The organism is Bradyrhizobium manausense, from assembly GCF_018131105.1.
In the GTDB taxonomy this organism is placed as follows: Bacteria; Pseudomonadota; Alphaproteobacteria; order Rhizobiales; family Xanthobacteraceae; genus Bradyrhizobium; species Bradyrhizobium manausense_B.
Genome location: NZ_JAFCJI010000001.1, coordinates 3,485,797 through 3,597,065 on the forward strand (window position 1 = coordinate 3,485,797; position 111,269 = coordinate 3,597,065).

113 protein-coding genes, 1 tRNA gene and 1 riboswitch (2 of these 115 only partly in view) are annotated in these 111,269 nt (G+C 64.6%); of the genes, 36 read left to right on the plus strand and 78 right to left on the minus strand.

What is annotated here, in order from left to right; translation table 11 throughout:
• Positions 1-906: the 3' portion of a histidine kinase gene (locus JQ631_RS16675; protein ID WP_212327714.1), read on the plus strand. It extends 435 nt beyond the left edge of the window; 906 of the gene's 1,341 nt are visible here — the last part of the coding sequence; its start codon lies off the left edge, out of view; the stop codon is at positions 904-906.
• Between the two features lie 53 nt (positions 907-959).
• On the opposite strand, the gene JQ631_RS16680 is transcribed toward JQ631_RS16675, so the two are convergent.
• From JQ631_RS16680 to coxB, 9 genes are all read right to left on the minus strand, one after another.
• Positions 960-1,325, minus strand: coding sequence for a nuclear transport factor 2 family protein (locus JQ631_RS16680; protein ID WP_212327716.1), 366 nt, complete (start codon positions 1,323-1,325; stop codon positions 960-962).
• Between the two features lie 107 nt (positions 1,326-1,432).
• The gene (locus tag JQ631_RS16685; RefSeq protein WP_212327717.1) at positions 1,433-2,197 is read right to left on the minus strand and encodes an SURF1 family protein; all 765 of its coding nucleotides are present in this window, start codon (positions 2,195-2,197) and stop codon (positions 1,433-1,435) included.
• Positions 2,194-2,595, minus strand: coding sequence for a DUF983 domain-containing protein (locus JQ631_RS16690; RefSeq protein WP_212327718.1), 402 nt, complete (start codon positions 2,593-2,595; stop codon positions 2,194-2,196). Before JQ631_RS16690 ends, JQ631_RS16685 begins: the two co-directional genes overlap by 4 nt.
• 96 nt (positions 2,596-2,691) lie before the next feature.
• Complete coding sequence (locus tag JQ631_RS16695; RefSeq protein ID WP_212327719.1) at positions 2,692-3,549, minus strand: cytochrome c oxidase subunit 3; 858 nt, start codon at positions 3,547-3,549, stop codon at positions 2,692-2,694.
• A 64-nt stretch (positions 3,550-3,613) separates the two neighbouring features.
• Positions 3,614-4,258 (minus strand): cytochrome c oxidase assembly protein, encoded by a 645-nt coding sequence (locus JQ631_RS16700; RefSeq protein ID WP_212327720.1) that lies wholly within the window; start codon positions 4,256-4,258, stop codon positions 3,614-3,616.
• Between the two features lie 5 nt (positions 4,259-4,263).
• Positions 4,264-4,428 (minus strand): cytochrome c oxidase system small membrane protein, encoded by a 165-nt coding sequence (locus tag JQ631_RS16705; RefSeq protein WP_212327721.1) that lies wholly within the window; start codon positions 4,426-4,428, stop codon positions 4,264-4,266.
• Between the two features lie 7 nt (positions 4,429-4,435).
• Positions 4,436-5,380, minus strand: coding sequence for a heme o synthase (locus JQ631_RS16710; protein ID WP_212327722.1), 945 nt, complete (start codon positions 5,378-5,380; stop codon positions 4,436-4,438).
• A gap of 60 nt (positions 5,381-5,440) precedes the next feature.
• Entirely contained in the window at positions 5,441-7,069 is a 1,629-nt protein-coding gene (ctaD, locus tag JQ631_RS16715) for a cytochrome c oxidase subunit I (protein ID WP_212327723.1), read from the minus strand.
• A gap of 88 nt (positions 7,070-7,157) precedes the next feature.
• A complete protein-coding gene (gene coxB / locus JQ631_RS16720; protein ID WP_212327725.1) occupies positions 7,158-8,012 on the minus strand; it encodes a cytochrome c oxidase subunit II in 855 nt (284 codons plus the stop codon).
• A 446-nt stretch (positions 8,013-8,458) separates the two neighbouring features.
• On the opposite strand from coxB, the gene JQ631_RS16725 reads away from it, so the two are divergent.
• The 5 genes from JQ631_RS16725 to JQ631_RS16745 all read left to right on the plus strand — a co-directional run bounded on the left by JQ631_RS16725 (position 8,459) and on the right by JQ631_RS16745 (position 12,261).
• A complete protein-coding gene (locus JQ631_RS16725) occupies positions 8,459-9,004 on the plus strand; it encodes an invasion associated locus B family protein (RefSeq protein WP_212327726.1) in 546 nt (181 codons plus the stop codon).
• Positions 9,005-9,114: 110 nt separating this feature from the next.
• Positions 9,115-10,542 carry a metalloprotease TldD gene (tldD, locus tag JQ631_RS16730; RefSeq protein ID WP_212327728.1) on the plus strand — a complete coding sequence of 476 codons (1,428 nt, stop codon included), beginning with the start codon at positions 9,115-9,117 and terminating at the stop codon, positions 10,540-10,542.
• Entirely contained in the window at positions 10,539-11,315 is a 777-nt protein-coding gene (gene lepB, locus JQ631_RS16735) for a signal peptidase I (protein ID WP_212327729.1), read from the plus strand. The genes tldD and lepB overlap by 4 nt, the downstream gene beginning before the upstream one ends.
• Positions 11,316-11,338: 23 nt before the next feature.
• A complete protein-coding gene (locus JQ631_RS16740) occupies positions 11,339-11,686 on the plus strand; it encodes an MmcQ/YjbR family DNA-binding protein (RefSeq protein WP_212327731.1) in 348 nt (115 codons plus the stop codon).
• An 8-nt stretch (positions 11,687-11,694) separates the two neighbouring features.
• A complete protein-coding gene (locus JQ631_RS16745; protein ID WP_212328625.1) occupies positions 11,695-12,261 on the plus strand; it encodes a nucleotidyltransferase family protein in 567 nt (188 codons plus the stop codon).
• Between the two features lie 110 nt (positions 12,262-12,371).
• Here the strand turns inward: JQ631_RS16745 and JQ631_RS16750 are convergent, their stop codons facing one another.
• The 3 genes from JQ631_RS16750 to JQ631_RS16760 all read right to left on the minus strand — a co-directional run bounded on the left by JQ631_RS16750 (position 12,372) and on the right by JQ631_RS16760 (position 15,099).
• On the minus strand, positions 12,372-12,950 hold the full coding sequence (locus tag JQ631_RS16750) for a PAN domain-containing protein (protein ID WP_212327733.1): 579 nt from the start codon (positions 12,948-12,950) through the stop codon (positions 12,372-12,374).
• 176 nt (positions 12,951-13,126) lie between these two features.
• Complete coding sequence (locus tag JQ631_RS16755) at positions 13,127-14,497, minus strand: glutamate--cysteine ligase (RefSeq protein WP_212327735.1); 1,371 nt, start codon at positions 14,495-14,497, stop codon at positions 13,127-13,129.
• A gap of 101 nt (positions 14,498-14,598) precedes the next feature.
• Positions 14,599-15,099, minus strand: coding sequence for a MarR family winged helix-turn-helix transcriptional regulator (locus JQ631_RS16760; protein WP_212327737.1), 501 nt, complete (start codon positions 15,097-15,099; stop codon positions 14,599-14,601).
• Positions 15,100-15,225: 126 nt separating this feature from the next.
• Between JQ631_RS16760 and gstA the strand changes: the two genes are divergently transcribed.
• Both gstA and JQ631_RS16770 read left to right on the plus strand, forming a co-directional pair.
• Positions 15,226-15,840 carry a glutathione transferase GstA gene (gstA, locus tag JQ631_RS16765; RefSeq protein ID WP_212327738.1) on the plus strand — a complete coding sequence of 205 codons (615 nt, stop codon included), beginning with the start codon at positions 15,226-15,228 and terminating at the stop codon, positions 15,838-15,840.
• 214 nt (positions 15,841-16,054) lie between these two features.
• On the plus strand, positions 16,055-16,363 hold the full coding sequence (locus tag JQ631_RS16770; protein ID WP_212327739.1) for a hypothetical protein: 309 nt from the start codon (positions 16,055-16,057) through the stop codon (positions 16,361-16,363).
• 445 nt (positions 16,364-16,808) lie between these two features.
• Here JQ631_RS16770 and JQ631_RS16775 read toward each other — a convergent pair whose 3' ends face one another.
• From JQ631_RS16775 to JQ631_RS16790, 4 genes are read right to left on the minus strand one after another with little or no spacing between them, the layout of a single operon-like run.
• Positions 16,809-19,025: an FAD-dependent oxidoreductase gene (locus JQ631_RS16775; RefSeq protein ID WP_212327740.1), complete on the minus strand. Its 2,217-nt coding sequence runs from the start codon at positions 19,023-19,025 to the stop codon at positions 16,809-16,811.
• Between the two features lie 20 nt (positions 19,026-19,045).
• Positions 19,046-20,254 (minus strand): acetyl-CoA C-acetyltransferase, encoded by a 1,209-nt coding sequence (locus tag JQ631_RS16780; RefSeq protein ID WP_212327741.1) that lies wholly within the window; start codon positions 20,252-20,254, stop codon positions 19,046-19,048.
• Positions 20,255-20,303: 49 nt separating this feature from the next.
• On the minus strand, positions 20,304-22,094 hold the full coding sequence (locus tag JQ631_RS16785) for an acyl-CoA dehydrogenase C-terminal domain-containing protein (protein ID WP_212327742.1): 1,791 nt from the start codon (positions 22,092-22,094) through the stop codon (positions 20,304-20,306).
• A gap of 39 nt (positions 22,095-22,133) precedes the next feature.
• The gene (locus JQ631_RS16790) at positions 22,134-22,529 is read right to left on the minus strand and encodes a nuclear transport factor 2 family protein (protein ID WP_212327743.1); all 396 of its coding nucleotides are present in this window, start codon (positions 22,527-22,529) and stop codon (positions 22,134-22,136) included.
• A gap of 198 nt (positions 22,530-22,727) precedes the next feature.
• Between JQ631_RS16790 and JQ631_RS16795 the strand changes: the two genes are divergently transcribed.
• A complete protein-coding gene (locus tag JQ631_RS16795) occupies positions 22,728-23,327 on the plus strand; it encodes a PadR family transcriptional regulator (RefSeq protein ID WP_212327744.1) in 600 nt (199 codons plus the stop codon).
• 337 nt (positions 23,328-23,664) lie between these two features.
• Positions 23,665-27,180, plus strand: a complete 3,516-nt coding sequence (locus tag JQ631_RS16800) for a tetratricopeptide repeat protein (RefSeq protein ID WP_212327746.1) — start codon at positions 23,665-23,667, stop codon at positions 27,178-27,180.
• 146 nt (positions 27,181-27,326) lie between these two features.
• Here JQ631_RS16800 and JQ631_RS16805 read toward each other — a convergent pair whose 3' ends face one another.
• Both JQ631_RS16805 and JQ631_RS16810 read right to left on the minus strand, forming a co-directional pair.
• The gene (locus JQ631_RS16805) at positions 27,327-28,100 is read right to left on the minus strand and encodes an MBL fold metallo-hydrolase (RefSeq protein WP_212327747.1); all 774 of its coding nucleotides are present in this window, start codon (positions 28,098-28,100) and stop codon (positions 27,327-27,329) included.
• Between the two features lie 14 nt (positions 28,101-28,114).
• Positions 28,115-29,023, minus strand: coding sequence for a DMT family transporter (locus JQ631_RS16810; RefSeq protein WP_212327749.1), 909 nt, complete (start codon positions 29,021-29,023; stop codon positions 28,115-28,117).
• Positions 29,024-29,121: 98 nt separating this feature from the next.
• Here JQ631_RS16810 and JQ631_RS16815 point away from each other — a divergent pair, with 98 nt between their 5' ends.
• The gene (locus JQ631_RS16815) at positions 29,122-29,985 is read left to right on the plus strand and encodes a LysR substrate-binding domain-containing protein (RefSeq protein WP_212327750.1); all 864 of its coding nucleotides are present in this window, start codon (positions 29,122-29,124) and stop codon (positions 29,983-29,985) included.
• Positions 29,986-30,214: 229 nt separating this feature from the next.
• Here the strand turns inward: JQ631_RS16815 and pdeM are convergent, their stop codons facing one another.
• The 4 genes from pdeM to JQ631_RS16835 all read right to left on the minus strand — a co-directional run bounded on the left by pdeM (position 30,215) and on the right by JQ631_RS16835 (position 36,130).
• Positions 30,215-30,913 (minus strand): ligase-associated DNA damage response endonuclease PdeM, encoded by a 699-nt coding sequence (gene pdeM / locus JQ631_RS16820; protein ID WP_212327752.1) that lies wholly within the window; start codon positions 30,911-30,913, stop codon positions 30,215-30,217.
• 155 nt (positions 30,914-31,068) lie between these two features.
• The gene (locus tag JQ631_RS16825; protein ID WP_212327753.1) at positions 31,069-33,636 is read right to left on the minus strand and encodes a ligase-associated DNA damage response DEXH box helicase; all 2,568 of its coding nucleotides are present in this window, start codon (positions 33,634-33,636) and stop codon (positions 31,069-31,071) included.
• A gap of 220 nt (positions 33,637-33,856) precedes the next feature.
• On the minus strand, positions 33,857-35,086 hold the full coding sequence (locus JQ631_RS16830; protein ID WP_212327754.1) for an ABC transporter substrate-binding protein: 1,230 nt from the start codon (positions 35,084-35,086) through the stop codon (positions 33,857-33,859).
• Positions 35,087-35,203: 117 nt separating this feature from the next.
• Positions 35,204-36,130 (minus strand): class I SAM-dependent DNA methyltransferase, encoded by a 927-nt coding sequence (locus tag JQ631_RS16835; protein WP_212327755.1) that lies wholly within the window; start codon positions 36,128-36,130, stop codon positions 35,204-35,206.
• Positions 36,131-36,183: 53 nt separating this feature from the next.
• Between JQ631_RS16835 and JQ631_RS16840 the strand changes: the two genes are divergently transcribed.
• From JQ631_RS16840 to JQ631_RS16855, 4 genes are all read left to right on the plus strand, one after another.
• Positions 36,184-37,221, plus strand: a complete 1,038-nt coding sequence (locus JQ631_RS16840; protein ID WP_212327756.1) for a ligase-associated DNA damage response exonuclease — start codon at positions 36,184-36,186, stop codon at positions 37,219-37,221.
• Positions 37,218-38,906: an ATP-dependent DNA ligase gene (locus JQ631_RS16845; protein ID WP_212327757.1), complete on the plus strand. Its 1,689-nt coding sequence runs from the start codon at positions 37,218-37,220 to the stop codon at positions 38,904-38,906. Before JQ631_RS16840 ends, JQ631_RS16845 begins: the two co-directional genes overlap by 4 nt.
• 76 nt (positions 38,907-38,982) lie before the next feature.
• Positions 38,983-39,285 carry a DUF6460 domain-containing protein gene (locus JQ631_RS16850; protein WP_212327758.1) on the plus strand — a complete coding sequence of 101 codons (303 nt, stop codon included), beginning with the start codon at positions 38,983-38,985 and terminating at the stop codon, positions 39,283-39,285.
• Positions 39,286-39,367: 82 nt separating this feature from the next.
• Positions 39,368-40,693, plus strand: a complete 1,326-nt coding sequence (locus JQ631_RS16855; RefSeq protein WP_212327759.1) for an MATE family efflux transporter — start codon at positions 39,368-39,370, stop codon at positions 40,691-40,693.
• A 64-nt stretch (positions 40,694-40,757) separates the two neighbouring features.
• Here JQ631_RS16855 and JQ631_RS16860 read toward each other — a convergent pair whose 3' ends face one another.
• A complete protein-coding gene (locus JQ631_RS16860) occupies positions 40,758-41,855 on the minus strand; it encodes a quinone-dependent dihydroorotate dehydrogenase (protein WP_212327761.1) in 1,098 nt (365 codons plus the stop codon).
• A complete protein-coding gene (locus JQ631_RS16865; protein WP_212328626.1) occupies positions 41,852-42,196 on the minus strand; it encodes a DUF952 domain-containing protein in 345 nt (114 codons plus the stop codon). Before JQ631_RS16865 ends, JQ631_RS16860 begins: the two co-directional genes overlap by 4 nt.
• 305 nt (positions 42,197-42,501) lie before the next feature.
• Here JQ631_RS16865 and JQ631_RS16870 point away from each other — a divergent pair, with 305 nt between their 5' ends.
• A complete protein-coding gene (locus JQ631_RS16870) occupies positions 42,502-43,155 on the plus strand; it encodes a S24 family peptidase (RefSeq protein WP_212327762.1) in 654 nt (217 codons plus the stop codon).
• A gap of 199 nt (positions 43,156-43,354) precedes the next feature.
• Here the strand turns inward: JQ631_RS16870 and JQ631_RS16875 are convergent, their stop codons facing one another.
• The 5 genes from JQ631_RS16875 to JQ631_RS16895 form a co-directional block, all read right to left on the minus strand.
• Entirely contained in the window at positions 43,355-44,998 is a 1,644-nt protein-coding gene (locus JQ631_RS16875) for a lysine--tRNA ligase (RefSeq protein ID WP_212327763.1), read from the minus strand.
• 209 nt (positions 44,999-45,207) lie between these two features.
• On the minus strand, positions 45,208-46,143 hold the full coding sequence (locus JQ631_RS16880; protein WP_212328627.1) for an ABC transporter substrate-binding protein: 936 nt from the start codon (positions 46,141-46,143) through the stop codon (positions 45,208-45,210).
• A gap of 189 nt (positions 46,144-46,332) precedes the next feature.
• The gene (locus JQ631_RS16885) at positions 46,333-46,923 is read right to left on the minus strand and encodes an SCO family protein (protein ID WP_212327764.1); all 591 of its coding nucleotides are present in this window, start codon (positions 46,921-46,923) and stop codon (positions 46,333-46,335) included.
• A gap of 24 nt (positions 46,924-46,947) precedes the next feature.
• On the minus strand, positions 46,948-47,142 hold the full coding sequence (locus JQ631_RS16890; RefSeq protein WP_212327765.1) for a hypothetical protein: 195 nt from the start codon (positions 47,140-47,142) through the stop codon (positions 46,948-46,950).
• A 107-nt stretch (positions 47,143-47,249) separates the two neighbouring features.
• Positions 47,250-47,777 carry a Clp protease/crotonase-like domain-containing protein gene (locus JQ631_RS16895; protein WP_212327766.1) on the minus strand — a complete coding sequence of 176 codons (528 nt, stop codon included), beginning with the start codon at positions 47,775-47,777 and terminating at the stop codon, positions 47,250-47,252.
• Positions 47,778-48,026: 249 nt separating this feature from the next.
• Between JQ631_RS16895 and JQ631_RS16900 the strand changes: the two genes are divergently transcribed.
• From JQ631_RS16900 to JQ631_RS16910, 3 genes are all read left to right on the plus strand, one after another.
• A complete protein-coding gene (locus tag JQ631_RS16900; RefSeq protein WP_212327767.1) occupies positions 48,027-49,697 on the plus strand; it encodes an FAD-binding dehydrogenase in 1,671 nt (556 codons plus the stop codon).
• Positions 49,698-49,819: 122 nt separating this feature from the next.
• Positions 49,820-50,170 (plus strand): RidA family protein, encoded by a 351-nt coding sequence (locus JQ631_RS16905; RefSeq protein ID WP_212327768.1) that lies wholly within the window; start codon positions 49,820-49,822, stop codon positions 50,168-50,170.
• A 112-nt stretch (positions 50,171-50,282) separates the two neighbouring features.
• Positions 50,283-50,648 (plus strand): nuclear transport factor 2 family protein, encoded by a 366-nt coding sequence (locus JQ631_RS16910; RefSeq protein WP_212327770.1) that lies wholly within the window; start codon positions 50,283-50,285, stop codon positions 50,646-50,648.
• Between the two features lie 47 nt (positions 50,649-50,695).
• On the opposite strand, the gene JQ631_RS16915 is transcribed toward JQ631_RS16910, so the two are convergent.
• From JQ631_RS16915 to JQ631_RS16965, 11 genes are all read right to left on the minus strand, one after another.
• Entirely contained in the window at positions 50,696-51,538 is an 843-nt protein-coding gene (locus JQ631_RS16915; RefSeq protein WP_212327771.1) for an amidohydrolase family protein, read from the minus strand.
• Positions 51,539-51,541: 3 nt separating this feature from the next.
• Positions 51,542-52,522 (minus strand): aldo/keto reductase, encoded by a 981-nt coding sequence (locus tag JQ631_RS16920; RefSeq protein ID WP_212327773.1) that lies wholly within the window; start codon positions 52,520-52,522, stop codon positions 51,542-51,544.
• 100 nt (positions 52,523-52,622) lie between these two features.
• Positions 52,623-53,555: a sugar-binding protein gene (locus tag JQ631_RS16925; RefSeq protein ID WP_212327775.1), complete on the minus strand. Its 933-nt coding sequence runs from the start codon at positions 53,553-53,555 to the stop codon at positions 52,623-52,625.
• Positions 53,556-53,645: 90 nt separating this feature from the next.
• Positions 53,646-54,716 (minus strand): ABC transporter permease, encoded by a 1,071-nt coding sequence (locus JQ631_RS16930; RefSeq protein WP_212327777.1) that lies wholly within the window; start codon positions 54,714-54,716, stop codon positions 53,646-53,648.
• On the minus strand, positions 54,716-55,474 hold the full coding sequence (locus JQ631_RS16935) for an ATP-binding cassette domain-containing protein (RefSeq protein WP_212327778.1): 759 nt from the start codon (positions 55,472-55,474) through the stop codon (positions 54,716-54,718). The genes JQ631_RS16930 and JQ631_RS16935 overlap by 1 nt, the downstream gene beginning before the upstream one ends.
• An 11-nt stretch (positions 55,475-55,485) precedes the next feature.
• The gene (gene xylA / locus JQ631_RS16940) at positions 55,486-56,808 is read right to left on the minus strand and encodes a xylose isomerase (protein WP_212327780.1); all 1,323 of its coding nucleotides are present in this window, start codon (positions 56,806-56,808) and stop codon (positions 55,486-55,488) included.
• Entirely contained in the window at positions 56,805-58,262 is a 1,458-nt protein-coding gene (gene xylB, locus JQ631_RS16945; RefSeq protein ID WP_212327781.1) for a xylulokinase, read from the minus strand. The genes xylA and xylB overlap by 4 nt, the downstream gene beginning before the upstream one ends.
• Positions 58,263-58,407: 145 nt before the next feature.
• The gene (locus tag JQ631_RS16950) at positions 58,408-59,466 is read right to left on the minus strand and encodes a LacI family DNA-binding transcriptional regulator (protein ID WP_212327783.1); all 1,059 of its coding nucleotides are present in this window, start codon (positions 59,464-59,466) and stop codon (positions 58,408-58,410) included.
• 90 nt (positions 59,467-59,556) lie between these two features.
• Entirely contained in the window at positions 59,557-60,021 is a 465-nt protein-coding gene (locus JQ631_RS16955; RefSeq protein WP_212328628.1) for a GNAT family N-acetyltransferase, read from the minus strand.
• A gap of 2 nt (positions 60,022-60,023) precedes the next feature.
• Positions 60,024-60,536 (minus strand): GNAT family N-acetyltransferase, encoded by a 513-nt coding sequence (locus JQ631_RS16960; protein ID WP_212327784.1) that lies wholly within the window; start codon positions 60,534-60,536, stop codon positions 60,024-60,026.
• Entirely contained in the window at positions 60,536-61,117 is a 582-nt protein-coding gene (locus JQ631_RS16965; protein WP_212327786.1) for a helix-turn-helix domain-containing protein, read from the minus strand. Before JQ631_RS16965 ends, JQ631_RS16960 begins: the two co-directional genes overlap by 1 nt.
• 174 nt (positions 61,118-61,291) lie before the next feature.
• Between JQ631_RS16965 and JQ631_RS16970 the strand changes: the two genes are divergently transcribed.
• On the plus strand, positions 61,292-62,284 hold the full coding sequence (locus JQ631_RS16970) for an alpha/beta fold hydrolase (RefSeq protein WP_212327788.1): 993 nt from the start codon (positions 61,292-61,294) through the stop codon (positions 62,282-62,284).
• 5 nt (positions 62,285-62,289) lie between these two features.
• On the opposite strand, the gene rpiB is transcribed toward JQ631_RS16970, so the two are convergent.
• Both rpiB and JQ631_RS16980 read right to left on the minus strand, forming a co-directional pair.
• Positions 62,290-62,739, minus strand: a complete 450-nt coding sequence (rpiB, locus tag JQ631_RS16975; protein ID WP_212327789.1) for a ribose 5-phosphate isomerase B — start codon at positions 62,737-62,739, stop codon at positions 62,290-62,292.
• Positions 62,740-62,756: 17 nt separating this feature from the next.
• A tRNA-Gly gene (locus tag JQ631_RS16980) sits at positions 62,757-62,830 on the minus strand.
• A gap of 175 nt (positions 62,831-63,005) precedes the next feature.
• Between JQ631_RS16980 and JQ631_RS16985 the strand changes: the two genes are divergently transcribed.
• The 5 genes from JQ631_RS16985 to JQ631_RS17005 all read left to right on the plus strand — a co-directional run bounded on the left by JQ631_RS16985 (position 63,006) and on the right by JQ631_RS17005 (position 65,922).
• A complete protein-coding gene (locus JQ631_RS16985; protein ID WP_212327791.1) occupies positions 63,006-63,584 on the plus strand; it encodes a methylated-DNA--[protein]-cysteine S-methyltransferase in 579 nt (192 codons plus the stop codon).
• Positions 63,585-63,593: 9 nt separating this feature from the next.
• Complete coding sequence (locus JQ631_RS16990; RefSeq protein WP_212327792.1) at positions 63,594-64,433, plus strand: helix-turn-helix transcriptional regulator; 840 nt, start codon at positions 63,594-63,596, stop codon at positions 64,431-64,433.
• A gap of 55 nt (positions 64,434-64,488) precedes the next feature.
• Positions 64,489-64,848, plus strand: coding sequence for a VOC family protein (locus JQ631_RS16995; RefSeq protein ID WP_212327793.1), 360 nt, complete (start codon positions 64,489-64,491; stop codon positions 64,846-64,848).
• 143 nt (positions 64,849-64,991) lie between these two features.
• On the plus strand, positions 64,992-65,402 hold the full coding sequence (locus JQ631_RS17000; RefSeq protein WP_212328629.1) for an SRPBCC family protein: 411 nt from the start codon (positions 64,992-64,994) through the stop codon (positions 65,400-65,402).
• Positions 65,403-65,502: 100 nt separating this feature from the next.
• Entirely contained in the window at positions 65,503-65,922 is a 420-nt protein-coding gene (locus tag JQ631_RS17005; RefSeq protein ID WP_212327794.1) for a hypothetical protein, read from the plus strand.
• Here the strand turns inward: JQ631_RS17005 and JQ631_RS17010 are convergent.
• The 4 genes from JQ631_RS17010 to JQ631_RS17025 form a co-directional block, all read right to left on the minus strand.
• Complete coding sequence (locus JQ631_RS17010) at positions 65,919-67,355, minus strand: MATE family efflux transporter (RefSeq protein WP_212327795.1); 1,437 nt, start codon at positions 67,353-67,355, stop codon at positions 65,919-65,921. The two genes, JQ631_RS17005 and JQ631_RS17010, sit on opposite strands and share 4 nt — an antisense overlap.
• A gap of 166 nt (positions 67,356-67,521) precedes the next feature.
• Positions 67,522-68,574 (minus strand): hypothetical protein, encoded by a 1,053-nt coding sequence (locus JQ631_RS17015; protein WP_212327796.1) that lies wholly within the window; start codon positions 68,572-68,574, stop codon positions 67,522-67,524.
• 142 nt (positions 68,575-68,716) lie between these two features.
• Positions 68,717-69,127 carry a PAS domain S-box protein gene (locus JQ631_RS17020; protein WP_212327797.1) on the minus strand — a complete coding sequence of 137 codons (411 nt, stop codon included), beginning with the start codon at positions 69,125-69,127 and terminating at the stop codon, positions 68,717-68,719.
• A 102-nt stretch (positions 69,128-69,229) separates the two neighbouring features.
• A complete protein-coding gene (locus tag JQ631_RS17025; protein WP_433995508.1) occupies positions 69,230-70,366 on the minus strand; it encodes a 2'-deoxycytidine 5'-triphosphate deaminase in 1,137 nt (378 codons plus the stop codon).
• Positions 70,367-70,446: 80 nt separating this feature from the next.
• Positions 70,447-70,526, plus strand: a riboswitch (SAM riboswitch).
• Positions 70,527-70,598: 72 nt separating this feature from the next.
• Here JQ631_RS17025 and JQ631_RS17030 point away from each other — a divergent pair.
• Entirely contained in the window at positions 70,599-71,795 is a 1,197-nt protein-coding gene (locus JQ631_RS17030) for an O-succinylhomoserine sulfhydrylase (RefSeq protein WP_212327800.1), read from the plus strand.
• A 120-nt stretch (positions 71,796-71,915) separates the two neighbouring features.
• Here the strand turns inward: JQ631_RS17030 and JQ631_RS17035 are convergent, their stop codons facing one another.
• Genes JQ631_RS17035 through JQ631_RS17045 form a run of 3 tightly spaced genes read right to left on the minus strand, consistent with a single transcriptional unit; the run spans position 71,916 to position 74,964 of the window.
• Positions 71,916-72,917 (minus strand): SGNH/GDSL hydrolase family protein, encoded by a 1,002-nt coding sequence (locus JQ631_RS17035; protein ID WP_212327802.1) that lies wholly within the window; start codon positions 72,915-72,917, stop codon positions 71,916-71,918.
• Positions 72,918-72,937: 20 nt separating this feature from the next.
• Positions 72,938-73,708, minus strand: coding sequence for an SGNH/GDSL hydrolase family protein (locus tag JQ631_RS17040; RefSeq protein WP_212327803.1), 771 nt, complete (start codon positions 73,706-73,708; stop codon positions 72,938-72,940).
• Positions 73,708-74,964, minus strand: a complete 1,257-nt coding sequence (locus tag JQ631_RS17045; protein ID WP_212327805.1) for an OpgC domain-containing protein — start codon at positions 74,962-74,964, stop codon at positions 73,708-73,710. The genes JQ631_RS17040 and JQ631_RS17045 overlap by 1 nt, the downstream gene beginning before the upstream one ends.
• A gap of 169 nt (positions 74,965-75,133) precedes the next feature.
• Between JQ631_RS17045 and apaG the strand changes: the two genes are divergently transcribed.
• Positions 75,134-75,538, plus strand: coding sequence for a Co2+/Mg2+ efflux protein ApaG (gene apaG, locus JQ631_RS17050; protein WP_212327806.1), 405 nt, complete (start codon positions 75,134-75,136; stop codon positions 75,536-75,538).
• Between the two features lie 39 nt (positions 75,539-75,577).
• On the opposite strand, the gene JQ631_RS17055 is transcribed toward apaG, so the two are convergent.
• From JQ631_RS17055 to JQ631_RS17065, 3 genes are all read right to left on the minus strand, one after another.
• Entirely contained in the window at positions 75,578-76,585 is a 1,008-nt protein-coding gene (locus JQ631_RS17055; protein ID WP_212327808.1) for an Hsp33 family molecular chaperone, read from the minus strand.
• 268 nt (positions 76,586-76,853) lie between these two features.
• A complete protein-coding gene (gene argF, locus JQ631_RS17060; RefSeq protein ID WP_212327809.1) occupies positions 76,854-77,777 on the minus strand; it encodes an ornithine carbamoyltransferase in 924 nt (307 codons plus the stop codon).
• Positions 77,777-78,979 carry an aspartate aminotransferase family protein gene (locus JQ631_RS17065; RefSeq protein ID WP_212327811.1) on the minus strand — a complete coding sequence of 401 codons (1,203 nt, stop codon included), beginning with the start codon at positions 78,977-78,979 and terminating at the stop codon, positions 77,777-77,779. The genes argF and JQ631_RS17065 overlap by 1 nt, the downstream gene beginning before the upstream one ends.
• Before the next feature lie 457 nt (positions 78,980-79,436).
• On the opposite strand from JQ631_RS17065, the gene JQ631_RS17070 reads away from it, so the two are divergent.
• The gene (locus JQ631_RS17070; protein ID WP_212327813.1) at positions 79,437-79,949 is read left to right on the plus strand and encodes a GcrA family cell cycle regulator; all 513 of its coding nucleotides are present in this window, start codon (positions 79,437-79,439) and stop codon (positions 79,947-79,949) included.
• Positions 79,950-80,047: 98 nt separating this feature from the next.
• Here the strand turns inward: JQ631_RS17070 and phoB are convergent, their stop codons facing one another.
• The 14 genes from phoB to JQ631_RS17140 all read right to left on the minus strand — a co-directional run bounded on the left by phoB (position 80,048) and on the right by JQ631_RS17140 (position 92,289).
• Entirely contained in the window at positions 80,048-80,761 is a 714-nt protein-coding gene (phoB, locus tag JQ631_RS17075; RefSeq protein WP_212327814.1) for a phosphate regulon transcriptional regulator PhoB, read from the minus strand.
• A gap of 22 nt (positions 80,762-80,783) precedes the next feature.
• Positions 80,784-81,500, minus strand: coding sequence for a phosphate signaling complex protein PhoU (gene phoU, locus JQ631_RS17080; RefSeq protein WP_028155152.1), 717 nt, complete (start codon positions 81,498-81,500; stop codon positions 80,784-80,786).
• 11 nt (positions 81,501-81,511) lie between these two features.
• The gene (gene pstB, locus JQ631_RS17085; protein WP_212327816.1) at positions 81,512-82,333 is read right to left on the minus strand and encodes a phosphate ABC transporter ATP-binding protein PstB; all 822 of its coding nucleotides are present in this window, start codon (positions 82,331-82,333) and stop codon (positions 81,512-81,514) included.
• Complete coding sequence (gene pstA / locus JQ631_RS17090; protein ID WP_212327818.1) at positions 82,330-83,175, minus strand: phosphate ABC transporter permease PstA; 846 nt, start codon at positions 83,173-83,175, stop codon at positions 82,330-82,332. Before pstA ends, pstB begins: the two co-directional genes overlap by 4 nt.
• 1 nt (position 83,176) lies before the next feature.
• The gene (pstC, locus tag JQ631_RS17095) at positions 83,177-84,166 is read right to left on the minus strand and encodes a phosphate ABC transporter permease subunit PstC (RefSeq protein WP_212328630.1); all 990 of its coding nucleotides are present in this window, start codon (positions 84,164-84,166) and stop codon (positions 83,177-83,179) included.
• A 150-nt stretch (positions 84,167-84,316) separates the two neighbouring features.
• Positions 84,317-85,327, minus strand: a complete 1,011-nt coding sequence (gene pstS / locus JQ631_RS17100) for a phosphate ABC transporter substrate-binding protein PstS (RefSeq protein WP_212327820.1) — start codon at positions 85,325-85,327, stop codon at positions 84,317-84,319.
• Positions 85,328-85,477: 150 nt separating this feature from the next.
• Positions 85,478-86,770: an ATP-binding protein gene (locus JQ631_RS17105; RefSeq protein ID WP_212327821.1), complete on the minus strand. Its 1,293-nt coding sequence runs from the start codon at positions 86,768-86,770 to the stop codon at positions 85,478-85,480.
• 46 nt (positions 86,771-86,816) lie between these two features.
• Positions 86,817-87,875 (minus strand): lysylphosphatidylglycerol synthase domain-containing protein, encoded by a 1,059-nt coding sequence (locus JQ631_RS17110; protein WP_212327822.1) that lies wholly within the window; start codon positions 87,873-87,875, stop codon positions 86,817-86,819.
• 408 nt (positions 87,876-88,283) lie between these two features.
• Positions 88,284-88,715 carry a GNAT family N-acetyltransferase gene (locus JQ631_RS17115; protein WP_212327823.1) on the minus strand — a complete coding sequence of 144 codons (432 nt, stop codon included), beginning with the start codon at positions 88,713-88,715 and terminating at the stop codon, positions 88,284-88,286.
• 20 nt (positions 88,716-88,735) lie between these two features.
• Positions 88,736-88,963: an Rdx family protein gene (locus JQ631_RS17120; RefSeq protein ID WP_212327824.1), complete on the minus strand. Its 228-nt coding sequence runs from the start codon at positions 88,961-88,963 to the stop codon at positions 88,736-88,738.
• An 11-nt stretch (positions 88,964-88,974) separates the two neighbouring features.
• Positions 88,975-89,907, minus strand: a complete 933-nt coding sequence (locus JQ631_RS17125; protein WP_212327825.1) for a haloalkane dehalogenase — start codon at positions 89,905-89,907, stop codon at positions 88,975-88,977.
• Positions 89,904-90,494, minus strand: a complete 591-nt coding sequence (locus JQ631_RS17130; protein WP_212327826.1) for a TetR/AcrR family transcriptional regulator — start codon at positions 90,492-90,494, stop codon at positions 89,904-89,906. Before JQ631_RS17130 ends, JQ631_RS17125 begins: the two co-directional genes overlap by 4 nt.
• A gap of 101 nt (positions 90,495-90,595) precedes the next feature.
• Positions 90,596-90,892, minus strand: a complete 297-nt coding sequence (locus JQ631_RS17135) for a hypothetical protein (protein WP_212327828.1) — start codon at positions 90,890-90,892, stop codon at positions 90,596-90,598.
• A 2-nt stretch (positions 90,893-90,894) separates the two neighbouring features.
• A complete protein-coding gene (locus JQ631_RS17140) occupies positions 90,895-92,289 on the minus strand; it encodes an OmpA family protein (protein ID WP_212327829.1) in 1,395 nt (464 codons plus the stop codon).
• 166 nt (positions 92,290-92,455) lie between these two features.
• On the opposite strand from JQ631_RS17140, the gene JQ631_RS17145 reads away from it, so the two are divergent.
• Both JQ631_RS17145 and JQ631_RS17150 read left to right on the plus strand, forming a co-directional pair.
• Positions 92,456-93,514 (plus strand): polysaccharide deacetylase family protein, encoded by a 1,059-nt coding sequence (locus tag JQ631_RS17145; protein ID WP_212327832.1) that lies wholly within the window; start codon positions 92,456-92,458, stop codon positions 93,512-93,514.
• A gap of 73 nt (positions 93,515-93,587) precedes the next feature.
• Entirely contained in the window at positions 93,588-94,388 is an 801-nt protein-coding gene (locus JQ631_RS17150) for an SDR family NAD(P)-dependent oxidoreductase (RefSeq protein ID WP_212327833.1), read from the plus strand.
• Positions 94,389-94,470: 82 nt separating this feature from the next.
• Here the strand turns inward: JQ631_RS17150 and boxB are convergent, their stop codons facing one another.
• The 5 genes from boxB to JQ631_RS17175 all read right to left on the minus strand — a co-directional run bounded on the left by boxB (position 94,471) and on the right by JQ631_RS17175 (position 100,779).
• On the minus strand, positions 94,471-95,922 hold the full coding sequence (boxB, locus tag JQ631_RS17155; protein WP_212327835.1) for a benzoyl-CoA 2,3-epoxidase subunit BoxB: 1,452 nt from the start codon (positions 95,920-95,922) through the stop codon (positions 94,471-94,473).
• 11 nt (positions 95,923-95,933) lie between these two features.
• Complete coding sequence (boxC, locus tag JQ631_RS17160; protein WP_212327836.1) at positions 95,934-97,622, minus strand: 2,3-epoxybenzoyl-CoA dihydrolase; 1,689 nt, start codon at positions 97,620-97,622, stop codon at positions 95,934-95,936.
• Between the two features lie 111 nt (positions 97,623-97,733).
• The gene (locus JQ631_RS17165; RefSeq protein ID WP_212327838.1) at positions 97,734-98,258 is read right to left on the minus strand and encodes a DUF309 domain-containing protein; all 525 of its coding nucleotides are present in this window, start codon (positions 98,256-98,258) and stop codon (positions 97,734-97,736) included.
• 18 nt (positions 98,259-98,276) lie between these two features.
• Complete coding sequence (locus JQ631_RS17170; protein WP_212327840.1) at positions 98,277-99,095, minus strand: alpha/beta fold hydrolase; 819 nt, start codon at positions 99,093-99,095, stop codon at positions 98,277-98,279.
• Between the two features lie 142 nt (positions 99,096-99,237).
• Positions 99,238-100,779, minus strand: coding sequence for a benzoate-CoA ligase family protein (locus JQ631_RS17175; RefSeq protein WP_212327842.1), 1,542 nt, complete (start codon positions 100,777-100,779; stop codon positions 99,238-99,240).
• A gap of 121 nt (positions 100,780-100,900) precedes the next feature.
• Here JQ631_RS17175 and JQ631_RS17180 point away from each other — a divergent pair, with 121 nt between their 5' ends.
• Both JQ631_RS17180 and JQ631_RS17185 read left to right on the plus strand, forming a co-directional pair.
• Positions 100,901-101,809, plus strand: coding sequence for a helix-turn-helix transcriptional regulator (locus JQ631_RS17180; RefSeq protein ID WP_212327844.1), 909 nt, complete (start codon positions 100,901-100,903; stop codon positions 101,807-101,809).
• A gap of 13 nt (positions 101,810-101,822) precedes the next feature.
• Entirely contained in the window at positions 101,823-102,218 is a 396-nt protein-coding gene (locus tag JQ631_RS17185) for a group II truncated hemoglobin (protein ID WP_212327846.1), read from the plus strand.
• Here JQ631_RS17185 and JQ631_RS17190 read toward each other — a convergent pair.
• Positions 102,215-102,994, minus strand: coding sequence for a B12-binding domain-containing protein (locus JQ631_RS17190; RefSeq protein WP_212327848.1), 780 nt, complete (start codon positions 102,992-102,994; stop codon positions 102,215-102,217). The two genes, JQ631_RS17185 and JQ631_RS17190, sit on opposite strands and share 4 nt — an antisense overlap.
• A 163-nt stretch (positions 102,995-103,157) precedes the next feature.
• On the opposite strand from JQ631_RS17190, the gene JQ631_RS17195 reads away from it, so the two are divergent.
• The gene (locus JQ631_RS17195; protein WP_212327850.1) at positions 103,158-103,838 is read left to right on the plus strand and encodes a transglutaminase-like domain-containing protein; all 681 of its coding nucleotides are present in this window, start codon (positions 103,158-103,160) and stop codon (positions 103,836-103,838) included.
• Positions 103,839-103,876: 38 nt separating this feature from the next.
• On the opposite strand, the gene JQ631_RS17200 is transcribed toward JQ631_RS17195, so the two are convergent.
• Positions 103,877-104,662, minus strand: coding sequence for an IclR family transcriptional regulator domain-containing protein (locus tag JQ631_RS17200; RefSeq protein WP_212327852.1), 786 nt, complete (start codon positions 104,660-104,662; stop codon positions 103,877-103,879).
• Between the two features lie 115 nt (positions 104,663-104,777).
• Here JQ631_RS17200 and JQ631_RS17205 point away from each other — a divergent pair, with 115 nt between their 5' ends.
• Together JQ631_RS17205 and JQ631_RS17210 are read left to right on the plus strand one after the other, a co-directional pair.
• A complete protein-coding gene (locus JQ631_RS17205; protein WP_212327854.1) occupies positions 104,778-106,136 on the plus strand; it encodes an aromatic ring-hydroxylating dioxygenase subunit alpha in 1,359 nt (452 codons plus the stop codon).
• A gap of 160 nt (positions 106,137-106,296) precedes the next feature.
• Positions 106,297-107,733, plus strand: coding sequence for a glutamine synthetase family protein (locus JQ631_RS17210; RefSeq protein ID WP_212327856.1), 1,437 nt, complete (start codon positions 106,297-106,299; stop codon positions 107,731-107,733).
• 56 nt (positions 107,734-107,789) lie between these two features.
• Here the strand turns inward: JQ631_RS17210 and JQ631_RS17215 are convergent, their stop codons facing one another.
• The gene (locus tag JQ631_RS17215; RefSeq protein ID WP_212327858.1) at positions 107,790-108,020 is read right to left on the minus strand and encodes a hypothetical protein; all 231 of its coding nucleotides are present in this window, start codon (positions 108,018-108,020) and stop codon (positions 107,790-107,792) included.
• On the opposite strand from JQ631_RS17215, the gene JQ631_RS17220 reads away from it, so the two are divergent.
• Positions 108,019-108,375, plus strand: coding sequence for a hypothetical protein (locus tag JQ631_RS17220; RefSeq protein ID WP_212327860.1), 357 nt, complete (start codon positions 108,019-108,021; stop codon positions 108,373-108,375). The genes JQ631_RS17215 and JQ631_RS17220 overlap by 2 nt on opposite strands.
• Before the next feature lie 122 nt (positions 108,376-108,497).
• Here the strand turns inward: JQ631_RS17220 and JQ631_RS17225 are convergent, their stop codons facing one another.
• The 4 genes in view from JQ631_RS17225 to JQ631_RS17240 are tightly spaced (each overlapping or abutting the next) and all read right to left on the minus strand, a layout consistent with a single transcriptional unit that may run on beyond the window.
• Positions 108,498-109,211 carry an ABC transporter ATP-binding protein gene (locus JQ631_RS17225; RefSeq protein WP_212327862.1) on the minus strand — a complete coding sequence of 238 codons (714 nt, stop codon included), beginning with the start codon at positions 109,209-109,211 and terminating at the stop codon, positions 108,498-108,500.
• Entirely contained in the window at positions 109,204-109,971 is a 768-nt protein-coding gene (locus tag JQ631_RS17230) for an ABC transporter ATP-binding protein (RefSeq protein ID WP_212327863.1), read from the minus strand. The genes JQ631_RS17225 and JQ631_RS17230 overlap by 8 nt, the downstream gene beginning before the upstream one ends.
• A complete protein-coding gene (locus JQ631_RS17235; RefSeq protein WP_212327865.1) occupies positions 109,964-110,908 on the minus strand; it encodes a branched-chain amino acid ABC transporter permease in 945 nt (314 codons plus the stop codon). The genes JQ631_RS17230 and JQ631_RS17235 overlap by 8 nt, the downstream gene beginning before the upstream one ends.
• On the minus strand, positions 110,905-111,269 hold the 3' portion of the coding sequence (locus tag JQ631_RS17240) for a branched-chain amino acid ABC transporter permease (RefSeq protein ID WP_212327867.1). 553 nt of this gene lie beyond the right edge of the window; only the last 365 of its 918 coding nucleotides appear in the window; its start codon lies beyond the right edge, outside the window — the gene reads right to left on this strand; the stop codon is at positions 110,905-110,907. Before JQ631_RS17240 ends, JQ631_RS17235 begins: the two co-directional genes overlap by 4 nt.

Below are 111,269 nucleotides of genomic sequence, written 5' to 3' on the forward strand. Positions count from 1 at the left end.
TTCGAAAAATGGATCGGCTTTCTGGCGCTGACGAGCCTGGTCGCGACGCTGATGGTGCTGACCGGAACGATTGCCTATCTCTTCGCAGGATCCGTGCTGCGCCCCCTGCAAAATCTCGCCACCGGCCTCACGCGTATCAGGCGCGGCGACTATGCGACACCGATTCCGATCGCAGGCCCCCCGGAAATCCGGCAGAGCGGTGAGGAGGCCAATGCGCTGGCGACGACGCTCGCACAATTGAGCCAGGACAATCGCGATCTCCTGCACCGGCTGGTGTCGCTCCAGGACAATGAGCGGCGCGATCTCGCACGTGAGCTGCATGACGAGCTCGGGCCGCTGTTGTTCAGCATCCGTGCCGGCACCATCGTACTGAGCGAAGCGTTGCCGCAGACAGGACATGTCGGCAACTCCGTGCAGGAGGTGATGCGATCGGTCGAGGCGCTTCAGCAAACCAACCGTCGCATCCTCGACCGGTTACGTCCGCTCTACATCGAGGAACTGGGACTCGAGACCAGCCTGCAAACCCTGCTCCAGAACTTTCGAAAGCAAGCGCCGCATATCAGCCTGACGGCCTCGCTCGATCCCGATCTGAACGAGATCGACGGCCCGCTCGCCCAGACTGTCTATCGCCTGATCCAGGAGGCGCTGACCAACGTTCTGCGCCATGCTGCGGCAGGCAACGCCCATGTGCAGACGAGCATCGCCGGCAACACACTCGCCATCGATATCTCGGACGACGGCGCCGGCTTTCCCGCCGATAACGTCTTCGGCCGGGGCCTGACCGGGATGCAGGAGCGGGTGCGTGCGCTCAGCGGGTCGCTGTCGCTGCAGCGGGCGGATGAGCGAACCTATGTGAGCTGTCGGCTGCCGCTGGAAACGGCGCGAGACGGGTCGGCAGCGACCTAGAGCAACGCTTCAATGAGCTCGCGACGGTGCTCTCGACTTCGCTCGAAAACGCTCTAGCAGGCGCAGCGGTCGTGCGAATCCTGCAGCGCTGGTTCGCACAGCGTGCTGTAAATCTTGCCCTCCGTGCTGAAGCGAAACGAGGCGCGAATGCGCAGCTCGCCCGCAACGGAATATTCGAGATCGACGCCATTCTGCGCGGGATGGATTTCCTCCAGACCGAAGCCCGCTGAGGAGAAAGCGTTGAGCTTCGGCCCCCAATAGGTTTCGAGCTCGCGCCGGCCGCGATAGAGGCGCGTGCCGTTGCACGTGCATTCAACTTCGGCATCGTCGGCATAGAGTTCGAGCAGCGTCGCGAGGTCGCCACTCCGACAGGCATCCACCCAATCGACAACCAGTCCCATCTGATCGAAATCACGCACGCCAGCCATCCTGTTTGCCGCGGGAAAATCCGAGGCGGCTTAGGACCACCCTCGTGAATATGGACTGAATAATAAAGCCCGGACGATTCCGGGTTCCCACCGGGAACCTACGGGTTTGCGCCCCCCTGCCGGCGTCCCCTCAGCCAGGCGCCGAATGCGATCAGCACCGCACCGGCGAGCGTAAACCACGTGATGGCGTACTGCAGATGATCGTCTTTCAAATGCACGTCGAGCGGCCCCGGACGCGGAATGCCATTCTCGGGCGCCGGCTGTTCGAGATCGACATAAAACGGCGCGACCGCGCCCCAATGAAGCGCGCTCGCGATCGCCAGATGATCGCGCACGAACCACAGCCGCTTGTCCAGATTCGACGCCGGCGTCAGCCATCCCGGCGCTTCCGGAAAGCGGAGATAGCCGGTGAGTAGCATGGGAGCGCCGGTGACGAGCTTCTTCACCGCGCGATCCTCGACGCGGCGATCCTGCATCGTGTTCTCGACGAAGCCCGCATCGATCACCACGATCTCGCCGCTCGGCAGCCGTGCCGGCAGGAAGGCCCAGGTGCCGGGACTGGACGCATCCTTGCGCACGGCGGAGCCGGACGAATAGACCATCGCATCCGGTGCAGCTGCGTAGGTGGCGGTGAAGCTGACGCGGCGAAATTCGTCGCGTGCGGGCGTCAGCGCCGCCCATTGCGCTGGCGGCGGCAGCGCGACCGGTGCGGCGGCAAGGCGCTCGGTGAGGGCAGCGATCAGCTCGTGCTTGGCGGTACGACGTTGCAATTGCCAGACGCCGAGCGCGACGAAGGCCGCAGTCAGCAGAAGCGTGAACAGCGTGAAGCCTGCCACGCGGGGCTTGCGCGCAGTCTCGTTCATTTCGCGCGGTCGACCAACCGGCCAGGTGCTGCCTTGTGATGGAATTGCAGCGCGATCAGCAGCGACTTCATGGAGCGCAGCGGCAGAAGCGTGGTTGCCAGGATCAGCGGAAACCACAGCACCGCATGCAGCCAGAACGGCGGCTGATACTTGACCTCGACGACGAGCGCGCAGCCGACGACGATCGCGCCGGCCAGCATGATGATGAAGATCGCCGGACCGTCGCCGGCATCGATGAAAGCGTAGTCGAGGCCGCAGCGGTCGCAGGACGGCGCGAGCGTCAGGAAACCCGAATAGAGCTTGCCTTCACCGCAGCGCGGGCATTTGCAGGCAAGCCCGCGCAAAGCGCTTTGCAGGACGGTGGGCTGGGATTCAGGCGTGGCGGCAGGTTCGTTCATGACACGCAAGTCTATCACAATTTCGACGCGGCTTCGGCCGCTGGAAAGCGAAAGGGCGGCCCTGCGGCCGCCCTTTGCAGATCGATTGACCGCGGCTCAGTGCGCGCCGTGGGCCATGGTCTCGGCGCCGTGTCCCCAGACATAGATGCACAGGAACAGGAACAGCCAGACCACGTCGACGAAATGCCAGTACCAGGCAGCGAATTCGAAGCCGAGATGCTGCGTCGGCGTGAAGTGGCCGGCATAAGAGCGCGCCAGGCATACGATCAGGAAGACAGTGCCGACCAGCACGTGGAAACCGTGGAAGCCGGTCGCCATGAAGAAGGTCCCGCCATAAACGTTGCCGGCGAACGAGAAAGCCGCGTGGCTGTACTCATAGGCCTGCACGCAGGTGAAGGTCGCGCCCAGCAGGATGGTGAGGATCAGTCCGTATTTCAGGCCCTGGCGATCGTTCTCGAGCAGAGCGTGATGCGCCCAGGTCACCGTGGTGCCCGAGGTCAGCAGGATCAGCGTGTTCAGGAGCGGCAAGTGCCAGGGATCGAAGGTCTCGATGCCCTTCGGCGGCCATACGCCGCCGAACAGGGCTTCGCGGGTCATGTGAACGGGGTCGGCCGGGAACAGTGCCGCGTTGAAATAGGCCCAGAACCAGGCAACGAAGAACATCACCTCGGAGGCGATGAACAGGATCATTCCGTAGCGGTGGCTGATCTGCACGACGCGGGTGTGGTCGCCCTTGTACTGGGCTTCCTTGATCACGTCGGCCCACCAGCTCGCCATGGTGTAGAGCACGCCGATGGTGCCGATGCCGAAGATGATCGGCGCGGCCGACAGCATGTGGTGCATCCAGGTGATCGCGCCGACCGCCATGACGAAGGCCGAGACGGAGCCGACCGCCGGCCACGGAGAGGGATCGACCAGATGGTAGTCGTGATGCTTGCCTTGCGCGGTAGCCATTGCGGTCTGTCTCCTCAATCCCGTGCCTGTCAGGCACTTATCCCCTTATTCCAGCCCCTGAGCGTCAACCCCGTGGCTGGAGATTTCCCTTGCGCTTGTCGTCGGCACCGGATGCAAGCGGCTTCACCACCGGATCCTTCACCGGATAGAAAGTGTAGGACAGCGTGATGGTGCTGAGCCCGTCATTGTCGTGGTCCTTGACGATCGACGGATCGACGTAGAACACCACCGGCATCTCACGCTTCTCGCCCGGCGCCATGGTCTGCTCGGTGAAGCAGAAGCAGTTGATCTTCTCGAAATAGGACCCGACCGTCAGCGGGGCGACGTTGTAGGCAGCCTGGCCAGAGGTGGTGCGCGCGGCCTGGTTGGTCACGGTGTAAAAGATCGTCGTGACCTGGCCGATATTGACCTCGACCTCGGTCTGCTCAGGCTCGAACTTCCAGGGCAGGCCGGGCGCGACGTTGGAATCGAAGCGAACCGCGATCTTGCGGGCGATCGGACCGCTGGCAGGCGCCGAGGTCGCGACCTGGGTCGTGCCGTTGAAGCCGGTGGCGCGGCAGAACCAGTTGTAGAACGGCACCGCCGCGTAGGACGCGCCGACCATCAGCGCAACGACGCCGCCGCAGATCGAAGCGACCAGCACATCGCGGCCGAGGCCCTTCCTGGCCGTTCGGCTCTGATCCCGCGATATGGTCGGCTTCTGATCCATCTCTGTCACATTGGGCGAACTAGAACCGCCGGCCCCTTGACCATGGTGACGGCGAAGAAAAGGATGACGAGCACGCCGAGCGCGAGCGCGATCGCGATCGAGCGCTGACGGCGGCTCTTCTTCTGCGCCTCGGTGAGGACGATTCCATCTGGCTCGTGTTTGTCAGCCATTCCTGCCTCATGCGCCCCCAACCATCGGAGCAAGCGCCCGGAACACGACCTCGGCCAGCAGGGTCGCGAACAGCGCGAACAGATACAGGATCGAGAAGGCGAACAGCTTGCGGGTCGCGCGCAGCGACTGGCTGCGTTCGCGGCGCATATAGACGTTGATCGCGAGCACCAGCATGCCGGCGCCGAGCACCAGCGAAGTGATGCCGTAAATGGCGTCGAAATAGCCAAGCGCCCAGGGCGCGGCAGCGACCGCGATCAGCACGACGGTGTAGAGCAGGATCTGGAGGCGGGTCGCGTCGGGGCCGGCGACATTGGGCAGCATCGGAATGCCGGCGCGCGCGTAGTCGTCGGAACGGAACAGCGCCAGCGCCCAGAAGTGCGGCGGCGTCCAGAAGAAGATGATGGCGAACAGCAGCAGCGGCTCGACGTCGACCCTGCCGGTCACGGCGGCCCAGGCCACCACCGGCGGCAGCGCACCGGCGGCGCCGCCGATCACGATGTTCTGCGCGGTCCAGCGCTTCAGGCCCATCGTGTAAATCACGACATAGAAGAAGATGGTGAAGGCGAGCAGCGCACCCGCGATCCAGTTGACGAGGATGCCGAGCGTCATCACCGAGAAGAAGGCGAGCGTCATGCCGAACGCCATCGCCTCGGGCTTGGTGATGCGGCCGCGTGGGATCGGACGGTTTGCCGTGCGTGACATCTTCGAGTCGATGTCGCCCTCGAGCGCCATGTTGAGCGCGCCGGAAGCGCCGGCACCGACGGCGATGCAAAGCAGCGAGGTGATCGCGAGCACCCAGTGGAAGTGTCCGGGCGCCATGGCCATCCCGACCAGCGCGGTGAAGATCACGAGCGACATCACCCGCGGCTTGAGCAGCGCGAGATAGTCACCAACCTCCGCTTCGGAGATGCGGGGATTGATGTCGATGGCGTTCTGGTCGAGGACGGACACTAGTTCAACTCGCTTCGTTCTAGAGCCGCGGCGCCCGTCTCGGGCGCCGCGGGAGTTGGCTTACTGCACGCGGGGCAGCACTTCGAACTGATGGAAGGGCGGCGGCGAGGACAGCGTCCACTCCAGCGTGGTGGCGCCCGCACCCCAGGGATTGTCGCCCGCCGGGACCTTCTTCATGAACGCGTCGAGCACGCAGTAGAGGAAGATCAGCACACCGAAACCGGAGATGTAGGAGCCGATCGACGAGACCAGGTTCCAGCCGGCGAACGCATCGGGATAATCAACGTAGCGGCGCGGCATGCCCGACAGGCCGAGGAAGTGCTGCGGGAAGAACACGAGATTGACGCCGACGAAGGTAAACCAGAAGTGCGCCTTGGCCAGCGGCTCGCTGTACATGTAGCCCGTCATTTTCGGGAACCAGTAGTACCATCCGGCGAAGATCGCGAACACGGCACCAAGCGACAGCACGTAGTGGAAGTGCGCGACGACGTAGTAGGTCTCCTGGAGCACGCGGTCTACGCCGGCGTTCGCCAGCACGACGCCGGTGACGCCACCGACGGTGAACAGGAAGATGAAGCCCACGGCCCAGATCATCGGGGCGCGGAATTCGATCGAGCCGCCCCACATCGTGGCGATCCACGAGAAGATCTTCACGCCGGTCGGAACCGCGATCACCATCGTGGCGGCGACGAAATAGGCCTGCGTCGCTGACGACATGCCGACCGTGTACATGTGGTGCGCCCACACCACGAAGCCGATGCCGCCGATCGCGACCATGGCGTAGGCCATGCCGAGATAGCCGAACACGGGCTTGCGCGAGAAGGTCGAGACGATCTGACTGACCATGCCGAAGCCCGGCAGGATCAGGATGTACACCTCGGGGTGGCCGAAGAACCAGAACAAATGCTGGAACAGCACGGGGTCACCGCCGCCGTCGGGCGCGAAGAACGACGTGCCGAAGTTACGATCGGTGAGCAGCATGGTGATCGCGCCGGCGAGCACAGGCAGCGACAGCAGCAGCAGGAACACGGTCACCAGGATCGACCACACGAACAGCGGCATCTTGTGCAGGGTCATGCCCGGTGCGCGCATGTTGAAGATGGTGGTGATGAAGTTGATGGCGCCGAGGATCGACGAGGCGCCCGCCAGATGGAGCGAGAGGATCGCAAAGTCGACCGCGGGACCCGGATGGCCGGAGCTCGACAGCGGCACATACATGGTCCAGCCGGTGCCGACGCCGTTGGCGCCCGGCTCGCCCTCGACGAAGGACGAGATCAGGAGCAGCGAAAAGGAGGCCGGCAGCAGCCAGAATGAGATGTTGTTCATGCGCGGGAACGCCATGTCCGGCGCGCCGATCATCAGCGGCACGAACCAGTTGCCGAAGCCGCCGATCATCGCGGGCATGACCATGAAGAAGATCATGATCAGGCCGTGCGAGGTCACGAACACGTTATAGGTGTGCGTTTCGTGGAATATCTGCACGCCCGGATACATCAACTCGGCACGGATCGCGATCGACATCGCGGCACCGATAATGCCGGCGATGACCGCGAAGATCAGGTACATCGTGCCGATGTCCTTGTGATTGGTCGAATAGACGTAGCGACGCCATCCGGTCGGATGGGCGTGCTCGTGGTCATGTCCGTGGTCTTGCGCGTGATCGCCGTGTGCCGCTGCGCTGGTTGCCATTTTCAAATCCTGCCTTGCGTCCCGTTCGGACCCCTTGGAGGTCCCGCCCTTTATGTCGCTTTCAGTCCCTCAAGCCGTCGCCCGGCGCTTACTGCGTCGGGCCGGCTGCGGAGGCGAAAGTGCTGGTGCCGCCGCTCGCAAACTTCTTCTTCGCCGATTCAACCCAGGAAGCGAATTCCTGGTCGTTCACCACGCGAATCGCGATCGGCATGAAGGCGTGGTCCTTGCCGCAGAGTTCCGAACACTGACCGTAGAACATGCCGGTCTTGGTGGCCTTGAACCAGGTCTCGTTCAGCCGGCCCGGAATGGCGTCGATCTTGACGCCGAAGGCCGGCATCGCGAACGCGTGGATGACGTCGGCGCCGGTAACCTGCACGCGAATCACCTTGTTGACCGGCACCACCATCTCGTTGTCGACGCCGAGCAGCCGGGGCTGCTTGTCCTGGGCCATCAGCGAGTCGAACTCGAACTTGCCGTTATCGGGATAGGCATAGGACCAGTACCACTGCTTGCCGGTCGCCTTGATCGTCAGATCCGCCTTCGGCACGTCGAGCTCGAGGAACAGCAGGCGGAACGACGGCACCGCGATGCCGACCAGGATCAGCACCGGCACCAGGGTCCACACAACCTCGATCAACGTGTTGTGAGTGGTCCGCGACGGCACCGGATTGGCCTTCGAGTTGAACTTCACGACCACGATCACGAGCAGCGCCAGAACGAACAGCGTGATCACGATGATCAGGTAGGACAGGAAATTGTGGAACCAGACGATATTGTCCATCACCGGGGAACCCGATGGCTGCAGGTGCCACTCCCACGCCTCAGGTTGACCGAGCTCGGCAAATGCCGTGCCGCCCGTCGCCAACGTGATGCCAGCCGCCACCAAGGCGATGGTGGCCAATCCCAGCAAATGCCGGCCCACCCGACTCATCGACATCCTCATGCCGTTCGCGCTCCCCTTACGAAATCACCCCAAGTGCGCTCCCCTCTTGTTGGGAAACGCTTATTCGATCCGCCCGTCTGACAAGCCGCCGCTCAAGAATACCTCTAAGAGGAACTGGGGCCGATCGCTAGAACGCCGAAATCAAGCCTCTCAAACCATAATTCTTGATCTATCGCAATGCAGTCTTGAGCCCCTGTTGTCAGCCATCACCCGCAAGATATTTCCCAGCAAGATCAGACAAAAATACCACCTGCCGGGATGCCGCGGCTTGACAGCCGGATTGCCCGCTGTAGGCACAGGCGCAGGGCCCCGCAGGAACCTGATTCGTGGCGGCAATGACGGCCAAGGCGGCGCGGAATTTGCTTGTAAATTGCCTTCAAGACGCCGTCATTCCCGTATCAGTCCACCAGCGCGAGCGACCCGAGCGAGCAGAGGGACCGACCCCGATGGGGCTTTCGAGATGCATGGCAAGATTGGCTCTCCGGCCGACTGACGGTCTCACGACGCTGATCGGCCTCCTGGCTGTCGCCCTCTTCCTTGCGCTACCCGGTGATGCCCATGCGCAGGGCGCGGTGCGCTCCGTGCATGGCGACTGGCAGATTCGTTGCGATACCCCGCCGGGCGCCCAGGCCGAGCAATGCGCCCTGATCCAGAGCGTGGTGGCGGAAGACCGCTCCAATGCCGGCCTCACCGTGATCGTGCTCAAGACCGCCGACCAGAAGAGCCGCCTGATGCGCGTGGTCGCCCCGCTCGGCGTGCTGCTGCCCTCAGGCCTCGGGCTCAAGCTCGACAACCAGGACGTCGGCCGCGCCGGCTTCGTCCGCTGCCTGCCCAATGGCTGCGTCGCCGAGGTCGTCATGGACGACAAGCTGCTCGGCCAGCTCCGCAGCGCCAAGACCGCGACCTTCATCATCTTCGAGACGCCCGAGGAAGGCATCGGTTTCCCGCTCAGCCTGAACGGGCTCGGCGAGGGCTATGACAAGCTGCCGTAGGGCTAGGGCCGCAGCGAACCTATTGTTTCCGTAATATGAGGCGTCGCGCCCTCGCGGAACCGATCCGAAACCATTATCTTGCCTCACATCCCCCGATAATGGACGGACGCATGACCAACCCTGCCACAACCTCCCTGCTCGACCGCGCCAATCTCGACCGCGACCAGGTTCGCAACGAGGTCGCGCGCGGGCTTGCCGGTGCCGACGACGGCGAATTGTTCCTCGAATACAGCCAGACCGAAGCGCTGATGTTCGACAATGGGCGGCTGAAGCAGGCGACCTACGATACCTCACAAGGATTCGGCCTGCGTGCCGTCAAGGACGACGCGGTCGGATATGCGCATTCCTCCGACGTGTCGCTGCCGGCGCTGATTCGCGCCGCCGACGCAGTCGCGGCCGTCCGCGGCGGCTATTCCGGCAGCTTCTCCGCTCCGCCAGCGCACACCAACGTGCGGCTTTATAGCGACGACAATCCGCTCGACGCGCCGGGCTTCGAGACAAAGGTCAAACTGCTCGCCGAGATCGACGCTTATCTGCGCGACAAGGATCCGCGGGTGCGGCAGGTCAGCGTCAGCCTGGGTGCGACCTGGCAGGTGGTCGAGATCCTGCGGCCCGACGGCGAAAGCTATCGCGATATCCGCCCCCTGGTGCGCGTCAACGTCTCCGTCGTCGCCGGCCAGGGTGACCGCCAGGAGAGCGGCAGCAAGGGCTATGGCGGCCGGGCCGGCTACGCCGAGTTCATCGAGAGCAAGAACTGGCGCGACGCCGCCGATGGCGCGCTGCGCGAGGCACTCGTCAATCTGGAATCGATTCCCGCGCCCGCCGGTGAAATGGACGTCGTGCTCGGGGCCGGCTGGCCCGGCGTGATGCTGCACGAAGCTGTCGGCCATGGCCTTGAGGGCGACTTCAACCGCAAGAAAACCTCGGCGTTTGCCGGTCTGATGGGCCAGCAGGTTGCCGCCAAGGGCGTCACCGTTGTGGACGACGGCACCATCGCCTCGCGGCGCGGCTCGCTGTCGATCGACGACGAGGGCACACCGACCAACCGCACAGTGTTGATCGAGGACGGCATCCTGGTCGGCTACATGCAGGACCGCCAGAACGCGCGGTTGATGAACATGAAGCCGACCGGCAACGGCCGGCGCCAGGGCTACGCCCATGTGCCGATGCCGCGCATGACCAACACCTACATGCTCGCGGGCGACCGCGACCCGGCCGAGATTCTCGCGTCGGTGAAGAATGGCGTGTTTGCCGCGAATTTCGGCGGCGGACAGGTCGATATCACCTCGGGCAAATACGTCTTCCAGTGCACCGAGGCCTACAAGATCGAGAACGGCAAGATCGGCGCGCCGCTGAAGGGCGCCATGCTGATCGGCAACGGGCCGACCGACCTGCATCGCATCCGCATGATCGGCAACGATCTCGCGCTCGATACCGGCATCGGCACCTGCGGCAAGAACGGTCAGGGCGTGCCTGTTGGTGTCGGCCAGCCGTCGCTTCTGATGGAACGCATTACGGTGGGTGGAACGGGCGGATGAGCGTTGAGAAAGTGACTGTCACCCCCAAGCGGAAGAGCAGCGGCTGGGCCGGTCAGCTCGCGCAACTCGCCGGCATCGTCGCCGCGGTCTTCATCGCCAAGGGCGCGCTGGCCGAACCGTTCTACGTGCCGTCGGGCTCGATGGAGCCGACGCTGCTGATCGGCGACGCCCTGCTCGCTTCGAAATTCCCCTATGGCTACGGCACCTCGTCACTGCCGATCCAGATCAACCTGCCGGAAACAGGGCGCGTGTTCGCGGAGACGCCCAAGGCGGGCGACGTCGTCGTGTTTCGCTGGCCCGGCGACCGCTCGCAGGCCTGGGTCAAGCGCGTCGTCGGCCTGCCCGGTGACCGCATCCAGATGCGACAGGGGCAGCTCTTCATCAACGATCGCCCCGCCGAACTGAAGCCGGATGGCGTTGGCGCCGCCGAGGACGACAATGGCGGCAGCGAGCCCGCCTACCGATACGTCGAGACGCTGCCGAACGGCGTCAAGCACCTGATCTTCAAGATGCGTGACAATGGCCCGCTCGACAACACGCCGGAAGTGACGGTGCCGCCGGGCCATCTGTTCGTGCTCGGCGACAACCGAGACAATTCGGCCGACAGCCGCGTGCCGCTGCGCTCCGGCGGCGTTGGCCTGCTCCCGGTCGACAATCTCGTCGGCCGCGCAGACGCGGTGCTCGGCTCCTGGGATCTCGGCATGCGCGGCCAGCCGGTCTGGACTTGGCTCTCCGGCTTCCGCCTCGCCCGGTTCTTCACCGCCGTACACTGAGCTGATCCCAAGGTCTTGATCGAATGACCTTCGACGACGTCAGAAAATTTGTGCTGACGTGGCCGGAGGTCGAGGACGGCACCTCCTACGGCACGCCCGCGCTAAAAGTGCGCAAGAAGATGCTGGCGCGCCTGAAAGAGGATGGCGACAGCCTGGTGATGCCTGACGTCCCGATCGACGAGCGCGCGATGCTGGTCGAGAGCCAGCCGAAGATCTTCTATCTCACCGACCACTATGCCGATTATCCGATCGTGCTGATTCGGCTCTCGAAGGCGAAGCGCATGATCGTGGAACCGCTGCTGCGGCGGCGTTGGCGAGCGCTGGCCTCGAAGGCGGCGCGAGCGGATTATGATGCGCGCGCAAAGGCGTGACGCACATGATGGATGAATCCCGCTTCATCGCGCTGGCGCTGAAGAACCCGGTCAACGTTGCGATCATCGACGAGCTACATCGACTCGCGCTGCCGGATGCATGGTTGGTCTCGGGATGCCTCGTGCAATCGGTGTGGAATGTGCTCACCGGGCGCGTCATCGATCATGGCATCGCCGATTACGACGTCTTCTATTTCGATCCAGATACGTCATGGGGCGCAGAGGACGCCGTGATCCGCAAGCTACAGGCCCGGCTCGATCATCTCGGCGCCAAGATCGAGACCCGCAACCAGGCACGCGTGCATCTGTGGTACCCGGCCAAGCACGGCCTGCCCTATCCGCCGCTGTCGTGCTCGATTGACGGCATCGGCCGCTTCCTCACGCAGAACACGCAACTCGGCGTGAAGCGCACGGACAGCGGTTTCGACGTCTATGCGCCGCACGGCTTCGATGACGTCGCAGGCCTGATCGTCCGACCCAATCCGGGCCCGAATTTTTCCGCGGCGAACTACGCGGCGAAGGCGGCCCGATGGAAGACGCGTTGGCCTGAGCTCACGGTGATCGCGCCGCAGTGAGGCTTGATCCTCCTCGTCATTGCGAGCGCAGCGAAGCAATCCAGAGTCCCTCCGCGAAACCAGCCTGGATTGCTTCGCTGCGCTCGCAATGACGATGGAGAGAGTTCGCGCTACCGCACCACGCCCGATGTGAACCCCGCCTTCCGCCGCGGCGGCTTGATATCCTTTTTCAGGAAGCAGCGCGCCTCACGCCCGGTATAGCCGGGCCGGGCATAGGTGAAGGCGCGGCACTTGTTGTCGGCGGTGCAGGCAGCCTTGCAGACGTCCTCGCCCTCGCCTTCCTTGAGATCGAAATTGCGCAAATCGCCACCGGGGCGGTCGATCGAGGTCTCCACGCCCTCGACGCGCGGCTCGATCACGCCGGCACCGCGCACCCCGGAGATGCAGCAATTTGCAGGCTGTCGCGGCGGCACGGTGTTCTTGAGCCAGCACACGGCGGCGGCGCCGTCGATGTCAGGATAGCTGAAGCTCCACGCGCGGCAGCGGCGATCGCGCTCGCAGAGCAGCGCACAGTCCTCGGGATCACCCGATGTGACCGGCGCGTTGAAATAATCGCCGCCGGGCCGGTCGAACGCCGTCTGGGCGCGCGCGGGCACGCTCGCGAAGGCGAGCGACAGCAGCGTGGCGCACGCCACGACGCAAGCCAGGACCATGGCCATGACGGTCCCAGGCAGGCGGCCCTTCCCCATCGAAACAGCTTTCGAGTTATTGACGGCGCTCACGTTTTTCGGCCCGTCATTTGATCGCCGCAAACCTGTATGGGCGATGAACGGCCTAAAACCTGATCGTTGGCCTATTTGCCTAGAGGGTTTTCGAGCGAAGTGGGCACCGGTTCGCGTGAAGAAAATGCGTCAAAGACATGCATCTAGAACGCGTATTCCGCGTAAGCGGGTTCCACCGAGCCGTTCCAGGCCCCGTTGAACTTCTCGAGCATCTCCTCGGCCGGGGTCCGGCCGGAATCGATGATGCGATCGAGCGGCTCCAGATGCCGCGTTTCGTCGCGGCCGATCGCATCGATGCGGCCGCGGCGACGCAGGCCGGCATGTGCCAGAACGAGGCATTCCTTGGCGATCTCGAACAGATAGCGATCCTTGATGCGCGCCTTGAAGCCGAAGCGCGGCACGTCGTCGCGCAGGGCCTGACGCTCCGACGCGGTCCAGTGCTTCACCAGGTCCCAGGCGGCATCGAGCGACACATCGTCATAGAGCAGCCCGGCCCAGAACGCGGACAGCGCCGGCAGGCGGCCCCACGGGCCGCCGTCGGAGCCGCGCATCTCGAGATAACGCTTCAGCCGCACCTCGGGGAAGATCGTCGAGAGATGGTTGGCCCAGTCCGACAGCGTCGGACGCTCGCCGGGCAGGTTGTTGTTGCGGCCGTCGAAGAAGGCGCGGAACGAGGAGCCCGACACGTCGATGTAGTCCTCGTCGCGCTTGACGAAATACATGGGCACGTCGAGCGCATAGTCGACATAGCGCTCAAAGCCCATGCCGTCCTCGAACGCCCACGGCATCATCCCGGCGCGGGCATTGTCGGTGTCGCGCCAGATCTCGGAGCGGAAGGAGAGGAAGCCGTTCGGCTTGCCTTCGGTGAACGGCGAGTTCGCGAACAGGGCGGTTGCGACCGGCTGGAGCGCCAGCGAGACGCGCAGCTTCTTGACCATGTCAGCTTCGGAGGAAAAGTCGAGATTGGTCTGCACCGTGCAGGTTCGGTACATCATGTCGAGGCCGTACTGGCCGACCTTCGGCATGTAATTGGTCATGATCTTGTAGCGGCCCTTGGGCATCACCGGGATGTCGGCGCGCGACCAGGACGGCGTCATGCCGAGGCCGAGGAAACCGATGCCGAGCGGTGTCGCGATCTCGCGCACCTGCGCCAGATGCGCCATCAGTTCGCTCTGGGTCTGATGCACGTTCTCGACCGGCGCGCCTGACAATTCGAACTGTCCGCCCGGCTCGAGCGAGATCGCGCCGCCGCCGGTGACGTCGTAGAGACCGATGATGTTGCCCTTCTCCATGATCGGCTCCCAGCCGAGCAGAAGCTTCATGCCTTCGAGCAGGGCGCCGATGCCGCGCGCGCCCTCATACGGCACCGGACGGTGGCCTTCGAGCGTGAACGGCGTCTTCTCGTGCTCGGTGCCCATGCGGAATTCGGACGGGTCCTTGCAGCCTGCCTCGAACCACGCAACGAGTTCGTCGCGCGATTGCAGCGGCGTCATATCGATCTGGTCTCGCGCCATATCAAACTCTAATCAAAAGGGCGCTTCGATCGAAGGCGCGCGGGTGACGGGGATGGTCCGCGAACCCACCGGGCGCGCGGACAAGCTGGTGTGCCGTGCGGTCATCGCGACGGCGAGGTTTCGTTGGCGTTGTTGACGACGGGCGGCAGTTTCATCTCGCCGCACGCGCAGCCCAGCCGGTCGAGCAGACCGCTGAGCTTGACGGCATCGGCATCGGACAGTTTCGAGCCGACATATTTTTCGATCGCAGCCGAGTAGGCGCCCCACATCCGCTTCTGCAATTCGCGGCCGGCTTCCGTGATCTCCACGAACTGGCCGCGCTTGTCGATCTTGCATTCGCGCCGGGCGGCAAGGCCTTCGTCGACCAGGCGGTCGATCAGGCGCGAGGTGGAGTATTGCGGGATCAGCATCTGCCGTTCGAGTTCCACCGGACGCAGTTCGCCGGAGGGCGCGCGCGACAATTCGAGCAGCGCGTCGTACCATGCCAGCGGCGGGAACCCGGCCTTCTTCAGGTCCTGCTCGACGCAGTCGAGCACACGGCTCTGAACCCGCATCAGGCGGATCCAGGCACTGGTTGCCTCGGTCGATGGTTTACGTTTCATGGTCCCGCTCAAACTCGTCGTCCGCTTCTTACCCCATTTGATGCACCTGCATCAATCTTGACTATTTCATGCAGATGCATGTAGGCGTTCTTTCGCCCCAACCAAGCGTCAAGAGGAGGAACTTCCATGAAACTGTATTACTCGCCCGGCGCCTGCTCGCTGTCCCCCCATATCGCACTCCTGGAGGCCGGCCTGCCCTATGAGCTGGTCAAGGTCGATATCCGGGCCAAGAAGCTCGAGAACGGTGAAGACTATCTGAAGGTCAATCCCAAGGGTCAGGTCCCCGCGCTCGGCCTCGACAGCGGTGAGATCGTGACCGAAGGCCCGGTCATTGTCCAGATGATCGCCGACAAGGCTCCGGCCAAGGCGCTAGCGCCCGCGCGCGACAGTTCCGAGCGCTACAAGCTACTCGAATGGCTGAACTTCCTGACCTCCGAGGTGCACAAGAGCTTCGGCCCGATGTTCGCGCCGGCGCTGAACGACGACGCCAAGGCGTTCTTCAAGGATCGTGTCATGGGCAAGCTGAAGCACATCGACAGCCAGCTCGCCGGCAAAGACTACCTCATGGGCAAGCAGTTCTCGGTCGCCGACGGATATCTCTTCACGATGCTGACCTGGGGTGACCGCATGAAGTTCGACCTCTCCGCCATGCCCAACCTCACTGCCTACAAGGCCCGCGTCGCCGCGCGGCCGAAGGTGCAGGAAGCCCTGAAGAAAGAAGGGCTGGCGCAGGCCGCCTGAGGCGCGCGAAATCCTGAAGGGCCGGGTCGATGATCCGGCCCTTTTTGTCATCGCCGAGCTGAAAGCCAATCCGTTCGCCGGATCATCGTACCTTAGTTAGACCTTTGAACTACTGTTCATCAAATGTAAGCGGTGCTGTCTTGTCTCCGCTCGCAAAGCGGGCGAGCGTGGCCGAATTGATTGAAGAATTTTTGGATTCTCATCGGAGTTGAACTTGACGATTGCCATCGTCCTGATCGCTGCAAGCGCATTGGTAGGAATAGCGACAGGTTACGTATTCAGGATCTGGGCGCTGGTACTGATCTCGCCGTTACTCGCGGTTTTTTCGGCGATCATTCTTCGCGTTTCCGAATTCGGAATGATGGCGGGAGTGACCGTCATCGCGATCTCGCTCGTCGCCTGTCAGCTCGCCTACTTCGCCACAACCTATCTGCGGCACGCCCGCGAGGTCTCACCCCACGATGAGATCGACGGTCAGCCAGGCAAGATAAGCGAGCACAAAATCCGTCGCCAGCACGAGTAGTGCCAACGCAGCCCAAAGCACCGGCCCCTTGCGGCGCAGGCGGAACGACCTCTGTTGCGGCAGGACACGGCCAAAAGCCGGCGCAACAGCATATTTCCCGGTGAGATCGCGACAAAGCGCGACCTTCCGCAGCACCAAAGAGCTCATCAAGGACACTTTCTTATTTCTTCAACTTGCCGATGGCTCGGCAAGCGTCCCAACTGGATTCATGACCCTGACCCTCGGCAATAGTGGTGCCAGGGCCGAGCAAAAGAACGGCGCCGCTTTGTCGCGCCTATGACCATTGTGAGACACGCAACAGCAGGACTCTCGCACGGTTCCTACGGGATTAGTGTGACGGGTTCCACAAATCGGGGAATTCCTGACGCAACCGTGACGACATTGCGCCAAAAGAAAAAGGCCGGATCGATGATCCGGCCTTTCGGTCTCGAACGGTTCTAGATGATCAAGCAGCGGCCGCCTTCTTCGGCGCGAAGCGGCCGTAGAAGGTTTCGCCCTTCGCCGCCATCTCTTCGAGCAGCCTCGGCGGCGTGAAGCGCGAGCCGTACTTCGCCTCGAGCTTGTGGCAGAGCTCGACGAAATTCTTCGTGCCCATGAAGTCGATGTAGGACAGCGTGCCGCCGGTAAACGGCGCGAAGCCGAAGCCGAGGATCGAGCCGACATCCGCTTCGCGGGGATCGGTGATGACGTGATCCTCGACCGTGCGCGCGGCTTCCACCGCCTGCACGACCAGGAAGCGCTGCTTCAGCTCCTCGACGTCGAGCGTGTCGGGGTCGAGCTGCTTCGGCTGCAGCGCAGAGAGGCCCGGCCACAGGCTTTTCTGACCCTTACCCTTCTCGGGATAGTCGTAGAAGCCCTTGCTGTTCTTGCGACCGAGACGACCCTGCGTCTCGACCATCTCCACCATCAGCTTCTTCTGATCGGGGTTGATGGCGTTGGGGCCGAGATCGGCTTCGGTCGCCTTCATGATCTTGAGGCCGAGGTCGAGCGCGACTTCGTCCGAGAGCGAGAGCGGGCCGACCGGCATGCCGGCCATCTTGGCGCAGTTCTCGATCATCGCCGGCGGCACGCCTTCCAGGAACATCTCGTTGCCTTCGGCGACGTAACGGCCGACGCAGCGGTTGGCGAAGAAGCCTCTGGAGTCGTTGACGACGATCGGCGTCTTGCCGATCTGCCGGACATAATCGAGCGCGGTTGCGAGCGCGACATCGCCGGTGTTCTTGCCCTTGATGATCTCGACCAGCATCATCTTCTCGACCGGCGAGAAGAAGTGGATGCCGACGAACTTGCCCTGGTCCTTGAAGCTTTCGGCCAGCGAGGTGATCGGCAGCGTCGATGTGTTCGACGCGAAGATCACGTCGGGCTTCATATGCTCCTGCGCCTTGGCAAAGGTGTCAGCCTTGACCTTGCGGTCCTCGAACACGGCCTCGATAACGAGGTCAACGTCCTTCAGCGCCGCGTAGTCCGCGGTCGGCGTGATGCGCGCGAGCAGCGCTTCAGCGTCCGTGGGTTTCGCGCGGCCCTTCTTGATCTGGTCCTCGATCACCTTCTGCGCATGCGCCTTGCCCTTGTCGGCGCTTTCCTGGTCGCGATCAATCAGCACGACGTCGAGGCCGGCACGGGCCGAGACATAGCCTACGCTCGCGCCCATGAAGCCGGCGCCGATCACGGCGATCTTCTTCACCTTGGTTGCGGGCACGTCCTTCGGACGGCGCGCACCCTTGTTCAGTTCCTGCATCGACAGGAACAGGCTGCGGATCATTGCAGCAGCTTCCTTCGAGCGCAGCACCGAGGTGAAGTAGCGCGACTCGACGCGCAACGCGGCGTCGATCGGCAACTGCAGGCCTTCATAGACGCAGCTCATGATCGCGCGCGCGGCGGGATAGTTGTCGTAGGTCTCGCGACGGTAGATCGCGTTGCCGGCCGGGAACATCATCATGCCGGCCTTGGAGAACACCGGGCCGCCCGGAAGCTTGAAGCCCTTCTCGTCCCAGGGCGCGATGGCCTTGCCGCCGCCCTTGATCCAGTCCTTGGCAGCCTTGATCAGGTCAGCAGCGGGGACGATGGCGTGAATCAGATTCAGCGCCTTCGCCTTCTCGACCGTAACCGGATCGCCCTTGAGCAGGATCGTCATCGCGTCCTGCGGCTGCACCAGGCGCGGCACGCGCTGCGTGCCGCCTGCGCCGGGGAACAGGCCGACCTTGACCTCGGGCAGACCAAGGCGGGTCTTGGGATTCTCCGCTGCCACGCGGTAGTGGCAGCATAGCGTGATCTCGAAACCGCCGCCGAGCGCGAGGCCATTGATCGCGGCCGCCCACGGCTTGCCTGACGTTTCGATCGAGCGCAGCACCAGCGAGAAGCGGCGGCTCTGGTCGAACAGCATCTGGTTCGCCGCGGTCTCGCCCTGCTCCTTGAAGACCTTTGCGTAGGCCTGGTTCATGCCCTCGAGCATGGAGAGGTCGGCGCCGGCGCAAAAGGCGTCCTTGGCGGAGGTGATGACGACGCCCTTCACTGCGGCATCAGCCGTGGTTGCCTTGACGATCGCGTCGAGCTCGCTGGTCGAGGTCTCGTCGAGCACGTTCATCGAACGGCCCGGGATGTCCCAGGTGACGAGCGCGATGCCGTCGGAATCGGTCTCAACCCTGAAATTCTTGTAAGCCATGTTGGTTGCTCCCCTACCCCTTAGACACGCTCGATGATGGTCGCGGTGCCCATGCCGCCGCCGATACACAGCGTGACCAGGGCGGTGGACTTGTTGGTGCGCTCGAGCTCGTCGAGCACCGTGCCCAGAATCATCGCACCGGTGGCGCCGAGCGGATGTCCGAGCGCGATCGCGCCGCCATTGACGTTGATCTTGGCGTTGTCGATGTCGAAGGCCTGGATGTAGCGCAGCACGACCGAGGCAAAGGCCTCGTTGAGCTCGAACAGATCGATGTCCGACTTCTTCATGCCGGAACGCGCGAACAGCTTTTCGGTGACGTCGACCGGACCGGTCAGCATCATCGCCGGCTCCGAGCCGACATTGGCGAACGCCCGGATTTTTGCACGCGGCTTCAGGCCGTACTTCGCGCCCGCCTCCTTGCTGCCGAGCAGCACGGCGCCGGCGCCGTCGACGATACCCGACGAATTGCCGGCATGGTGCACGTAATTGACGCGCTCGATCTCCGGATGCGACTGCACCGCGACACCGTCGAAGCCGCCCATCTGCGCCATCATCGTGAACGACGGCTGCAGCTGTGCCAGCGACTGCATCGTCGTCGTGGGACGCATGTGCTCATCCTTGGCGAGGAGGGTGAGGCCGTTGATGTCCTTCACAGGCACGACGGACTTGTTGAAGCGGCCCTCGTCCCAGGCCTTGCCCGCGCGCTGCTGGCTCTGCACGGCGTAGGCATCGACGTCGTCGCGCGAGAAGCCGTACTTGGTGGCGATCAGATCGGCCGAGACGCCCTGCGGCATGAAATAGGCCGGCACGGCCATCGACGGATCCATCGGCCAGGCGCCGCCGGAGGCGCCGATGCCGACGCGACTCATCGATTCGGCGCCGCCGCCGATCACGAGCTCATGCTGGCCGCTCATCACCTGGGCTGCGGCAAAGTTCACGGCGTCGAGGCCGGAGGCACAGAAGCGGCTGATCTGCACGCCGGGCACGGCTTCGCCGAGACCCGCCTTCAGCGCGGCAAAGCGCGCGATGTCGGAGCCGGCTTCACCGACCGGATCGACCACGCCGAGCACGACGTCGTCGACGGAATCTTCCGGCAGGTTGTTGCGGTCCTTCAACGCCTTCAGCGGCACGGTGGCGAGCGCCAGCGCGGTGACTTCGTGCAGCGAACCGTCGGCCTTGCCGCGGCCGCGGGGGGTGCGAACGTGATCGTAGATGAATGCCTCAGGCATGACGCCCTCCTGATCTGTTGTTCGAATTTTGTTGGCGCGGAAGCAGACTTCAGAACGCTTCCGCCGGCAATTCCATGATGGTGGCGCAGCCGGACTGGATGCGCGCGAGATTAGCGGCGGTCTCCGGCAGCATCCGCTCCATGAAGAAACGGCCGGTCACGAGCTTGGTCGAGAGATAAGGCGTCGCGCCGCTGGCGGCAATCTTCGCCAACGTCACCTTCGCCATCTTCGCCCACATGTAGCCGAGCGCGACGAAGCCGAAGAGATGCAGGTAGTCGGTCGCCGCAGCGCCGGCATTATCAGGCTTCATCATCGCGTTCTGCATCAGCCACGTCGTGGCCTGCTGGAGATGACCGAGCGAGGCCGAGAGCGGGGTGATGAACGGTTTCAGCGCCTCGTCGCCGCCGTTCTCCTTGGCGAAGGCCATGACCTCGCCGAAGAAGGCCATGATGGCGCGACCGCCGTCGCGCGGCAGCTTGCGGCCGACCAGGTCGAGCGCCTGGATGCCGTTGGCGCCTTCATAGATCATCGCGATGCGCGCATCGCGCACGAACTGCTCCATGCCCTGCTCTGCGATGTAGCCGTGGCCGCCATACATCTGCTGCGCCTGCACCGCGTTGGCGAAACCGTAGTCGGTGAGGAAGCCTTTCAGCACCGGCGTCATCAGACCCATGTGATCGTCGGCGGCCTGGCGATCCTTGGGATCCTCGGAGCGATGGGCGACGTCGCTCTTCAGCGCGGTCCACATCACGAAGGCGCGCGCGGCCTCGTTGAAGGCGCGGATCGAGAGCAGCGTGCGGCGCACGTCGGGATGCACGATGATCGGATCGGCCGGCTTGTCCGGCGCCTTCACGCCGGTGAGCGAACGGCCCTGGATACGCTCGCGCGCGTAAGCGACCGCGTTCTGGTAGGCGACCTCCGACTGCGCAAGGCCCTGGACGGCGACGCCGAGGCGGGCCTCGTTCATCATCACGAACATGCCCTGCATGCCCTTGTTCTCTTCGCCGATCAGCCAGCCGGTGGCGCCGTCGTAGTTCATCACGCAGGTGGAGTTGCCGTGGATGCCCATCTTGTGCTCGATCGAGCCGCAGACGACGCCGTTGCGGGCACCGACTGAGCCATCCGGCTTCACAAGGAACTTGGGCACCACGAACAGCGACACGCCCTTGATGCCGGCGGGCGCCCCCTCGATGCGGGCGAGCACGAGGTGGATGATGTTGGGGGCGAGATCATGCTCGCCGGCCGAGATGAAGATCTTGGTGCCCGTGATCTTGAAGCTGCCGTCGGCCTGGCGGACCGCCTTGGTGCGGAGCATGCCGAGATCGGTGCCGCAATGCGGCTCGGTCAGGTTCATGGTGCCGGTCCATTCACCGGCGACCATCTTCGGCACGTAGGTCTGCTTCTGCTCCGGCGAGCCGTGAACGATCAGCGCCGCGGTCGCGCCCATGGTGAGGCCGCCATACATCGAGAACGCCATGTTGGCGGAGATCTGGAATTCGTTGACCGCCTGCGAGAGCGTCACCGGCAGGCCCTGGCCGCCGAACTCGGTCGGCGCCGACAGGCCGAGCCAGCCGCCTTCGGCGACCTGCCTGAAGGCGTCCTTGAAACCCTTCGGCGTGGTGACGCTGCCGTCGTCGGCGCGCTTGCATCCCTCGAGATCGCCGACGCGATTGAGCGGCTGCAGCACTTCTTCGGCGAGCTTGGCGGCTTCGCCAAGGATCGCCTCGCGCACGTCGCTCGAGGCATCGGAGAAGCCGGCGAGATTGTCGTAGCGGTCGATCTGGAAGACGTCGTTCATCAGGAAGTTCACGTCTTCGACGGGGGCTTTATAGATCGGCATTGCGGTCTCCCGGCATGAGCCTTGATGTAACGAAATTCTCTAAGATTGGGCGGCGAGCTGCTCCGCCATCAGGCGGTGCAGCATATTGATGGCCTTGAGCGGACGCACCATCACCTTGAAACGGGTGATGCGGCCCCCGGCATCGAAGGTGATGATGTCGACGCCGTTGATCTCGATGCCGTCGATCATGGTCTTGAATTCGAGCACGGCGCCGTCGGCACTCCGCCACTCGCCGACATAGCTGAAGCCGGGACCGCCCAGCACCTTCTCCGCGCTGGCGAGATATTTGAAGGTGATGTCGCGCCCGCGCTGCGGCGAGTGCACGACGGGGCTTTCGAACACGGCGTCGGGATGGAGCAGCTCCCACAGCGCCTTGGCGGCTTCGGCGCGGTCGTGGGACTTCATGTAGGCGTACCAGGAATCGAGGCCGGTCATTCTCAGCTGCCTCCCTAAGGCCTTGGGCAAAAGGCCCGAAAACAACCCCATGCACAGTAGCGAAAAGACTGATTTCGCTGGGCTTTCGGATCGAGCCTCAGCCCGACCTGATTTCACCGCATATGCACATTGACGCATATGCACCAATACGCATAAAGTCAAGACAATTGGTCGGGACGTCTCAAGGGAGCTGGTGCCATGGCGCTGGGCGACGCAATCCTCGCATGTCTGACGGAACGTCCGATGACAGGCTACGAACTCGCCAAGACATTCGATTCCTCGATCGGCTTCTTCTGGAAGGCCGACCACCAGCAGATCTACCGCGAGCTCTCCAAGCTGCGCGACCGCGGCTACATCCAGGGCCGCGAGGTCGTGCAGTCAGGCAAACCCAATAAGCTCATCTATACGCTGACTCCCGAGGGCCGAACAGCGCTGCGGCACTGGGCCGCGCGGCCGAGCACGCCGCCTTCGATCAAGGACGATTTGCTGGTCCGGCTGCATGCACTCGACAGCATCGACATCGAGCCGATCCGCACCGATCTGATGGACCGGCTGGAGCACCACCGCGACCGCCACGAGAACTACGAGCGGATTCTGAAAAAGCGATTCCCGGAAGGAACGGCGTCCGACGTGCTCGACCTCGGCAACCTGCTGCTGCTGCGCCTCGGCGCGCGGCACGAGCAGATGGTGGCTGACTTCTGCGAGGAAGCGCTCGAGGCGCTGTCGGCGATGAGCGGCAAGGATAAGGGGACCGGCACGGTGGTACCACTGGACGACGGCAAGCGGGAGAAGGGCTAGAGAGCTTCGCTTCGTCATGGCCGGGCTTAGCCGTTCGAAGGACGGCGTCGCTTCCGCTCGCCTATGTCCCGGCCATCCACGCCTTGGCCGCGCGAAAGAAAGTACGTGGATGCCCGGGACAAGCCCGGGCATGACGGCTTTCAGTGCGCCCTCCCGGTTCCACCGCCCAACTTTAAGACACCGGCCCTGCGTTCCTTAACCCGTTATTTACCGTAACGGACAAAAGTCTGACTTCGAGGCAGACGACCCGCGTCAAATCCGATTGTCTTTGCAACCGGCACGCGTGGGGAGACTGGAGGCGCCGGGTGGGGCGCCGGAGTCGGAACCGGACAGAGTCATGAATTCGCGCGTATCGTGGAGTGTTGACGGCATCGATCCATCCGTCCGGGAGCGGGCCGAAGCTGCTGCGCGCCGTGCCGGCATGTCTCTCAACGATTGGCTGAACTCCACGCTCGGCGAGACTGCCCCGCCGAACCTTCGCGGGCCTTACGATCAGCGTCAGGAGCAGCGTCCCGATCCGCGCGCGATGCCCATGCCGGGCCAGGCCAGCCAGGAGAGCCGCGAAGTCGCCGACATCCATCAGCGGCTCGACGCGATCACCCAGCAGATCGAACGGATTTCAAAGCCGGCAACGCCGCGTCCGGACGTGTCGCGCGAGCAGGGCGTCGCCCGCCAGCTCAACGACGCGATCTCGCGGCTCGATGCCCGCCTGTCGCAGATCTCGCGGCCCCAGCAGCCGCAAGCGCAGCAGCCTCAGCCGCCGCGACAGGCACCGGCACAGGCTCCCGTTGAATCGCGCCAGCGCCAGGCCGATGCGGTCGAGCGCGCGGCCGCGCAAGTCTATCGCAACTCACCGCCCCTGAGCCCCGCATCGTTCGACGTCGCCGTCGCCGAGATTGCTGCGCGCCAGAGCGAGCTTGACGGATTCGCACCGCGGCAGATGCCGCCGCGCGCTGCACCGTCGATTGCGCCTTCGGCCGCTCCTTACGCGCCTCCCATGACGCCAATGGCGGCGCCGCCCGCGCCCGTCTATGCGCCGCCGCCACCGCAGCCGGGGCCGGATTTCTCGTCGCTCGAACGCCATCTGCTCAAGATCACGAGCCAGATCGAGTCGCTGCAGCGCCCCGACCATACCGAGCAGGCGATCAACGGCTTCCGCTCCGAGCTCGCCGAGATCCGCAACGCCATCACCGAAGCGATGCCGCGCCGCGCGATCGAGTCGATCGAGAACGAGATCCGCTCTCTGCATCGTCGCATCGACGAGACCCGTTCCAACGGCACCGACGGCCAGGTGCTGTCGGGCATCGAACATGCGCTCTCCGACATCAAGCAGGTGCTGCGCACGCTGACGCCGGCCGAGCAGCTCGCCGGCTATGACGAGGCGATCCGCAATCTCGGCGCCAAGCTCGACATGATCCTGCGCGCCAATGACGATCCCTCGACGGTCCGCCAGCTCGAAGGCGCGATCTCGGCACTGCGCGGCATCGTCTCCAACGTCGCCTCCAACGAGGCGCTGGCGCGACTTTCCGAAGACGTGCAGCTGTTGTCGTCCAAGGTGGACCAGGTCAATCGCACCTCGGATCGCGGCGACAGCTTTGCGGTGCTGGAGCAGCGCATCGCCGCGCTCACCGCAGCGCTGGAAACGCGCGAGCGGCCGCAAGCCACCGAGAGCACCGAACAGCTGGAAGCCGCGATCCGCGGGCTGTCCGACCGTTTCGACCGCATGCAGGTCGGCAACGACTCGGCCTCGACCTTCGCGCATCTCGAGCAACGGGTTTCCTATCTGCTGGAGCGACTGGAGGCCGCCTCCGATTCGCGCGGCGGCAATTTCGGCCGTGTCGAAGACGGGCTGCACGACATCCTGCGGCACCTGGAGCGGCAACAGGCTACCTATTCCGCCCTGGCCGAGAGCCGCAATTCGGCACCGCCGTCCGATTCCGGAATGGTCGATCTCGTCAAGCGCGAGCTCTCCGACATCCGCTTCAGCCAGGCCGAGACCAACCGCAGCACGCAGGATTCGCTGGAGGCCGTGCACAACACGCTCGGCCATGTCGTCGATCGCCTCGCCATGATCGAGGGCGATTTGCGCGCGGTGCGCACAGCGCCGCCGGCCCCCGCGCCGATGCCGATGGCGGCCCCCCTGTCGATCGCAGCTCCGATCGAGCCGGCGCCGATGGCGCGCGACCAATGGCAGCCACAGCCGCCGCAGCCGACATACGATCCGAAGCCCGAACTGCAAAATCCGGCCGCCGCGCAGCAGCCGGCGCACTCGGCTTTCGTCGCCGCCCCGCGCGAATTCCATGCCGCCGCACCGGCAGCGCCGCCGCCCGTGCCGATGGCCGCTCCGGTGCCCCCGCGCGCGATCAGCGAGATCCTCGAGCCGCACACGGCGCCGGCGCGCGCTGCGATCGCGCCCGAACTGCCGCCGGATCATCCGCTCGAACCCGGCACGCGTCCGGGCGGCCGCCCTGCCACGCCGTCCGAGCGCATTGCCGCGTCCGAAAGCGCGATCAGCGAAATTCCCGCCGCACCGAAAGAGCCGGTGTCGTCGTCGAGCTTCATCGCCGCCGCGCGCCGCGCCGCGCAGGCCGCTGCGGCACAGCCGCCGGAAAAGCCCGCCCGCGGCGTCAAGGCCGCGATCGCGGCCCGCACCAAGGGCCAGGGAAAAGAGCAAGCAAAAGAACAGGCAAAAGCACAGGCCGCAGGCCAGGAAGGCGGCTCGACCATCACGTCAAAGATCCGCTCGCTGCTGGTCGGCGCGAGCGTGGTCGTGATCGTGCTCGGCACCTTCAAGATGGCGATGAACCTGCTCGAAGGCGGCAATGCGCCGCCAGCGCCGCAAGCCATGGAAGATACGTCGAGCCGGCCCGCGCCGCAGCTGCCGCCGCCGGTCGAGAGCAAGCCCGCCGCGCCCGAGCAGATCACGCCGTCGATGACCTCGCCGACACCGATCGGGAAGCAGTCCCTGAACAATGCCGCGCCTGCGCCCGCCGCAAGCTCCGGCAACACCGCTTCGGTCGAAATTCCGCCCGCTCCCGCCGTAGCGGTGCCAACCCCGCCCGCGGCGAACGGCGACGTCACAGGTGCCCTGTCAGGCACGAGCCGCGCACGGCTGGGCATGGTGCAGGTGCCGCCGAGCGAGAAGCTGCCTGACGGCATCGCTGGTCCCGCCCTGCGCGCCGCCGCGATGAAGGGCGATGCGACGGCGGCCTACGAGATCGGCTTGCGCTTTGCCGAGGGCAAGGGCGTGGCCTCGAATTACGACGAAGCGGCAAAATGGTACGACCGCGCGGCGCAGGCCGGCGTGGTGCCCGCAACCTTCCGCCTCGGCACGCTCTATGAAAAGGGCCTGGGCGTGAAGAAGGACGCCGACATCGCCCGCCGCTACTACACGCAGGCGGCCGAGCGCGGCAACGCCAAGGCGATGCACAATCTCGCGGTGCTCGACGCCGACGGCGGCGGACACGGCGCCAACTACAAGAGCGCGGCGCAGTGGTTCCGCAAAGCCGCCGATCGCGGCGTCGCCGACAGCCAGTTCAATCTCGGCATCCTCTATGCCCGCGGCATCGGCGTCGAACAGAACCTCGCCGAATCCTACAAATGGTTCAGCCTGGCTGCCGCGCAGGGCGACGGGGATTCGTCGGGCAAGCGCGACGACGTTGCCAAGCGCCTCGACCCGCAATCGCTCGCCGCCGCCAAGCTCGCGATCCAGACCTTCAGCGCCGAGCCGCAGCCCGACGACGCCGTCAACGTTCCGACCCCGAACGGCGGCTGGGACAGCGCACCGCAGGCAGCCGCCAAGCCCGCACCGAAGCCGGTCGCGACGAAGAAGTCGGCGTCGGCGGCGCATTAAGGGGCGGCCGACTTCGTTCCAAAAACTGTGTTCACCGTCATGCCCGGGCTTGTCCCGGGCATCCACGTTCTTAGCGCGTCTACAAAGACGTGGATGGCCGGGTCAAGCCCGCCATGACGAGAGGAGAGAGTGCGCCACGCTTGACATCACGGCGCCTCGATCACTGTCGGCACGCCGGGCTCCAGCAAGCGCAGCCGCGTGCCGAAACCCAGCACATCGAATGTCTTGCGCAGGTCCTCGCCGTTCTGGCGGAAGTGTGCCCAGCCTTCGGTGTGCACGGGCACGATCATCGCATCGGGGAAGGCGCGCGCGGTCTCGATGGTGTCGTTGGTGTCCATGGTGAGATGGAACGGACCCCGGGTTTGCGCGGCACCGGCGAACGGCATCACCACGCCGCATTTGAAGCGGCGCGCGACCTCGGCGACGCCGTCGAACCAGGTGGTATCGCCGCTGATGTAGATGGGACGCGTGTCCTTGCGGCTCGACTGCACCACGAAGCCGATGACGTCGCCCGACAGCGGCTCGATGCCGGCCGGGCCGTGACGCGCCGGCGTCGCGGTGATGGTCAGCGTGTTGCCGTCGTCGTCCTTCAAATGTGCAGTCGCCCAGGGCGCAAGGCCTTCGACATGGCCGCCGAGACGTTTTGCGCCGGCCTCCGTCGTCAGCGCGCGCGGCGCCTTGAGCAGATAGTCGCGGCCGGACTTGTCGAGATTGTCCGAATGCTGGTCGTGGCTCAGCAGCACGGCATCAACAGGGCCGATCGCATCGGCCTTCAATGCGGGACCGATGGTCTTCTCCAGCTTCACATGCGGCAGCTCGTAGGCACCGGGTGCATCGAAGGTGGGATCGGTGAGCAGGCGAAAGCCGTCGATCTCGATCAGCGCGGTGGGACCGCCGATCAGGGTGATGGAAACAGGCATGAGGGGAACTCCTCTTACACGACGGGCTTTGCGGGGCGCGTCACCAGGTAAATGCCGAGCGCCACCGGAATGATCCCGAGCAGGTCACGCGCTTCGACATGCTCGCCGAGCACGATGTAGGCGAACAGCATGCCGAGCGGCGGCATCAGGAAATGATAGGCACTGGCTGCGGTCGCACCACACACTTTCAGGAGATGAAACCAGAGCCAGTAGGCGAGGATCGAGCCGCCGAGCACGAGGAACGCGAAGGCACCGATCAGGCCCGGCGTGAAATCGATCGCATGAACATCCGCGAAGGTGAGCGCGACCGGCGTCAGCACGACGCCGGCGGCGAGATTCTGCACGCCGTTGCCGATCCACAGGGACCCCCTGGGCGCGAGCAGCTTGAACAGGATGGTGCCGGCGACGATCGACGCGAGCGAGGCCAGCGTGAAGAAGATGCCGTGCAGGCTGTCGGTGCCGACCGACAGGCGATGCCAGACGATCAGCGTGACGCCGATGATGCCGAGCAGCAGGCCGCTCGCCTTGCGCCAGGTCATGCCCTCGCCAAGCAGCAGTGCCGCGAGCGCGGCCGTGAACACCGGATTGGCCGAGACGATCAGGCCGCCGAGGCCTGCGGAGACTGATTGCAGGCCGGTGTAGCCAAGCCCGAGATAGAGCGCATTGTTGGCGATGCCGATCACAACGAAGATGAGGGCATCGCGCCACGACAGGGACCAGTCGCCGCGGGCAAGCGTGGCACCGAGAATCAGGACACCGGCGAGCGAGAAGCGCGCGGCGAGCAGGATCAGCGGCGGGCAATGGGTGACGCCGATCTTGCCGGCGACAAACGCGTAGCTCCAGAGCAGGCAAAACACGCCGATGGCAAAAGGCAGCGCGTTGAAGCGGCTGCGGGGGGCGGACATCGTGGAGGCGAGGGACATGGGGCATTCTCCTGAGCCCTCGAGATAGAGAGGCGGCTTGCCATTTGGAAATTAAATGATTAACTGCCAGCAAGTGGATTTCTAAATGGAGGCCGGACATGCTCGATCTTGAGCTTCTGCGCAGCTTCGTCTCGGTGGTCGAGGCCGGCGGCTTCACCCGCGCCGGCGAGCGCGTCCACCGCACCCAATCGACCGTCAGCCAGCAGATCAAGCGGCTGGAGGAGGATGTCGGCCAAGTGCTGCTGCACCGTGACGGCAAGGACGTGCGCCCGACCGAGGCCGGCGAGCGGCTGCTCTCCTATGCGCGCCGGCTGCTGACGCTGGCCGAGGAGGCGCGCGACGTGCTGCGCGAGCCCGACGGCGAAGGCGCGATCCGGCTCGGCATCCCCGAGGACTTTGCGGCCTATCGTCTGGCAAAATTGCTGGGCGCGTTCTCGCGCTCACGTCCGGGTCTGCGGCTGGACGTGCGCGCCGACCAGAGCAGGAACCTCGCCCGCGACCTCGAACGCGGCGAACTCGACCTTGCGCTCTACAAGCGCGAGGCCGGCGGGAAGGACGCGATCGCGGTGTGGCCGGAAGAGGTGCACTGGGTCACCAGCAAGAGCCATCCCGTCGATGTCAACGCGCCGTCGGTGCCGCTGATCGGCTTCCCGCTCGGCTGCCTCTACCGCGCCGGCGCGATCCATGCACTGGAAACCGCCGGCCGCGCCTGGCACATGTCCTACTCGTCATCGAGCCTCGCCGGCATCCAGGCCGCGGTCGCCGCCGGCATGGGCCTCAGCATTCTCTCGGAGATGTCGATCCAGTCAGACCATCGCGTGCTGACGGCGAAGGACGGCTTTGCGCCGATCAGCCGCACGGAAGTGGCGCTGATGGCCGCGCCGAATGCCAGCTCCGCAACGCTGCGGCTGGCGGATCGATTGGCGGAGTTTTGCGAGGACGTGCAGGCGAAGGCGGCGTGAGCTGCGAAACGTATCGCGATCTTTTGCTACGACGTCGGTGCGTTCCCTCCCCCCTTGCGGGGGAGGGCTAGGGAGAGGGGTACCACACGGGACTCTCTCGATTTGCGCGCGACGACTTACAGATAGACCTTTTGCTGGGCTACCCCTCTCCCCCGCCCTCCCCCGCAAGGGGGGAGGGAGCGCAGTGGGGCGTGCGGGAGAGAGGCGCGCAATCAGCGCAGTCAAATCGTCAGTAACACCGCGACGCGGCAATCGCATGCACGCGGCGGTCGCCGAGCAGATGCGCGACAAAACCGTTCTTCGGAAAGATTTTTGCGAATGCGGCATCGCGGATGCTGAGGCCGCCGGCGTAGGCGCCGAAGGCCGGCATCACGGCACGCATCCCGTCGCTGGCGAAGCAGCGCCGCTCCATCGAGCGGCCGCGCGCGGAGACGCGGGCCTTGGGATGGAGATGGCCGGCGATTTCGCCCTGCGCGCCTGTTGGCTCGTGGCGGAAAGTGATCGGGCCGATGGCGACTTCGTCGGCGATGGTGCCGCCGAGATCGCGCGGCAGCATCGGATCGTGATTGCCCGAGATCCAGATCCAGTCGCGGCCGATCTGGAGCGCAGCGACGGCATCGCGATCGTCCGCTGACAGGCGCTCATGCGCCAATCGATCGTGAAAACTGTCGCCGAGCGCAATGACCGTTTTGGGATTATGGCGGGAGATGACAGCAGCGAGCCGACTGAGCGTGGCCAGCGTGTCGTAGGGCGGCAGCAGCACACCACGCATGGCGAAGCTGGAACCCTTTTCGAGATGCAGATCGGAGACCACGAGCAGGCTCTGCTCTTCCCAGAACAGCGCGCCGGAGAGGTCGGCATGGAACGACGCGCCCGCAACGTCCAGCGTGAGCGTTGAAGTAATCGATAGCGCAGCGTTCTCCGTCATGGCCGGGCGTAGCCTTTCGAAGAACGGCGTCGCTTCCGCTCGCCCATGCCCGGCCATCCACGTTCTTGGCATCGCAAGAAAGACGTGGATGCCCGGGTCGAGCCCGGGCATGACGATGTGGATGAAGTTGCGCCCCGAAAATACATTCTCGCCGTCTACGACATCGCTTCCTTGACCAGCTCGTCGGCGGCCTCCGCCAACAGCTCGTCGCCAGCTTCGCCATAGACTGACTCGCGACCGATTTCCAGCATTACGGGGACGGCCAGCGGGGAGACATGGTCGAGTTCCCGATGGGTGATGCGGCCCTGGATGCGCATCAGCATGTCGCTGAGGCGGCGCAGATCGAGCAGGCCGGTGGCGGCATCGGCGCGCGCGGCGCGCAGCAGGACGTGATCGGCCTGATGCTTTCGAAGCACGTCGTAGACGAGGTCGGTCGAGAACAGCACCTGGCGGCGGCTTTTCTCTTCGCCGGTGTGGCGGCGCGCGATCAGGCCGGAGATGATCGCGCAATTGCGGAACGTGCGCTTCATCAGAGCGGATTCGGCGAGCCAGGCTTCTAAATCGTCGCCGAGCATATCGGGATTGAACAATGCGTTGAGGTCGATCCGGCCGTCCCGGATCATGAAGGAGAGATCGCCGAGCGCCCAGATCGCCACGGCATATTCGTTGGCGACGAAGCCGAGCGGCCGGGCGCGGGCGCGCTCCAGCCGGCGCGTCAGCAGCATGCCGAGGGTCTGGTGCGCGAGGCGACCCTCGAAGGGATAGCAGACGATGTAATGCTTGTTGGCGCGCGGAAAGCTCTCGACCAGGAGCTCGCGCACCGCCGGCACGCGCGAGACGTCCTTTTGCAAAGACAACCAATCGCGCACCTGCTCCGGCAAGCCTTTCCAGGCCCGCGCGTCGTCAAGCAACCGGCGCACGCGTTCGGCGAGATAGGTCGAGAGCGGGAACTTGCCGCCCATATAGGACGGCACTTTCGGATCCTTGTCATGCGCGCGCGAGACATAGACCTGATCCTCGACCAGGGTTTCGTAGCGCACCACCTCGCCGGAGAACACGAAGGTGTCGCCGGGCGACAGGCCTTCGATGAAGGCCTCCTCGATCTCGCCGAGCAGCCTGCCGCCGCGCGCGATCACGCCGGTCGAGCCGTGACCGCCGCCGCGCGAGCGCACCAGCCGCACCTTCAGCATGTCGTCCTCGACGATGGTGCCGACATTCATCCGGTAGCTCTGGCGCACTTTCGGGTTGGCGACGCGCCAGCGTCCCTCCTTGTCCTGCTTGATGCGGGCGAAACGCTCATAGGTCTTCAGCGCATAGCCGCCGGAGGCGACGAAATCGACGACGTCGTCGAAATCCTGCCGCGACAGGTTTGCGTAGGGCGCGGCGGTGCGGATCTCGGCATAGAGCTCATCCGAGAGAAACGGCTCGCCGCAGGCGCAACCGAGCACGTGCTGGGCGAGCACGTCGAGTGCACCCAGGCGCAAGGGCGGCGTGTCCTGCGCATTCTCGGCGATGGCATCGATGGCGACGCGACACTCCAGCACCTCGAAGCGGTTCGCGGGCACCAGCACGGCACGCGAGGCTTCGTCGAGGCGATGGTTGGCACGGCCGATGCGCTGCATCAGGCGCGAGGAGCCCTTGGGCGCGCCGATGTTGACGACGAGATCGACATCGCCCCAGTCGACGCCGAGATCGAGCGATGAGGTGCAGACCACGCCGCGCAGTCGGCCACCCGACATGGCGTCCTCGACCTTGCGGCGCTGCGCGACGTCGAGCGAGCCGTGATGCAGCGCGATCGCGAGATTGTCATCGTTCATGCTCCAGAGATTCTGGAACAGCATCTCGGCCTGGCTGCGGGTGTTGACGAAGACCAGCGTGGTCCTGTTCGCCTTGATCAGCTCGTAGATCTCGGGGAGCGCGTGACGCGCGCTGTGACCGGCCCAGGGCAGCCGCTCGCGGGTATCCAGCATCTCGACCTCAGGCGGAGCGGCGCCGCCGGCGAGAACGATGTCCGCACTTTCGGGCCTGTCTTTCGGCTGCGGCACCAGGAAGCGCGCCAGCGATTCCGGCTCTGCGACGGTCGCCGACAGGCCGATCGCGCGCATTTGCGGCGCCAGCCGCCACAGCCGTGCGAGGCCGAGCGAGAGCAGATCGCCGCGCTTGGAGGTCACCAGCGCGTGCAGCTCGTCGAGCACGATGCGCTTGAGCGATGAAAACAAAAACGGCGCGTCGTCGGAGGACAGCAGCAGCGCGAGCTGCTCCGGCGTGGTCAGCAGGATATCAGGCGGATAGCGCCGCTGCCGTTGCCGCCGCGACGTTGGTGTATCTCCGGTGCGAGTCTCGATCTTGATCGGTAGCCCCATCTCGGCGACCGGTCGTTCCAGATTGCGGGCGATATCGACGGCGAGCGCTTTCAGCGGCGAGATGTAGAGGGTGTGCAGGCCGCCGCTGCGCTGCACGGAACGGCCGGTGGAGACGACAGACTTCGCGGCAGAAGGCGGCGCAGAGCTCAGCTCCACCAGCGTCGGCAGAAATCCCGCCAGCGTCTTGCCGGCGCCCGTCGGTGCGATCAGAAGAGCCGAGCGGTCCGCGCGCGCCTTTTCCAGCAGCGCGAGCTGGTGCTCGCGCGGCGACCAGCCGCGCGCCGCAAACCATTGCTGGAAGCGATCGGGCAGCAGCAGCGCGGCAGGCTCGGCCGGAATTTTGCGGATGCGGGGCGGCACGGCATCACAGGTAAGCCGTGGGGATGGGTTCGTCGAGGGGCGGAGAGCCAAGAGCGCGCCACCTCCTTTCCCTCTCCCCCTTGTGGGAGAGGGTGGATCGCCGCGAAGCGGTGAGACGGGTGAGGGGTATCTCTCCGCGAATGATCCCTTCCAAGCGCGCCGAGAGAACCCCTCATCCGGCGCTTCGCGCCACCCACAAGGGGAGAAGGAAGAAAGCGCCCTACTCGACCACCGGCCTGTCCGAGACCTCCCAATCCTTGCCGTTGAAGACCTGGATGAACAGGGTCTTCATCGGCGTGTAGTCGTCGGGGGTGTAGCTGTAAGTGACGCCGTCGAGGAAGAAGGGTGAGTGGAAGCCGTTGAGGGTCGAGGCCTGCTTCAGCACATTGGCCCGGGTCAGATCATCACCGCAGCGGCGCAGGATCTCGCCCATGGTGACGGCCTGGCCGTAGCCGGCATAGGCGATGGTGTTGTCGGGAGCGACGTTCGGCAGATATTTCTTGCGCAGCTCCTCGAACGCCGTCGGGCCCGGATCCTTTTCCCAACGGCCGGGGCCAGCATCCTTCGCATAGCTGATCGAGACGATGTCCTTGGCATTCTCGAAGCCGGCGGCGCTGAGAATGGATTTGCCGGTCGAGCCGGCCGAGAGCAGCTGCAACGGCTTCCAGCCGAGCTCGGCGACCTTGCGGATGGATTGCGACGTCGCCTTGCCGGTGGAGATGTTGTAAAAAACATCCGCGCCCGATTTCGAGAGATTGATCAGCTGGGAATCGACCGTCGGATCGGTGAGATCGTAGGTCTGCTCCATGATCACCTGCGCGGTGCCGCCGGCGTCGGCCAGCACCTTCTTGAAGGGCCCAAGGAAGTCGCGGCCGAAATCGTCGTTCTGATAGAGGATGCCGATCTTGGCGCTGGGCTTCACGTTGACGACGTGGCGCGCCAGGATGCGCGCCTCGGTCGGATAGAGCGGCAGGCCCGCCATCGTCCACTTGAACTCTTTCGGGTTATTCCACTTCGAGGCGCCGGTGTTGAGCAGCAGCTGCGGCACGCCCTTGGAGTTCAGATATTTATGGACGGCCGTCTGCGGCGCGGTGCCGAGCGAGCCGTAGAGCGCCAGCACTTCCTCCTGCTCGACCAGGCGCCGCGTCGCCTCGACGCATTTCGGTGCGCTGTAGGCGTCGTCGAGCGTGAGGAAGGTGATCTTGCGTCCGTTGATGCCACCGCCTTCGTTGAGCATCTGGAAATAGGCCTCACCGACGCGGCCGAGCACGCCGTAGAGCGAGCCGGGACCGGAATGCGGCACGGTCTGACCGATCTTGATCTCGGTGTCGCTGGCGCCCGCATCATATTTCTTCTCGGCGGCCCGGACGTAAGGCGCGGGCAACACGGATGCGGCAATGGTGGCGAGCGCGGCGGCGCTGACATCGCGCCGCGATGGATTCTTCGTCATTGTTGTTTCTCTCCCTAATGCGCGCATTGTGCTGGCTTCGCACTGCGCCTCGCAAGTAGGAAGTCGTCGCTTTGCGACGCAATGACGCTTAAATTGCAGAGGATTTAGCGTCTAGACTCAAGTTTTCGCGGCGACGACGACGAGGCCGCGCACCGGCTCGTTGTTCTCGATGCGCGGCGAGGCCGGCTCGAGCGTGAGCAGCTTCAGCCCCGCCTTCGCAATCGCACCGCGCACATATTCCGCCGAATGGGCATAGCGCAGGCCTTCGCCGAGGACGATGCCATCGCCCGCATGCGTCTCCAGCGTGAAGGCCAGCGTGCCGCCTGCTACGAGCACGCGCCTGGCTTCGATCAGCACCGGCGCGAGATCGGAGAGATAGACGAACGCGTCCGCAGCGACGACGAGGTTCGCGCTGGCATCGCTCTTGGTGCGCAGGCCCTCGATCATGTCGGCGACTTCGAGCTCGGCGTAGAGTCCGGTGGCGCGCGCCTCCTTGATCATGCCGGGCGACAGATCGATGCCGATGAAATGGTCGACCTGCTTGGCGAAGGCCGCGGCCGCAAGCCCGGTGCCGCAGCCGAGATCGATGGTGCGCTTGAAGAAGGCCGGCTTCCTGGCAGCGACGCGCGCGGCCAGCACCGCCTTGAAGATCAGCGCGGGCGCGCGATAGCCGAGATCGTTGATCAGCGCGTGCTCGAAGCGCGGCGCGTATTGATCGAACAGCGCCTGTACATAGGCCTTCGGCATCTCCGCCATCTCGGCGTCGCCGAGTCGCATCAGATGCAGGCCGGCGCCATGCTGATCCCCTGGATCGCACTCGCGCGCCTTGCGAAACGCCGCGATCGCCTTGTCGCGCTCGCCGAGCTGCGCGCGGATTTCGCCGAGCGTGAACCAGGCCGAGGTGAAATCAGGCGCGAGCTCGATCGCCTGCTCGATCAGGTCGGCGGCGGCGGGCAGATCGCCCTTGAGCTGGAGGTCGCGCGCGAACTCGAAGCGGCGGTCGGCCATGAGATCGCCGGAGGTCAGAAACAGGCGGAGCGGCATTGGGAACCAGGTGATGACTCGAAGATGCGGTGAAGCGACCTATATAGCAGGGCATGCGCCCGCAAGACATCCTGCTGCCAACTGCTGACGGCCTGTGCTGCAAGCCCGGCGGCTTCCACATCGACCCCGTCCGCCCGGTCGAGCGGGCCGTGATCACGCACGGCCATTCCGACCATGCCCGCGCCGGCCATGGCGCCGTGCTGGCGACGCAGGAAACGCTGGACATGATGCGGCTGCGCTATGGCGAGAATTTTGCCGGCTCGACGCAAGTGATCCGTTATGGCGAAGAGATCCGGCTCGGCGAGACCAGGGTGAAATTTCATCCGGCCGGACACGTGCTCGGCTCGGCGCAGATCGCGGTGACCTGCAAGGATACCTGCATCGTCGCCTCAGGCGATTACAAGGATGCGCCCGACCCGACCTGCACGCCGTTCGAGCTGGTGCCCTGCGACGTCTTCATCACCGAGGCCACGTTTGGGCTGCCGGTGTTTCGGCACGGCGACGCGGCCGATGAGGTGAGGAAGCTGCTGGCTTCGGTCGCGTTGTTTCCCGAGCGCGCCCATCTCGTCGGCGCCTATTCGCTCGGCAAGGCCCAGCGCGTGATCGCGCTGTTGCGGCAGGCCGGCTATGACGCGCCGATCTATCTGCATGGCGCGATGGAATCGATCACGCACTACTATCAGAGCCGTGGCATCGAGCTGGGCGAGCTCAGGCCGGCGATGGGCGTGAAGAAGGCGGCGCTGGCCGGCACCATCACGCTGGCGCCGCCGTCAGCCACCGCCGACATCTGGACGCGGCGCTTTCCCGATCCACTCACCGCATTCGCGTCGGGGTGGATGCGCGTGCGCGCCCGCGCGCGGCAGCGTGGCATCGAACTGCCGCTGGTGATCTCCGACCACGCCGATTGGGACGGCCTCACCGCGACCATCGCCGCCACCGGCGCCGGCGAGATCTGGGTCACGCACGGCCAGGAGGACGCGCTTGTGCATTGGTGCAGATCGCGCGGCTTGCGGGCGCAGCCGCTCGATCTCGTCGGCTATGGCGAGGAAGAGGAAGGCGAACCGCCGGTTCGGGGCGAGGCCGAAGCATGAACCGCTTCGCCGAACTGCTGGATCGTCTCGCCTACGAGCCCGGCCGCAACAACAAGCTGCGCCTGCTCACCGGCTATTTCCGCGAGGTCGGCGATCCCGACCGCGGCTACGCGCTGGCCGCGCTCACCGGCGCGCTCAGCTTCAAACACGCCAAGCCCGCGCTGATCCGCGATCTCATCGCGTCACGCACCGATGAGGTGCTGTTCGGCTTGAGCTACGACTATGTCGGCGATCTCTCGGAGACGGTGGCGCTGATGTGGCCGAAGGCCGCGATGGCCGCCCACAACAACCCGCCTCCGCCAACGCTGACCGAAGTCGTCACCACGCTGCGCACGCTCGGCAAGACCGAGCTGCCCAGGCAACTCGAACGCTGGCTTGACGAGCTCGACGAGACCGGCCGCTGGGCGCTGCTGAAACTCGTCACCGGCGCCTTGCGCATCGGCATTTCCGCGCGGCTGGCGAAGACCGCGGCCGCCGCGCTTGGCGACAAGGACCCGCATGAGGTCGAGCTGATCTGGCCGGGCCTCGCGCCCCCCTATCCCGACCTGTTCGCCTGGCTGGAAGGCCGCGCGGAAAAGCCTGTCAATCGCGACCCGGCACCGTTCCGCCCGGTGATGCTGGCGCATGCGATCGAAGACACGGATTTCGAAAGCCTCGATCCCGCCGACTACGTCGCCGAATGGAAATGGGACGGCATCCGCGTGCAGGCGGTGGCTGGCCGCGACGACCACGGGCAGATCATCGCGCGGCTTTACTCGCGCACCGGCGAGGACATCACGGGCAGCTTTCCGGACCTCGTGCCGTCATTGCGCCTGCCGGGCGCGATCGACGGCGAGCTGCTGGTCCTGCGCGAAGGCCGCGTGCAGAGCTTCAACGTCCTGCAGCAGCGGCTCAACCGCAAGGTGGTCTCGCCGAAGCTGATCAAGGAGTATCCGATCCACCTGCGCGCCTACGATCTGCTCGGCGACGACGAGAACGACCTGCGCGAATTGCCGTTTGCCGAGCGGCGCGAGCGGTTGGAAACGTTCATCGCAAAACTTGGCGATCCCCGCATCGATCTCTCCCCCACCGTTCCCTTCGCGAACTGGGACGCGCTGACTGCCGCGCGCGCCGATCCCGCGAGCGCCGGCGCGGGCGAGGATGCCGATGCCGTCGAAGGTGTGATGCTGAAGCGGCGCGATGCGCCCTATCTGCCCGGACGGCCGAAGGGCCAATGGTGGAAGTGGAAGCGCGATCCACACATCATTGACGCTGTGCTGATGTATGCGCAGCGCGGCCACGGCAAGCGCTCGTCCTACTATTCCGACTACACCTTTGGCGTCTGGACCGGGACCGAGAACGGCGAGGAGCTGGTGCCGGTCGGAAAGGCCTATTTCGGCTTCACCGACGAGGAGCTGTTGCAGATCGACCGCTTCGTCCGCCGCAACACCACGGAAAAGTTCGGGCCCGTGCGGCATGTCGTCCATGAGGACGACAAGGGGCTGGTGCTGGAGGTCGCGTTCGAGGGATTGCAGCGCTCGCCGCGGCACAAATCCGGCGTCGCGATGCGCTTCCCCCGCATCAGCCGCCTGCGCTGGGACAAGCCGCCGCGCGAGGCCGACCGCCTGGAAACGCTGGAAAAGATGCTGAAAGCGGACGAATCCCTACCAACAATTAAGGTTGCAACGTCCGCCGATGGCCATTGACGCGCCGTTGCGGGTTCCCCATGTGCCCCGCCGTGACCTATAATCGGGGACGAATCCCCGCGAGGAGTTTTCTGAGATGGCCCATGACGTCAGAGATTTGCCGGCCGGCCGCAGCGATGGGCTGAACCGCTTTCTCGGTGGCTCGCCGCTGGCGGTCGCGTTTCGCCTGGTGCTGCTCTCGATCCTGGTCGGCGTCGTGCTGGCCGCGATCGGCTTCGACCCCTGGAATATCCTCATCAGCATTCGCCTGCTGTTCCAGCGCATCTGGGATCTCGGCTTCGATGCCGTGAACTGGCTGTGGCGCTACTTCCTGCTCGGCGCGGTCATCGTGATCCCGATCTGGCTGCTCTCGCGCGTATTCGGCTCGCCGCGCCGATAAGCCCTTCCGCACGCGACCGACGCAGATACGTCATGTCGGTCGCAATGGTGCAATCGGGCGGATGGTCAGGTAGACGCAGCTGATGAATGCACCGCTTCATCCCAGGGTCGGCTCCCGCCAGGTGTTCGCCATCGCGGGCCCTGCGATGGTCGCGAACCTCACCACGCCGCTGATCGGCGTGGTCTCCACCACGGCGATCGGCCGGCTCGACGATGCCGCGCTGCTCGGCGGCGTCGCGATGGCCTCCGTCATCTTCGACTGCCTGTTCTGGCTGTTCGGCTTCCTGCGCATGAGCACGCTTGCTTTCACCGCGCAGGCGCTCGGCGCCGGCGAGACGCGCGAGCAGACCGTGATCCTGGTGCGGGGCTTCATCGTTGCCGGCCTGATCGGCGGCGCGCTGATCGCGCTGCAGATGCCGCTCGCCGGCGCGCTGTTCGACCTGATGGGCGGCAGCGCCGGCGTCACGCACGCCGCCAAGACCTATTTCATGATCCGGATCTGGTCGTCGCCGTTCGCATTCGCGAATTATGTCATTCTCGGCTGGCTGGTGGGACAGGCACGCGCCAATCCGGCGCTGGCGCTGCAGGTCGTCATCAACCTCATCAACATGGCGGCGACGATTCTGCTGGTGCTGGTCTACGACACCGGCATCGCGGGTGCGGCGATCGCCGCGTTGCTGTCGGAGAGCATCGGCTTCGTGATCGGCGTCATCGTCTGCCGGCGCCATGCGCATGGCGGCTTCGCTGTGTCCCGCGCGACTCTGTTCGACCGCGCCAAGCTGATGCGGCTGCTGGCTGTCAATTCCGACATCATGATCCGCACTGCGGCACTGATCACTGTGTTCCTGTTCTTCACCGCCAAGGGCGCGCGCGCCGGCGACGTCACGCTCGCCGCGAACTCCGTGCTCAACAATTTCCTGCTGGTCAGCGCCTTCTTCCTCGACGGCCTTGCCAACGCCGCCCAGCAGCTCTGTGGCCGCACTTTTGGCGCGCGCGATGCAAAGGGATTTGCCGATTCGACCCGGCTGGTGCTGCTGTGGGGTCTCGGCTTCGCACTGATCGTCGCGGTTTTGTTCGCGCTGTTCGGACCTGCGATCATCAATTTCATGACCACGAGCGAGGACGTCCGCCGCGCCGCGCGCGACTTCCTGCTGTTCATCGTGCTGGCACCGATCCCCGGCGTGTTCGCGTTCGGCTTCGACGGCATCTATGTCGGCGCCACCTGGGCCCGCGAGATGCGCAATCTGATGCTGGTCTCGCTCGCGATCTTCTTCGGGATCTGGCTGGCGCTGCAATCATCAGGTAATACCGGACTATGGTGCGCGCTGCTCGCGTTCTATGCTGCGCGCGGCGGATTGCAGGGCGCGCGCTATCCGGCGCTGTACAGGGCGACGTTTCCGAAAATCTAACGATCATGTCCCGGAGCGCTGCAGCGTGAAACGCTGCTGCGCAGAGCCGGGGCACGAGACTGCGTTACAACCCCGGCCAGTCTTCCGCCGTCAGCGTTGCGGCGTCGGCGCCGACGATCTCGGACAGCGAATCCCGGCCCGTGCGCAGCAGGGTCGAGGAGAGATCGCGCTTGATCTCGTCGACGAGGCCGAGGCCCTTGTAGACCAGCGACGAATAGAGCTGAACAAGACTCGCGCCGGCGCGGATTTTCGTCAGCGCGGCGCCGCCGGAGTCGATGCCGCCGACGCCGATCAGCGGGAATGCGCCCTCGACGCGCACATAGGTCTCGGCGACCATGCGCGTCGACAGCCGGAACAGCGGCCGGCCGGACAGTCCGCCCTGCTCCTTCGAGCGCATCTCCTCGCGCAGCGTGCTCGGCCGGGCGATGGTCGTGTTCGACACGATCATGCCGTCGACCCGGCGCGAGCGCGCGACCTGCACGACATCATCGAGCTGGGCGAGGCTCAGATCAGGCGCGATCTTCAGCAGAACCGGCGTATCGCCGGCCTTCTGCCTGACGCGCTCGCGTGCATCGATCACGCGCCCAAGCAGATCATCGAGCAGTGTGCCTTCCTGCAGATTGCGCAAGCCCGGCGTATTCGGCGAGGAGACGTTGACGGTGAAATAGCTCGCGACCGGTGCGAAAGTCTCGATCAGCTTGACGTAGTCGGCGACGCGATCAGGCGAATCCTTGTTGGCACCGACATTGACGCCGACGAGGCCGCCGTTCGCCGCGCGCGCGGCAAGCCGGCGCAACGCAACGTCTGCGCCGTCATTGTTGAAACCCATGCGGTTGATGACGGCTTCGTCGCGCTCGAGGCGAAACAGCCGCGGCCGTGGATTGCCGGCTTGGGGCTTCGGCGTGACCGAGCCGATCTCGACGAAGCCGAAGCCGAGCCGCAGCAGCGCATCCGGCACTTCCGCGCTCTTGTCGAAGCCCGCGGCCATGCCGATCGGGTTGGGAAAGTTCAGCCCGAAGGCGCGCACCGCAAGCTTGGGATCATCCGGCCGCGATTTGACAGGCGGCAGGAAGCGCAGGCCCTGGATCGCGAGGCGGTGCGCATCTTCCGGATCGAGCCAGCGCAACACCGGTAGCGAGAATGCATCGAATGCGCGGATCACGGGGCAAGCTCCGGTATGTCGTGGCCGCCATCGGAGCGCATGTTGAGGTTCATCACAGAGAGCACCGCGCCGAGATCGAGGTCGCCATAGAGATGCGGAAACAGCTCGTCGTTGCGCGATCGCTCCCAGCGCAATTCGCCGCCGAGCGCATCGCCGTCGACCTCGATCAGGAACAGCGCGCGCTGGCCGAAATAATGCTTGCGCAGGGTCTCGGGAACCTGGGTGGCAGTCGAAAAATGGATGAAGCCATCGCGCGAATCGTCCGCGCTGCCGCTGTACACGCCCTGCCGTTCCGCCTCGCGCCAGGCCGAGGCCGGACAGATTTTGTAGATCTTGACCACCGCTTGCGCAGCCCTGTTTGCCCGTTGAGTCAGCTTGTTGAGTCTCTTGGGGTTTTTCGCCTCGAACGGGTCTTCAAAACCCGGCGAGACCGTAAAGGCGGCTCCTTCCGAACTCAAGACCCAGAGCCTTTTCCGTTTCGATTTCGTCGGAACGGGGTTCTGGATTGCTGTTTTGGCGCGTTTTCCTGACGTGAACCGATCCCCACTTCGCTTGAAAACGTGTCCGCTGCCACCCCTTGCGCGAAAAACGGAAAACCGGTTGATTTGAGGATAGTTTTCCTGAGTTGCGACGGGCTGGACCTTCCATGGTCAAACAGGCCAAAGCGCAGAGGATGCTGACCCACGACCAGATCTGGGCCGCGCTGGACCGACTGGCCGCGCGCGCCGGGCTGTCGCCGTCCGGCCTCGCCAAACGGGCCGGGCTCGACCCCACCACCTTCAACAAGTCCAAGCGCGTCACCTCCGACGGCCGCGAGCGTTGGCCCTCGACCGAATCGATCGCGAAGGCGCTGGCGGCTGCGGAAGCGTCGATCGAGATTTTTGCCAGGCTGGTCGACGATGATGCCGGTGACGGCCGCACCGTACCGCTGCTCGGCTTCGCACAGGCCAGCGCGAACGGCGCGTTCGACGAATCCGGCCTGCCATCCGGCAAGGGCTGGAGCGAGATCGTGCTGCCGACCGCCGAAGACAACCGCGCCTTTGCGCTCGAGATTTCCGGCGATGCGCTGATGCCGGCCTATCGCGGCGGCGATGTCATCCTGGTCTCACCCGGCGCACCGGTCCGCAAAGGCGATCGCGTGGTGGTCAAGACGAAGGCGGGCGAGGTGATGGTCGCAACGCTGAAGCGCCGCACGGCGAAGGCGCTGGAGTTACGGTCGTTCGATGCGACGCAGGCCGAGCGGAGCATGGCAGCGAGCGATGTGGCGTGGATCGCGCGGATCGTGTGGGCGAGCCAGTGAGGGGTGTTCAGCGGCCAACATACAGTCGGTGTCGTCCCGGCGAAGGCCGGGGCCCATAACCACAGGGAGGAGTTTGGCGGAGAGTAGACGTTACGCCTTCTTCGAGGCGAAGACCGCCCCTCCTCGATAGATCACGCGGTATGGGTCCCGGCCTTCGCCGGGACGACAGCGGAGTGTGGAGCAGGAAGCAACACGCCTCTCACGCACTCCGCGCCAGCGCGCCGTCGATCATGTTGACCGCGTTCTGCACGCCGTACACCGCAACGAACGAGCCGAAGCGCGGGCCTTTCTCCTGGCCGAGCAGCACCTGGTAGAGCATGTTGAACCAGTCGAGCGTGACCCCCGGTCGACCGTCCTTGCCCTTCTTGACCTGGTCGAGGAACGGCTCGCGGCGGCCGATCTCGTAGACGACGTTCTGAATGTCTTCGGCTGATGCCTCCGACGGCAGCTGCGACAGCGCTTCGCGCAGATCCTGCAACGCGGCGCGTTCGGTATCCGTGGGCACGCGGAACGTTTTCGTCGGCGCGACGAAATCTCGATAATAGTTGATGGCGTAGCCGACCATCGCGTCCAGCTTCGGATGCGTCTGCGGGCTCACGCCGGGACGATAGCGGCCGATGAAACCCCACAGCGTTTCGGCATTCTCTGCGTTCGACGACGACACCAGCGTGAGCAGAAGCTGGAACGTGACGGGCATGTCGGCCTTCGGCGGATGGCCGGCATGGATGTGCCAGACGGGATTGCCGAGCTGCTGCTTGCCATCCTGCCTGGCAAAACCATCACTGAATTGCTGGTAGTCGTCGACGTTGCGCGGGATGACGTCGAAATACAGCCGCTTGGCCGCCTTCGGCTCGCGATACATGAACAGCGTCAGCGATTCCGGCGAGGCGTAGCGCAGCCATTCGTCGATGGTGAGACCATTGCCCTTCGACTTCGAGATCTTCTGGCCCTGCTCGTCGAGGAAGAGTTCATAGTTGAAGCCTTCAGGGGGCGTGGCGCCGAGCGCCCTGGCGATCGCGCCGGAGAGCTTCACGGAATCGATCAGATCCTTGCCGGCCATCTCGTAGTCGACACCGAGCGCGACCCAGCGCATCGCCCAGTCGGCCTTCCACTGGCATTTGACGTTGCCGCCGGTGACGGGCGTCTCGACTTCCTGGTTGGTGTCCGGGTCGACATAGGTCACCGTTCCCGCCGCGACGTCGCGGCGGACCATCGGCACCTGCAGCACGACGCCTGTGGTCTTGCTGATGGGAAGAAACGGCGAATAGGTCGCGCGGCGATCGGGGCCGAGCGTCGGCAGGATGATGTCCATCACCTTGTCGTAGGCAGCGAGCATCTTGAGCAGCGTCGCGTCGAAGCGGCCGGACTTGTAATAGACGGTCGAACTCGCGAACTCGTAGTCGAAGCCGAAATGGTCCAGGAACGCGCGCAGGCGCGCGTTGTTGGCGTCACCGAACGACGGATGCTCGTTCGAGAACGGGTCCGGCACCGCGGTGAGCGGCCGCCCCAGATATTGCGCCAGCAGATCCTTGTTCGGCACGTTGTCAGGCACCTTGCGGAAGCCGTCCATGTCGTCGGAGAAGGCGAGCAGGCGCGTCTTGATCTTATCCTCGGTGAGCACGCGGAAGGCATGCCGCACCATCGAGGTGCGTGCGACTTCGCCGAACGTGCCGATATGCGGCAGGCCGGAGGGGCCGTAGCCGGTCTCGAACAGCACCTCGTCCTTCGGGCTTTTCTTGAGCCGCGCGACAATGGCCTTCGCCTGCTCGAACGGCCAGGCGTTGGATTGTTCGGCGAGCGCACGAAGATCGCTCGGGCTCATGTTGGGATCGATAACGGACATTCAGAAGGGCCTCCGGGCCGCGGAAAATAGCGATTTCCGGGCAGAATGCAATTTTGTGGGCCGGTGTCGCCTCTTGCACCATCATTGCGAGCGACGCGAAGACTGTCACCGAGGAAGCAGTCTGGATTGCTTCGTCGCACCAGTGCAAAATTGCTACGCAATTTTGTCACGGGCTCCTCGCAATGACGGCGGAGAGAGCAGCGAACAACTCAAAACGGGCTCACCGAAAAATACTTCAGCCACAGATCGGTGTAGCGGCCTTTTTCCCAGACGCGGAACAGGGCCCAGTTCAGGGCCTGGCGCAGCACGTCGTTGCCCTTGCGCACGGCGATGCCGATGCCTTCGCCGAAGAAGCGGCTCTCGACGAAGGGGCCGCCGGAGAAGGCGCAGCAATCGCCGGAGTCAGTGCCATTGAGCCAGAACGCCAGCGAGATGGCATCGCCGAAGATGAAATCGACCTCGCCCTTGCGGAGCGCTGCGCGCAACGCATCGTCGTTGGGATAGGGGTGCAGCTCGGCGTCGGTGAACATCGCTTTCAGATAGGCCTCATGCGCGGAGCCCGCGATGACGCCGACCTTCTTGCCCTCGAGATATTCGGGCCGGATCTCCGGCATCACCGCGTCCTTGCGCGAAGCGAAGCGCGCGGGCACGCGATAATAGGGATCGGTGAAATCGACGCGCGCGCGCAGTTGCGGGCTCACCGCCATGGACGCAATGATGGCGTCGCCGCGGTTGGAGGTGAGCGCATCGACCAGCGTCTCGAAGCGGCGCATCTGCACCGTGCAGGAGACCTTGATCTCCTCGCAGAGCGCGCGGGCGAGATCGACATTGAAGCCGGCCGGATTGCCGTCGGCGCCGGTGAAATTGAACGGGGGGTAGTCGGTCTCGGTCAGGAAACGGATCACGGTCAGGCGCGACAGGTCCGGACGTTCCGGACGCCGCCGCGGGTCCCAGAAGCCGGGCACGGCCTGGGGAGCGGCTTGAGGCGTGGTTTGGGGCGTCGCCTGAGGCGCAGCGGGCGGCTGCTTGGCCGGGGCTTGCGCGCGAGCGCCAGGCAGGCCGGCGAACAGGCACACGGCGACGGCGAGCCCCGTCAGCAAGCCACGGGCAGATTTGGACGATTTCGCCTGTTGCGATGGAGCCATCGGCCGGAAATGAGCGATTTCAGTGAGATCGGAGGCCTTATAGACCATCCGTCCGGGAACGCGAGCGGTGATTGTGGCCTTGTATAGCCTTGCGGTCGTCATGCCCGGGCTTGTCCCGGGCATCCACGAACTTCTTTGCACAGCCCAAGACGTGGATGGCCGGGTCAAGCCCGGCCATGACGGCCGGGATTAGAGGTACCGCTTCAGCTCGGTCGCCGCCTCTTCCGGGCTGCGCTTCAGGTTGAACGGCGAGACGAAACGGCCGTCGCGGTCCATCAGGTAGATCAGCGCGGTGTGGTCCATGGTGTAGTCGCCGTCCTTGGTCGGGACCTTCTTGGCATAGACCCGGTAGGACGTGATCACCTTGGCAGTCTCGGCAGGATCGCCGCTGAGGCCCTCGAGATGCGGATCGAAGCTCGAGAGGTAATCCTTCATGGTCGCAGGCGTGTCGCGCTCGGGGTCGACCGAGATGAAGACGGCATTGACCTTGTCGGCGTCCTTGCCCATCGCGCGCAACACTTCCGACATCTCGAACAGCGAGGTCGGGCAGACGTCAGGGCAATGGGTGTAGCCGAAGAAGATCAGCGTCGGCTTGCCCTTGAGGTTCTTCTCGGTGACGGCCTTGCCATTCTGGTCGGTGAGCTGGAACGGGCCGCCGATCGCGGCCGGCTGCGCCACCTTGCTGACCCCGCCCATGGCCCAGAACAGCACCAGCAGGCCGACGACGAGGCTCGAGGCGAAGGCGGTCGCGATCGCCAGCGGACGGGCAGTGGAGCTCATGAGCGGAAAACTTCCTGTCGCGGATCAGAAGCAGGCGGCAAAACCGGTCCTGATCATTTCGAAGAACACCTGGGAGCCATAGTGGAACCAGAGCGCGAGCGAGCCGATCACCATCAGTCCGCCGACGCCAGCACCGGCCCACAGCAGCACGGATGGCGCCCGCCCGGCATTGGGCGAATTGTCCTGTAACGGATGGGTGGGGTGCAGTGGTTGGGCCATGGCAATGATCGGGGCGAAGGTCCCGGTTCCCTGCCCTTCAAATAGACTTTGGCCCGCCGACGGACAAGCGCCGCGGGCGGACCAAAAATCACATCGTGATGATGGCCTTAGTGAAGCAGCTGGCCCCGAGCGGACTCCAATTCGTCCGCTTTCGGCGAGGGCCGGGACAAGGCGGGCTTGCTGGTGGAGGCCTGTGCGTCGAGATAGCAGGGCTTGTACATGGCCTGGAGCTGCCTGCCCCTCAGGAACAGCATATGCGGCGTGAGGCCACCGCGCTGCGTGATCCAGCGCTTCACCTGCGAGGGATACATCGCATAGAGCATCTGGGTTGCTTCGGGATTGGTGACGGCCCGGCCATTGCTGCCGAAATCCCAGGCGGCGTGGAAGCCGAGCGTCGCGTGCGAGGTGACGCAGATGCGGTCGCGCGGGATGGCGCCGAGGACGATGGTACAGGCGGAAGCGCAGAGGCCGTCGATGATGACGGTGTCGCCTGATTGCCGCAGGTCCTGGTACTTGTCGACGTAGGTTCCGATCCGTCCGCCGCGGTCATCCGCGATCCGAACCACCGCGTGAGACGCCCCCATGCCGGCGATCGCAAGAAGGACCACCGCAAGCAACCCCGTCAGAAACTTCATGGTCCCCCGCCCCAGTCGTTTTCGAATCTGTGTGTCAGCTGGTGATGCCCGCCTAGCGTCGGTCCACTCCGTGGTTTTGTCTAGGCAGGCCGGCTCGCTCAAAACAAATTCAAATCCAGTGTTGCGTCCGCGCTGCACTCGGCCTGCCTCAATCCCAAAGTGGAACAAGTTAACGATGCCTTACGCGACAAGCCCTTGATCTCAGTTGCAACCGCTGGCTTCAATCCGGGCAACTACAGGGGGGAACTCATGGCCGGGCATTCGACCGAGCAGGCTGACGTCATTGTCGTCGGCGGAGGACTATCCGGACTGGTGGCGGCGACCGAGATTGCCGACGCCGGCAGGCGCGTGATCATCGTCGATCAGGAGGGCGAGCAGTCGCTCGGCGGCCAGGCGTTCTGGTCGTTCGGCGGCCTATTCCTGGTTGATTCGCCGGAGCAGCGCCGGCTCGGCATCAAAGACTCCTTCGACCTTGCGATGCAAGACTGGCTCGGTACCGCCGGCTTCGACCGCGACGAGGACTTTTGGCCGCGCAAATGGGCGGAAGCGTATGTCGCGTTCGCGGCCGGCGAGAAGCGCGACTGGCTGCGCGCGATGGGGCATCGCATCTTCCCCGTGGTCGGCTGGGCCGAGCGCGGCGGTTATGACGCGATGGGCCACGGCAATTCGGTGCCGCGCTTCCACGTCACCTGGGGCACCGGGCCCGGTATCGTCGAACCGTTCGAGCGCCGCGCGCGCAAGGCCGCAAAGAGCGGCCGGCTGATCTTCAGGTTCCGTCATCGTGTCGATGCGCTCTCCATCACCAACGGCACGGTCGATGGCGTCAGCGGCGCGATCCTCGCGCCCGACAATGCCGAGCGCGGCAAGAGCTCGTCGCGCAACGTCGTCGGCGAGTTCGCGCTGAAGGCCCAAGCCGTGATCGTCGCCTCCGGCGGTATCGGCGGCAATCATGACCTGGTGCGAGCGAACTGGCCGGAGCGGCTTGGCACGCCGCCGAAATTCATGATTTCAGGCGTGCCCGAACATGTCGATGGCCGCATGATCGGCGTCACCGAGAAAGCGGGCGCGCGGCTGATCAATCGCGACCGCATGTGGCATTATGTCGAGGGCATCCAGAACTGGTCACCGATCTGGCCGCGTCACGGCATCCGCATCCTGCCCGGACCCTCCTCGATGTGGTTCGACGCAACGGGCACGCGGCTCCCGGCGCCGCTCTTCCCCGGCTCCGACACGCTCGGCCAGCTCAAATACATCATGTCGACGGGCCATGATTATTCCTGGTTCATCCTGACGCAGGCCATCATCAAGAAGGAGTTTGCGCTGTCGGGATCGGAGCAGAATCCCGACCTCACGGGCAAGAGCTGGCGCATGACCTTGCGACGCGCCACCAACAAGGGCGCGCCCGCGCCGGTGGAGGCGTTCAAGAGCCATGGCGTCGACTTCATCGTGCGCGACAACATCGAAGACCTCGTCGCCGCGATGAACAAGCTCGCCGGCAACGATCTGCTCAAGCTCGACGAGGTCAGGATGCAGATCGAGGCGCGCGACCGCGAGATCGCTAACCCTTACGTCAAGGACGCGCAGGTGATGAACATCCACAATGCGCGGCGCTATATCGGCGACAAGCTGATCCGCACGGCCTCACCGCACAGGATTCTCGATCCGGAAAAGGGCCCGCTGATCGCGGTCAAGCTCAACATCCTCACCCGCAAGACACTGGGCGGCTTCGAAACCGATCTGGACTCGCGCGTGTTCGGCGCCGAAGGGCAAATCATTCCCGGGCTCTACGCGGTCGGCGAAGCCGCGGGCTTCGGTGGCGGCGGCGTGCACGGCTATCGCTCGCTGGAGGGCACGTTCCTCGGCGGCTGCCTGTTCTCGGGCCGCAATGCAGGCCGCGCCGCGGCGAAGGCGGTGGGGTAGATCTTGCAGCCGGCCTGCTTCCGCAGGACGCATGCGTCATCGACGATGCATGCGCCCCCGGGGTGGCACAGCGGGGTGCGCTGCGCTAGACAGGGTCGCCATTCCCACCAGGAGATCCTCCAATGAGCATTCAGCGTTTTGAAACCGGCCCGCGCATGAGCCAGGTCGTCGTGCACGGCAACACCGTCTATCTCGCCGGTGTCGTCGCCAGCAACGCAGCCGGTGAAAGCGTGACCAAGCAGACCCAGGACATCCTGAAGACCATCGACGGCCATCTCGCCAAGGCCGGCACCGACAAGTCGAAGCTGCTGTCGGCCACGATCTACATCACCGACATGAAGACGTTCCAAGAAATGAACGCGGTGTGGGACGGCTGGGTCTCCCCAGGCAACACCCCCGCCCGCGCCACCGTCGAAGCCAACCTGGCGTCGCCGCAGTACACGGTCGAGATCATGGTGACTGCAGCGAAGTAATTTCGCGACAAATTCACGCGCGCCGATGACCCCAGAGGTAATCGATCGGCGCGCGTGAACCTTCGATAGTGACGGTCAGCCGAACCACACGGCGCCATCGAAGGAGAGCACCATGACCGACCATGTCACCATCGCCCGCCGCTATATCGATCTCTGGAACGAGCGCGCACAAAATCGCCGCCGCGAATTGCTCGGCGAGTTCTGGACGGCGGATGCGAGCTATGTCGATCCGCTGATGAAGGGCGACGGCCGCGATGGCATCGACGCGCTGATATCAGGCGTGCAGCAGCGCTTTCCCGACTTCAAATTCAGCCTGATCGGCGAGCCCAACGGCTACGGCGATCACGTGCGTTTCTCGTGGGGCCTCGGACCTGACGGCGTCGACAGCCCGATCAAGGGGACCGATTTCGCCGTGCTGAAGGACGGGCGGATCAGGAGCATCACCGGGTTTCTGGATCAGGTGCCCGCGGGCGCGTGACCTTTTTTACCCTCCCCTCCGGGGGAGGGTAACCGCCTCCGGCGCAATCAGGCGAGCCGGTACGCAGCCCTCGCGTTCACCCCGAAGGCCTTCTCGCGCGCGCGTGTGCCCAGCTTCGCAAGGCACGCCTCCAGCGCGTTCTTGATCTCGCCAAAGCTGCCCGCGAGCAGGCACACCGGCCAGTCTGACCCGAAGATCAGGCGGTCCTCGCCAAAACAATGAGCCACGTGCTGGACGAACGGAAACAGAAGCTCGGCATCCCAATCGTCCCACTTCGCTTCGGTCGCGAGGCCCGAGACCTTGCACCAGACATTGCTGCAGGCTGCGAGCGCCGCGATGCGGTCAGACCATTCGGCGCTGCCGCCATCGGCGATCGGCGGCTTTGCGGCGTGGTCGAGCACGAAGCGGGCCTGCGGAAAGGCTTTTGCGGTTGCGATCGCAGCCGGCAGCTCGCGGGTGCGGACGAGGAAGTCGTAGGTGAGATCACGGGCGAACATTTCAGTCAGTCCGCGCCGGACGTCGTCGCGCAGCAGCCAGTCGGGATCGGCCTCGTCGTGGACCTGGTGGCGGATGCCGACCAGCTTTGCGCCGCCCGGCAAAGTGCGCAAGCGGTCGAGCGTGTCGCCAAGCGCGGCATCGGTCAGATCGGCCCAGCCGACGACACCGATCACGGAAGGCGTCGCATGCGCGATCCGCAAAAACTCCGCCGTCTCCGCGAGCTCGGAGCGGCATTGCACCACGATGCTCGCGTCGATGCCGTTCGCCTTGAGCAGCGGCGCGAGATCGGCGGGGCCGAAGGCGCGGCGGATCGGCGCAAGCTCGGGCGCCGCCATCCAGGGGTAGTCAGCGCGCGCGGGATCCCAAAAGTGCTGGTGGGCGTCGATGGCCATGGCTCATGCTCCGCCCGGCAGCGGCGCCCGCGCATCGACGAGGTTTTTGGCGCGCAGCTCCTGCCAGAAGGCTTGCGGCACGGTACGCTCCGACATCGCGATGTTGTCGGCGACCTCGGCGGCGTTGCGCGCGCCCATCACGGCAACGGTCACGGCCGGATGGGCCATGCAGAACTGGTACGCCGCGGCCTTCAGCTCGGTGCCGTGCTCGCGGCAGAGCCGATCGAGCTCGAGCGCGCGTGCGACGAGGGCCGCGTCGGCGTCCTCATAGTTGAACTTCGCGCCCGCATGCGGATTGGCAAGGATGCCGCTGTTGTAGATGCCGCCGAGCAGGATGCCGATTTTCCTGGCCTTACAAATGGGAAACAGCGCGTTCAGCGCACCCTGATCCAGCAGCGTGTAGCGGCCGGCGAGCAGGAAGCAGTCGACCGGCACGGCTTCGGCGAAACGCGTAAGCATCTCGGACTGATTCATGCCGGAACCGATCGCCTTCACGGTGCCGTCGTCGCGCAGACGCATCAGCGCGCGGAAGGCGCCGCTGACGGCATCGTCGTAGTGATCATCGGGGTCATGCACGAGCAGGACATCGACGCGATCGAGCCCGAGACGGTTGAGGCTCTCTTCGACCGAGCGCATCACGCCGTCATAGCTGAAATCGAATAGCGGCCGCAGCGCAGGCGCATCCTTGAAATGATCATCCTCGACCGTACCAGGGCCCGGCGGCCGCAGCAGGCGGCCGACCTTGGTCGAGATCGCATAGGAGTCTCGCTGCTGCTGCCGCAGGAAGCTGCCGACACGACGCTCGGCCGAACCAAAGCCGTAGAGCGGCGCGGTATCGAAGAATCGGACACCGAGTGACCAGGCCCGCGCGAGTGTGGCCTCCGCATCCGCATCGCTGACCGCCGAGAACAATCCGCCGAGCGGCGCCGAGCCAAGGCCGATCGAAGTGACATCGAGACCGTCAGCAAGCCGGGTGCGCTTCATTGCAGTTTCCTTCCAAAAGCAATACTCCCTCCCCCGCAGGGCGGGAGAGGGAGTGTAGCGCAGGAACGTCGGGGCTGGGAGACGTTCCTGCTCGACGTCCCTACTTCAGGAGCTGGGCGACGTTGTCCTTCGTCACCAGATCGAGACCGGTGTAGATCGTTTCCGGAACCTTCTGGCCCTTCTTGATCGCGAGCAACGTGTCCATCGACTTCTCGCCCATTTCGAACGGACGCTGGCCGGTGAGCGCGTTGGAGTAACCGTCGCGCAGCAGCTCGAGCTGCATCTTCAGCGTATCGGCAACGACGAGCGTCAGCTTGCCGCCGTCGATGTCCTTCTTGTTCTTGTTGACGAAGGCCTTGAAGCCCTCGGGCGCGAACATCGGCCAGCCGCCGACCGGAACGATCGCGGCGAGATCCGGCGTCGCGGTGCGCAGGTCCGTCATCTGCTGGACCGCAAGCGTGGAATCGTCGTTGCAGAAGGTCGGCGACCCCTGCACTTCGACCCACTTCGAGCCCTTCAGCGCTTCGCGGACACCATCGACGCGTTCGGCAAGGTTCTTGGCGCCCGGACCACCGGAGACCATGGCATATTTGCCGCCATCGGGCCGAAGCTGCAGCAATTGCTTGCCGAGCGCCACGCCGAAGTCCTTGTTGTTGGTGCCGATATAGGCGATGCGCTTGGAGCCCGGCGCGTCCGCGTCAAACGTGATGACGGGGATGCCGGCCGCGGTCGCAGCCTCAATCGACTTGGTCATGGACGCAACGTCGGCGACCGAGATCGCGAGCCCATCCACCTTCTGGGTGATGAAGTCCTGGATGATCTGCGCTTGCGTCGCCGGCTCGTGCTCGATCGGCCCCTTGTAGATGCACTCGACGTTGCCGAGTTCCTTGGCCCGCTTCATGCAGCCGTCACGCGCCACGTCGAAGAACGGGTTGTTCATCGCCTTGGGAACGACGGCGAACTTGTAGGTCTGGGCAAATGCCGGGGTCGCCATCATCGCGATGGTCACGCCGGCCAACAGAAGCTTCTTCATACCATTCCCTCCACACTTTGCTGCCTATCCATTTGTGATGCTCCGGCAGGCGGATAGACGATCTTTCGTTGTCCTTCCGGAGTAACTCAGTCAGGTCATGCGCGAGCGGATGCGGTCGACCAGCACGGCAAGGATGATGATCACGCCCACCAGTGTCTGCTGCCAGTAGGAATTGACCTGCGCGAGCACGAGGCCATTGCGGATCACCTCCAGCAGCACGCAGCCGACGATGGCACCGAGCGGACCGCCGAGGCCTCCGGCGAGGTTGGCGCCGCCGATCACCGCGGCGGCGATGACGTTGAGCTCGTAGGACGTCGCCATATTCGCAGGCGCGGATCCCAGCCAGCCCGAGATGATGATGCCTTGCAGGCCGGCAGCGAGCGCGCAGATCACATAGACTTCGATCTTCACGCGCACGACCGGGATACCGGTCAATTCCGCCGCCTTCTCGTTGCCGCCGAGCGCGAAGACATGGCGGCCGAAGCTCGTGTGATGCAGCACGACCGCCATCACGACGGCAAGTATCACCAGGTAGATGAAAGGCGCCGGCAAGCCGAATACGTCGCCCGAGGTCAACGCGTAGAAAGATTCGGCATCGGGGCCGCCCGGAAAGCTGCCGCGGCCGTTCGAGACGACGTAAGCGAGCCCACGCACGATCGAGAGCATGCCGAGCGTGGTGACGAAGGGCGACAGCCCGAGCACCGCAATGCAGAAGCCATTGATAAGCCCGACGATGAACGCGACGAACAGGCCTGCGAGCACCGAGATCAGCAGGATCAATCCGGGCACATTGGCGACGACCGTCTTGCCGTCGGTCGCCAGGTGAACGAAGTACGATCCCGGCGCCGACAACTCGACCATGACCATGGAGGTGATCATCGCGGAAAAGCACATCATCGAGCCGACGGAGAGATCAATGCCTCCGGTGATGATGACGAACGTGATTCCGAGCGTGGCGATGGCGATGAAGGAAAAGTTCTTCGCCACGTTCTGCATGTTGCCCTCGGTGAAGAAATAGGGGCTTGCAAAACGCATCACGATCATCAGCACCACGAGCGCCAGCAGGACGTAGCCCGTTTGCGAGGCAAAGATGCCGCGCTGCCACCATTTGGTCTTGCCGACGTTCGAGAACGTGACGGGAGATTCCAGGGGCATGGCCATCACGCCGCCTCCTTCGCGCCAGTGATGAGAGCCGTGACTTCCTCGGGGGACGTCTCGTGGATCGGCTTGTCGGCCCGCTTCTCGCCGCGGCGCATGACGATCACGCGGTCGCAGACGGCAAATACGTCGGGCATGCGGTGGGAGATCAGCATCACGGCGACGCCCTGCTCCTTCAGACGGTGGATCAGGCTCAGGACCTGCTCCACCTGACGTACGGAGATCGCGGCCGTCGGCTCGTCCATCATCACGAGCTTGGCGTTGGACAGCCGCGTCCGGGCGATCGCCACGGCCTGACGCTGGCCGCCGGACATCTGCTTGACCAGATCATACGGCCGGGTCTCCGAGCGCAGCTCGCCGAACAGCTCCAGCGCGCGCGACGCCATCGCCTTATGATCGAGCAGCGCGATCGGGCCGAACTTTCGCTTGAGCTCGCGGCCGAGGAAGACGTTCGCCGCTGCCGTCAGATTGTCGGCGAGCGCGAGGTCCTGATAGACGACCTCGATTCCGACCCCGCGGGCGTCGACCGGGCGACTGAAGTTGACCGCATTGCCGCCGAAGCGGATCTCGCCATGGGTCGGACGGAAATTGCCGGCGATGATCTTGACGAGCGTCGACTTGCCGGCGCCGTTGTCGCCCATCAGGCCGACCACCTCGCCCGGGTGAACATGCATGTCCACACCATGCAGCGCCCGGATCGCGCCGAACTCCTTGCCGATGCCGGTGAGTTCGAGGACCGGCGTTGTATCAGCACTTGCCATGACGACCTCGCTCAGACGTAGCGGTTGACGAGAGATTCCAGATATTCCTGCCGGCCGGAGCGCGGCTGCGGGTCGAAGCCCGCCCCGAGCGCGCGATCGGACAGATCGGCGAGCGAACGCTGGCCGCCGAGAATGGCGCGCCCCTCAGGCCCGGCCCATCCCTCGTAGCGCTTGGATAGCGGCGCCGTGAGGGCGCCGGCATCGAGCATGTCGGCGGCGGCAAGGAACGCCCGCGCGCAGGCATCCATCGAACCGACATGGGCATGGATCAGGTCATCAGGATCGATCGACTGCCGACGGATCTTGGCGTCGAAATTGAGCCCCCCCGAGGTGAAGCCGCCGCGATCCAGCATCTCGTGAAACACCAGCGCCAGCTCGCCCACATTCATCGCGAACTGGTCGGTGTCCCAGCCGAGCAGATCGTCGCCGCGGTTGATGTCGAGCGAGCCGAACACGCCGAGCGCCTCGGCAAGCGCGACCTCGTGATGAAACGAGTGGCCGGCGAGGATGGCGTGGTTCTGCTCGATGTTGAGCTTGACGTCCTTGAGCAGATCGTAACGCGCGAGGAAGCCGTAGCAGGTGGCGACGTCGAAATCATACTGATGCTTGGTCGGCTCCTTCGGCTTCGGCTCGATCAGGATTGGGCCCTTGAAGCCAATCTTGTGCTTGTGCTCGACCACCAGCGAGATGAAGCGGCCGAGCTGGTCGAGCTCGCGCTTGAGATCGGTGTTGAGCAGCGTCTCGTAACCCTCGCGCCCGCCCCAGAGCACATAGTTCTGGCCGCCGAGCCGGTGCGTCACCTCCAGGGCGGCACGGACCTGGCCGGCGGCGTAGGTGAAGACGTCAGGGTCCGGATTGGTCGCGGCGCCCGCCATGTAGCGGCGATGCGTGAACAGATTCGCGGTGCCCCACAGCAGGCGGACCTTCGCTGATGCCATCTTCTTTTCGAAGATATCGCCGATCGCATTGAGGTTGGCGACGGATTCGGCAAGCGTCGCGCCTTCCGGCGCGGCATCGGCATCGTGGAACGTGAAGAAGGGCACGTCGAGCAGGCGAAACAGTTCGAAGGCGACATCGGCCTTGGCGCGCGCCATCGCCATCGCATCGCTGCCGTGATGCCAGGGCCGCAGGAACGTCTCGCCGCCGAAGGGGTCACCGCCGGGCCAGCACAGCGAATGCCAGTAGCAGACCGCAAAACGCAGATGATCCTCCAGCCTGCGGCCGTGAACCATGCGGTCCTTGTCATACCAGCGGAAGGCCAGCGGGTTTTTGGCATCCTTGCCCCCATAGGCGACCGGGTCGGCTGCGCCGAAGAATTTTGGCAACGCGTTCACTGGGAAAACTCCTTCAGCGCGGGATAGAGCTTGCGCCACTGGCGATAGGCCTCGTCGTAGGCCGCAGTGCGCGACGGGTTTGGTGTGAATGTCGCAAGGCGCCGCGGACGCGTGCAGACTTGCGCGGGATTTTCGCCCGTGGCGGCGAGCCGGCCGAGCCTGGCGGCACCGAGCGCGGCGCCGACCTCGCCCTCCTCGATGCGATGCACGGCAATGCCGAGCACGTCGGCGCAGATCTGCGCCCACAACGCCGAGCGCGAGCCACCGCCGACGAGATCAACTTCGGTGATGGCCCCGCCCGCAGCGCTCAGCACTGCCAGATTGTCGCGCGCGGCGAAGGCGACGCCTTCAAGCACGGCCTGGACGATCTGGTTGCGCCCGGTCGTACCGCGCAGGCCGACGAACGCGCCGCTCGCGGCGGCATCGTTGTGCGGCGTGCGCTCGCCGTCGAGATAGGGCAGGAATTTGATGGGGCTCGGACCATCAACACGCTCGCCGAGCGGCGCCAGCAGGGTCGCGGCCGGCACCTCCATGACGCCGGCAAGCCAGGCGAGCGAGGCGGCCGCCGACAGCATCACGCCCATCTGGTGCCACAAGCCGGGCAGCGCGTGACAGAACGCATGCACCGCCGCTTGCGGCGCCGGCGCAAAGCGATCGGTGACGCGAAAGATAACGCCGGAGGTGCCGAGCGACAGGAAGGCATCACCGGGCGCGATCGCACCGAGCCCGATCGCACTCGCCGCGTTATCACCGGCTCCGCCGGCAACAACGACGTTGTTTGCCATGCCCCAGCGTTGCGCGAATTCGGGCGCGAGCGTCGCGCTCGCCTCGCTGCCCTCGACCAGGCGCGGCATGTGGTGCAGGTCGAGCCCGGTGGCATGCAGCAGCAGCGCCGACCAGCGACGCTGGCCGACGTCCAGCCAGAGCGTGCCGGCAGCATCCGACATGTCCTCGACCATCTCGCCGGTCAGGCGATAGCGCACATAGGCTTTCGGCAGCAGCACCTTTGCCACGCGCTTGAAAATATCGGGCTCGTGCCTGGAGACCCAGAGCAGCTTGGGTGCGGTGAAGCCGGGCATCGCCAGATTGCCGGCAATGCCGTGCAATGATGGGCAGCGGCGCTCGAGCTCGACACATTCGGCATGCGAGCGGCCGTCATTCCAGAGGATGGCGGGGCGCAGCGGGCGTCCCTCCGCATCCAGAAGCGTCGCGCCGTGCATCTGCCCTGACAGTCCGATGCCGCGCACACCGGCAACATCGCGCGGATGAGCGGCGGCGAGATCGTCGACGGCGCCAATGGCGGCCTCGACCCAGGCATCCGGATCCTGCTCGGACCACAGCGGCTGCGGATGCGACAGCGCAAGCTCGCGCGCGGCCGTCGCGACAACCGCGCCAACCTCGTTCACGAGCACCGCTTTCACACCGGATGTGCCGATGTCTACTCCGAGATACAAACTCGTCCCTCCCTCTTCCTTTGAGCGTGACCTGGTCGGAAAACCGCAGCCTGGTTTTCCGGCTCACGCTGCCGCGGCGCACGATCTGACGTCGCACTTTCCGCAATCACTCGACTCAACACACAACGCACCGCGCGCCTTTCGGCTACGGCAGATTGTCCCGCATCAGGATGTCGATGCGGATACTCTCCTGTTCACTCAAGATCGGCTCGTTACGCGCAAGCGACAGCAGCACGCGCACGGCGGCGCGCGCCTCGTGCCCCGGGTTCTGCGAAATCGCGGCATCCAGCGTGCCCTGGAGCAACAGCTTTCGCGTCATCGCCGTGAGATCATGAGCGATGAACACGATCTGCTTCTCGCGGCCGGCCTCGGTCAGGGCATTGGCCACGCCTTGCGTGCCGGCGCCGACATTGTAGAGGCCGATGATGTCTGGATGCTTGCCGAGCAGCCGCGATATCAGCTGCTCGGAGCGGTCGTCGTCGTCGCGCCCCTCGAGCAGAGGCAGGACGTCGAGGTGCGAAAATTCCGACGCCATCACCTGATTGAAGCCGAAAATGCGTTCGGCATGGTCGCGCAGGCCCTGCGAGCCCGCGATGATCCCGATCTTGCCGGACTTCTGGCCGACCAGACGTCCGACCAGTGCGCCGGCGGTGCGGCCGGCAGCGATGTTGTCGATCCCGACATAATGCTGGCGGCGCGACGACGGCACATCCGAGACCAGCGTCACCACCTTGGTGCCGGCATCGACGAGATCGTTGATCGCGGCGCGAACGCCGGGATGATCGAGCGCCACCACGGCAATGCCGTCGTAACTGCCGGAGAGCGCCTCGAGCGATGCCGCCAGCACGGATGGATCGAACACATCCGTATTGACCAGTTCGACGCTGAGACGGCGGGCCGAGAGCCACGCCGACATCTCGCCGAGATAGGCCTCGATCTGCTGCATGAACGGGTTCGCCCCCGTCGGCATGACGAAGGCAAACCGACGGGCACGGCCGCGGGCGAGTTCGGCCGCCGCCACGTGCGGCTGAAAGGCGTTGCGCGCGATGATCTCCTGGACGCGCCGGACCGTGTCGGGCCGCACGCCGGGGCGGTTATGCAAGACGCGGTCGACTGTCGCCAGGCTGACACCGGCCTCACGGGCGATGTCCTTCAGCGTCAGCGCGGCGGAGGCAGTCAGACTTTCGGAAGTCTCTTGGGCCATGCCTGAAGGCTAGCAGAGGTGTTTTGAGGTACGCAACTCATTTTGAGGGACAAGTCGCGATCTTCGAGTCCCGGTTGCGCTGGCCGCGACTTAGCGGCGGGCCAGATCAAGCGTCAGAAATAGACTGTTGGAATCCTCGACATAGCTCTCAAACGGGGCGCAAGGCACGAAGCCGTGGGCCTGGTAGAGCGCATGCGCCGGCTTGAAATATTCCCATGACCCTGTCTCCAGGCTCAACCGCTTGATGCCGCGCTGGCGCGCCTCGGCGATGATGTGGCGGAGCATCAGGCCACCAAAGCCGCGACGGCGCGTGGTCTGGAGCGTGTGCATCGACTTCACCTCGCCGTGGTCCGCCGAGAGCGTCTTCACCGCGCCGGTCGCGACCAGAGTCTCACCGTCCCAGCCGGTCCAGAACGCAACATCGTGGGCGCGCAGGCCGGCGAGATCGAGCGCGTGCGCGCTGCCCGGAGCGGTCTGCGCCCGTGCCGCCGCGACATGGTGGTCGAGCAGCGCGACGACGCGCGGATCGAAGGTGTCGCCGGTGCGGATCTGCATCGTCATGGCCTCACGTCACTTGCAAGCGTCTTCTGCATGAAGACGAGATCGAGCCAGCGGCCGAACTTGCAGCCGACCTCCGGCATGCGGGCGACCTCGACAAAGCCGAGCGAGGCGTGAAGACCGATCGAGCCGGTATTGAGGGCCTCGATCCCGGCAATCATCGCATGCTTGTTCAGCGCCGTGGCGCGCTCGAGCAGCGCGGCCAGCAGGCTGCGGCCGATGCCGGCACGATGATGCCGCTCGTCGACATAGACCGAATTCTCCACGGTGTGGCGATAGCCGGGGAAGGGACGGAAATCGCCGAAGGAGGCGAAACCGACCACGTCCCTGCCCTTCATCGCGACCAGCACCGGATAGCCCGCCCCTTGCCGCGTGCGGATCCATTCGCGCCGTGAGTCCAGGTCAGCCGGACCGTCGGTCCAGACCGCCGTGGTGTTGATCGCGGCGAAATTGTAGATGGCGAGGACATCCTCGGCATCCTCGAGCGTGGCGTCCCGTACGATCAGCGACATCAGATTTTCCCGTAAGAGGTGCCGCGCCGCGTGATGATGACGTAGCGGGCATCTTGTTTGGTTTCGTTCTCGAAGGTCACGGCGCGCATCACGTCGAAGTCGAGGCAATCGCCTTCGCGCAGGCGCACCGTCTTGGCGTCGATATGCACGCAGACCGCGCCCTCCAGCATCAGGAGTTGCTGCGTGAAGGCATTGCGGCCCCAGGGGCTGTAGGGCACGCGCGCGCCGGCCGGCATGTCGACGACGATGACCTCGATGCCGCTCGCCGCATCGACCGGCGAAGCATGGCGCCGCCGGTAGCCGCTATCGGGATCGCGCCATTGCGGCTGGTCGGCGAGCCGCGTCAGCCGCTCCGGCGGCTTTTCCGAGAGCGCGACGACGTCGCTGAGCGAGACGTCGAGCGCCGCGCAGAGCTTGTTGAGCAGCGCCGCCGTGGCACTGCTCTGCGCCCGCTCCACCCGCCCGATCATGGCCCGGCTGACACCGGAGCGCGTTGCAAGTTCGTTCAGGGTCATGCCGGCCTGTGTCCTCAGGATCTTCAAGCGGCGACCGATCGCCCTGTCGAGTTTTTGCTGGTCCATGGTCTTCCGATCCGAACATCGCCCGGCGCATGGACCGCATCCGCCGGACTGAGAAACCTTAGGCTGGAGCGGCGGCGCGTGCCGGGAGCGAGGGGCTAATATATTGGAATCTTTGCACGCCTGACAGCACCGTCTAGGATAGGCCAAACGACCATGCAGCGGGGAGGCGATGACATGAGCGGACCGACGCAGCGGATCATCAAGGCCAACGGCATCAACCTCAACTTCGCCGAACAGGGCGAGGGGCCGCTGGTGCTGCTCTGCCACGGCTTTCCCGAAGGCTGGTATTCCTGGCGTCACCAGCTCGAAGCGCTGGCCGCCGCCGGCTACCACGCCGTCGCGCCCGACATGCGCGGCTACGGCAAGAGCGACAAGCCGGAGGCGATCGACCAGTATACGATCTTCCACATGATCGGCGATCTCGTCGGCGTGCTCGACGCCCTTGCCGTGAAGGATACCGTCATCGTCGGCCACGATTGGGGTGCGGGGATCGCCTGGCACGCGGCGCGCTTGCGGCCCGATCGTTTCCGTGCTGCCGCCATTCTCAGCGTTCCCTACCGTCCGCGAAGCGAGGTCCGGCCGACCAGCGTCATGCCGCAGACGGCGGAGGCGCAATTCTATCAGCTGTACTTCCAGGAGCCGGGCGCGGCCGAGGCGGAGTTCGAGCGTGATCCGCGCGCGACACTTGGTGCGATGCTGTTTGGTGGTTCCGGCGAAGGAGCAGCCATGATCCGCGCCAATGCCGAGCGCGCCGGCCGGACCGTCGGCGTCGGCATGGTCTCGCGCAAGGACGGCATGCTGCCGAAAGTGCCGGTGCCGCTGCCATCATGGCTGAGCGCCGCCGACCTCGATTATTACGGCGGCGAATTTGCCCGCAGCGGTTTTCGCGGGCCGCTCAACTATTATCGCAACATCGATCGCAACTGGGAACTGATGGGCGCGTTCGAGGGCGTGAAGGTCGTGGTGCCCTCGCTCTACATCGCGGGCGACCATGACATGGTGATCGCCTTCCCCGGTGCGGCAGAGCATCTCGCCAACATGAAGCAATGGGTGCCGCAGCTGCGCGAGATCAAGATGCTGCCCGGTTGCGGACACTGGACGCAGCAGGAGCGGCCGAACGAGGTGAACTCGGCGCTGGTCGATTTCCTGCGCAGCCTGCCGGGCTGAGAGCCCTAGCAGGAACTCAGCTTGTCGATACGCTTTTGATGGCGACCGCCTTCGAACGCCGTGCCCAGGAACGCTTCGACGCATTCCTTGGCGACCACATCGCCCGTCGTGCGTCCGCCCAGCGCCAGAACATTCGCGTCGTTGTGCTGGCGGCACAGCTGCGCGCCGGTGGCATCGTGCACGAGCGCGCAACGGATGTGCGCATGGCGGTTGGCGGCAATCGAAATGCCAATGCCCGATCCACAGACCAGAACGCCGCGCCCGGCCTTGCCATCCTTGATCGCGTCGGCGAGCTTGTGGGCGAAATCGGGATAGTCGACGGAGGCGGCACTGTCGGTGCCAAGGTCCAGCCAGGCCACATCGGGCAGCGCCGACTTCAGCGCTTCCTTGAGGGCAAAGCCCCCGTGATCACAGGCAATCGCGACCACGCGCGTGCTCTCGTCCTTGTCGGCCATTTGCTATCCTGAGGCTTTGGAGCGGGCGAAGGGAATCGAACCCTCGTATGCAGCTTGGGAAGCTGCCGTTCTACCATTGAACTACGCCCGCTGATGCGCGTCTTCCGCACCCGTCCTGATTAGCCGAGACGGTGTCCGGCGCCAAGCGGTTTGGCGCGTCAGGCCGGATGGTTGTTAACGTCCTGGCAAGATTCCAGGTGCGCCGAATTGTGGCAGTGTTATGATCCGGCGTCTGGGGAAAAACCTGCACTGAGTGGGGCGTGTGCATGGTGGGGCGGGCTTACGCAATTTTCGACACGGCGATAGGCCGTTGCGGCATTGTCTGGAGCGATTCCGGCGTCGTCGCCGTGCAGTTGCCGGAGGCGCGGGAGATCGACACCCGCCGCCGGATTTTCCAGGTCCATCCCGAGGCGCGCGAGCAGGCGGCGCCGCTCAACGCCGAACTGGCGATCGAGGGCATCGTCACCTTGTTGCAGGGCGGCGATCCTGATTTTTCCGACGTCAGCCTCGATGCCGGGGATGTGCCGGCCTTCAACCGGCGGGTCTATGAATATGCCTGCACCATCGCGCGCGGGGAGACGCGCAGCTATCACGAGATCGCCAAGGCCCTGGGTGTCTCCGGCGCCGCGCTTTCAGTGGCGCAGGCGATCTCGCGAAATCCCTACATGATCATCGTGCCCTGCCACCGGGTGCTGGAAGCGGGCGGCTATGCCGACCGGATCTCGCCTTACGGCGGGGTGATCTCCAAGCGGCGGCTGCTGGCGCTCGAGGGCGCCCACCCGATCGCCAGCAAGACGCTGTTCGAGGTGCTGCTGCCCGTTGCCCCGCCGCGCTCGCCTTCCTAAATATTCGGGATGGATGCAACCACACTGCTGACGTCCCAAGCGATGACGGTCTCCGAGTTTCGCTGCGACGCGGGACCTAGCGATATGCCGTTTGCCGAGTGCCGCACCGGCCATTCCATCGCCTACGTGCGCTCGGGCAGTTTTGGGTGCCATTGCCGTGCCGGCTTCTTCGAACTGGTGGCGGGCTCGCTGCTGGTCGGTGCGCCCGGCGAGGAATACACCTGCACGCATGAACACGTCTCCGGCGACGTCTGCCTGTCCTTCTTCTTCAGCGAGGAGCTGGTTGATACGCTCGGCGGACGACGCGAGACCTGGCAGGTCGGCGCGACGCCGCCGCTGCCCGAGCTGATGGTGCTGGGTGAGCTCGCCCAGACGGCGGCAGATGGCAACAGCGACCTTGGGATAGACGAGGTCGGCCAGATTCTTGCGAGCCGCTTCGTCGATGTGGTCTCGGGCAAGCCGCGCAAGCAGGCCTCACCGACGGCCCGTGACCGCCGCCGCGCAGTCGAGGCCGCGTTATGGATCGACGACAACTCGCATGCCGGGATCGATCTCGAACGGGCCGCGCGTCTGGCAGATCTGAGCCCGTTCCATTTCCTCCGGCTGTTTTCCAACGTGCTCGGTGTCACCCCGCATCAATATCTCGTGCGCTCGCGGCTGCGTCACGCGGCGCGCCTGCTCACCGACGATGACATCGCGGTCACTGACATCGCCTATGACGTCGGCTTCGGCGACCTCTCCAACTTCGTCCGCACCTTCCACCGCGCCGCCGGCATGTCGCCGACAAAATTCCGTCAGGCCTCGAAGGGCGGGCGCAAGATTCTCCAAGAGCAGCTCGCCCTCAACTGACTAGGGTCGTCTCCGGCGCGCGCCACAAGCGGCGCGCTTTGCAATGGAGACGACCATGTATGACCATATCGGACTGCGCGTTGCCGACCTCGACGCCGCCACGCGCTTCTACACCGCGGTGCTGGCGCCGCTCGGTTACGTGCTGTGCTCGAGCGGCGACGGCTATGCCGGTTTCGGACCGAAGGGCGAGCCGGCGCTCTGGCTGCATCTGAACAAGGGCCGCAAGGCCGACGGCGCGCATATCGCGTTTCGCGCCCAGGACCATGACGCGGTGAAAGCATTTCACCGCGAGGGCCTGAAGAGCGGCGGCCATGACAATGGCGGCGCCGGGCCGCGCAAGGATTACAGCCCGACTTATTATGCGGCGTTCTTGATCGATCCCGACGGCAACAATGTCGAGGCGGTTTGCACGTGAGCCCTCGCTGCTAGCCCCGTCATTGCGAGGAGCGAAGCGACGAAGCAATCCGGACTATCTCTGCGGACACATTCCTGGATTGCTTCGCTGCGCTCGCAATGGCGGCGTGTGCGGTGACGACTTCCCCAATCAAGGACACCTTCATGGCCTCCATCCACAACGACATCCCCCTTCCCGCATCGGCCCGCGACGTCTGGGATGCGGTGCGCGATTTCGGCGCGCTGCCGCAGCGGCTGGCGCCGGGCTTCGTCACGGCCTGCACGCTCGACGGCGACGCGCGCATCGTCACCTTCGCCAATGGTTCGGTGGCGCGCGAGACTCTGGTCGATTGCGACGACGCGCGGCAGCGGCTGGTGTATGCGATCGACAACGAGCGGCTGAAGCACTACAGCGCCTCGGTGCAGGTCATCACCGAAGGCGAGGCAAACTGCCGCCTGGTCTGGATCATCGACATGTTGCCGAACGAGCTTGCGCCTTACGTACAGGAGCAGACCAAGGCCGCCGTGATCGCGATCCACAAGGCATTTCCCCTGCCGGCCGATAGTCCTGCGTGACCTTCCTCACAGAGCGTTCGGACCGGCCGCTCTAACCATGACCGATACGTCCGGTTGGCTCTGCCGTCCCGGTGGAGCGCCATGGCGCGAGGAGCTGGTCATGAGAGGTGCCAAGAAGCTGATCTGCGCGGCAGCCGCCGCGATGATGCTATTTTCGATCACGAACACACCGGCGCACGCGCAGTTCGCCGGCTTCGGCGGCGGCGGAGGCGCCGGGGGTCAGGACATGATGACCCAGATGGCGCCGATGCTCGAGATGATGAAGTCCAAGATGGGCAAGCGCCGCTTCGCCTCGCTGATGCAGACCATGGGTCCGATGATGGACGGCAGCGGTGGCGGAATGGGCAGCATGATGGGCGGCATGGGCAGCATGATGCCGGGCGGCTTCGGCGGCATGGGTGGCGGCGACATGATGAGCATGATGAGCAGCCCCATGGCCGGCCAGATGATGGCGATGATGCCGCAGATGATGAGCATGATGAATTTCGGCGGCGGCGGCCGGCATCACCGGCACCACTAGCTCGTCAGCGCCGGACGTATCGCAACCTTGCTTTGGCGCGGTCCCCAGCGCGTCAGCACGACACTGGAGCATGAGAGCAGGCCGAGCACGACCATCGAGCTCGCGGCGAGCCAGAAGAAGTCCTGCGCCGTGGCGTCATGCGTCGACAGCCACCAGCCGCAGGTCGCGATGTAGACCAGACGCGCGGTCTGCGCCAGCACCGGGCCGAGCACCTTGGCCGCGCCTTGCGACGAGAAGTACATCGTCGAGGCAAGACCGATGAAGGCGTAGAACGGCGCCACCGTCGACAGATATTGATGGCTGGTCGCGCGCACCGTGGTGCTGTCCGTAAAAATGTTGACCCAGAGGTCGGGGAACAGCGCGACGAGACAGGCCGGCGCGCCGACTGCGACGAAAGCAGTGGCGCCCGCGATCCAGGCGATGCTCCGCGCGCGCCCGATGCGGCCGGCGCCGACCGCCATGCCGATCATCGGCACCGAGGCAATGCCGAACGAGAACGCGATCGAGGTCAGCAGGAATTCCAGCCGCGCGCCGATGCCGTAGCCGGCGAGGATCGCAGTGCCGAACTTCGCCAGCATGTGGGTGAAGATCGAGATCGTCAGCACCGATTGCAGCGGCGAGAAGCAGGCGATGGCACCGACCTTGAGGATATCGAAGAACATCGCCCATTGGATGCGCAGTCCGCGCAGCTTCGGCACGACGCGCGCGCGGCCGGAGAACAGATACCAGCCCATCACGCTGATGTTCATGGAATAGGCGATCAGCGCGCCGGCGGCGACGCCGCGCATGCCGAGTTGCGGGAAAGGTCCAAGCCCGAGGCCCAGCGTACCGCCGAGCACGATCTGCCAGACCGCGGAGTTGAGGATCAGGAACGACGGCAGCCTCATATTGCCGGTGCCGCGCAGCACGCCCGCCATGGTGTTGAGCAGCCAGGGCAGCACGGCACCGCCGAAAAACACCTGCGTGTAGGCGATCGCATGCGCCAGCACATTGCCGCGGCCGCCAAGCATCGTGAGCACCTGGGGACCGAAGATCAGCATGCCGAGCATGAAGACGAGCCCGAAGGTGATGCCGATCAGCAGCGCATGCGCGGCAAGTGTGCCGGCACGCTCGCGGTCGCCGGCGCCGAGCGCGCGTGCGATCGCGGAGGCCACCGCGCCGCCCATGGCGCCGCCCGACATGGTCATGGTCAGGATCACTGTCGGAAACACCAGCGCCATCGCGGCCAGCGCTTCCACGCCGAGACGGCCGATATAGGAGGTCTCTGCGATCACCACGCAGGTGCCCGCGGACAGTGCGACCACGTTCGGCCAGGCGAGCCCGAGCAGCGTGCGCAGGATCGGCCCGTCCATCAACGCGCTCCGCACCGGACGCGGTGGCGGCGGCAGCGGACGCTCCTGTTCATCGACCGGGATCTCGGCGACCTCAGTCATTTCCTCTCCGGGGCACAAGCGCCATTTGCGGCGCGGCAATGCATAGGTGTGACAATCAATTTCCTCGCGCGAAAGGCGCGGCCAGCACTTGTTAGCACGGCGGCTGCCGATTCCGCCTGCGTCAGGTGCAGGCGTGCCCTGCGGCAGCGCATTTCAAGCGGTGGAATTAGCTGATCGTCCAGACCAGAGGCGACCGGCCGCCCACTGTCGGGCGCAGATGCACAGCAATGTGCCGGCCGCATCCCGCAGCCAGTCCATCGAACAACCCCTCGAGCACCTTGGCGCAGGCACGATGATAATCGGGGACGTCGTCCATCAGCTTCCAGCTCTGCTGACGGATTTCGAGGCTACCTTCGGATTGCGTCGTCTCAGCCACGTCGTCCTGTGCAGAGAACAACGCGCCGATGAACGATGCGAACTCGCTTGCGCCACCGCGCGTCATCGACAGTGCCGCCGCGACCTCGTCGAAATACTGCATGCCGATCAGTTTGCCGGTGAGATGCAGGAGATAGCCGGCATCTTCCGGGCCGAACAGCTGCACCATCACGGGCGCTGCCGTGCGCACATATTCCATCGCATAGTTGCGATAGGCCTTTTCCAGGCGCGCCTTCGGCCAGCTCGCGACCGGCAACGCCGGCGCGGTCTTCGCATCGAACAGCGGCGCTTCGAGATGGCGCGCGAACACCAGGCGCTGGTCGAGCTCCAGCGGGTGGTCGTATTGATGATAATAGCCTTCGAGCCCGTCCTGACCGTCGACGCTCTGCTTGGTACAGACGAAGCCCAGCCTGGTGTCGCCGAGCGCGACGCCGTTGTTGGCGTGCCAGCCGCGCAGCATCGCCCGTGAGACCTCGCCGGGCACCCCGCAGATCGCGGTGCCCTTCCAGATCCAGCGCGGCGGCGGATAGCGTATCCAGGCCTTGGTGTCGCTCTCATACATGTATTCGACGTGCACGCCGCCGATCCAGTTGGAGAGATAGTGATATTGCGCAGCCGCCACCGCCGGCGGCAGATGATCGATCCCGAGCTTCTTGAGCCCCGGCAGGAAGCGCTCCTGCTGCTGGCGGCGGAACACGCGGAAGACGAATTCCGCCGCATCGGCCGTGCCGCGGCGCGTGACCACGGTGAGGATGAGGCCGGTGAAGTAGGCGTGATAGAGGTCGGCAACCGCGCGCCAGCGTTTCCATTGCGCGTCCAGCGCGGCATCTGCTGCTGCGGTCATGTTCACTCCCGATCGTTGTTTTGATCGAGTGTGTCACCGCGCCGGATGACAGGCAACATGATGCGCGTGCAGGGCTCCCTGCACGATCGGCTCGTCAATTCCGCATCACGAAGTTTGCGAAGCCTTAATTCTGCGAAGCCTTTTAATTCTGCGAAGCCTTGGCCGCGCGCTCGCGCTCGACGCGCTCGGTGACGTCGCGCGCCATTGCGACCGATCCCTGGACAATGCCGCCTGCATCCCGCACCAGCGCGAAGGTCATTTCGATGTAGAGCTTGCGTCCGCTCTTGTGCAGCGCGCGGGTCAGCGTCGGTCGGCCCGCAAGCTTCATCGTCCCGCTGGCGAGCGCGGCCTCAAAACCCTTCCAGTGCGCGGCGCGCAGATGTTCGGGGATGATCAGGTCGAGGTTCTGGCCGAGCGCTTCATCCGCGGTGAAGCCGAACAGCGCGGTGGATGCCCGATTCCAGCGCGTGATCGTGCCGGAGCGATCCGAATAGATCAGCGCGTCCGCGACGTCGTTGAGGATGTTTGCGTCGAGTCGGGATTGATCGGTCATGGCGCCACCTCGTAGCCCGGATGCAGCAAAGCGTAATCCGGGATATTGCCACAAATGAGCTTCCCGGATTTCGCTTCGCTCCATGCGGGCTACAGGATGTGGCTACACCCGAAAATGCTTCGATAGTTTGAGGCCCTGCGCCTGGTAGTTCGAGCCGATGCGCTGGCCGTACATGGCATCAGGGCGTGCCAGCATCTTCTCGTAGACCAGGCGGCCGACGATCTGGCCGTGCTCGAGGATGAACGGCACTTCGCGCGAGCGCACTTCCAGCACGGCGCGGGAACCCTGTCCGCCCGCGCCGGCATAGCCGAAACCGGGATCGAAGAATCCGGCATAGTGCACGCGGAATTCGCCGACCAGCGGATCGAACGGCACCATCTCCGCGGCGTAATCGGGCGGCACCTGCACCGCTTCCTTGGAGGCGAGGATGTAGAACTCGCCGGGATCGAGGATCAGGCTGCCGTCGGGACGCGCCGAGATCGGCTCCCAAAATTCCTCCACGCCATAGCCCGAGCGACGATCGACATCGACCACACCGGTGTGGCGCTTGGCGCGGTAGCCGACGAAGCCAGTGCCCTTTTCGCCGGAGAGATCGACCGAGACGGCCACGCCGCCGGCAAGATCGGCATCATCCATGTCGACGAGACGCTCGGAGGCATGCAAGCTTTCGAGCGCGTCGGCATCGAGGATGGCGTCACCGGTGCGAAAGCGAACCTGCGACAGCCGCGAGCCTTCGCGCACCAGCACCGGAAACGTCTTCGGGCTGATCTCGGCATAGAGCGGACCGTGATAGCCGGCGCCGATCATGTCGAAGCGGCGAGTGCCGTCGGCGATGACGCGGGTGAAGACATCGAGGCGGCCGGTCGAGCTTTTGGGATTGGCGGCCGCGACGATCTCCGGCGGCAGCGCAAGGCTTTCCAGCAGCGGCACGATGTAGACGCAATTGGTCTCCAGCACCGCGCCATCAGCGAGGCTGAACTCATGCAGCTTCAACTGATCGATGCGCTCGGCGACCGTGGCGCCCGGACCAGGCAGGAAGCTCGCACGGACGCGATAGGCGATGTCGCCGAGGCGGAGATCGAGGCTTGCCGGCTGGATCTGGCTTTCGACGAAATCGTATGCGGGCAGGATGAGGCCCGCTTCCGCCATCGCCGCGATCATGCGGTCGGGCAGGATACCATTGGCGTCGGGCGCGACCGTGAACGTCAACCGGGGGTCCTCATCTGGGGTCAAATGCATCCGGACATGCCGGAAATACTAGCCTTTTACGGCTATCCGATGGACGCCTTGACGGAAAGGCCATTGCGGAATATGAGCATCACTTATCCCGTGGTGATTTGAGCCGGCCGGCTTGCAGCCACGTTAAATAAGTCGCTAAACAGGCCGGGGACCTCTGTGATCCCGGCCCGTGGAAGTTATCCAGGCCGGTTTTTTTGTGACCATTTTCAGATGGTCACGCAGAGGAGGTCCTATGTCGAAGTCCCCGGCGTCCGCCGCGCAATATCGTCCCGAAACCCGTCTGGTCCATTCCGGCACCCTGCGCTCGCAATATGGCGAGACGTCGGAGTCGCTGTTCCTGACCCAGGGCTATGTCTACAACAGCGCCGAGGAGTGCGAGGCGCGGTTCAAGGGCGAGGACCCCGGCTTCATCTATTCGCGCTACTCGAACCCGACGATCGCGATGTTCGAGCGCCGCATGATCGAGCTCGAAGGCGCTGAGGCCGCCCGATCGGCCGCAACCGGCATGGCCGCGGTGACGACCGCGATCCTGGCGCCGCTGAAAGCCGGGGACCACGTGGTGGCATCGCGCGCGCTGTTCGGCTCCTGTCTCTACGTCGTGCAGGATCTGCTGCCGCGCTACGGCATCGAGACCACGCTGGTCGACGGTGCCAATCTCGATGAATGGCAGCGCGCGGTGAAACCCAACACCAAGACGTTCTTCCTGGAGAGCCCGACCAATCCAACGCTCGACGTGCTCGACATTCCCGGCATTGCCGAGATCGCGCACGCAGGCGGCGCGCGGCTCGTGGTCGACAACGTGTTCGCGACGCCGATCTGGCAGAGCCCGCTCGCGCTCGGCGCCGACGTCGTCGTCTACTCCGCGACCAAACACATCGACGGCCAGGGCCGTTGTCTCGGCGGCATCATCCTGTCGTCGGAGGCCTTCATCGCCGAGCACATCCACAATTTCATGCGCCAGACCGGTCCGTCGATCTCGCCGTTCAACGCCTGGGTCCTGCTCAAGGGCCTGGAGACGCTCGGCGTGCGCGTGCGCGCGCAGACCGACACCGCGGCGCGCATCGCCGACGTGCTGGCGAGCCATCCCAAGATCGCACGGCTGGTCTATCCGGGCCGCGATGATCATCCGCAGGCCGCGCTGGTGAAGAAGCAGATGCGCGGCGGTTCGACGCTGGTCGGCTTCGAGGTCAAGGGCGGCAAGGCGGCTGCGTTCCGCGTGCTCAACGAGCTGAAGCTCGCAAAAATCTCGAACAATCTCGGCGATGCCAAGAGCCTTGTCACGCACCCCGCGACGACGACGCATCAGCGGCTGAAGCCGGACGTGCGCGCCGAGCTCGGGATCGGCGAAGGATTCATTCGCTTCTCGGCCGGGCTCGAGCACGCGGATGATCTGATCGAGGATCTGACTGCGGCGCTGGAGAAGGCGTGAGGCAATGGAGGTCTCGTAGGGCGGGCAAAGCGAAGCGTACCCACGTGCCTTTATCGCGAGACTCACAGACAGATGGTGGGCACGGCGCTTCGCGCCTTTGCCCACCCTACGGCAGCGGGGTTACATCGGCCGATAGGTCCGCACGTCGGCGGGCACGTTCACGCCGAGCTTGATCTGCCCGACCGAGCGGATGATGTCGTCGCCGAGCAGCTGGGCGAAGCAGGCGTAGCCCCAATCGTTCATGTGCAGGCCGTCGGCGATGACAAAGCTCTCGACCGGAAGCGACTGCTTCTCGTGCCAGTCGCGCATCACCTCGAAGCGCGGGAAGATACCGATGTGACGGAGCTCGGCGACCTTGCCGAGCAGTTTCACCATCTTGCTCGCGCTTTCGGGACGCTCGGTGACGCGCGGTGAATATTGCGGGTCGACCAGCACGACGTCTGCGTCGCCGGCAGCCTGGATGCGGGTAACACCGTCCTCGACCAGCTTTGCGGTATCGCCGGGATCGAGATTGCGCAGCACCGCGTTGGTGCCGACCTGCCAGATCACGAGATCCGGATGCACATCGATCACCTCCTTCTGGAGGCGCTTCATCATCTCGGGCGCATCCTCGCCGCCGACGCCAGCGTTGATGACGGAGATATCGGCAGTCGGATATTGCCGGCGCAGCTGCGCAGCGAGACGGTTCGGATAGTTGAAGTCGGGCGAGGTCGCGCCGTAGCCCGCGGTCGACGACGAACCGAAAGCGACAATCACGACAGGCCGGCCGGCGATCAGCTTGTTCGCGACATGCGGCAACGAGCCCATCGCCTTCACGCCGCCCTTCGGCGACAGGCACGGCACGCGGCTGAAAATGTCGCCGGCGGATTTCGCGACCTGCTTCACCTTGTCGATGGCGCGCGAGGTGAGACCGCGCGGCTCGGTGGACTGCTGGGTGGTCGCTGCAACCGTGGTTTGCGACGGTGAGACCGGTGCGGGATCAGCGGCCGACTGCGGCGCGGGCGTCGCCTGCGCCGTTTGCGCGCGCGCCGGCGTCTGCGCAAAGGGCGTCAACATCAGCAGCGCCGCCGCTGCGGGCGCAGCCAGCCATGTCGACAGGCAAAAAGGGCGGAGAGAACTCATTAACGCTAGACCTCAATTTCTCAATTTTGCTGCTGGCCCGGCCCCAAATGGGCAGCGTCGATCACAAACTGCGCCAACGCCCGGCCAAGGCAATCATGGACCTTCTTCGCCAGCTCGGGGCCGTGGGAGGGGCTGAACAGGTCGAACTGACCTTGATCATTCCACTGCCGCATTATCGCAAAACGGTCGAACAGCGGGATATCATGCTCCTGCGCCACCACCCGCATATTGTCGAGATAAGGTGGCGCCGAGATCATGGTTTCGGTACGCGGGCTGTACTGCAAATTCATCAAGACGACGTCAGCCCCTGCATTTTGCAACGCAGCGACCCCTTCGGTCACGGCGCCGCGAAAGTCATCGGGATCGATGGATCGGATAGCATCCACGGTCCCGGTCTGCCAGATGACCAAAGTAGGCGTTTTTGCTTCCATGAGCTTAACGAAGGTACCAGCGGCCTCCTCCGCGGTCTTCTTGCTCTGTATTTCTACGGAGACGTGCACGATCTCCGCAGGCGGCAGCTTGTCCTTCAGGATGGCCTGCATGCGCGCCGGATAGGAGCTGTCCTCCTGGGCCGGAATGGTGGTGGAGCGGCTGCCGATCACCAGGATCTCGAGCGGCTTGCCCGCCTTGACGGTGTCGGCGACCTTGTGGAGCTGGCTGTCGGTGGTGAGCAGGTAAGGCGGCAATTCGCAGGCAGCGGGTGCGGCAGGCACGGCATCGCCCGCGCGCGCCGAAGGCGCGGCGAGACCAGCGCACAACAGGATCAGGCTCAGGAGAACCCTCACCTTCATCAGCCCCCTCCCGCCAGATCGGCGTTGCCGGCGGCGGCTTTGGTTTTCGTACCGCTCTTGTCGGCCACACGCTTGTACCACGAAATCACCCAGGCCACGCCCCACATGATCAGGATTCCGGAGAGACTAATCAGCGCATGCATGGCTGATCCCCCGGAGACCTCGGCCAGGATGAAATGGCCGGCGAAGGCCAGGAAGACGCCGAGGCAGAATATCTCGAGGGAATGCTGGCCGCACAGGATCAGCGGCCGCAGCCACGGCGACTTCAGGCCGGGCCATTCCCGCGGCAGGAAGCGTACGGTGAGCGCGGCCAGCGCCAGGAAATGCGTGAAGCGCAGCACGTCGAGATCGGTCTTGTCGATCGGATACATCCACTGCTCGAGCCGCTTCGGCATGAAGTGCGACAGCTGCGGCACGTACCAGGTCAGCGTCACGTAGAACGCCGCCACGATATAGGCGATCGAGATCCACATCGTCACCGGTGATGCCAGAATGCGCGACATGCGCCGTGCACCTCCGAGCGCGCACCATGCCCCGAACACGAACAGCAATTGCCAGGCGAGCGGATTGAACGCCCAGAAGCCGTTCGGATAGGCCGAGAAGTAAAGATCGAATTCCCAGGTCGCCGCGTAGAGCAGCGCCGAGAGCGCGAGCGTGACGTCGGGCCGCCGCTTCATCGACCACAGGATCAGCGGCAGCGCCAGCATCAGCACGATGTACAGCGGCAGCACGTCCATGTTGACGGGGCGGAAGCGCAGCAGCAGCGCCTGGACGATGGTGATGTCGGGCTGCTTGAGGAAATCCATGATCCCCATCTCTTCGGTGTAGAGCGGGTTCTCAAAGCTGGTCGCGACGTAGGAGATCTCGGCGAGGAAGATCGTGAACAGGAAGACATGAGCGACATAGATCTGCCAGACCCTCCGCAGGATGCGCGCGGTGGCGATGAGGAAGCCGTTCTCCAGCATCGCGCGGCCATAGACGAAGGCGGCGGTGTAGCCGGAGATGAAGATGAAGATCTCGGTGGCGTCACTGAAGCCGTAATTGCGGATCGTGAACCAGGTCAGCAGATTCGGCGGCAGATGGTCGATGAAGATCAGCCACAGCGCGAGGCCCCGGAACAGGTCGAGCCTGAGCTCACGCTCGCCGATGGCGGGCAGCGTGATGGCCGGCGCAACAATGCGCGGCTTGGCTCCCGCAGGCTTGGCCTCCGCGGTTCCTGCGATCGTCGATCCCGTCACTTGATCGGCAATGGTCATCGGGGGCCAAAAACCCTTCCGCAAATCACGACGCTTGAGGAGTGTACCGGTCCGGCTGTCGCCTAGCAAAGCGGCCGGATCACAATTGAGTTCTACTTCCCCGTGAATTCTGGCGGGACGATGTCGCCCGGGACGCCTGCAGGGTTTGGTTCCCGGCGGGGTTTTCGTTATGATGGCAGCCATGTACCGCGCCGTGACCCGCCAGATCGAAGTGACCGTCGAGCCGAACTTTGTTCCGGAGCAGTCGTCGGCCGACCGCTCGCGCTATTTCTGGTCCTACACCATCGTCATCATCAATTCCGGCGATGAGACCGTGCAGCTCAAGACGCGGCACTGGATCATCACCGACGCCTCCGGCCGCCAGCAGGAGGTCAAGGGCGAAGGCGTGGTCGGCGAGCAGCCGACACTCGCGCCCGGCGAGCGCTTCGAATACACCTCCGGCGTGCCGCTCTCGACCGCCTCCGGCTTCATGACCGGTCGCTACCAGATGGTCAGCGCAAGCGGCGAACGCTTCGAGGTCAACGTGCCGACGTTTTCGCTGGATAGCCCCGACAACAAGCGGGTGTTGAATTAGGGGCTGTCCCTGCACTCGCGATGACGGTGGATGGACCGCCTACGCGTCCTCGACGCCCGCCTCATCCGGCGTGAACTCGTACACGGATGAGCAGAACTCGCAGGTCACGACGACCTTGTCGTCCTTGACCATCGCCGAGCGATCATCCGCCGAAAAGCTCTTCAGCATCGAGGCGACCGCATCGCGTGAGCAGGAGCATTGCGCCTTCAAGACGAGCGGATTGAACACGCGCACGCCGCGTTCGTGGAACAGACGATAGAGCAACCGCTCGCCCGAGAGATCGGGATCGATCAGCTCGACGTCCTCGACGGTCTCGATCAGCGAGCGCGCCTCGACCCAGGCATCGTCCTCGGCGACGCTGTGCACCTCAATGCCGTCAGGCGCGTCGCCGGGATGCAGATCGGCCTGCCGCGCGCGCTCCGGGGCCTTCGGCAAAAACTGCATCAGCATGCCGCCGGCGCGCCAGCGATGCTTGCCGCCGTCGCTCGAGCGCCATTCCTCGCCGACCGCAAGGCGCACGCGCGTCGGGATCTGCTCGGAACGCAGGAAATATTCGTGGGCGGCGTCCTCGAGGCTGCCGCCGTCGAGTGCGACCAGACCCTGGTAGCGGCTCATGTCCGGCCCCTGGTCGATGGTCATGGCGAGATGACCGCGGCCGAGCAGCGTACCGGAGTCCTTGGCGTCGCCGAGACGCTCGGCGTCGAAGCGCGCATAGGCGCGCAGGCGGTCCGGCGCCTGATAGTCCACCACCAGGAACGACACCGGACCGTCGGTCTGGGCCTGGAGGATGAAGCGTCCCTCGAATTTCAGCGCCGAGCCGAGCAGCGTCGTCAGCACGATGGCCTCGCCGAGCAGCTTGCCGACAGGTGCGGGATAATCGTGCTTGGTCAGGATCTCGTCGAGCGCAGGGCCGAGTCGCACCAGGCGACCGCGCACATCGAGCGCGTCGACCTCGTAGGGCAGCACGGCGTCATCGATCGGAACCGCCGATGGCGCGCGAACCGGGCCTTCAGGCCCGGCTTTCATGTCAGGGGATTGGGAAACCATGGCGCTCTATCTGGGGTCGGAGGGCGGGAAATGGAAGGGGCGCGAGGTGGTGCGTTCCGGGTGCAGGTAGCGTTCTACGAAGCAACCTCAAACTCGTTGTCGTCCCGGACAAGCGAAGCGCAGATCCGGGACCCGTAACCACAGGCCAAAGTTTGGCGAAGACCGTCAGTCTCGACCAACCTGCCATAAGAAACTTCACACGGTATGGGTCCCGGCCTTCGCCGGAACGACAATTGTGTATGGGGCTGCAACCGGGCCTCTGGCCAGATTACTTCACCGCGTCAAAACACCAGGCCAGAATGCCCTTCTGCGCGTGCAGGCGGTTTTCGGCCTCGTCGAACACGACCGATTGCGGGCCGTCGATCACCTCGTCGGTGACTTCCTCGCCGCGATGGGCGGGCAGGCAGTGCATGAACAGCGCGTCGGGCTTGGCCAGCGACATCAGCTTGGAATTGACCTGGTAGGGCTTCAGCACGTTGTGGCGGTGCTCGCCTTCCTTGTCGCCCATCGACACCCAGGTGTCGGTGACGACGCAGTCGGCGCCCTTCACGGCGGCTTCCGCATCGGTGCCGAGCACGATCGATGCGTTGGTGGCCTTGATGAAGTCCCGCATCACCTTCTTCGGGGCGAGTTCCGGCGGCGTCGCGACATTGAGCTTGAACTTGAAGCGTTCGGCGGCATGGGCCCAGGACGCCAGCACATTGTTGTCGTCACCGGTCCAGGCCACGGTCCGGCCTTCGATCGGACCGCGATGCTCCTCATAGGTCATGAGGTCGGCCATCACCTGGCATGGATGCGAACGCCGCGTCAGGCCGTTGATGACAGGCACGGTCGCGTTCGCCGCAAGCTCCAGCAACGCCTCGTGGTTGAGGATGCGGATCATGATGGCGTCGACATAGCGCGACAGCACGCGCGCGGTGTCGGCGATGGTCTCGCCGCGGCCGAGCTGCATCTCGGCGCCGGTGAGCATGATGGGCTCGCCGCCGAGCTGGCGCATGGCGACATCGAACGAAACGCGCGTGCGGGTCGACGGACGCTCGAAGATCATCGCCAGCGTCTTGCCTTCGAGCGGCCGCACCGGCTGATGCGCCTTCTGCTTCGCCTTCATGGCGGAGGAGGCCGCGAGCATGCTCTTGAGCTCCGACAGCGGCAGCTCGTTGATATCGAGGAAGTGCTTGGGGGTCTTGCTCATCAGCTTGCCGCCCGCTTGTTGCCTGAGAGCGCCGTGCAGGCGCGTTCGAGCCGCGCAACGCTGTCCTCGATCTCGGCCTCGGTGACGATCAGGGGCGGCAGGAAGCGCACGACATTGTCGCCGGCGCCGACGGTGAGCAGCTTTTCATTGCGGAGCGCAGCGACGAGATCGCCGGAGGGCACCACGGCCTTGATGCCGATCAAAAGCCCCTCGCCGCGAATCTCGCTGACGATATCGGGGTGACGGTCGATCACGGAGGCGAGCTTCTGCTTGAGCAGCAGCGACATCTTCTGCACGTGGTCGAAGAAGCCGGGCTTGAGCATGACATCGAGCACGGCATTCGCAGCCGCGATCGCCAGCGGATTGCCGCCGAAGGTCGAGCCGTGCGAGCCGGGTCCCATGCCGGAGGCGGCCTCAGCGGTCGCCAGCACCGCGCCGATCGGGAAGCCGCCGCCGAGCGCCTTGGCCAGCGACATCACATCGGGCGTCACGCCGGTGCGGCGGTGCGCGAACAGATCGCCGGTGCGGCCCATGCCGGTCTGCACCTCGTCAAACGCAAGCAGCAGGCCTTTCTCGTCGCAAAGCTGACGCAGCGCCTTGAGGAAAGTCGGCGTCGCCGAGCGCACGCCGCCCTCGCCCTGGATCGGCTCGATCAGGATGCCGGCAGTGTGCGGACCGATCGCCTTCTTCACGGCCTCGATGTCGCCGTGCGGGACCTGATCGAAACCCTCCATCGGCGGACCAAACCCTTCGAGATATTTTGCCGAGCCCGTCGCGGCCAGCGTCGCCAGCGTGCGGCCGTGGAAGGCGCCCTCGAAGGTGATGATGCGATAGCGCTCGGGATGGCCCTTGGAGAAGTGATAATGGCGGACCAGCTTGATCACGCCCTCCAGCGCTTCAGCGCCGGAATTGCAGAAGAACACGAAGTCCGCAAAGCTCTCGTTGCACAGGCGCTGGGCGAGCTTCTCGCCGTCCGGGCTCTGGAACAGGTTCGACATGTGCCAGAGCCTGGTCGCCTGCTCCTGCAACGCCTTGACCAGCGCCGGATGGGCATGGCCGAGCGCATTCACCGCCACGCCCGAGGTGAAATCGAGATAGCGATCGCCGTTGGTTGCGATCAACCAGACGCCTTCACCGCGCTCAAAACCGATGTCGGCCCTGGCGAAAACGGGGAGCAAATGCGGCGCTGCGCTGTTGGTCATGACGATCACTTGATTGTTGCGGACGGACGACGCGTGCATTGCGCAACGCACCATTGACCGGCCCGGAAAACGAAACGTGCCGCCTTTTAAGGGCGGCACGCATGACCATCTTAGGCCTGGTGAAACGGGTGTCAATGCCGCCCGGAAAGCCTGGCGAAACGCTGAATCCGTAGTCTTGCGGTGACGAATTTGCGGGATTTCCACCACGGAACATGTGGAAGCGAGTCGGCGGACTCTTGCGCGCGAGTCACGCCATATTGTAGCGTTTGGCTTGTCAGATACGACATCTCGTGCAGCGGTTCTGATCCCAAGAGTCCTCTTTGTACCGGCGTAAACGTTCGGGCGTCTCATCGCGCCCGGCGAGCCTTAAGGGATTCTGGCGGCACGGGTTTTTCGAAGCTTAGGCATTCGCCGTGCGGCCCCAGGATGGCGGGCGCGCGGCGAAGGAAAGGGTGCAATGACGGTTTTGACCTGGTCCGACGATCGCGTCGAACAGCTTAAAAAGCTCTGGGAGGCCGGACTTTCGGCCAGCCAGATCGCCGCTGAGCTTGGGAATGTCACCCGTAACGCCGTGATCGGCAAGGTTCACAGGCTCGGCCTGTCCGGCCGCGCCAAGAGCCCGTCTTCGGCAGCTCCGCGGCCGCGCAAGGCGCGTCCCGCGCAGCACATGATGCGGGTGAGCCGCCCGATCTCACGCGGCAACACCGCGCTGGCGCAGGCCTTCGAGGTCGAGGTCGAGGCCGAACCGGTCACCTACGACAACGTGGTGCCGATGAGCCAGCGGCTATCGCTGCTCGAGCTGAACGAGGCGACCTGCCACTGGCCGGTCGGCGATCCCTCGAGCCCGGATTTCTTCTTCTGCGGCGGCAAGGCACTCTCCGGCCTGCCCTATTGCGCCCAGCACTCGCGCGTGGCGTATCAGCCGGCCGCCGATCGCCGTCGTGCGGCGCCGAAGCCGGGCACGCGCTGAGCACAGCCTTGGACGACGTCGTTCCGGCACAGGCCGGGCCGATCGAGACATAAAAAAGCGCGCCACCGGGCGCGCTTTTTTGTTTGGCTAGCGTGCAGCTAGCTCGATGCCTGCTCCGCCTTCGCAAAGCGGTCATCGAGCGCGTAGCCGGCGCCGCGGACGGTGCGGATCGGGTCCTGCTCGCGGCCGAGATTGAGCAGCTTGCGCAAACGGCCGATATGCACGTCGACGGTGCGCTCGTCGATATAGATGTCGCGGCCCCAGACGCTATCGAGCAACTGCTCGCGCGAGAACACCCGGCCGGGATGCTCCAGGAAGAACTCGAGCAGGCGATACTCGGTCGGGCCGAGATCGATCGGCCGTCCGGAGCGCGCCACGCGCCGCTTCTCGCGGTCGAGCTCGATGTCGCCGAAGGCCAGGACGGTTGCCAGCCGCTCGGGGCTGGCGCGCCGCAGCAGGCCCTTCACGCGCGCGAGCAGCTCGGGCACCGAGAACGGCTTGACGATATAATCGTCGGCGCCGGTCGCGAGGCCCCGCACCCGCTCGCTCTCCTCGCCGCGCGCGGTGAGCATGATGATCGGCAGCTGCTTGGTGTCGGACCGCGTCCGCAGCCGGCGGCACAGCTCGATGCCCGACAGTCCCGGCAACATCCAGTCGAGCACGATCAGATCGGGGATGTGCTCCTTGAGGCGGGTGTCGGCGTCGTCACCGCGCATCACCGTCTCGACGTCATAACCGTCGCCTTCGAGGTTGTAGCGAAGAAGCTCGGTCAGAGCCTCCTCGTCCTCAACCACCATAATGCGTGCGCCCATAGGGTCGTCGCTCCTTGAGGATTCAGGTATTGGGGACCGTCGTGGCGAAGGTCGTCATGTCGCCCTTCGGCCGCTTGTCGGTGATGGCCTGGCCTTCGATCATGTAGAACACGGTCTCGGCAATGTTGGTGGCATGGTCGCCGATCCGCTCGATGTTCTTGGCGCAGAACATCAGATGGATGCAGAACGAGATGTTGCGCGGATCCTCCATCATGTAGGTGAGGAGCTCGCGGAACAGCGAGGTGCAGATGGCATCGACTTCCTCGTCGCCCTTCCACACCGCCATCGCCGCCGGCAGATCATGCGCGGCATAGGCGTCCAGCACCGACTTAACCTGCTGCTGAACGAGATCGGTCATGTGCTCGAGGCCACGGAACAGCTTGAGCGGATGGAAATCCGTCTCCAGCGCGGCGACGCGCTTGCCCATGTTCTTGGCGAGGTCGCCGATCCGCTCGAGATCGGTGGCGACGCGCATGGCGCCGACGATCTCGCGCAGATCCACCGCCATCGGCTGGCGGCGCGCGATGGTGAGCACGGCGCGCTCCTCGATCTTCTTCTGGAGCGCGTCGAGCTCCGCATCGATGGTGACCACGCGCTGGCCGAGCGCGACGTCGCGGCGGATCAGCGCATCGACGGAATCGACGATCATGCGCTCGGCGATGCCGCCCATCTCGGCCACCAGGCGCGTGAGCTCCTGGAGGTCGGTGTCGAAAGCTTTTGCGGTATGTTCAGAACCCATGTTCCGTCTCCTCAGCCGAACCGGCCGGTGATGTAATCCTGCGTGCGCCGGTCGGTCGGCGACGTGAAGATCTTGCTGGTGTCGTCGAACTCGATCAGCTCGCCGAGATACATGAAGGCGGTCTTGTCGGAGACGCGGGCCGCCTGCTGCATGTTATGGGTGACGATCGCGATCGTGTAGTTCTCGGACAGTTCCTGGATCAGCTCCTCGACCTTGGCGGTCGAGATCGGATCGAGCGCCGAGCAGGGCTCGTCGAACAGGATCACCTCGGGCCGCACCGCGACGGTGCGGGCGATGCAGAGACGCTGCTGCTGGCCGCCGGAGAGCGACAGGCCGGAGGCGTTGAGCTTGTCCTTGACCTCGTTCCAGAGCGCGCCGCCGCGCAGCGCCTTCTCGACGCGGTCGTCCATCTCGGACTTCGAGATCTTCTCATAGAGACGGATGCCGAAGGCGATGTTCTCGTAGATCGTCATCGGGAACGGCGTCGGCTTCTGGAACACCATGCCGACGCGGGCGCGCAGCAGGTTGAGGTCCAGCTTGGGGTCGAGGATATTGGTCTGGTCGAGCATCAGCTGACCGATGACGCGCTGGCCCGGATAAAGGTCGTACATCCGGTTGAAGATGCGCAGCAGGGTCGACTTGCCGCAGCCGGACGGGCCGATGAAGGCCGTGACACGGTTGGTGCCGAGCGCCAGATTGATGTTCTTCAGCGCGTGGTGCTCACCGTAATAGAAGTTGAGGTTGCGCACCGTTACCTTGGCAGGCGCCTCGGGCAGCACCGGCGCCTGGGGCAGTCCGCCGGACGCACTCATCGATACGGAAAGATCGGTCATTTTGCAGTCCTCTCGGCGCCGAGAATGCGCGCGCCAATGTTCAAGGCAAGCACAGTGAGGGTGATCAGCAGCGCGCCGCTCCAGGCGAGCTGCTTCCAATAGGCGTAAGGGCTCTGGACGAAATTGTTGATGGTCACAGGCAGGTTCGCCATCGTCTTGTTCAGGCCGAGGCTGAAGAACTGGTTCGACAGCGCGGTGAAGAGCAGCGGCGCGGTCTCGCCGGCGACGCGGGCGGTGGCGAGCAGCACGCCGGTGATGAGGCCGGAGCGCGCGGCGCGGTAGGCGATCCGCTTGATCACCAGCGAGCGCGGCAGGCCGAGCGCGGAGGCCGCCTCGCGCAACGCGTTCGGCACCAGCAGCAGCATGTCCTCGGTCGTGCGCAGCACCACCGGGATCACGATGACGGCGAGCGCGAGCGAGCCTGCGATCGCCGAGAAGCCGCGCATCGGCACCACCACCGCGCCGTAGATGAACAGGCCGATGATGATCGAGGGCGCCGACAGCAGGATGTCGTTGATGAAGCGGATCACCGAGGTCAGCTTGTCGTTGCGGCCATACTCGGCGAGATAGGTGCCGGCGAACAGGCCGAGCGGCGCGCCGATGCCGACGCCGATCACGGTCATGATCACCGAGCCGACGATGGCGTTGCGCAGGCCGCCTTCGGTCGAGCCCGGGGGCGGGGTGTCGGAGATGAACAGGTCGAGGTTCAGGCCCGCCAACCCGTTATAAAGCAGTGTCATCAGGATCAGCGCGAGCCAGGTGACGCCGAAGGCGGCTGCCCCGATGCAGAGCCCGCGAATGACGATGTCCTTGCGGCGGCGGCGCGAATAGATCGGGTTCATGTTACTTCCCCGCCTTCTTTTCCAGGCGCAGCAGCATCAGCCGGGCGCCGGCGAGCACAAAGAACGTCAGCACGAACAGCAGCAGACCAAGCAGGATCAGGCCGGACTGGTGCAGGCCGTCGCTCTCGGCGAATTCGGACGCGATCGCCGCCGAGATCGTGGTGCCCGGTGCGAAGATCGACGACGAGATGCGGAACGAATTGCCGATGATGAAGGTCACCGCCATGGTCTCGCCGAGCGCGCGACCCAGGGCCAGCATGACGCCGCCGATGATGCCGACGCGGGTGTATGGGATCACGACGCTGCGCACGACTTCCCAGGTGGTGCAGCCGACGCCATAGGCCGCCTCTTTCAGCACCGGCGGCACCGTCTTGAACACGTCGACCGAGATCGAGGTGATGAACGGCAGCACCATGATCGCAAGGATCAGAGCGGCGTTGAACAGGCTGAGATAGGACGGCGGACCGGCGAAGATCGCGCCCAGCACGGGGACGCCGTCAAAAATCTTGATCATGAAGGGCTGAAAGGTATTGGCCAGGAACGGTCCCAGCACGAAGAAGCCCCACATGCCGTAGATGATCGAGGGAATGCCCGCGAGCAACTCGATTGCCATGCCGATCGGGCGGCGCAGCCATTGCGGGCAGAGCTCGGTGAGGAAGATCGCAATGCCAAGACCGACCGGAATGGCGATCAGCATCGCGATGAAGGAGGTGACGAGCGTACCGTACATCGGCCCGAGCGCGCCGAGCACCGGCGGATCGGCCGACGGCGCCCAGCGCTGCGTCCACAGGAACGCGAAGCCGTATTCCTTCATCGCCGGGATAGCGCCGACGATCAGCGAAACGATGATGCCGCCGAGAATGAGAAGCACCGAAATCGCGCTGAGCCGCGTGATCCAGTAGAAGGTGACATCGCCGAGCTTGAACGCGCTCAAGGCCTTGGCGCGATCGTAAGGTCCGGCGTCGTCGATTACATCGCTCTGAACGGCCATTTCTGCCACGCCGATCCCCTATACCAAGAATACACGCTTTTGTTTGGTGTCGTGCCCCGGATAGAGCCGCGAGGCTGATCCGGGGCCGAAAAGTCGCGTGGCCCGCAATGCGGCCGTGAGAAGCCGCACCGCGTCCAGAGAGCTGAGGGATTAGCTCTTGATGTCAGCCGACCAGCTCTTCTCGATCAGCTTCACGACGCTGTCGGGCATCGGGATGTAGTCGAGTTCCTCGGCAGACTTTGCACCCTTTTCAAAGGCGAACTTGAAGAACTTCAGCGCTTCCTGCGACGCGGCCTTGTCGGCGGCTTCCTTGTGCATCAGCACGAAGGTCGTCGCGACGATCGGCCAGGACTTGTCGCCGGGCTGGTCGGTGAGGATCAGGTAGTAGCCCGGAGCACTGGTCCAGTCGGCGTTGGAAGCGGCAGCCTGGAACGACTCGTTGGTCGCGTCGACGGTCTTGCCGGCCTTGTTGACCATCTTGGTGTAGGTCAGCTTGTTCTGCTTGGCATAGGCGTATTCGACGTAACCGATCGAATTCTTGGTCTGGGCGATGTTGCCGGCAACGCCTTCGTTGCCCTTGGCGCCGACACCAACCGGCCATTCGACGGCGGTGCCTTCACCGACCTTGCTCTTCCAGTCGGCGCTGGCCTTGGAGAGATAGTTGGTGAAGTTGAAGGTGGTGCCCGAACCGTCCGCGCGGTGAACGACCGCGATCGCATCCGACGGCAGCTTGGCATTCGGGTTCAGCTTCTTGATCGCCGCGTCGTCCCACTTGGTGATCTTGCCGAGAAAGATGTCGCCGAGGGTGGCGCCGTCGAGCACGAGCTCGCCAGCCTTCAGGCCTTCAACGTTAATGACCGGGACGATACCGCCCATGATCATCGGCCACTGGGCGAAGCCGTCCTTCTGGAGCTGTTCCACTTTCAGCGGAGCGTCGGTGGCGCCGAAGGTCACGGTCTTGGCCTGGATCTGCTTGATGCCGGCACCGGAACCGATCGACTGGTAGTTCACGCCACTGCCCGATTCCTTCTTGTAGGCATCGGCCCACTTGGAGAGGACGGGGAAAATGAAGGTCGAGCCGGCACCGGTGATGTCGGCGGCGAAAGCCGGCGTAGCCACGGCCACCAGACCGGCGGCCACGATCGTCTTGATGAAATTCATGCTGGTCTCCATACAGGGGAGCGAAGCGCCATCCGCGCCCGATCGCGCTCCCCGCGCCGCCCCTTTAGAAGCGGTCGGCTGAGCTTTTACGAAGGTTTGGTGACAGCGGGATGACAGCGCTAAGCCGCTGAGATCGCTTGGATTTATCGCCTAAACTAAAGTCTTAGCCGGGGGAAAACAGGCGGTAAAGGTGGCGCCCTGTTTGGGCACACTTTCGATCAAAAGACGGCCGCGGTGACGGTTAAGAATATGTTTCACCAGCGATAATCCGAGGCCCGTGCCGCCCTGCAAGCGGCTGTCGCCGACGTCCACCCGGTAGAAGCGTTCGGTCAGGCGCGGCAGATGCTCGGGCGCGATGCCGGGGCCAAAATCGCGCACCATGACTCGGATTTCCTGAGTTCCATCGGTGGCCGGGGTCGCCGTCAGCGACACGATGACACGCCCGCCGGAGGCACCATATTTGAGCGCGTTTTCGATCAGGTTCTCGAACAGGCGGAGCAGCTCCTCGCGATCGCCGGCGATCATCACCGGGCTCTCGGGCAGATGGGTCTCGACCGCGACCTGGCGTTCCCGCGCCAGCGGCTCGAGCCCGTCGGCGACCTGGAAGATGATCGGCAAGAGGTCGACCAGGGTGTCGGGCCGCACATGGGCCGACAGTTCCACCCGCGACAGCGACAACAGATCGTCGATCAGGCGCGCCATGCGGGTGGCCTGGTTGTGCATGATGCCGAGGAAGCGCTCGCGTGCCTTGGGATCGTCCTTGGCCTGGCCTTGGAGCGTGTCGATGAAGCCGGACAACGCGGCCAGCGGCGTGCGCAATTCATGGCTGGCATTGGCGACGAAGTCGGCGCGCATCTCCTCGACCCGGCGCAACGGTGTCTGGTCGTGGAAGGTCATCAGCATGCACTTGTCGGCGCCGCCGAAATTGGTCGGCACCGGGACCGGAGTGATGATCAGCTCCATCCAGCGATCGACCGGTACATGATCGAGATAGGTCGCGCGCCGCTGCTCGCTGGTGGCGATGGACTCGCGCAGCGCGGTGATGATCTCCGGCGAGCGCAGCGCGAACTGGGCGAGTTCGTTCTTGCGCAGCGCCGGCGCGAGCTGGGCGGCGGCGGCATTGAGATGGATGACGCGGCCGGCGCGATCGAGCAGCACGGCGGGATCCGGCATGCCGGCGACGACGGCGGCCACCGCCGCGCTCTCGACCGGATTGACGCGCCGCACGTCCTCGCGCGAGGCAGCGGTATCATGCAGCCGCCAGGGAATCAGCGCGGCAGCGGCGATGCAGAGGAACACCGATGCCCCCCGTATCACCGACAATTCGCCGAGTGAGACCACCAGCGACAGCGCCAGCGCCGCGGCAATCAGGATCACGGTCGAATGCCGCAGCCGGTCGGACCAGGGCCGTGCGGGGGGAGAAGATGGGGCGTCGATCGCCATCGGAGCGGACTTCTCCTGGGGACTCTAAATTCAAGGCCTGCGCCGGTCAGGCGCCGCTGCTGTCGCTGCGCTCTCTCACATAGGCGGCTTTGGGCGCAGGGCCTGGATCGAGCTTGAGCGCTGCCTGTTGTAGGCGTTTCGATCGAGCGCCGATGATAACCTCGCGAAACGTCAGCAAGATTACAGAGATGACGAACGGGGAGAGATAATAGAGGACACGGAACAGCAACATGCCGCCGAGCAGTTCCTCGCGGTCCATCTGCCAGAGGCCGACCAGCATGGCGGCGTCGAATACCCCAAGCCCGCCGGGCGAATGGCTGGCGAAGCCGAGCAGCGTCGCCGATACGAAAATGACCGCCACGACGACAAAACCGAGATTGGGCTCGTCAGGGACCAGCACGTACATCGCGAGCGCGCAGAAGCCCAGATCGATGATGCCGATGGCGATCTGGAGCAGGGTCAGCGCGCCACCCGGCAGCACCACGGTCCACGGCCCGCGTCCGACCACCCGCGGCTGGGTCCAAACCCAGACCACATATCCGACCAGGCCGGCGATGATCATCATCGCGATCGCCCTGTTAAGCCACGGCGGCAGCTGGTCGATCGAGGCGGCCGCCTCCGGATGATAGGATATGCCGAGGCCGAGCACGGCGGCGTTGCCGAGCCAGAAGGTGAGGCCGGCCAGGAAGCAGATCTTGGCGACGTCGATCGCATTCAGGCCATGGGCCGAATAGATGCGGTAGCGCACCGCGCCGCCGGTGAAGACGCTGGCGCCGACATTGTGGCCGATCGAATAGCTGGTGAAGGCGGCGAGCGCGTTGACGCGATAGGGCACGTGGGAATGGCCGATCGCGCGCACTGCGAACAGATCGTAGAACGTCAGCGTGAAATAGCCCGCCGCGACGAACAGCGCCGCCATCGCAATCTGGCTCGGCTCGGTGCTCTTGATCGCCTCGATCACTTCGTTGACATCGATGCCGCGCAGCATGTGGTAGAGCACGTAGCAAGCGATGCCGATGACCGCGACGCTGATCACAACTCCAAGCTTATGCAGGATTTGCTTCTGGCGCAGAAACGTCATCGCCCTGCGTATGGCTTCCAGCATCTAGACCTCGAACAACGCTTCAACGGCCAGGGTGGCCGAGGAACAGGCGGACGACGCACAGGCACTCAACGAAACCCTCACCGCCGGCTCCGGCCTCGCGCATGCCCCCCGCCCCTCCACTAGCGCGTTTCGGGGCGGAGTGGAATTCGCCAATGTGAACAAAATCGCGTGCCTTCAATATTTTAGGCAGGGTCGTGGGCTCCTGATGGACGGATTGGCGCTTTCGGCGCCAAGCTCGAAGGGAATCTTCACGGCGATCCTGCGCAGCGGCCGTGAAGTTTTGATGATTTCGACCAGGCAATGCTCCGCTACGGCTTAAGTCGGAATCAATCTATGGCCCGCCTGGGCCGGTTGAAAGGGGGCCGCGCCGCAGCGGGCCGCCTCCGAGAAGCGGCCCGGGGAGAGCGCTCAAGGTGCCGTCAGATAGCCGCGCCGATAGGCGCTGACCTGGTCGTCGAAAATCGCCATGGCGGTGGCCATGCCCCGAAATCCGAGGCGGGCGTAGAAGCCCTCCTTGCCGGGCACCGCGTAAAGGATGATTTTGCGATGCCCGCGGCATCGCGCCAGCAACCGCGCGACGAGGTCGCGACCGAGACCTCGTCCCTGATAGTCCGGGTGCACCGCAACATCACAAAGATGAGCGCAGTCGCGGCCGTCGGCCAGTGCGCGCCCGGCGCCGATAAGGCGGCCTTCGTCAAACGCGACGGCGCGAAACATGCTGTTGCCGAACACGAGCGCGAGATCGGCCGGCGCCTTGTTGCCAAGCGGGGCAATACGGTAGAGCGCGGAGAGCTCGTTCCAGTCGACAGCAGCGAGATCGTCGGTCCAGACAATCGACATTTGCGAAAGCCTCCCCCGCCTTAGCGCCGCGCAGCGGCGACAGCGGCCACGATTTCGTCGCTGCCGGGGAAATAGCCCTTGCTGCGGGTTGCGACGATCCGCTCACCAAGCTTGACCTGGAAGACGCCGCCCTTGCCCGGCACGAGATCGGACTCCAGGGCCAATTGCCGACGAAGTGCCGCAGCTGCGTCCTTTGCACGCTTCTCGTAACCGCACGGGCGACAATAGATGATGGTCACGTCAGACATCTCGTCCTCCTTCACGCTGCAAGCTGCGGACGCATCGCTTCGATGCCGGCGATCCAGCCGGCGACGGAACGGCCGATCGCCTCAGGGTGATCCTCCTGAAGGAAGTGCAATCCGGCACCGAGACGTACGAGCGCGCAGTGCTTCAGCGAGGCCGCGAACCGCTCGGCAAATTCCGGCGCGACCAATGCCCCGGGCTCGCCCGTAAACAGCAGCTTTGGATAGGAGGACGCCGCCAGCGCGGTGTGCGCAGATTGGAGCGCGGCATAGACGTCGGCAGGTTCGCCTGCGATCGGCAGTTCGCGCGGAAGCACAAGAACAGGACGGCGGCTCTCCGGTGTCGGAAACGGCGCGCGATAAGGCGCCATCTCGTCGTCGCTGAGCTTGCGCACGATGCCGCCGGGCAGCACGCGTTCGACGAACGCGTTCGCTTCGAGGATCATCGCCTCGCCTTCGCCGGGCGTCCTGAATTTGCGAAACACCGCCCGCGCCGCCTCGGCATGGCCCTGCTCTTCCGCAACTTCGGTGTGGTGAAAATCCTGCCAGGTCGGCATCGGACGGATGAACTCCATGAAGGCTAATCCGCGCACGAGATCCGGTCGGCGCGCGGCGAGGTGAAATGCCAGCGCCGTGCCCCAATCCTGCGCAATGAGATAGGCCGACGTAATGCCGCGCTCCTCGATGAAAGCATCGAGATAGCGGGCGAGGTCCAGGAAACGGTAGCCGATGTCGGGCTTGTCGGATTGACCGAAGCCGATGTTGTCGGGCGCGATGCAATGCGCCACCGGCGACACCAGCGGCAAAATGTTGCGCCAGATATGCGACGAGGTCGGATTGCCGTGCAGGAAGAGCGCGACCGGCGCGCCTTCCGCGCCTGTCTCGCGATAGGCCATGTTGCTTCCCAGCACGGACGTTTTGCGAATCTCGATGTCGATCGGCTTGGTCATGTCGGCTCCCTGAACACGGTTTGGAATGCGATGGTCTTGAAGCGCTCGAGCGCCTTCGGATTGCGGTCGACTTTCATGCGCAGGATCGCGCCCTGCCAGGACGCGAGCAGGAAGTCGGCAAGCTCCTCGGGCTCGAAATCGGATGCGATCTCGCCGCTGGTCTGGGCGTCCCTGATGCAGGCAGCGAACGGCGAGCGCCATTCAGCAAAGATCGCCGCAAGGCGCGCGCGCAGCAGCTCACTGCTGCCTGATGCCTCCAGGCTGAGATCGCCGATCAGGCAGCCGCGGCCGTAGCCATCAGCCTCCAGCCGGCCAGTGATGATGTCGAGATAGCGCCTGAGCCGCGCGCGCGGCGTCAGCGAGACGTCGTCGAGGGCCTCGGCAACCAGCCCCCTGGTGATGTCGAAATAACGGTCGAGCACCTCGGAGGCGAACGCCTCCTTGGAGCGGAAATGGTTGGTAAACGACCCCTGCGGCGCGCCCGCCGCAGCGGTGACGTCGCGCACGCTGGTGCCGTGATAGCCGGTCCGGAACATGACCTTGAGGCCGGCGTCGAGGATGGCGTCTTTGAGTGAGGGTTTTGGCATGAGTAAATTAATACGTACGTACGTATTATTGTCAAGCGCAAGTTTGCGCCATCGGCAATCTCATGGCCGATCAACCCGTTACCGAGCTTTTGGACGAAAGTTCAGCCTGCCGGCTGGCTCCGCGAGACCACCCAATATCGTAGCCATGCGCCGATGGTGCAGCCGACGAGGTAGCACGCGAACATGACGAGGCCGAGGTCGAGCCAGTAGCCGAAGCGGCCCGGAACCACATGCGCAAACGAGGCCGCGACAAGCCCTGCGACCAGGACCGCGAGCCAGCGCGCCGTGACCTTCGAGGTGCCGTTCCCGCGCTGGACCACCGAGATCCAGCCCGCGCAAAAGCCCAGCAGCACCGAGCCGATCAGCCAGCCCATATGGAACGAGACGAGATAGGGCATCTTCACCTCACCAGAAATTCGATGCGGCGGTTTTGCGCCTTGCCGTCGTCGGTATCGTTGCCGGCGACGGGCTGCGTGCTGCCATAACCGACTGCGGTGAAACGATCTGCTGGCAGACCGGCCTTGACCAGATAGGCAATCACCGCCTGCGCGCGCTTTTCGGACAGCGCCTGGTTGAAGGAGTCCTCGCCATCGGCATCGGTATGGCCGGCAACCTCGATATTGGTGGTCGGGCAGCGCATCGCCGTCTCGATCAGATGATCGAGAATGCCGGCGGAGTCGGGATCGATATCGGCGCGCTTGGGCTCGAAGCGGATCTTGCCCTTCGCCAGCAGCTCCGAAAACAATTGCTGACAGACGGTGCCGTCGACCGGCCCCGCCGCGGGCTTCACGGTGATCTCGGGCTTGTATTGCCAGGTCTTTGGAAAATCCTTGCCGAGGCCGGCGCGAATGTCGTTGGCGGCACCTTCGTACAGCGCATCGCCCGACAGCTTCACCTCGCGATCGGACACGACGAGCGTGCCGGTCGACAGCCGCGACAACGCGCCGAGTGCTGCGACGACTGCCGTGTTGAACGAAGCGGGCGCGCCGATGCTGGCCTTGAGATTATCGACGACCTTCTCGGTGAAGAATTTTCGCGATGCGCTGGTCGCGATCGCGGCGTGCACGTTGTTGTCGGGGACGTAGCCGGTCAGCGTCACCGTGGCCGCGACCGGATCCTTGTAGGCCTGGAAGATGTACGGCGGCGCCTTGATCTCGTTGGCAGCGATCGAAAAACCTTCAGGCAGGTTCTTCAGCGCCGCCGCAATCGCCTCGCGACCGCCGAGATCACGCGCCATGCCCGAGAGATTGATCTTGGTATCGGAGATGGAGATCTTGCCGTCCTTCAGCTTGCCGATCTGGTCGAGCAGCAGCATCGCGGCCGCCTCGAACCGCGGCGGCGCGCCGCGGGCAAGGCCCATCTGATCGGCGACCTCGGTCCCGTTGACTTCTTTTCGCGCGGCCTCCGTGAGGCGCGCCTTCATCGACGGCAGCGGTGCGGAGCCCGACAGCGTCACCCGGACCACGTCACGCTCGGCGTTCCAGACGAAGGGTTTTGCTTCGGGAGCAAGGCGGGTCTGGTCATCGACCAGCCGCACGCCTGGAACCAGCTCGACCGCGGTCACGGCATCGCGGCGCCCCTCCTCGGAGAAGGCATCCGCAGCCAGGCTGATGTCACGCCCGTCGACCGCGATCCGGGTCTTGTCCAGGACGGTGTCCTTGAGCGCAGCCGAGCTGCGGGCCGCCAGGTCGGCCTCGACAGGCAAAGTGTTATTCCAGGCCGCAAATCCCCACATGACGGCCAAGGGAATCAGCCCCAGCCACCATTTGCTGGCCCACCTGAAAAGCATTTGCATTCGACGACCCGAACTCTGGAACCGGAGACAAAACAAACCCTTGGCAGGCTGTCAAACCGGAAATGGGGCCGTTTCAGAGGCCATGCGTGGACAATTGGAATAACTTTTTCTTCAAGGGTCATTCCCTAGAGTTGCAGGCGGAATGCCAGGGGTCGGCCAGCCGGTCATGAAACAACTCCGTAACAACGTCATTCGCGCCGGGCTGGGAGCACTCTATTTCAGCGGGGCGCACCATCTGCTGCGCCCGCTGCTGTCGGGCGTCGGCGCCATTTTCATGCTGCACCATGTGCGGCCGGCCCGTGAGGGCGCGTTCCGGCCGAACCGACATCTCGAGGTCACCCCGGAGTTTCTGCGTACGGCCCTGTGCCATTTGCGCGCGCGCGAGATCGACATCGTCAGCATGGACGAACTGCATGAACGGCTGGTTCAGGGCCGCTTCGAGCGCCGCTTCGCCGCCTTCACCTTCGACGACGGTTATCGCGACAACCGGGACCACGCACTGCCAGTGCTGCGCGAATTTGACGCGCCCGCGACCATCTATGTCGCCAGCGACTTTGCCGAGGGCACAGGGCGGCTGTGGTGGGTCGCGCTGGAAGCCGTCATCGCCAAGGCCGAACAGGTCGACGTGCAGATCGGCCATTCCGCGCTGCGGCTCGATGCAACGACGCCGGCCGCAAAGCAGGCGGCATTCGATCGCCTGCATGATTGGCTACGCGCACTGCCGGGCGAGCACGATCTGAAGCGCGAGATCGAGGCGCTCTGTGGTGCGCATGATGTCGACATGGAAGCGCTGTGCCGCAACCTCTGCCTGTCGTGGGATGAGGTGAAGCGGCTTGCGGCCGATCCGCTGGTCACGATCGGCGCCCACACCATCAGCCATTGCAATCTCGCCAAGCAGAGCGAGGAGATCGCCGCGCAGGAGATGGCGGTGAGCCGGGTGCGGATCGAGAACGCGCTGGAGCGCGAGGTGCTGCACCTTGCCTACCCCTATGGCGACCGCGAGGCCGCAGGGACACGCGAATTCGCGCTGGCCGCGTCCGCCGGCTTCAAGACCGCGGTGACGACACGACCCGGCATGCTGTTCGCCGAGAACGCCGGCCACATCACGGCGCTGCCGCGCGTTTCGCTCAACGGAAATTACCAGGATGCACGCATTCTGCCGGTGCTGACCTCGGGCGCCGCGACCGCGATGTGGAACGGCTTTCGGCGGATCTCGGCGGCGTAGGTCCACCCACCCGCGCATTCCTTGACTCCCCTTCCCTCCCCGCCCACAACGGGCGCCAACCAAGGGAGGCACCATGTCCAACGATCTGTTCTCGCTCAAGGGCCGCATCGCACTCGTGACCGGCGGCTCGCGCGGCATCGGCAAGATGATCGCGGCCGGATATCTCGGCGCCGGCGCGGCGAAGGTCTACATCACCGCGCGCAAGGCCGGGCCCTGCGAGGCCACGGCGAAAGAACTCTCGGCGCAGTATGACGGCGAATGCATCGCGCTGCCGATCGACATCTCGACCGTCGAAGGCTGCGACAAGCTCGCTGGCGAAATCATCAAGCTGGAGCCGAAGCTCGACATCCTCGTCAACAATGCAGGCGCAGCCTGGGGCGCGGAGTTCGACGAATTCCCGGAGAGCGGCTGGGACAAGGTGATGGACCTCAACGTCAAGTCGCTGTTCTTCCTGACCAAGGCCTTGGCAAAGCCGCTGCGCGCGGCGGCCTCGCACGCGCGGCCGGCCAAGGTCATCAACATCGCCTCCGTCGACGGCATCTTCGTCAATCCGGGCGAGACCTATTCCTATGCCGCGAGCAAGGCCGCGGTGATCCATCTGACGCGGCGCATGGCGACGAAGCTGATCAAGGACAACATCAACGTCACCGCGATCGCGCCGGGTGCGTTCAAGTCCGACATGAACCGCGCCGCACGCGACCATTCGGACGATGTCGCCAAGCGCATTCCAGCGCGGCGCATCGGCACCGACGAGGACATGGCGGGCGTTGCGATCTATCTCGCTTCGCGTGCGGGAGATTACGTGGTGGGCAACACCATCGCCGTCGATGGCGGCGTGGTATATGCGAATGCCGGGTTGGAGATCGCGGGATAAGTCGGGACGTTACACACCGCTGTCGTCCCGGCGAAAGCCGGGACGACAGCGGAGTTTTGGCGCGAGCGTCGGCTACTGACGCCTACGACTCGATCTTCACGTATTCGAAATCGCCGGGCTTGTTGTCGATGCCGACCTTCGGCGGCGAAATCCATGACGCGAACTTGCCGCTTTCGGTGACGGGCTGCATCAGCGAAGTGATGAAGTCGCCGTCAGCGGTCGAGGGCAGCCAATCGTCCTTGCGCTTGGCCCAGGTCGCATCGTCGATCAAAAGTCCATCCGGCGTCGCATGGATGCTCTTGAACTCCCCGATGTGACGGTGGAAGGCGACGTTGGGCAGCGTCAGCTTGAAATCGTAGCCTGCGGTCGAGATGACCTTGTTCCAGCGGAGCATGCCCTTGACGCAATCCTGACTGTAATCGTCGCGCAGGCGCATGTTGAGCGCGGTCAGCGCCGGCTCGTCCACCAGCTTGATCTCGCCATCGATGAACTTGAGCACGGGATAGGTCGCGTTCTTGAGCTGATGATCGTCGTCGATCTGGGTCTCGTGATAGCGGCCCTTGATGCCGGTATTGAAGGCATTCGCCGCGTTGGTCGAAACCTCCGAGCCGAACAGGTCCAGCGACAGCGTGTAGTGCAGGTTCAGCTTCTTCTGGATGGTCGGAAGATCGATCACGCCGAGGGCGCGGACCTTGGCGATGTCGGTCGGATCGGTGATGCCGGCTTCGCGCATTGCGTCGCAGGTGCGCTGCACGACGCGGGTGATACCGGTCTCGCCGACGAACATGTGGTGCGCTTCTTCCGTAAGCATGAAGCGGCAGGTGCGCGACAGCGGATCGAAGCCCGACTGCGCCAGCGAGTGCAGCTGCATCTTGCCGTCGCGATCGGTGAAGTAGGTGAACATGAAGAAGGACAGCCAGTCAGGCGTCGCCTCATTGAAGGCGCCGAGCATGCGCGGCGCGTCGGCGTCACCGGAGCGGCGGCGAAGCAAATCATCGGCTTCCTCGCGGCCGTCGCGGCCGAAATATTTCTGGAGCAGATAAACCATCGCCCAGAGATGGCGGCCTTCCTCGACGTTGACCTGGAACAGGTTACGCATGTCGTAGAGCGAGGGCGCGGTCTTGCCGAGATGGCGCTGCTGCTCGACGGAAGCGGGCTCCGTGTCGCCCTGGATCACGATCAGGCGGCGCAGCATGGCGCGATATTCGCCCGGGACTTCCTGCCAGGCCGGCTCGCCAAAATGTTCACCGAACGGAACGACGCGATTTTCTTCCTGCGGCGCGAGCAGGATACCCCAGCGATAATCGGGCATGCGGACATAGTCGAACTTCGCCCAGCCGCGGGGATCGACGGAGTATGCGGTGCGCAAATAGACCAGCGACTCCTGGAAGCCCTCGGGCCCCATGTCGCTCCACCAATCCATGTAGCCGGGATGCCAGCCTTCGAGCGCTTTCAGCACCTGACGGTCTTCGGCGAGATTCACGTTGTTCGGAATCTTGGTCGAGTAGTCGACGTTCATGATGTTCATGTTCATGTTCGTGCTCCTTAAACCCGCGTCATATCGAATTTCGGCTTCTGCCCGCTGCCGTAGCGGCGCAGCGCGCCCTCCTCACCGACGGCGTTGGGGCGCTGGAAGATCCAGTTCTGCCACGCGGTGAGGCGCGAAAAGATTTTTGATTCCATCGTCTCCGGACCGACGAAGCGGAGGCTCGCTTCCATGCCGGTAAGGCTGTCAGGCGAGAAGCTCGCGCGTTCCTCCAGGAAGACGCGGACTTCGTCGTCCCAGTCGATGTCGTCGAGCGCAAACGTGACGAGACCGAGTTCCTCGGCCTGCTCGGCGTCGAGGGCCGTGCCCAGCGTGGCTTCCGCGCGCTCGACGTCGGCCGGATCGGCCTGGAAGCGCGATTCCAGCCGGGTCAGTCCGTGGCTCATCGGATACGAGCCGAAATTCATCGCCGAGAGTTCGATCGACGGCGGCGGCTGGTTGTCGCCCTGGCGCGCGCCGATCAGCATGTAGGAGCGGTCGGCGGCGAAGACGAGCTCAGCCAAGGTGCCGGCGAAACAGGAGCCGGGCTCGACCAGTGTCACCAGCGTACGCGAGGTGACGTCGATGCGCTTGAGCACGCGCTTCCAGTAGTGCCTGATCTCGTTGACGAGCCAGTGCGCCTTGTTGGCTTCGAGGAAAGCGTCGCTGGCGAGCACATGCGCGCGATCGCCATGGCTCTTGAACACCAGCATCGCAATCTCAAGCTCGTTGATGCGCAAATGCAGGATCGCGTCATCGAGTTCGCGCGCGACCTGCAACGGCCAGAACGACGCGCCTTGCGCCATCATGCCGTCGATGTCGGCCGGCGGTGCCGCTTCCGGTGCCTTGATCGAAATGGTGGCGATGCGCGCGCTGCGATCGATATCGACGCTGACGAATTCGTAGCGGATGCTGGTTTCGTCGATCGTCCGCTTGTGCGGGGTCAAGACAATGCCCTTGCCGCTGCCGGCGCGCTTCGACTTGCCTGCGAATTCCTTGGCGCGCTCGACGATCCTTGCCTCTAACTTGGAGTTCGGCGCGATCTCGTCGACCAGGCGCCACTGCACCGCACGCTTGCCCTTCACGCCTTCCTCGATCGTGCAGAAGAAATCGGCGTGGTCGCGGCGCACCTTGCGCTTGTCGACGACGCGGGTCAGACCGCCGGTACCCGGCAGCACCGCGAGCAACGGCACTTCGGGCAGCGCCACGGCAGACGCGCCGTCGTCGGCGAGGATGATGTGATCGGTCGCAAGCGCGAGCTCATAGCCGCCGCCGGCAGCCGAGCCGTTCACCACCGTGATGAAGCGCTGGCCGGAATTCTCCGACGAATCTTCCATGCCGTTGCGGGTCTCGTTGGTGAACTTGCAGAAGTTTACCTTGTGGGCATGGGTCGAGCCCGCGAGCATGCGGATGTTGGCACCGGCGCAGAACACGCGGTTCTTGGCCGAGCGCATCACCACGACCTTCACCTCGGGATGCTCGAAGCGCAGCCGCTGCACGACGTCGGCAAGCTCGATGTCGACGCCGAGATCGTAGGAATTCAACTTGAGCAGATAGCCCTCGAACAGGCCGCCATTCTCATCGACATCCATGGTGAGCGTCGCGACGTCTCCGTCGACCGCAAGCTTCCAGTGCTTGTAGCGGGACGGTTCGGTCTGGAAATCGATGAATGTCGCGCCGCCTGCGAGGCGCCGATCTTCGCCGGCCATGGGCCACCCTTGAGCTCGTCTTGATTTTACCGTTAGATGCACAATAATGCATGTTACGGAGCGCGTCCAGCCCTTAATCGACGAGACATGCACTTTGTTTCATGAGGGTGCCTAAGACCGCACAATAGCGCCGAGCCCGATCCAGTCGGCCTTGGTGAGCTGGGCCCGGCCGAGCTTGGCCTGGAGAAGCGCGGTCAGGGCCGGCACCGGAAAGCTCTCGACAAAGCCATCGCCGGCAGCTCCGACCTTGCGCGCGCTCAACGCACGCAACTCGGTAAGGGCGTCGCCGAACAGCCGCGCAGCCGAATGCGCCTTCTGCATCCGCAACCGCAAGTTGGCGTTGGCAACATGGACACAGGCGCGCAGCAGGATGCGCTCGCGGCCACCTTGGGGCGCAGCCGCCCACAGCGCTTCCAACACCTCCTGCGCTTCCCAGAAATAGCCGCGGTCGTTCAGCACGAGTCCGTAACGCAGTGCCGGATGGCGCGCCGGTACGTAGCCGCGAAAGGCCGGGGGCACCAACGCCTTGGCCATATCGAGCGTCTCATAGTCCGCATCGACCTCGGCCGTCTCGCCCGGCACATAGGCCCAGCGCGGCCATGGCAACGGGCCGGTCACATGTGAAGGCACATTCATAGATGTGCCTTCGCACGATCACGCGGCGCGCCCCTGAAGTCCCTGATCGTCGCGCAGGGCCGCTGTTGCAAATTGCTCAATGGCGTCAAGCGTCGCTCCGGGCGCTTCACGATGCGGGGAATGGCCCGCGTCTGAAATAATTTTCAAATCTACCGGACAATAGCACTCTTCCTGCGCAATTTCGACCTGACGCAGTGTCCCATATTGGTCATCCCTTCCTTGCACGACCATGACAGGAACGCGGATGTAGGCCAGATATTCCGAGATGTCCCAATCGCGGAACTTTGGGTCGAGCCAGGCGCCGTTCCAGCCGTAGAAGGCGTTGTCGACGTGCCTGTGCCAGCGCGCCAGCTTTGCCTTGAGATCGGTGGTCTCATAGGTGGTCTTGATCGCAGCAATCGACTTCACCGAGATGTCCTCGACGATGAAATGCGGTGCGATCAGCGCAATGCCCTGCAGCCGATGATCCTGGCGTGAACCGGCGTAGATCGCCGCGATCGAACCGCCGTCGGAATGGCCGAGCAGGAGGCCACGCTTGAAGGGAATCGCATCGAGCACCTTCGGCAGCACGTCGAGCGCTTCGCGCTGCATGTAATCGAGCGGCCGTGGCAGCGCCACCGGGCTCGATTGGCCGTAGCCCGCACGCGAATAGGCGAAGATGCCGGCGCCGGTGGCCTGCTGGAGCTTCTCGGGGAAGTCACCCCAGAGCCCGACGGAGCCGAGACCTTCGTGCAGCATGACGATGATCGGCGCGTCGGCTGATTGCGGCGCGCGCCAGACATATTCGAGGCTGGCGTTGCCGATGCTGAGGAAGCCGGTCGGGGCCAAGGTTATCATGATTGCGCTCTTCTCTCTCGGTCGTCATGCCCGGGCTTGACCCGGGCATTCACGCCTTCGTTCAATCGCGGCCCCACGTGGATGACCGGGGCATTTTGTTCGAGACGCGCTTCGCGCTTTTGCCCGGCCATGACGACAGGGGCTAGTTCACCCCTTCCCGCAGCTTGAACCGCTGGATCTTTCCCGTCGCCGTCTTCGGTAGCGAGTCCACCACGTCGATCCAGCGCGGATATTTCCACGGGCCGATCTTCTGCTTGACGTGCTCCTTCAGCATCTCCTGCAAGTCGCTCGTTGTCGCACCAGGGCGCAGCACGACGAAAGCCTTTGGCTTCAAGAGCCCTTCCGGATCGGCTTCCGGCACGACGGCGGCTTCGAGCACGGCGGGATGCGTGATCAGCGCGCTCTCGACCTCGAAGGGCGAGACCCAGATGCCGGAGACCTTGAACATGTCGTCGGCGCGGCCGCAGAAGGTGTAGCGGCCATCGGTGTCGCGGACATATTTGTCACCGGTACGCGTCCACGGCCCCTCGAAGGTGCGGCGGCTCTTGTGGCGCTGATTCCAGTAGCCCTCGCCCGCGGAGGGCGCGTCGACCAGGAGTTCGCCAACCTCGCCGTCGGCGACGTCCTGCCCGGCCTCGTTGACCAGCCGCACCGCATAGCCCGGCACCGGTTTGCCGGATGAGCCGTATTTGATGTCGCCCGGCGCGTTCGACAGGAAGATGTGCAAGAGCTCGGTCGAGCCGACGCCGTCGAGGATGTCGACGCCGAAGCGCGATTTCCAGTTGTTGCCGACGGATTCCGGCAGCGCCTCGCCGGCCGAGGTGCAGATGCGCAAGGATTTGCCGCCGCGCTCACTCTTCATCGCCTCGTCGTTGAGCATCGCCGCGAACAGCGTCGGCACGCCGTAGAAGATCGACGGATTGTAGCGGCTCATCAGATCGAACATGCGCGCCGGCGTCGGCCGCTCGCTATTCAGAATGGTCGTCGCACCGACCGACATCGGGAAGGTCAGCGCATTGCCAAGGCCGTAGGCGAAGAACAGCTTTGCGGCGGAGAGACCGACGTCGTTCTCGCGGATCCCAAGCACCTGCTTCGCGTAGGTGTCGGCGGTCGCCTGCAAATTCGAATGGATGTGACGCACGCCCTTGGGCATGCCGGTCGAGCCCGACGAATAGAGCCAGAATGCCGGTTCGTCCGGATGCGTCGCAGCCGTCGTGAACTGGTCGCTCTCGCCTGCGATCTCTTCCGTAAGCTGCTTGTGACCGTTCTGCTTGGCACCGGACACCACGACATGCTCGAGATCCGGCATGCGGCCGACGACGTCCTTGATGACGGGATAGAGCGCCTCCGAGACGAACAGCACGCGCGCGCGGCAGTCGGCGAGGATGTAGGCGTATTGATCCGCGGTCAGCAGCGTGTTCAGCGGCACCGGCACGATGCCGGCGCGGATCGCACCCAGGAAAACGATCGGGAAGTCGACCGTATCCAGCATGATCATCGCCACGCGCTCCTCGCGGCGGACGCCGAGCCGGCGCAGCATGTTCGCCGCACGGCGGGTCTCGCGCTGGAGCTCGCCATAGGTGAGCCGTGAGACGGTGTCGTCGAAGGCAAGCTTGCTGCCTCTGCCCTCCTCGACGTTACGGTCGAGCAGCCAGGTCACCGCGTTGTAGGATCCCTCGCTCACGGTCGCCTCCCCAGAATTTAGAATTATAATTCATAGAAAGACATTGCGACGGCTTGCTGTCAATGCCAGCAGGCACTATGTTTCATTAAAACGCGCCGCAGGACACCTGTAAAGAAGGCTCATGACCGACAGTCCCGACGCCGAATCCCGCTTTCTCGAACAGCTCGGCCAGCGCGTGCGCACCATGCGCGCGCTGCGCGGCATGTCGCGCAAGGTGCTCGCCAAGGTATCAGGAATTTCGGAGCGCTACATCGCGCAGCTCGAGAGCGGCAAAGGCAATGTCTCGATCGTGCTGTTGCGCCGCGTCTCCGACGCGATGGGCGCGCATCTCGAAGATCTGTTGCCATCAGCCGATCCGGCGCCGGACTGGCAGATGTTCCGCGATCTCCTCCGCAAGGCAACGCCGGCGCAGATCGCGCAGGCCAAGGACCTGCTTGCCGGCGGCAGTGCATCCGCGCCGCGACATGCACCGTTCTGCGGCATCGCGCTGATCGGCCTGCGCGGCGCCGGCAAATCGACGCTTGGGCGAATGCTGGCGAAGAAGGTCGGCTGGAGCTTTGTCGAGCTCAACAAGGAGGTCGAGCAGCAGAATGGCCTTTCGGTCGCCGAGATCATCGCGCTCTACGGCCAGGAAGGCTTTCGCCGCATGGAGCAGGCGGCGCTGCAGCAACTGCTGGCGCGCAACGAGCTGATGGTGCTGGCGACCGGCGGTGGCATCGTCTCGGAACCGCTGACCTTCGACCAGATCCTGTCGTCGTTCTACACGATCTGGCTCAAGGCCGAACCGGAGGAGCATATGGCTCGCGTCCGCCGGCAGGGCGATCTCCGTCCGATGGCGGATGATCGCTCCGCCATGGCAGAGCTGCGCAATATCCTGCTCAGCCGCGAGCCGTTGTATTCGCGCGCGACGGCGGTAGTGGATACGGCAGGGCTATCGGTCGATGCGGCGGCAGCACGATTGATCGATGCGGTGCGCCCGGTGCTGCAGAACGAAGCGCGCAGCTTTGGGCTGCGGAGCGTAGCGCTGTAAGTCGGCAATTCGCATGACCTCCAGCGACGTCACAACCTCCATGTTCGAGCGCATCGGCGGCAGCGCCACGATCGATCTTCTGGTCGACCGCTTCTACGACCGCATGGACACGCTGCCGGAAGCAAAGATCATTCGCGCGATGCATGCGGACGATCTCGGCCTGATCAGGGACGTGCTCAAGCGCTATCTCACCGAATGGACGGGCGGCCCAAAACTCTATTCCCCCGAAAAGGGCCATCCACGATTGCGGCAGCGGCATATCGGCTTTGCCATCGGCGATGCCGAGCGCGATGCGTGGTTGCTGTGCATGCGCGGGGCGATGGACGAGACCGTCCCTGACGCCGCCGCGCGGCAGGATCTCGATCGCGCGATCTCCGGGCTGGCCGACTGGATGCGCAATCGCGGCTAGTCGAGGCCGAGCGCGCTGATGTCGGCGGCAAGCTTCACACCGGGCATCCGCGGCACCAGGCCCGTTTTGACGGCATAGCCGCCAAGCACGATGTTGGGACGGTGAGGCGCCGGCAACGCCTGGACGCGTTCGACTAGCGTCGTGACGGCGTCGTACTGCTCGGGCAGCGCGATCGAGACCAGCAGCGTCTTGGGCTCACCCTCCATTGCCGGCTCGGACAGGGCGTCGAGCAGAGTGACCTCATCGACGTGCTGCGTTCGCCATCCCTGGTTTTGCAACCAGAGGCCGAGGATGCGAATGCCCACCACATGGATATTGCCGGGCGCATTCATCAGAAAATAGCAGCCGTCACCGCGGGGCCGTACCGGCTGCGACCAGGCCATCCGCATCCTGGCTTCGATGAGATCGATCACCCGCTCGGCGTATGCGGTGAATTCGTGTTCGCCTTCGACAGTGAGCGTGCCGTGCTCCCAGGCGCTGCCGATCTCGTAGAGCATCGGCGCGATCATGCCGACGAGAATGTCGACCGGCCGGCAATGAGCGGCGATGGCGTTGTCGACCAGCGGCCCGGCCGCATTGAAATCGTTCCTGCGTCCGGCAGAAAACAGCGACTGAAAGATGTCCCGCAGCACCACCGCATGGGCGTATTCATCGCCGCTGAGCAGGTCCGGTTGCTCGCCCGCGCATTTCCGGCACAGCCCATGCGTGATGCCGAGATCCGCATGCGGCGGCGTCTCACCGATGAACTGCTGACAATGGGCACACCACTTCAGCACGCGACCACTCCCCTTCCCCGGTTCCGATCAGCCTAGCGCAGCATTGCCGCCTGCAAAAGCGATAGCGGCTTGACGCAAGCGGTGACCGGGTAGTGCAGCGAGCATAGGCGGCCTGCAACGAACGGAATTGAGCCAGATCAAAGCCGGCTGCTAAGATTTCGCCATGACAGACATCCTTCCCGATACCATCCGCCGCCTCTACACCGAGCCCGGCGATTACATCGACAGCGATCACCCCGCCGTGCACGAATTCGCGGAAGGCGCGGTGCGCGCGGACGCGAGTGCCCGCGAAAAGGCGAGCGTGCTCTACAAGGCAGTGCGCGACGGCATTCGCTATAATCCCTACGTCAGCATGCGCGTCGCCGAGACGTTTCGCGCTTCGAGCGTCCTCGCCGCAGGCCAGGGCTATTGCGTCGGCAAGGCGTCGCTTTATGCCGCCGCCTGCCGCGTCCACGGCATACCCGCTCGCGTCGGCTTTGCCGACGTGAAGAACCATCTGACCACCGAGAAGCTCCGCGCGAGCATGGGCACCGACATCTTCACCTGGCACGGCTTTACTGAAGTGCATGTCGATGGCGCCTGGCGCAAGGCGACGCCGACCTTCAATGACACGCTCTGCGCCAAGGTCGGTGTTGCCCCGCTCGACTTCGACGGCCACAGCGATGCGCTGCTGCACCCGTTCGACGGCGAGGGGCGCGCTTACATGCAATATGTCAACGACCGCGGTACCTACCACGACGTGCCGGCTAAATTCCTGATGCGCGAGATGGCGCGCGACTACGCCAACATGCAGGGCGAGGATCTGTCGGGCCGCGACATGGAGCGGGAGGCGGCGGCGCGGTGACCAAGCGAGGCCGCCTTCGGCTAATCCGTCCTACAGATTCACAACAACTGCGACCGCACGGACTCCGCCGCTTCGCGCAGCAATGGCAGGAATCGGTCGATCAATTCCTGAGCCGGCACGCGATCGATATGGGCGCCCATGTTGATGGCGGCGACGATGACGTCGTCGTAGCGGCGCACCGGCACCGAGATCGAGCGGAAATGCGGCTCGGCTTCGCGGTCGACCAGCGAATAGCCTTGCGCGCGATCGGCAGTGATCGAGGCGAGTAGTGCCTTGGGATCGGTCACCGTCTGCGGCGTCAGCGCCTCGCGCTTCATCTTTTTCAGGCGCGCGAGCAGATCGGCCTCGTCGAGCTGGCCGAGCATGACCCGCCCCACAGAGGTGCAGTACGCCGGCAGGCGGTAGCCGATCTCCAGGCCGCCGGAGAACATCCGCGCCGGGCTGCTGCGAGCGATGAAGACGACATCATCGCCGTCGAGCACCGAGAGCGAGGAGATTTCGTTCGCCGCGGTCGCGACGCGATCGAGCACCGGCTGCAGAACGCTGGCGAGTTGGCTGGAACGCAGATAGGACGCTGCCAGGGTCAGCACATGCGGCGTCAGCGAGAACAGCTTGCCGTCACTGCTGACAAAGCCGCCGCGCTCGAGCGTGAACAGCATGCGCCGTGCGGTCGCCCGCGGCAGCTCGGCGGCACGGGCGAGATCGCTCAGCGTCATCGGGCCTGCGTTGGCGCCGAAGCACTGCAGCAGGCGCAGGCCGCGATCGAGGGCTTCGACGAAATCCGTCGCACGGTCGTCAGTCTCGCTCCGCTTCAGCTTGGGCATCGGCTCGGGACATTCCTGCAAAATAGTGCTTGCTGCCGATCCCTGACATGGCATAATTCGCCCATTCGTTCAATAGGCGAACAAACCGCCCCTCCAGAAAAAGGACGCGACCGCCATGATGAGCCAGGAGCAGAACGACCTGATCACCCGCACCGGGCCGAAAGACCCCTGTGGCAAGCTGATGCGGAGCTACTGGCAGCCGGCCGCGCTGGTCGATGAACTTGAGGGTGAGCGGCCGATCCGTCCCGTGCGTCTGCTCGGCGAGAACCTGGTGCTGTTTCGCGACGAGAGCGGACGCTATGGCCTGATTGATCGCCAATGCGCGCATCGTGGCGCCGACCTCGCTTTCGGGCGGCTGGAGCATGGCGGACTACGCTGCGCCTTCCATGGCTGGCTGTTCGACGCATCAGGCCAGTGCATCGAGACCCCGGCCGAACCGAAGGATTCAAAGCTCTGCCAGAACATCCGCCAGCGCTCCTATCCCGTAGTGGAGAAGAGCGGCATCCTCTGGGCCTATCTCGGCGAAGGTGAGCCGCCGGCGTTTCCGGAGCTCGACTGCTTCGTCGCGCCTGATACCCACACGTTTGCGTTCAAGGGCCACATGGCCTGCAATTGGCTGCAGGCGCTCGAGGTCGGCATCGATCCCGCCCACGCCTCCTATCTGCATCGCTTCTTCGAGGACGAGGACACGTCGACGGCCTACGGCAAGCAATTCCGCGGCGCTTCCGCCGGCACCGACCTGCCGATGACGAAGATTTTGCGCGAATACGACCGCCCGATCATCAATGTCGAGCACACCGAATACGGCCTGCGGCTGATCGCGCTTCGCGAGATCGACGAGCAGCGGACGCATGTCCGCGTCACCAACCAGCTCTTCCCGCACGGCTTCGTCATCCCCATGAGCACCGAGATGACGATCACCCAGTGGCACGTGCCTGTCGATGACGAGAACTGCTACTGGTACGCGATCTTCACCAGCTATTCGAACCCGGTCGACAAGAAGAAAATGCGCGAACAGCGGCTCGAACTCTATGAACTGCCCGACTACGTCTCGCGCAAGAACCGCAGCAACGACTACGGTTTCGATCCGCACGAGCAGCAGACCGCGACCTATACCGGCATGGGCACCGACATCAACGTCCACGACCAGTGGGCAGTGGAATCGATGGGCGCGATCCAGGATCGCACCAAGGAGCATCTCGGCTCGAGCGACAAGGCGATCGTGCAATATCGCCGCCTGCTGCGGCAGGAGATCGAGAAAGTCGGCTGCGGCGAGAGGCCGATGCTGTTTCTGGATGAGGCCAACGCACGCAGCATTCAAGGTCCGGCGACGATGGATGGTATCGGCCCGACCCGTGGCTGGGAGACCTATTGGATGGAAGTCGACGTCAAGCGTCGCCGCGGCGCGCCTTGGACAGCGCCGGTGCCGAAGGAGATCGCCGACAACGTGCATCGGCTGACGGCGGCGGAGTGAGGGTGAAACCGTCTCCACCGTCATTGCGGGCGAAGCGAAGCAATCCAGACCGTCTCTCCGGAGCGACTCTGGATTGCTTCGTCGCTTCGCTCCTCGCAATGACGGAATCTGAGGCAAGCGTCTTGTGCCTGTCGAGCACCGTGACTGAGGAGCAATCAACGTGACTTTTGTCGCGCGTCATGCGCTGTGGTCGGATGAGCAGAAGGACGCTGCCGCGCGGATGCGCCGCCTCGTCGAGGAGAAGAACCTCGAGGTCATCCGCCTCGCCTTCCCCGACCAGCACGGCATCCTGCGCGGCAAGACCATCATCGCCTCCGAGGCGATCGCGTCGCTGGAGAGCGGCTGCTCCATCACCACCACCATGCTCGCCAAGGACACCTCGCACCGCACGGTATTTCCGGTGTTCACCTCAGGCGGCGGCTTCGGCATGAAGGAGATGGAAGGCGCGGCCGACGTGCTGATGGTCGTCGATCCCACCACCTTTCGAGTGCTGCCATGGGCGCCGTCCACCGGCTCGGTTCTCTGCGACCTCTATTTCAATGACGGCCGTCCGGTGCCGTTCGCGACGCGTGGGCTCTATCGCAAGGCCCTCAATGAACTCGCCAGCCGTGGCCACGATTTCGTGGCGGGCCTCGAGGTCGAATTTCACATCTTCAAGCTCGACGATCCGCATATGCGCCCGGAGGACGCGGGCCAGCCCGGCACGCCTCCGTCGGTGAGCCTGCTCTCCCACGGCTATCAATACCTCACCGAGCAGCGCTTCGATCAGATGGAGCCGGTGCTGGAGATTCTGCGCCGCGACATCGTCGCACTCGGCCTGCCCTTGCGCTCGGTCGAGGTCGAGTATGGGCCGAGCCAGTGTGAGTTCACCTTCGCGCCCAAGAAGGGGATGGAGCCCGCCGACAACATGGTGCTGTTTCGCAGCGCCGTGAAGCAGATCGCGCGCCGGCACGGCTATCACGCCACCTTCATGTGCCGGCCGAAACTGCCGAATTTGTTTGCGAGCGGGTGGCACCTGCATCAGTCGGTCGTCTCGCGCGCGAGCGGCGACAATCTGTTCATTGCCAGGGAGAACGGGCAGCCCCTCAGCGAATTCGGCCGTTTCTATCTCGCCGGCCTGCTCGATCACGCCCGTGCGGCCACATTGTTCACCACGCCGACCATCAATGGTTACAAGCGCTACCGCTCCTATTCGCTGGCACCGGACCGCGCGATCTGGGGCCGCGACAATCGCGGCGTGATGATCCGCGTGCTCGGTGGCGCCGGCGATGCCGCCACGCGTCTGGAAAACCGGGTCGGCGAGCCGGCGGCCAATCCCTATCTGTATATGGCTGCCCAGATCCTATCGGGCCTCGACGGCGTCGATCGCAAGCTCGATCCCGGCCCCTCAGCCGACACGCCCTATGAGACCGAGGCGCCGTTCCTGCCGAAGAGCCTGCGCGATGCGGTCTCGGCGGTGAGGGAAGATTCTTTCTTCCGCGAAAAGTTCGGCGCGGAGTTCATCGACTATTACGCCCACATCAAGAACGCCGAGATCGACCGCTTCCTCGCCGAGGTGACCGACTGGGAGCATCGCGAATATTTCGAAATGTTTTGACGCAGCTCCGCCTCACACTCCCGTGAGGCGACTTCATCCCGTCGGTTCCGACGACATCACTCCACGCTCCGACGAAGCTGTTTTCCCGGCGCGGCGAAGACCGCCTGAAAAGTGCGCCGGTTATCCTTGCCGGCCATGATCAACGATGGAGTTCGATCATGTTGGGTCAATTGTTGAGCCTGATTTACCGCCTGTCCTGCCGGACCACGCTGGTCAAGATCGGCGTGCACCATCTCGGCGGATAGAGTTAGGTAAGACAGACTGACCAGATAATGGGAGCTTTCCATGCGCAAGCTCATCCTGATCGCGACGGCGATGTCGCTCCTCGCAACACAGGCTCATGCCGGGGGCTCGCGCAGCCTCAGCCTTGCATCGACCAATGCGAGCCAGGCGACCGAGCAGCCAGCGACGACGGCGGTGCCGCAAGCAACGCAGGCTCCGGCGGCCACGCCGCCGGCGAATATGCAGACGGCGACCACCACGCCGGCCTCGACTCCGCCGGCGACAGCGGTGCAGACCGCGAACGCGCCGGCCGCAACACACGTCAGGATCGTCGCCGGAACATCCAAGCCGAAGCACCGCGAGCCATCCATCGAGGCGCGCGTGATCCGCGAATTGCATCGGCACGGGATTTATTGGTGAGGGGCTCACGCTCTCTCCACCGTCATTGCGAGGAGCAAAGCGACGAAGCAATCCAGACTGCCTCAACGGGGAGAGCCTGATTGCTTCGCTACGCTCGCAATGACGGACGAGAGAGCGGCGGCTCAAATCCCCAGATACTTATGTTGTAGATCCGGGTCGGCCATCAGTTCGTCCGATGTCCCGCTCCACACGGTCTTGCCGCGCTCGATGATGAAGTGGCGGTCGCAGATGCGGGCGAGGTGATCGACATTCTTGTCGACGACCAGGATCGACTGGCCCCGGCTCTTGAGCAGCGACAGGCAGTTCCAGATTTCTTCGCGGATCAGCGGCGCGAGGCCCTCGGTGGCCTCATCCAGGATCAGGAGCTTTGGGTTGGTCATCAGCGCGCGGCCGATCGCGAGCATCTGCTGCTCGCCGCCGGAGAGCTGGTTGCCCATGTTGGCGGCGCGCTCGGCGAGGCGCGGAAACATCACGTAGATCGCGGCAAGCGTCCAGGGATTGGCGCTGCCAAAACGATCAGCGGCGGCCGCGACGAGATTTTCGCGCACAGTGAGGTTCGGGAATATCTGGCGCCCCTCGGGAACCAGGCCGACGCCAAGCTTGGCGATGCGGTACGACGGAAGCTGCCGGACTTCCGTGCCCGCAAAGCGGATCGCGCCTGATCGCGCCGGGGTCATCCCCATGATGGAGCGAATCGTCGTGGTCTTGCCCATGCCGTTGCGGCCCATCAGCGAAACCATCTCGCCCGGCTTGATCGACAAGGACAGGCCGAACAGCACTTGAGAAAGGCCGTAGCAGGTCTCGATGGCATCGACGTCGAGCAAGGTGTCAGCCATGGTGCGTCACCACATGCTGATCGCCGAGATAGGCGCGCTTGACGTCTTCGTTGGCCCGGATCGCATCGGGGTCCCCGGAAGCGATGACGCGGCCATAGACCAGCACCGAGATGCGGTCGGCGAGTGCGAACACCGCCGGCATGTCGTGTTCGACCAGCACGATCGAAACCTCTTTGCGCAGCTCCTGCAGCAATTTCACCATGCGCTGGGATTCGGTGACGCCCAAGCCCGCCATCGGCTCGTCGAGCAGCAGCAGCTTCGGCTTGCTCGCGAGCGCGACTGCGAGCTCGATCTGGCGGCGTTCGCCATGGCTGAGCCTGGACACGACGGCATCGGCGCGATGAGCGAGGCCAACGCGGTCGAGCGCGGCATGGGCGGCGTCGCGCAAGCCCTTTTCCTTGCGCGCGTTGCCGAAGAAGCGGAACGAGTGACCAGCGTGTGCCTGGGCTGCCAGCGCCACGTTGTCGGCCGCCGTGAAGTCGAGCAGCAGCGAGGTGATCTGGAACGAACGTGCCAGCCCCAGCGCGCAGCGGCGGTAGGCCGGCAGGTAGGTGATGTCTCGGCCACCGAGCGAGACGCTGCCGGAATGCGGTTCAAGATGCCCGGTGAGCTGGCTGATCAACGTTGTCTTGCCGGCGCCGTTCGGGCCGATGATGGCGTGCAGTTCGCCGCTCGCAACATCGAGCGAGACGTTGTCGGTCGCGATGATGCCGCCGAAACGACGCACCAACTTTTCGACGCGGAGCAGCGGTTCAGCCACGGTTGAGCCTCCCGAGCAGGCCCATGATGCCGCCGCGGCCGAACAACACGATCAACAGCAGCAGCGGGCCCATGATCAGCGCCCAATATTCAGTGATCTGCGACAAAAACTCTTCCAGCAGCAAATAGACCACGGCACCCACGACCGGGCCGAACAACGTGCCCATGCCGCCCAGGATCACCATCACCATGAGGTCGCCGGAGCGGGTCCAGTACATCACCGCCGGGCTGACGAAATCGGTGTTGTTGGCGAGCAGCGCGCCGGCGAGGCCGCACATCGTGCCCGAGATAACGAAGCAGACCAGCTGGTAGCGCTTCGCCGGGAAGCCGATCGCCTGCATGCGCTGCTCGTTGGAGCGCAGGCCCTGCACAACGAGACCGAAGCGCGAATTGACGATGCGCCACACCAGGAAGATCACGCCGAACAGGCAGGCCAGACAGAGATAATAGAACTGCGTGCGGTTCGACAGGTTGATCAGCCCGGAGAAGTCGCTGCGCTTGTAGACGGTGAGGCCGTCATCGCCGCCGTAACGCGCGAGGCCGGAGGCAACGTAATAGGCCATCTGCGCAAAGGCGAGCGTGATCATGATGAAATAGACGCCGCGGGTGCGCAACGACAGCGAGCCGATCACCAGCGCAAAGATCGCGGATGCCGCGAGGGCGACCGGAAACTGGATGAAACCGCTTCCGACACCTTCCTGCGCGAGCATGCCGACGGCATAGCCGCCGATGCCGAGATAGGCGGCGTGACCGAAGCTCATCATGCCGCCAAAGCCCATGATGAGGTTGAGGCTGACGGCCGCCAACGCCAGGATGACGATGCGGGTGAACAGCGTCAGGATGAAGATGTTGCCGGACAGATACGAATAGAGCGGCAGCAGCACGAGGCCCGCCAGCATCAGGGCCGTGACGGCCTTGCTCACCGAGAAGCGCTTCATCGACGGTTGGCCGGAAACAGCCCCTCCGGCCGCACCACCAGCACGATCGCCATCAGGAGGTAGATCAGCATGGAGGACAGCGCGGGCGCGGCGGTGGAAGCTGCGGCGCCGCTCAGCACCTGCCGCAGCAGATTGGGCAGGAAGGCACGGCCGAGCGTGTCGATCATGCCGACGAAGATTGCCGCAAGAAACGCGCCGCGGATCGAGCCGATGCCGCCGATCACGATGATGACGAAGGCGAGGATCAGAATGTTCTCGCCCATGCCGATCTGCACGGTGAGGATCGGCGCCTGCATCAGCCCGGCCAAGCCGGCGAGGGCGGCACCCAAGCCGAACACCAGCGTGTAGAGCAGCTTGATGT

Bases quoted from the DNA above. Each gene is read 5' to 3' on its own strand.
- rpiB (WP_212327789.1), bottom strand. From the start codon at position 62,739: ATGGCCGACAAGGACGAGAGCACGCGCGTGGTCGCGATTGCCTGTGAT.
- pstC (WP_212328630.1), bottom strand. From the start codon at position 84,166: ATGGCCGTTCAGAGCGATGTAATCGACGACGCCGGACCTTACGATCGC.
- JQ631_RS17110 (WP_212327822.1), bottom strand. From the start codon at position 87,875: ATGCTGGAAGCCATACGCAGGGCGATGACGTTTCTGCGCCAGAAGCAA.
- JQ631_RS17105 (WP_212327821.1), bottom strand. From the start codon at position 86,770: ATGGCGATCGACGCCCCATCTTCTCCCCCCGCACGGCCCTGGTCCGAC.
- JQ631_RS16705 (WP_212327721.1), bottom strand. From the start codon at position 4,428: ATGGCTGACAAACACGAGCCAGATGGAATCGTCCTCACCGAGGCGCAG.
- lepB (WP_212327729.1), top strand. From the start codon at position 10,539: ATGAGCGTTGAGAAAGTGACTGTCACCCCCAAGCGGAAGAGCAGCGGC.
- JQ631_RS16985 (WP_212327791.1), top strand. From the start codon at position 63,006: ATGGTGGGGCGGGCTTACGCAATTTTCGACACGGCGATAGGCCGTTGC.
- JQ631_RS17205 (WP_212327854.1), top strand. From the start codon at position 104,778: ATGATGAGCCAGGAGCAGAACGACCTGATCACCCGCACCGGGCCGAAA.
- JQ631_RS17235 (WP_212327865.1), bottom strand. From the start codon at position 110,908: ATGAAGCGCTTCTCGGTGAGCAAGGCCGTCACGGCCCTGATGCTGGCG.
- JQ631_RS16930 (WP_212327777.1), bottom strand. From the start codon at position 54,716: ATGGCCATGCCCCTGGAATCTCCCGTCACGTTCTCGAACGTCGGCAAG.
- apaG (WP_212327806.1), top strand. From the start codon at position 75,134: ATGATGGCAGCCATGTACCGCGCCGTGACCCGCCAGATCGAAGTGACC.
- JQ631_RS16795 (WP_212327744.1), top strand. From the start codon at position 22,728: ATGGCGCTGGGCGACGCAATCCTCGCATGTCTGACGGAACGTCCGATG.
- pdeM (WP_212327752.1), bottom strand. From the start codon at position 30,913: ATGACGGAGAACGCTGCGCTATCGATTACTTCAACGCTCACGCTGGAC.
- JQ631_RS17180 (WP_212327844.1), top strand. From the start codon at position 100,901: ATGACCGACAGTCCCGACGCCGAATCCCGCTTTCTCGAACAGCTCGGC.
- JQ631_RS16910 (WP_212327770.1), top strand. From the start codon at position 50,283: ATGACCGACCATGTCACCATCGCCCGCCGCTATATCGATCTCTGGAAC.
- JQ631_RS17065 (WP_212327811.1), bottom strand. From the start codon at position 78,979: ATGACCAACAGCGCAGCGCCGCATTTGCTCCCCGTTTTCGCCAGGGCC.
- coxB (WP_212327725.1), bottom strand. From the start codon at position 8,012: ATGAGGATGTCGATGAGTCGGGTGGGCCGGCATTTGCTGGGATTGGCC.
- JQ631_RS16805 (WP_212327747.1), bottom strand. From the start codon at position 28,100: ATGCCTGTTTCCATCACCCTGATCGGCGGTCCCACCGCGCTGATCGAG.
- JQ631_RS16740 (WP_212327731.1), top strand. From the start codon at position 11,339: ATGACCTTCGACGACGTCAGAAAATTTGTGCTGACGTGGCCGGAGGTC.
- JQ631_RS17125 (WP_212327825.1), bottom strand. From the start codon at position 89,907: ATGACCAAGCCGATCGACATCGAGATTCGCAAAACGTCCGTGCTGGGA.
- JQ631_RS16905 (WP_212327768.1), top strand. From the start codon at position 49,820: ATGAGCATTCAGCGTTTTGAAACCGGCCCGCGCATGAGCCAGGTCGTC.
- JQ631_RS16870 (WP_212327762.1), top strand. From the start codon at position 42,502: ATGGTCAAACAGGCCAAAGCGCAGAGGATGCTGACCCACGACCAGATC.
- JQ631_RS16725 (WP_212327726.1), top strand. From the start codon at position 8,459: ATGGGGCTTTCGAGATGCATGGCAAGATTGGCTCTCCGGCCGACTGAC.
- JQ631_RS17130 (WP_212327826.1), bottom strand. From the start codon at position 90,494: ATGCCAAAACCCTCACTCAAAGACGCCATCCTCGACGCCGGCCTCAAG.
- JQ631_RS17045 (WP_212327805.1), bottom strand. From the start codon at position 74,964: ATGACCATTGCCGATCAAGTGACGGGATCGACGATCGCAGGAACCGCG.
- JQ631_RS16915 (WP_212327771.1), bottom strand. From the start codon at position 51,538: ATGGCCATCGACGCCCACCAGCACTTTTGGGATCCCGCGCGCGCTGAC.
- JQ631_RS16810 (WP_212327749.1), bottom strand. From the start codon at position 29,023: ATGTCCCTCGCCTCCACGATGTCCGCCCCCCGCAGCCGCTTCAACGCG.
- JQ631_RS16695 (WP_212327719.1), bottom strand. From the start codon at position 3,549: ATGGCTACCGCGCAAGGCAAGCATCACGACTACCATCTGGTCGATCCC.
- JQ631_RS17005 (WP_212327794.1), top strand. From the start codon at position 65,503: ATGAGAGGTGCCAAGAAGCTGATCTGCGCGGCAGCCGCCGCGATGATG.
- JQ631_RS16935 (WP_212327778.1), bottom strand. From the start codon at position 55,474: ATGGCAAGTGCTGATACAACGCCGGTCCTCGAACTCACCGGCATCGGC.
- JQ631_RS16800 (WP_212327746.1), top strand. From the start codon at position 23,665: ATGAATTCGCGCGTATCGTGGAGTGTTGACGGCATCGATCCATCCGTC.
- JQ631_RS16995 (WP_212327793.1), top strand. From the start codon at position 64,489: ATGTATGACCATATCGGACTGCGCGTTGCCGACCTCGACGCCGCCACG.
- JQ631_RS17115 (WP_212327823.1), bottom strand. From the start codon at position 88,715: ATGTCGATTGTCTGGACCGACGATCTCGCTGCTGTCGACTGGAACGAG.
- JQ631_RS16920 (WP_212327773.1), bottom strand. From the start codon at position 52,522: ATGAAGCGCACCCGGCTTGCTGACGGTCTCGATGTCACTTCGATCGGC.
- JQ631_RS16790 (WP_212327743.1), bottom strand. From the start codon at position 22,529: ATGACCGGCCTCGATTCCTGGTACGCCTACATGAAGTCCCACGACCGC.
- JQ631_RS17010 (WP_212327795.1), bottom strand. From the start codon at position 67,355: ATGACTGAGGTCGCCGAGATCCCGGTCGATGAACAGGAGCGTCCGCTG.
- JQ631_RS16960 (WP_212327784.1), bottom strand. From the start codon at position 60,536: ATGTCGCTGATCGTACGGGACGCCACGCTCGAGGATGCCGAGGATGTC.
- JQ631_RS16785 (WP_212327742.1), bottom strand. From the start codon at position 22,094: ATGCCGATCTATAAAGCCCCCGTCGAAGACGTGAACTTCCTGATGAAC.
- JQ631_RS16955 (WP_212328628.1), bottom strand. From the start codon at position 60,021: ATGCAGATCCGCACCGGCGACACCTTCGATCCGCGCGTCGTCGCGCTG.
- JQ631_RS16850 (WP_212327758.1), top strand. From the start codon at position 38,983: ATGGCCCATGACGTCAGAGATTTGCCGGCCGGCCGCAGCGATGGGCTG.
- JQ631_RS16780 (WP_212327741.1), bottom strand. From the start codon at position 20,254: ATGCCTGAGGCATTCATCTACGATCACGTTCGCACCCCCCGCGGCCGC.
- JQ631_RS17165 (WP_212327838.1), bottom strand. From the start codon at position 98,258: ATGAATGTGCCTTCACATGTGACCGGCCCGTTGCCATGGCCGCGCTGG.
- JQ631_RS17055 (WP_212327808.1), bottom strand. From the start codon at position 76,585: ATGGTTTCCCAATCCCCTGACATGAAAGCCGGGCCTGAAGGCCCGGTT.
- JQ631_RS16970 (WP_212327788.1), top strand. From the start codon at position 61,292: ATGAGCGGACCGACGCAGCGGATCATCAAGGCCAACGGCATCAACCTC.
- JQ631_RS17200 (WP_212327852.1), bottom strand. From the start codon at position 104,662: ATGCCCAAGCTGAAGCGGAGCGAGACTGACGACCGTGCGACGGATTTC.
- JQ631_RS16880 (WP_212328627.1), bottom strand. From the start codon at position 46,143: ATGGCTCCATCGCAACAGGCGAAATCGTCCAAATCTGCCCGTGGCTTG.
- JQ631_RS16890 (WP_212327765.1), bottom strand. From the start codon at position 47,142: ATGGCCCAACCACTGCACCCCACCCATCCGTTACAGGACAATTCGCCC.
- JQ631_RS17020 (WP_212327797.1), bottom strand. From the start codon at position 69,127: ATGACCGATCAATCCCGACTCGACGCAAACATCCTCAACGACGTCGCG.
- JQ631_RS16700 (WP_212327720.1), bottom strand. From the start codon at position 4,258: ATGGATCAGAAGCCGACCATATCGCGGGATCAGAGCCGAACGGCCAGG.
- JQ631_RS17015 (WP_212327796.1), bottom strand. From the start codon at position 68,574: ATGACCGCAGCAGCAGATGCCGCGCTGGACGCGCAATGGAAACGCTGG.
- JQ631_RS16875 (WP_212327763.1), bottom strand. From the start codon at position 44,998: ATGTCCGTTATCGATCCCAACATGAGCCCGAGCGATCTTCGTGCGCTC.
- JQ631_RS16845 (WP_212327757.1), top strand. From the start codon at position 37,218: ATGAACCGCTTCGCCGAACTGCTGGATCGTCTCGCCTACGAGCCCGGC.
- JQ631_RS16840 (WP_212327756.1), top strand. From the start codon at position 36,184: ATGCGCCCGCAAGACATCCTGCTGCCAACTGCTGACGGCCTGTGCTGC.
- JQ631_RS17225 (WP_212327862.1), bottom strand. From the start codon at position 109,211: ATGGCTGACACCTTGCTCGACGTCGATGCCATCGAGACCTGCTACGGC.
- JQ631_RS16950 (WP_212327783.1), bottom strand. From the start codon at position 59,466: ATGGCCCAAGAGACTTCCGAAAGTCTGACTGCCTCCGCCGCGCTGACG.
- JQ631_RS16835 (WP_212327755.1), bottom strand. From the start codon at position 36,130: ATGCCGCTCCGCCTGTTTCTGACCTCCGGCGATCTCATGGCCGACCGC.
- JQ631_RS17025 (WP_433995508.1), bottom strand. From the start codon at position 70,366: ATGCATTTGACCCCAGATGAGGACCCCCGGTTGACGTTCACGGTCGCG.
- argF (WP_212327809.1), bottom strand. From the start codon at position 77,777: ATGAGCAAGACCCCCAAGCACTTCCTCGATATCAACGAGCTGCCGCTG.
- JQ631_RS16885 (WP_212327764.1), bottom strand. From the start codon at position 46,923: ATGAGCTCCACTGCCCGTCCGCTGGCGATCGCGACCGCCTTCGCCTCG.
- JQ631_RS16965 (WP_212327786.1), bottom strand. From the start codon at position 61,117: ATGGACCAGCAAAAACTCGACAGGGCGATCGGTCGCCGCTTGAAGATC.
- JQ631_RS16855 (WP_212327759.1), top strand. From the start codon at position 39,368: ATGAATGCACCGCTTCATCCCAGGGTCGGCTCCCGCCAGGTGTTCGCC.
- JQ631_RS16775 (WP_212327740.1), bottom strand. From the start codon at position 19,025: ATGGCTTACAAGAATTTCAGGGTTGAGACCGATTCCGACGGCATCGCG.
- JQ631_RS17135 (WP_212327828.1), bottom strand. From the start codon at position 90,892: ATGCCCTATCTCGTCTCGTTCCATATGGGCTGGCTGATCGGCTCGGTG.
- JQ631_RS16690 (WP_212327718.1), bottom strand. From the start codon at position 2,595: ATGAACGAACCTGCCGCCACGCCTGAATCCCAGCCCACCGTCCTGCAA.
- JQ631_RS17220 (WP_212327860.1), top strand. From the start codon at position 108,019: ATGCGCAAGCTCATCCTGATCGCGACGGCGATGTCGCTCCTCGCAACA.
- JQ631_RS16900 (WP_212327767.1), top strand. From the start codon at position 48,027: ATGGCCGGGCATTCGACCGAGCAGGCTGACGTCATTGTCGTCGGCGGA.
- JQ631_RS17070 (WP_212327813.1), top strand. From the start codon at position 79,437: ATGACGGTTTTGACCTGGTCCGACGATCGCGTCGAACAGCTTAAAAAG.
- JQ631_RS16745 (WP_212328625.1), top strand. From the start codon at position 11,695: ATGGATGAATCCCGCTTCATCGCGCTGGCGCTGAAGAACCCGGTCAAC.
- boxB (WP_212327835.1), bottom strand. From the start codon at position 95,922: ATGAACATGAACATCATGAACGTCGACTACTCGACCAAGATTCCGAAC.
- JQ631_RS16815 (WP_212327750.1), top strand. From the start codon at position 29,122: ATGCTCGATCTTGAGCTTCTGCGCAGCTTCGTCTCGGTGGTCGAGGCC.
- JQ631_RS16895 (WP_212327766.1), bottom strand. From the start codon at position 47,777: ATGAAGTTTCTGACGGGGTTGCTTGCGGTGGTCCTTCTTGCGATCGCC.
- JQ631_RS16830 (WP_212327754.1), bottom strand. From the start codon at position 35,086: ATGACGAAGAATCCATCGCGGCGCGATGTCAGCGCCGCCGCGCTCGCC.
- phoB (WP_212327814.1), bottom strand. From the start codon at position 80,761: ATGGGCGCACGCATTATGGTGGTTGAGGACGAGGAGGCTCTGACCGAG.
- JQ631_RS17145 (WP_212327832.1), top strand. From the start codon at position 92,456: ATGAAACAACTCCGTAACAACGTCATTCGCGCCGGGCTGGGAGCACTC.
- JQ631_RS16760 (WP_212327737.1), bottom strand. From the start codon at position 15,099: ATGAAACGTAAACCATCGACCGAGGCAACCAGTGCCTGGATCCGCCTG.
- pstA (WP_212327818.1), bottom strand. From the start codon at position 83,175: ATGAACCCGATCTATTCGCGCCGCCGCCGCAAGGACATCGTCATTCGC.
- JQ631_RS17000 (WP_212328629.1), top strand. From the start codon at position 64,992: ATGGCCTCCATCCACAACGACATCCCCCTTCCCGCATCGGCCCGCGAC.
- JQ631_RS17035 (WP_212327802.1), bottom strand. From the start codon at position 72,917: ATGAGTTCTCTCCGCCCTTTTTGCCTGTCGACATGGCTGGCTGCGCCC.
- pstB (WP_212327816.1), bottom strand. From the start codon at position 82,333: ATGACCGATCTTTCCGTATCGATGAGTGCGTCCGGCGGACTGCCCCAG.
- JQ631_RS17150 (WP_212327833.1), top strand. From the start codon at position 93,588: ATGTCCAACGATCTGTTCTCGCTCAAGGGCCGCATCGCACTCGTGACC.
- JQ631_RS16750 (WP_212327733.1), bottom strand. From the start codon at position 12,950: ATGGGGAAGGGCCGCCTGCCTGGGACCGTCATGGCCATGGTCCTGGCT.
- JQ631_RS17030 (WP_212327800.1), top strand. From the start codon at position 70,599: ATGTCGAAGTCCCCGGCGTCCGCCGCGCAATATCGTCCCGAAACCCGT.
- JQ631_RS17140 (WP_212327829.1), bottom strand. From the start codon at position 92,289: ATGCAAATGCTTTTCAGGTGGGCCAGCAAATGGTGGCTGGGGCTGATT.
- JQ631_RS17120 (WP_212327824.1), bottom strand. From the start codon at position 88,963: ATGTCTGACGTGACCATCATCTATTGTCGCCCGTGCGGTTACGAGAAG.
- ctaD (WP_212327723.1), bottom strand. From the start codon at position 7,069: ATGGCAACCAGCGCAGCGGCACACGGCGATCACGCGCAAGACCACGGA.
- JQ631_RS17185 (WP_212327846.1), top strand. From the start codon at position 101,823: ATGACCTCCAGCGACGTCACAACCTCCATGTTCGAGCGCATCGGCGGC.
- tldD (WP_212327728.1), top strand. From the start codon at position 9,115: ATGACCAACCCTGCCACAACCTCCCTGCTCGACCGCGCCAATCTCGAC.
- JQ631_RS16755 (WP_212327735.1), bottom strand. From the start codon at position 14,497: ATGGCGCGAGACCAGATCGATATGACGCCGCTGCAATCGCGCGACGAA.
- JQ631_RS17170 (WP_212327840.1), bottom strand. From the start codon at position 99,095: ATGATAACCTTGGCCCCGACCGGCTTCCTCAGCATCGGCAACGCCAGC.
- pstS (WP_212327820.1), bottom strand. From the start codon at position 85,327: ATGAATTTCATCAAGACGATCGTGGCCGCCGGTCTGGTGGCCGTGGCT.
- JQ631_RS17215 (WP_212327858.1), bottom strand. From the start codon at position 108,020: ATGGAAAGCTCCCATTATCTGGTCAGTCTGTCTTACCTAACTCTATCC.
- JQ631_RS17040 (WP_212327803.1), bottom strand. From the start codon at position 73,708: ATGAAGGTGAGGGTTCTCCTGAGCCTGATCCTGTTGTGCGCTGGTCTC.
- boxC (WP_212327836.1), bottom strand. From the start codon at position 97,622: ATGGCCGGCGAAGATCGGCGCCTCGCAGGCGGCGCGACATTCATCGAT.
- phoU (WP_028155152.1), bottom strand. From the start codon at position 81,500: ATGGGTTCTGAACATACCGCAAAAGCTTTCGACACCGACCTCCAGGAG.
- gstA (WP_212327738.1), top strand. From the start codon at position 15,226: ATGAAACTGTATTACTCGCCCGGCGCCTGCTCGCTGTCCCCCCATATC.
- JQ631_RS16925 (WP_212327775.1), bottom strand. From the start codon at position 53,555: ATGAAGAAGCTTCTGTTGGCCGGCGTGACCATCGCGATGATGGCGACC.
- JQ631_RS16685 (WP_212327717.1), bottom strand. From the start codon at position 2,197: ATGAACGAGACTGCGCGCAAGCCCCGCGTGGCAGGCTTCACGCTGTTC.
- JQ631_RS16990 (WP_212327792.1), top strand. From the start codon at position 63,594: ATGGATGCAACCACACTGCTGACGTCCCAAGCGATGACGGTCTCCGAG.
- JQ631_RS17195 (WP_212327850.1), top strand. From the start codon at position 103,158: ATGACAGACATCCTTCCCGATACCATCCGCCGCCTCTACACCGAGCCC.